This window comes from Micromonospora sp. NBC_00898 (assembly GCF_045207895.1).
GTDB lineage: Bacteria > Actinomycetota > Actinomycetes > Mycobacteriales > Micromonosporaceae > Micromonospora.
Genome location: NZ_CP108775.1, coordinates 5007496 through 5120098, shown reverse-complemented (window position 1 = coordinate 5120098; position 112603 = coordinate 5007496). Strand labels below are relative to the sequence as shown.

At 73.1% G+C, this 112603-nt stretch carries 109 protein-coding genes, 1 tRNA gene and 1 pseudogene (2 of these 111 running past the window's edge); 66 read left to right on the top strand and 45 right to left on the bottom strand.

From position 1 onward, the window contains the following. From OG799_RS24830 to OG799_RS24815, 4 genes are all read left to right on the top strand, one after another. Window positions 1-164, top strand: the 3' portion of a protein-coding gene (locus OG799_RS24830) for a PadR family transcriptional regulator (RefSeq protein ID WP_406038031.1). Its footprint begins 466 nt before the window's first position; only the last 164 of its 630 coding nucleotides appear in the window; its start codon lies off the left edge, out of view; its stop codon occupies window positions 162-164. Window positions 165-289: 125 nt separating this feature from the next. Beyond that, window positions 290-1249, top strand: a complete 960-nt coding sequence (locus tag OG799_RS24825; protein ID WP_406038029.1) for an ATP-binding cassette domain-containing protein — start codon at window positions 290-292, stop codon at window positions 1247-1249. Window positions 1250-1267: 18 nt separating this feature from the next. Further along, window positions 1268-2023, top strand: a complete 756-nt coding sequence (locus tag OG799_RS24820) for an ABC transporter permease (protein WP_406038027.1) — start codon at window positions 1268-1270, stop codon at window positions 2021-2023. Between the two features lie 57 nt (window positions 2024-2080). Beyond that, window positions 2081-3295 carry an MFS transporter gene (locus tag OG799_RS24815; protein WP_406038025.1) on the top strand — a complete coding sequence of 405 codons (1215 nt, stop codon included), beginning with the start codon at window positions 2081-2083 and terminating at the stop codon, window positions 3293-3295. A gap of 115 nt (window positions 3296-3410) precedes the next feature. On the opposite strand, the gene OG799_RS24810 is transcribed toward OG799_RS24815, so the two are convergent. From OG799_RS24810 to OG799_RS24790, 5 genes are all read right to left on the bottom strand, one after another. After that, on the bottom strand, window positions 3411-4064 hold the full coding sequence (locus OG799_RS24810; protein ID WP_406038023.1) for an O-methyltransferase: 654 nt from the start codon (window positions 4062-4064) through the stop codon (window positions 3411-3413). 9 nt (window positions 4065-4073) lie between these two features. Continuing rightward, the gene (locus OG799_RS24805; RefSeq protein WP_406038021.1) at window positions 4074-4730 is read right to left on the bottom strand and encodes a Maf family protein; all 657 of its coding nucleotides are present in this window, start codon (window positions 4728-4730) and stop codon (window positions 4074-4076) included. Between the two features lie 10 nt (window positions 4731-4740). Further along, window positions 4741-5886 carry a type VII secretion-associated serine protease mycosin gene (gene mycP, locus OG799_RS24800; protein ID WP_406046394.1) on the bottom strand — a complete coding sequence of 382 codons (1146 nt, stop codon included), beginning with the start codon at window positions 5884-5886 and terminating at the stop codon, window positions 4741-4743. Between the two features lie 1420 nt (window positions 5887-7306). Then, window positions 7307-7759 (bottom strand): hypothetical protein, encoded by a 453-nt coding sequence (locus OG799_RS24795; protein WP_406038019.1) that lies wholly within the window; start codon window positions 7757-7759, stop codon window positions 7307-7309. Window positions 7760-7874: 115 nt separating this feature from the next. Continuing rightward, window positions 7875-8087, bottom strand: coding sequence for an acyl-CoA carboxylase subunit epsilon (locus tag OG799_RS24790; RefSeq protein WP_406038018.1), 213 nt, complete (start codon window positions 8085-8087; stop codon window positions 7875-7877). A 91-nt stretch (window positions 8088-8178) separates the two neighbouring features. Here OG799_RS24790 and OG799_RS24785 point away from each other — a divergent pair, with 91 nt between their 5' ends. Then, window positions 8179-10194, top strand: coding sequence for a protein kinase domain-containing protein (locus OG799_RS24785; protein ID WP_406038016.1), 2016 nt, complete (start codon window positions 8179-8181; stop codon window positions 10192-10194). Window positions 10195-10284: 90 nt separating this feature from the next. Then, window positions 10285-10515: a hypothetical protein gene (locus OG799_RS24780; RefSeq protein ID WP_406038014.1), complete on the top strand. Its 231-nt coding sequence runs from the start codon at window positions 10285-10287 to the stop codon at window positions 10513-10515. Between the two features lie 90 nt (window positions 10516-10605). On the opposite strand, the gene OG799_RS24775 is transcribed toward OG799_RS24780, so the two are convergent. Together OG799_RS24775 and OG799_RS24770 are read right to left on the bottom strand one after the other, a co-directional pair. Beyond that, window positions 10606-11358 (bottom strand): GH25 family lysozyme, encoded by a 753-nt coding sequence (locus tag OG799_RS24775; RefSeq protein ID WP_406038012.1) that lies wholly within the window; start codon window positions 11356-11358, stop codon window positions 10606-10608. A 124-nt stretch (window positions 11359-11482) separates the two neighbouring features. Further along, complete coding sequence (locus tag OG799_RS24770) at window positions 11483-12034, bottom strand: Uma2 family endonuclease (protein ID WP_406038010.1); 552 nt, start codon at window positions 12032-12034, stop codon at window positions 11483-11485. A gap of 100 nt (window positions 12035-12134) precedes the next feature. Between OG799_RS24770 and OG799_RS24765 the strand changes: the two genes are divergently transcribed. From OG799_RS24765 to OG799_RS24745, 5 genes are read left to right on the top strand one after another with little or no spacing between them, the layout of a single operon-like run. Next, window positions 12135-12878, top strand: coding sequence for a M50 family metallopeptidase (locus tag OG799_RS24765; protein WP_406038008.1), 744 nt, complete (start codon window positions 12135-12137; stop codon window positions 12876-12878). A gap of 60 nt (window positions 12879-12938) precedes the next feature. Then, entirely contained in the window at window positions 12939-13544 is a 606-nt protein-coding gene (locus OG799_RS24760; protein ID WP_406038006.1) for a class I SAM-dependent methyltransferase, read from the top strand. A 25-nt stretch (window positions 13545-13569) separates the two neighbouring features. Continuing rightward, on the top strand, window positions 13570-14553 hold the full coding sequence (locus OG799_RS24755) for a ketopantoate reductase family protein (protein ID WP_406038004.1): 984 nt from the start codon (window positions 13570-13572) through the stop codon (window positions 14551-14553). 58 nt (window positions 14554-14611) lie between these two features. Further along, window positions 14612-15118, top strand: a complete 507-nt coding sequence (locus OG799_RS24750; protein ID WP_406038002.1) for a SigE family RNA polymerase sigma factor — start codon at window positions 14612-14614, stop codon at window positions 15116-15118. Then, entirely contained in the window at window positions 15111-15989 is an 879-nt protein-coding gene (locus OG799_RS24745; protein ID WP_406038000.1) for a hypothetical protein, read from the top strand. Before OG799_RS24750 ends, OG799_RS24745 begins: the two co-directional genes overlap by 8 nt. 49 nt (window positions 15990-16038) lie before the next feature. On the opposite strand, the gene OG799_RS24740 is transcribed toward OG799_RS24745, so the two are convergent. Further along, complete coding sequence (locus OG799_RS24740) at window positions 16039-17622, bottom strand: acyl-CoA carboxylase subunit beta (protein WP_406037998.1); 1584 nt, start codon at window positions 17620-17622, stop codon at window positions 16039-16041. Window positions 17623-17730: 108 nt separating this feature from the next. Here OG799_RS24740 and OG799_RS24735 point away from each other — a divergent pair, with 108 nt between their 5' ends. Next, entirely contained in the window at window positions 17731-18606 is an 876-nt protein-coding gene (locus tag OG799_RS24735) for a biotin--[acetyl-CoA-carboxylase] ligase (RefSeq protein ID WP_406037996.1), read from the top strand. Between the two features lie 135 nt (window positions 18607-18741). Next, the gene (locus OG799_RS24730; protein WP_406037994.1) at window positions 18742-19314 is read left to right on the top strand and encodes a PH domain-containing protein; all 573 of its coding nucleotides are present in this window, start codon (window positions 18742-18744) and stop codon (window positions 19312-19314) included. A 56-nt stretch (window positions 19315-19370) separates the two neighbouring features. Here the strand turns inward: OG799_RS24730 and OG799_RS24725 are convergent, their stop codons facing one another. Both OG799_RS24725 and OG799_RS24720 read right to left on the bottom strand, forming a co-directional pair. Next, window positions 19371-20105 carry a GtrA family protein gene (locus tag OG799_RS24725; RefSeq protein WP_406037992.1) on the bottom strand — a complete coding sequence of 245 codons (735 nt, stop codon included), beginning with the start codon at window positions 20103-20105 and terminating at the stop codon, window positions 19371-19373. A 63-nt stretch (window positions 20106-20168) separates the two neighbouring features. Continuing rightward, window positions 20169-20705 (bottom strand): GtrA family protein, encoded by a 537-nt coding sequence (locus OG799_RS24720; RefSeq protein WP_406046393.1) that lies wholly within the window; start codon window positions 20703-20705, stop codon window positions 20169-20171. Between the two features lie 483 nt (window positions 20706-21188). Here OG799_RS24720 and OG799_RS24715 point away from each other — a divergent pair, with 483 nt between their 5' ends. From OG799_RS24715 to OG799_RS24700, 4 genes are all read left to right on the top strand, one after another. Next, complete coding sequence (locus tag OG799_RS24715) at window positions 21189-23033, top strand: phosphoenolpyruvate carboxykinase (GTP) (protein ID WP_406037991.1); 1845 nt, start codon at window positions 21189-21191, stop codon at window positions 23031-23033. Window positions 23034-23070: 37 nt separating this feature from the next. Then, the gene (locus tag OG799_RS24710; RefSeq protein WP_406037989.1) at window positions 23071-23934 is read left to right on the top strand and encodes a hypothetical protein; all 864 of its coding nucleotides are present in this window, start codon (window positions 23071-23073) and stop codon (window positions 23932-23934) included. A gap of 302 nt (window positions 23935-24236) precedes the next feature. Then, window positions 24237-25379 (top strand): geranylgeranyl reductase family protein, encoded by a 1143-nt coding sequence (locus tag OG799_RS24705; RefSeq protein WP_406037987.1) that lies wholly within the window; start codon window positions 24237-24239, stop codon window positions 25377-25379. A 31-nt stretch (window positions 25380-25410) separates the two neighbouring features. Further along, the gene (locus OG799_RS24700; protein WP_406037985.1) at window positions 25411-26181 is read left to right on the top strand and encodes an isoprenyl transferase; all 771 of its coding nucleotides are present in this window, start codon (window positions 25411-25413) and stop codon (window positions 26179-26181) included. Window positions 26182-26197: 16 nt separating this feature from the next. Here the strand turns inward: OG799_RS24700 and otsB are convergent, their stop codons facing one another. The 3 genes from otsB to OG799_RS24685 form a co-directional block, all read right to left on the bottom strand. Beyond that, window positions 26198-27022, bottom strand: a complete 825-nt coding sequence (gene otsB / locus OG799_RS24695; protein WP_406037983.1) for a trehalose-phosphatase — start codon at window positions 27020-27022, stop codon at window positions 26198-26200. A gap of 70 nt (window positions 27023-27092) precedes the next feature. Continuing rightward, complete coding sequence (locus tag OG799_RS24690; protein ID WP_406037981.1) at window positions 27093-27446, bottom strand: hypothetical protein; 354 nt, start codon at window positions 27444-27446, stop codon at window positions 27093-27095. A gap of 178 nt (window positions 27447-27624) precedes the next feature. Further along, on the bottom strand, window positions 27625-28065 hold the full coding sequence (locus tag OG799_RS24685; RefSeq protein WP_406037979.1) for a helix-turn-helix domain-containing protein: 441 nt from the start codon (window positions 28063-28065) through the stop codon (window positions 27625-27627). Between the two features lie 264 nt (window positions 28066-28329). Here OG799_RS24685 and OG799_RS24680 point away from each other — a divergent pair, with 264 nt between their 5' ends. From OG799_RS24680 to OG799_RS24650, 7 genes are all read left to right on the top strand, one after another. Further along, window positions 28330-28671: a hypothetical protein gene (locus OG799_RS24680; RefSeq protein WP_406037977.1), complete on the top strand. Its 342-nt coding sequence runs from the start codon at window positions 28330-28332 to the stop codon at window positions 28669-28671. Window positions 28672-28723: 52 nt separating this feature from the next. Then, a complete protein-coding gene (locus OG799_RS24675) occupies window positions 28724-29164 on the top strand; it encodes a hypothetical protein (RefSeq protein ID WP_406037975.1) in 441 nt (146 codons plus the stop codon). Between the two features lie 137 nt (window positions 29165-29301). Continuing rightward, window positions 29302-29598, top strand: a complete 297-nt coding sequence (locus OG799_RS24670; RefSeq protein WP_406037973.1) for a zinc ribbon domain-containing protein — start codon at window positions 29302-29304, stop codon at window positions 29596-29598. 268 nt (window positions 29599-29866) lie between these two features. Further along, on the top strand, window positions 29867-31279 hold the full coding sequence (locus OG799_RS24665; RefSeq protein ID WP_406037971.1) for a PhoH family protein: 1413 nt from the start codon (window positions 29867-29869) through the stop codon (window positions 31277-31279). A gap of 286 nt (window positions 31280-31565) precedes the next feature. Beyond that, complete coding sequence (locus OG799_RS24660) at window positions 31566-32252, top strand: lytic transglycosylase domain-containing protein (protein ID WP_406037969.1); 687 nt, start codon at window positions 31566-31568, stop codon at window positions 32250-32252. Between the two features lie 116 nt (window positions 32253-32368). After that, window positions 32369-33028, top strand: coding sequence for a rhomboid family intramembrane serine protease (locus OG799_RS24655; RefSeq protein ID WP_406037967.1), 660 nt, complete (start codon window positions 32369-32371; stop codon window positions 33026-33028). Window positions 33029-33141: 113 nt separating this feature from the next. Next, entirely contained in the window at window positions 33142-34110 is a 969-nt protein-coding gene (locus OG799_RS24650; protein WP_406037965.1) for an NAD(P)/FAD-dependent oxidoreductase, read from the top strand. A 34-nt stretch (window positions 34111-34144) separates the two neighbouring features. Here the strand turns inward: OG799_RS24650 and OG799_RS24645 are convergent, their stop codons facing one another. Next, window positions 34145-34843 (bottom strand): TetR/AcrR family transcriptional regulator, encoded by a 699-nt coding sequence (locus tag OG799_RS24645; protein WP_406037963.1) that lies wholly within the window; start codon window positions 34841-34843, stop codon window positions 34145-34147. Window positions 34844-34987: 144 nt separating this feature from the next. Between OG799_RS24645 and OG799_RS24640 the strand changes: the two genes are divergently transcribed. Then, entirely contained in the window at window positions 34988-35905 is a 918-nt protein-coding gene (locus OG799_RS24640) for an NAD-dependent epimerase/dehydratase family protein (protein WP_406037961.1), read from the top strand. 44 nt (window positions 35906-35949) lie between these two features. On the opposite strand, the gene OG799_RS24635 is transcribed toward OG799_RS24640, so the two are convergent. Together OG799_RS24635 and glpX are read right to left on the bottom strand one after the other, a co-directional pair. Further along, on the bottom strand, window positions 35950-36891 hold the full coding sequence (locus OG799_RS24635) for a DMT family transporter (protein ID WP_406037959.1): 942 nt from the start codon (window positions 36889-36891) through the stop codon (window positions 35950-35952). A 26-nt stretch (window positions 36892-36917) separates the two neighbouring features. Continuing rightward, window positions 36918-37949: a class II fructose-bisphosphatase gene (gene glpX, locus OG799_RS24630; RefSeq protein ID WP_406037957.1), complete on the bottom strand. Its 1032-nt coding sequence runs from the start codon at window positions 37947-37949 to the stop codon at window positions 36918-36920. 391 nt (window positions 37950-38340) lie between these two features. Here glpX and OG799_RS24625 point away from each other — a divergent pair, with 391 nt between their 5' ends. Together OG799_RS24625 and OG799_RS24620 are read left to right on the top strand one after the other, a co-directional pair. Continuing rightward, window positions 38341-39108 (top strand): DUF4245 family protein, encoded by a 768-nt coding sequence (locus OG799_RS24625; RefSeq protein ID WP_406037955.1) that lies wholly within the window; start codon window positions 38341-38343, stop codon window positions 39106-39108. Window positions 39109-39304: 196 nt separating this feature from the next. Beyond that, window positions 39305-40147, top strand: a complete 843-nt coding sequence (locus OG799_RS24620; RefSeq protein WP_406037953.1) for a hypothetical protein — start codon at window positions 39305-39307, stop codon at window positions 40145-40147. A 60-nt stretch (window positions 40148-40207) separates the two neighbouring features. On the opposite strand, the gene OG799_RS24615 is transcribed toward OG799_RS24620, so the two are convergent. The 3 genes from OG799_RS24615 to OG799_RS24605 all read right to left on the bottom strand — a co-directional run bounded on the left by OG799_RS24615 (window position 40208) and on the right by OG799_RS24605 (window position 42054). Further along, entirely contained in the window at window positions 40208-40420 is a 213-nt protein-coding gene (locus OG799_RS24615) for an exodeoxyribonuclease VII small subunit (protein WP_406037951.1), read from the bottom strand. A 58-nt stretch (window positions 40421-40478) separates the two neighbouring features. After that, on the bottom strand, window positions 40479-41693 hold the full coding sequence (gene xseA, locus OG799_RS24610; RefSeq protein ID WP_406037949.1) for an exodeoxyribonuclease VII large subunit: 1215 nt from the start codon (window positions 41691-41693) through the stop codon (window positions 40479-40481). 70 nt (window positions 41694-41763) lie between these two features. Further along, a complete protein-coding gene (locus OG799_RS24605) occupies window positions 41764-42054 on the bottom strand; it encodes a hypothetical protein (protein ID WP_406037947.1) in 291 nt (96 codons plus the stop codon). Window positions 42055-42233: 179 nt separating this feature from the next. Here OG799_RS24605 and OG799_RS24600 point away from each other — a divergent pair, with 179 nt between their 5' ends. Beyond that, a complete protein-coding gene (locus OG799_RS24600; protein ID WP_406037945.1) occupies window positions 42234-43226 on the top strand; it encodes a 4-hydroxy-3-methylbut-2-enyl diphosphate reductase in 993 nt (330 codons plus the stop codon). Window positions 43227-43272: 46 nt separating this feature from the next. Beyond that, on the top strand, window positions 43273-43707 hold the full coding sequence (locus tag OG799_RS24595; RefSeq protein WP_406037943.1) for a hypothetical protein: 435 nt from the start codon (window positions 43273-43275) through the stop codon (window positions 43705-43707). An 87-nt stretch (window positions 43708-43794) separates the two neighbouring features. Here OG799_RS24595 and OG799_RS24590 read toward each other — a convergent pair whose 3' ends face one another. Both OG799_RS24590 and OG799_RS24585 read right to left on the bottom strand, forming a co-directional pair. Next, entirely contained in the window at window positions 43795-47097 is a 3303-nt protein-coding gene (locus OG799_RS24590; protein ID WP_406037941.1) for a S8 family serine peptidase, read from the bottom strand. A 148-nt stretch (window positions 47098-47245) separates the two neighbouring features. Next, a complete protein-coding gene (locus OG799_RS24585) occupies window positions 47246-48436 on the bottom strand; it encodes a DNA recombination protein RmuC (protein WP_406037939.1) in 1191 nt (396 codons plus the stop codon). A 55-nt stretch (window positions 48437-48491) separates the two neighbouring features. Here OG799_RS24585 and OG799_RS24580 point away from each other — a divergent pair, with 55 nt between their 5' ends. After that, the gene (locus OG799_RS24580; RefSeq protein WP_406037937.1) at window positions 48492-49352 is read left to right on the top strand and encodes a hypothetical protein; all 861 of its coding nucleotides are present in this window, start codon (window positions 48492-48494) and stop codon (window positions 49350-49352) included. Between the two features lie 368 nt (window positions 49353-49720). On the opposite strand, the gene ppc is transcribed toward OG799_RS24580, so the two are convergent. Together ppc and OG799_RS24570 are read right to left on the bottom strand one after the other, a co-directional pair. After that, the gene (gene ppc / locus OG799_RS24575; protein ID WP_406037935.1) at window positions 49721-52507 is read right to left on the bottom strand and encodes a phosphoenolpyruvate carboxylase; all 2787 of its coding nucleotides are present in this window, start codon (window positions 52505-52507) and stop codon (window positions 49721-49723) included. A gap of 123 nt (window positions 52508-52630) precedes the next feature. Then, entirely contained in the window at window positions 52631-53683 is a 1053-nt protein-coding gene (locus OG799_RS24570; protein ID WP_406037933.1) for a hypothetical protein, read from the bottom strand. A gap of 79 nt (window positions 53684-53762) precedes the next feature. Here OG799_RS24570 and OG799_RS24565 point away from each other — a divergent pair, with 79 nt between their 5' ends. Both OG799_RS24565 and OG799_RS24560 read left to right on the top strand, forming a co-directional pair. Beyond that, window positions 53763-54170 (top strand): VOC family protein, encoded by a 408-nt coding sequence (locus tag OG799_RS24565; RefSeq protein ID WP_406037931.1) that lies wholly within the window; start codon window positions 53763-53765, stop codon window positions 54168-54170. Between the two features lie 33 nt (window positions 54171-54203). Beyond that, a complete protein-coding gene (locus OG799_RS24560) occupies window positions 54204-55244 on the top strand; it encodes a S66 peptidase family protein (protein WP_406037929.1) in 1041 nt (346 codons plus the stop codon). Between the two features lie 64 nt (window positions 55245-55308). On the opposite strand, the gene OG799_RS24555 is transcribed toward OG799_RS24560, so the two are convergent. Both OG799_RS24555 and OG799_RS24550 read right to left on the bottom strand, forming a co-directional pair. Next, entirely contained in the window at window positions 55309-56217 is a 909-nt protein-coding gene (locus OG799_RS24555) for a cyclase family protein (RefSeq protein ID WP_406037927.1), read from the bottom strand. A 268-nt stretch (window positions 56218-56485) separates the two neighbouring features. Then, entirely contained in the window at window positions 56486-57379 is an 894-nt protein-coding gene (locus OG799_RS24550) for a helix-turn-helix domain-containing protein (protein WP_406037925.1), read from the bottom strand. A 134-nt stretch (window positions 57380-57513) separates the two neighbouring features. Here OG799_RS24550 and mfd point away from each other — a divergent pair, with 134 nt between their 5' ends. The 4 genes from mfd (at window position 57514) to OG799_RS24530 (ending at window position 64692) form a co-directional block, all read left to right on the top strand. Beyond that, window positions 57514-61146 carry a transcription-repair coupling factor gene (gene mfd, locus OG799_RS24545; RefSeq protein ID WP_406037923.1) on the top strand — a complete coding sequence of 1211 codons (3633 nt, stop codon included), beginning with the start codon at window positions 57514-57516 and terminating at the stop codon, window positions 61144-61146. A 54-nt stretch (window positions 61147-61200) separates the two neighbouring features. Beyond that, window positions 61201-61977: a hypothetical protein gene (locus OG799_RS24540; RefSeq protein ID WP_406037921.1), complete on the top strand. Its 777-nt coding sequence runs from the start codon at window positions 61201-61203 to the stop codon at window positions 61975-61977. Window positions 61978-61979: 2 nt separating this feature from the next. Then, entirely contained in the window at window positions 61980-62972 is a 993-nt protein-coding gene (locus OG799_RS24535; protein ID WP_406037919.1) for a nucleoside triphosphate pyrophosphohydrolase, read from the top strand. Between the two features lie 100 nt (window positions 62973-63072). After that, a complete protein-coding gene (locus tag OG799_RS24530; RefSeq protein WP_406037917.1) occupies window positions 63073-64692 on the top strand; it encodes a DUF885 domain-containing protein in 1620 nt (539 codons plus the stop codon). A 21-nt stretch (window positions 64693-64713) separates the two neighbouring features. On the opposite strand, the gene mgtA is transcribed toward OG799_RS24530, so the two are convergent. The 3 genes from mgtA to OG799_RS24515 all read right to left on the bottom strand — a co-directional run bounded on the left by mgtA (window position 64714) and on the right by OG799_RS24515 (window position 68980). Beyond that, window positions 64714-67323 (bottom strand): magnesium-translocating P-type ATPase, encoded by a 2610-nt coding sequence (mgtA, locus tag OG799_RS24525; protein WP_406037915.1) that lies wholly within the window; start codon window positions 67321-67323, stop codon window positions 64714-64716. A 131-nt stretch (window positions 67324-67454) separates the two neighbouring features. Beyond that, the gene (locus OG799_RS24520) at window positions 67455-68288 is read right to left on the bottom strand and encodes an NAD(+) diphosphatase (protein WP_406037913.1); all 834 of its coding nucleotides are present in this window, start codon (window positions 68286-68288) and stop codon (window positions 67455-67457) included. Further along, entirely contained in the window at window positions 68285-68980 is a 696-nt protein-coding gene (locus OG799_RS24515; RefSeq protein WP_406037911.1) for a hypothetical protein, read from the bottom strand. Before OG799_RS24515 ends, OG799_RS24520 begins: the two co-directional genes overlap by 4 nt. 161 nt (window positions 68981-69141) lie before the next feature. Between OG799_RS24515 and eno the strand changes: the two genes are divergently transcribed. The 7 genes from eno (at window position 69142) to OG799_RS24480 (ending at window position 74193) form a co-directional block, all read left to right on the top strand. Next, window positions 69142-70425 carry a phosphopyruvate hydratase gene (gene eno, locus OG799_RS24510; protein ID WP_406037909.1) on the top strand — a complete coding sequence of 428 codons (1284 nt, stop codon included), beginning with the start codon at window positions 69142-69144 and terminating at the stop codon, window positions 70423-70425. A gap of 29 nt (window positions 70426-70454) precedes the next feature. Next, entirely contained in the window at window positions 70455-71093 is a 639-nt protein-coding gene (locus OG799_RS24505; RefSeq protein ID WP_406037907.1) for a septum formation initiator family protein, read from the top strand. A 34-nt stretch (window positions 71094-71127) separates the two neighbouring features. Further along, the gene (locus tag OG799_RS24500) at window positions 71128-71685 is read left to right on the top strand and encodes a DUF501 domain-containing protein (protein ID WP_406037905.1); all 558 of its coding nucleotides are present in this window, start codon (window positions 71128-71130) and stop codon (window positions 71683-71685) included. Continuing rightward, the gene (locus tag OG799_RS24495) at window positions 71682-72191 is read left to right on the top strand and encodes an amino-acid N-acetyltransferase (RefSeq protein WP_406037903.1); all 510 of its coding nucleotides are present in this window, start codon (window positions 71682-71684) and stop codon (window positions 72189-72191) included. The genes OG799_RS24500 and OG799_RS24495 overlap by 4 nt, the downstream gene beginning before the upstream one ends. Window positions 72192-72207: 16 nt before the next feature. After that, window positions 72208-72654 carry a hypothetical protein gene (locus OG799_RS24490; protein ID WP_406037902.1) on the top strand — a complete coding sequence of 149 codons (447 nt, stop codon included), beginning with the start codon at window positions 72208-72210 and terminating at the stop codon, window positions 72652-72654. A 231-nt stretch (window positions 72655-72885) separates the two neighbouring features. Further along, window positions 72886-73824, top strand: coding sequence for an exopolyphosphatase (locus tag OG799_RS24485; protein WP_406046392.1), 939 nt, complete (start codon window positions 72886-72888; stop codon window positions 73822-73824). 18 nt (window positions 73825-73842) lie between these two features. Next, window positions 73843-74193: a VOC family protein gene (locus tag OG799_RS24480; RefSeq protein WP_406037900.1), complete on the top strand. Its 351-nt coding sequence runs from the start codon at window positions 73843-73845 to the stop codon at window positions 74191-74193. 3 nt (window positions 74194-74196) lie between these two features. Here the strand turns inward: OG799_RS24480 and OG799_RS24475 are convergent, their stop codons facing one another. Further along, window positions 74197-74766, bottom strand: coding sequence for a LysE family translocator (locus OG799_RS24475; RefSeq protein ID WP_406037898.1), 570 nt, complete (start codon window positions 74764-74766; stop codon window positions 74197-74199). Between the two features lie 79 nt (window positions 74767-74845). On the opposite strand from OG799_RS24475, the gene OG799_RS24470 reads away from it, so the two are divergent. From OG799_RS24470 to OG799_RS24425, 10 genes are all read left to right on the top strand, one after another. Next, complete coding sequence (locus OG799_RS24470; protein WP_089011147.1) at window positions 74846-75178, top strand: PadR family transcriptional regulator; 333 nt, start codon at window positions 74846-74848, stop codon at window positions 75176-75178. Beyond that, on the top strand, window positions 75175-76197 hold the full coding sequence (locus tag OG799_RS24465; RefSeq protein ID WP_406037896.1) for an HAAS signaling domain-containing protein: 1023 nt from the start codon (window positions 75175-75177) through the stop codon (window positions 76195-76197). Before OG799_RS24470 ends, OG799_RS24465 begins: the two co-directional genes overlap by 4 nt. A gap of 187 nt (window positions 76198-76384) precedes the next feature. Continuing rightward, entirely contained in the window at window positions 76385-77071 is a 687-nt protein-coding gene (locus tag OG799_RS24460; RefSeq protein ID WP_406037894.1) for a dienelactone hydrolase family protein, read from the top strand. A gap of 19 nt (window positions 77072-77090) precedes the next feature. Beyond that, on the top strand, window positions 77091-77804 hold the full coding sequence (locus OG799_RS24455) for a uracil-DNA glycosylase (RefSeq protein ID WP_406046391.1): 714 nt from the start codon (window positions 77091-77093) through the stop codon (window positions 77802-77804). A 20-nt stretch (window positions 77805-77824) separates the two neighbouring features. After that, window positions 77825-78559: a DUF4129 domain-containing protein gene (locus OG799_RS24450; protein WP_406037892.1), complete on the top strand. Its 735-nt coding sequence runs from the start codon at window positions 77825-77827 to the stop codon at window positions 78557-78559. Beyond that, entirely contained in the window at window positions 78556-79137 is a 582-nt protein-coding gene (locus OG799_RS24445; RefSeq protein WP_406037890.1) for a hypothetical protein, read from the top strand. Before OG799_RS24450 ends, OG799_RS24445 begins: the two co-directional genes overlap by 4 nt. Next, window positions 79137-80144: an AAA family ATPase gene (locus tag OG799_RS24440; protein WP_406037888.1), complete on the top strand. Its 1008-nt coding sequence runs from the start codon at window positions 79137-79139 to the stop codon at window positions 80142-80144. Before OG799_RS24445 ends, OG799_RS24440 begins: the two co-directional genes overlap by 1 nt. Next, window positions 80144-81514, top strand: a complete 1371-nt coding sequence (locus tag OG799_RS24435; protein ID WP_406037886.1) for a DUF58 domain-containing protein — start codon at window positions 80144-80146, stop codon at window positions 81512-81514. Before OG799_RS24440 ends, OG799_RS24435 begins: the two co-directional genes overlap by 1 nt. Window positions 81515-81522: 8 nt before the next feature. Further along, entirely contained in the window at window positions 81523-82083 is a 561-nt protein-coding gene (locus OG799_RS24430) for a hypothetical protein (RefSeq protein ID WP_406046390.1), read from the top strand. 102 nt (window positions 82084-82185) lie between these two features. Then, window positions 82186-83517: an NAD(P)/FAD-dependent oxidoreductase gene (locus OG799_RS24425; protein ID WP_406037884.1), complete on the top strand. Its 1332-nt coding sequence runs from the start codon at window positions 82186-82188 to the stop codon at window positions 83515-83517. Window positions 83518-83904: 387 nt separating this feature from the next. Here OG799_RS24425 and OG799_RS24420 read toward each other — a convergent pair whose 3' ends face one another. After that, window positions 83905-85737, bottom strand: a complete 1833-nt coding sequence (locus OG799_RS24420) for a hypothetical protein (protein ID WP_406037882.1) — start codon at window positions 85735-85737, stop codon at window positions 83905-83907. Window positions 85738-85839: 102 nt separating this feature from the next. On the opposite strand from OG799_RS24420, the gene OG799_RS24415 reads away from it, so the two are divergent. The 4 genes from OG799_RS24415 to OG799_RS24400 all read left to right on the top strand — a co-directional run bounded on the left by OG799_RS24415 (window position 85840) and on the right by OG799_RS24400 (window position 88096). Beyond that, window positions 85840-85920 (top strand) — tRNA-Leu (locus OG799_RS24415). A gap of 111 nt (window positions 85921-86031) precedes the next feature. Continuing rightward, window positions 86032-86868 (top strand): Bax inhibitor-1/YccA family protein, encoded by an 837-nt coding sequence (locus OG799_RS24410; RefSeq protein ID WP_406037880.1) that lies wholly within the window; start codon window positions 86032-86034, stop codon window positions 86866-86868. A 126-nt stretch (window positions 86869-86994) separates the two neighbouring features. Next, window positions 86995-87753, top strand: a complete 759-nt coding sequence (locus OG799_RS24405; protein ID WP_406037878.1) for a Bax inhibitor-1/YccA family protein — start codon at window positions 86995-86997, stop codon at window positions 87751-87753. Between the two features lie 22 nt (window positions 87754-87775). Then, window positions 87776-88096: a hypothetical protein gene (locus tag OG799_RS24400; protein WP_406037876.1), complete on the top strand. Its 321-nt coding sequence runs from the start codon at window positions 87776-87778 to the stop codon at window positions 88094-88096. 32 nt (window positions 88097-88128) lie between these two features. Here OG799_RS24400 and OG799_RS24395 read toward each other — a convergent pair whose 3' ends face one another. The 4 genes and pseudogenes from OG799_RS24395 to OG799_RS24380 all read right to left on the bottom strand — a co-directional run bounded on the left by OG799_RS24395 (window position 88129) and on the right by OG799_RS24380 (window position 92869). After that, window positions 88129-89622: a CHAD domain-containing protein gene (locus OG799_RS24395; protein WP_406037874.1), complete on the bottom strand. Its 1494-nt coding sequence runs from the start codon at window positions 89620-89622 to the stop codon at window positions 88129-88131. Window positions 89623-89662: 40 nt separating this feature from the next. Further along, complete coding sequence (locus OG799_RS24390; RefSeq protein WP_406037872.1) at window positions 89663-90925, bottom strand: acetyl-CoA C-acetyltransferase; 1263 nt, start codon at window positions 90923-90925, stop codon at window positions 89663-89665. Window positions 90926-91002: 77 nt separating this feature from the next. Further along, complete coding sequence (locus OG799_RS24385) at window positions 91003-91800, bottom strand: SGNH/GDSL hydrolase family protein (protein ID WP_406037870.1); 798 nt, start codon at window positions 91798-91800, stop codon at window positions 91003-91005. Next, window positions 91797-92869 (bottom strand): annotated as a pseudogene (locus tag OG799_RS24380) (SGNH/GDSL hydrolase family protein). The gene OG799_RS24385 and the pseudogene OG799_RS24380 overlap by 4 nt, the downstream one beginning before the upstream one ends. Window positions 92870-93048: 179 nt before the next feature. Between OG799_RS24380 and OG799_RS24375 the strand changes: the two are divergent. Beyond that, complete coding sequence (locus tag OG799_RS24375; protein WP_089011129.1) at window positions 93049-93405, top strand: YkvA family protein; 357 nt, start codon at window positions 93049-93051, stop codon at window positions 93403-93405. 67 nt (window positions 93406-93472) lie between these two features. Continuing rightward, window positions 93473-94843, top strand: a complete 1371-nt coding sequence (locus OG799_RS24370) for a cystathionine beta-synthase (RefSeq protein ID WP_406037867.1) — start codon at window positions 93473-93475, stop codon at window positions 94841-94843. A 56-nt stretch (window positions 94844-94899) separates the two neighbouring features. Here the strand turns inward: OG799_RS24370 and OG799_RS24365 are convergent, their stop codons facing one another. The 4 genes from OG799_RS24365 to OG799_RS24350 form a co-directional block, all read right to left on the bottom strand. Further along, on the bottom strand, window positions 94900-95850 hold the full coding sequence (locus OG799_RS24365) for a S1C family serine protease (protein WP_406037865.1): 951 nt from the start codon (window positions 95848-95850) through the stop codon (window positions 94900-94902). A gap of 130 nt (window positions 95851-95980) precedes the next feature. Next, window positions 95981-96490 (bottom strand): GNAT family N-acetyltransferase, encoded by a 510-nt coding sequence (locus OG799_RS24360; protein ID WP_406037863.1) that lies wholly within the window; start codon window positions 96488-96490, stop codon window positions 95981-95983. Further along, window positions 96487-97416: a ribonuclease Z gene (locus OG799_RS24355; protein WP_406037861.1), complete on the bottom strand. Its 930-nt coding sequence runs from the start codon at window positions 97414-97416 to the stop codon at window positions 96487-96489. The genes OG799_RS24360 and OG799_RS24355 overlap by 4 nt, the downstream gene beginning before the upstream one ends. Window positions 97417-97742: 326 nt before the next feature. Further along, window positions 97743-98060, bottom strand: a complete 318-nt coding sequence (locus OG799_RS24350; protein ID WP_406046389.1) for a WYL domain-containing protein — start codon at window positions 98058-98060, stop codon at window positions 97743-97745. Between the two features lie 17 nt (window positions 98061-98077). Between OG799_RS24350 and OG799_RS24345 the strand changes: the two genes are divergently transcribed. After that, complete coding sequence (locus OG799_RS24345) at window positions 98078-98587, top strand: hypothetical protein (RefSeq protein WP_406037859.1); 510 nt, start codon at window positions 98078-98080, stop codon at window positions 98585-98587. 33 nt (window positions 98588-98620) lie between these two features. On the opposite strand, the gene OG799_RS24340 is transcribed toward OG799_RS24345, so the two are convergent. The 5 genes from OG799_RS24340 to OG799_RS24320 all read right to left on the bottom strand — a co-directional run bounded on the left by OG799_RS24340 (window position 98621) and on the right by OG799_RS24320 (window position 104771). After that, complete coding sequence (locus OG799_RS24340) at window positions 98621-99805, bottom strand: osmoprotectant NAGGN system M42 family peptidase (protein WP_406037857.1); 1185 nt, start codon at window positions 99803-99805, stop codon at window positions 98621-98623. Continuing rightward, window positions 99802-101628, bottom strand: a complete 1827-nt coding sequence (gene ngg, locus OG799_RS24335) for an N-acetylglutaminylglutamine synthetase (RefSeq protein ID WP_406037855.1) — start codon at window positions 101626-101628, stop codon at window positions 99802-99804. The genes OG799_RS24340 and ngg overlap by 4 nt, the downstream gene beginning before the upstream one ends. Window positions 101629-101630: 2 nt before the next feature. Further along, complete coding sequence (locus tag OG799_RS24330; RefSeq protein WP_406037853.1) at window positions 101631-103415, bottom strand: N-acetylglutaminylglutamine amidotransferase; 1785 nt, start codon at window positions 103413-103415, stop codon at window positions 101631-101633. A 202-nt stretch (window positions 103416-103617) separates the two neighbouring features. Then, window positions 103618-104280 carry a peptide-methionine (S)-S-oxide reductase MsrA gene (msrA, locus tag OG799_RS24325; protein ID WP_406037851.1) on the bottom strand — a complete coding sequence of 221 codons (663 nt, stop codon included), beginning with the start codon at window positions 104278-104280 and terminating at the stop codon, window positions 103618-103620. A 74-nt stretch (window positions 104281-104354) separates the two neighbouring features. After that, entirely contained in the window at window positions 104355-104771 is a 417-nt protein-coding gene (locus OG799_RS24320; protein ID WP_406037849.1) for an HIT family protein, read from the bottom strand. Between the two features lie 216 nt (window positions 104772-104987). On the opposite strand from OG799_RS24320, the gene OG799_RS24315 reads away from it, so the two are divergent. The 3 genes from OG799_RS24315 to ilvA all read left to right on the top strand — a co-directional run bounded on the left by OG799_RS24315 (window position 104988) and on the right by ilvA (window position 108831). Further along, a complete protein-coding gene (locus OG799_RS24315; protein ID WP_406037847.1) occupies window positions 104988-106127 on the top strand; it encodes a cystathionine gamma-synthase in 1140 nt (379 codons plus the stop codon). Window positions 106128-106139: 12 nt separating this feature from the next. Continuing rightward, on the top strand, window positions 106140-107549 hold the full coding sequence (locus OG799_RS24310; RefSeq protein WP_406037845.1) for an amidase: 1410 nt from the start codon (window positions 106140-106142) through the stop codon (window positions 107547-107549). A 61-nt stretch (window positions 107550-107610) separates the two neighbouring features. Further along, complete coding sequence (ilvA, locus tag OG799_RS24305) at window positions 107611-108831, top strand: threonine ammonia-lyase (protein WP_406037843.1); 1221 nt, start codon at window positions 107611-107613, stop codon at window positions 108829-108831. 169 nt (window positions 108832-109000) lie between these two features. On the opposite strand, the gene greA is transcribed toward ilvA, so the two are convergent. Together greA and OG799_RS24295 are read right to left on the bottom strand one after the other, a co-directional pair. Next, on the bottom strand, window positions 109001-109501 hold the full coding sequence (greA, locus tag OG799_RS24300) for a transcription elongation factor GreA (protein ID WP_406037841.1): 501 nt from the start codon (window positions 109499-109501) through the stop codon (window positions 109001-109003). A gap of 136 nt (window positions 109502-109637) precedes the next feature. Further along, a complete protein-coding gene (locus OG799_RS24295; protein WP_406046388.1) occupies window positions 109638-110072 on the bottom strand; it encodes a DUF4307 domain-containing protein in 435 nt (144 codons plus the stop codon). A 211-nt stretch (window positions 110073-110283) separates the two neighbouring features. Here OG799_RS24295 and mca point away from each other — a divergent pair, with 211 nt between their 5' ends. The 3 genes from mca to OG799_RS24280 form a co-directional block, all read left to right on the top strand. Continuing rightward, window positions 110284-111165, top strand: a complete 882-nt coding sequence (gene mca / locus OG799_RS24290) for a mycothiol conjugate amidase Mca (RefSeq protein ID WP_406037839.1) — start codon at window positions 110284-110286, stop codon at window positions 111163-111165. A gap of 48 nt (window positions 111166-111213) precedes the next feature. Further along, window positions 111214-111507: a hypothetical protein gene (locus OG799_RS24285; protein WP_406037837.1), complete on the top strand. Its 294-nt coding sequence runs from the start codon at window positions 111214-111216 to the stop codon at window positions 111505-111507. A 215-nt stretch (window positions 111508-111722) separates the two neighbouring features. After that, window positions 111723-112603: the 5' end (the start) of a putative bifunctional diguanylate cyclase/phosphodiesterase gene (locus OG799_RS24280; protein WP_406046387.1), read on the top strand. 1615 nt of this gene lie beyond the right edge of the window; the window shows 881 of its 2496 coding nt (coding positions 1-881); the start codon lies at window positions 111723-111725; the stop codon falls past the right edge of the window.

The following is a 112603-nucleotide window of genomic DNA, read 5'->3' as shown; positions in this document are numbered from 1 at the left end:
AGCTCTGGTCGGCCCGCTCGGAGGCGGAGATCGCCTGGTGCGAGCGGATCGCCGAGCGGATCGAGTCCGGAGTGTCGTACCTGCCTGCTGGACTGCCCGGCGGGGAGGGGTGGGTCGAGTGGCAGCAGCGGACCGCCGAAGCGGGCCACACTCCCACGCAATAATCAACGTTGACTAGAAACGCTATATCGCGTTAGCCTGAGCCCGGCACAACGGGGGGAGCGCGCCGTCCGGCGTCGTCCCCAGGCGAGAACGGCCGGCGCGCCGGCCCGGACGACCAGGAGCAGAAATGATCGAGACCAGGGGACTGCGGAAGTCGTTCCGCTCCCGCGCGGGTCGCGAGACGAAGACCGTGGACGCCGTCAGGGGCGTCGACCTCAAGGTGGCGGAGGGGGAGATCTTCGGCTTCCTCGGCCCCAACGGCGCCGGCAAGACCACCACCCTGCGGATGCTCGCCACGCTCATCGAGCCGGACGGTGGAGAGGCCACCATCGCCGGTGCCGACCTGCGCAAGGACCCGGCCGAGGTGCGCCGCCGGATCGGGTACGTGGCCCAGGGCGGCAGCACCTGGGACGAGTCCACCGCCCGCGAGGAGCTGGTCCTGCACGCCCGGCTCTACGGCATCGGCAAGGCCGAGGCGCACCGCCGGGCCGCCCGCGCCCTGGACGCCTTCCAGCTCACCGAGTACGCCGACCGCAAGTGCAAGACCTACTCCGGCGGTCAGCGGCGGCGCGTCGAGATCGCGCTCGGCACCATCCACGAGCCGAAGATCGTCTTCCTGGACGAGCCGACCACCGGCCTCGACCCGCAGAGCCGGGCGCACATGTGGGACGAGATCCGCCGGCTGCGTACCGAGGGGATGACGGTCTTCATCACCACGCACTACCTCGACGAGGCGGACGCGCTCTGTGACCGGATCGCGATCATGGATCACGGCGAGGTGGTCGCCGAGGGCACCCCGGCCGAGCTGAAGCGGGAGATCTCCGGCGACGTCGTGCTCGTCGGCCTCGACGCCGCCACCACCGGAAAGGCGTCGGAGCTGCTCGACGGCGAGCCGTACGTCAACAAGCTGGAGGTCGGCGACGAGGGCGGCCTGCGTCTCTACGTCGAGGACGGCGCCACTGCCATCCCGCAGGTGCTGCGCCGCCTCGACCACGCCGGGCTGGACCTGCGCTCCATCGAGCTGCACCGCCCCAGCCTCGACGACGTCTTCCTCACCAAGACCGGCCGCTCGCTGCGCGAGTCCTGAGACACCGGAGAAAAGATCATGAAGTTCCTCCGCGACACCTGGCTCATCTTCGAGCGCCAGATCCAGCTGCTGCTGCGCAACCCGGTCTGGGTCTTCGTCGGCGTCTTCCAGCCGGTGATGTACCTGCTGCTGTTCGCCCCACTGCTCAAGCCGGCGCTGAACGCACCCACCCAGGCGGCGGCCTACAAGATCTTCGTACCCGGCCTGCTGGTGCTGCTCGCCATCTTCGGCGGCCTGTTCCAGGGCTTCGGCCTGATCGCCGAGCTGCGCGCCGGGGTCATCGAACGGTCCCGGGTCACCCCGGTCAGCCGGCTCGCCCTGCTGCTCGGCCGCTCGCTGCGGGACGTGGTCTCGCTGATCGTGCAGGCCGTCATCATCACGCTGCTGGCGCTCCTGTTCGACCTGCGGGTGTTCATCGGCGACCTGCTGCTGGCGTACCTGATGCTGGCGCTGATCGCGCTGATGACCTCGGCCGTGTCGTACGGCGTCGCGCTCAAGGTCAAGAGCGAGGACGCTCTCGCTCCGCTGATGAACACCGTCGCCCAGCCGGTGCTGCTGCTCTCCGGCATCCTGCTGCCGCTCACCTTCGCCCCCGGCTGGCTCCAGGGCGTCGCCGAGTGGAACCCGTTCTCCTGGGCGGTCGACGGCACCCGCGCGCTCTTCGCCGGCGACCTCAGTAACGACAAGGTGTGGCAGGGGCTGAGCATCATCGCGGTGCTCGCCGTCGCCGGCGTGGTCTGGGCCGCCCGGCAGTTCGCCCGCAGCGTCCGCTGAGAGAGCTGCCTCTCACCAGGGGCGGGGCACCGGTCCGACGCTTGTAGCGTAAGGCCGGTGCCCCGCCTCACCCATGACAAGATCACCTGGCTGAGCTACGCCCAGCTGGGACTGTGGGGCTTCTTCCTCTACGGGTTCGGCCCGGTCGTCCCGCTGCTCCGCGACGAGCAGGGCACCAGCGCCGCCGTCGCCGGCCTGCACAGCACCGGCATCGCGGCCGGCGCGCTTCTCGGCGGCGCCATCTTCCCGCCGGTCGCCCGCCGCCTCGGCCGTGGCCGCGCCAGCTGGCTCGGCCTCGCCGGAGTGGCCGCCGGTGCCGCCGCGCTCGGCCTCCTGCACCCGCTGCCGGCGACCATCGCCGCCGTCGCGGTGATCGCCACCTTCGGCATGATGGTGATCAGCGGGGTCAGCGTCATGCTCACCGCCCGCCACGGCGACGCCGCCCCCGCCGCCCTCACCGAGGCCAACGCCGCCTGCGCCGGCATGGGCATCCTCGCCCCGCTGGTCATCGGCGCCACCGTCGACGCCGGCCTCGGCTGGCGGCCCGTGATGGCCGTCGAGGTCGGGCTGATCGCGCTGGTCGCGCTCGCCGCCCTGACCTTCCGCGTACGCCTCCCGCATGCCCCCGCTGCCGCGGCTGCCGACGGCCCGATCGGGGTGGCTGCCTCCGCGGTCCGGCTGCCCCGGACGTACTGGATCGCCTGGGTGCTGATGGCCGTCACCGGCTCGATCGAGGTGTGCCTGTCGCTGTGGACCGCCGACGTGCTCCGCAGCCACGCCGGGCTCAGCGCGGGCGGGGCGTCGGCCGCGATCGCCGCCATCGTCTGCGGGATGTTCGCCGGCCGATTGGCCGGCGGCCGGATCGCGCTGCGCTGGCCGCCGGTGCCGCTGCTGCTGGCCGCGCTGGGCGTGTCGCTGGCCGGCTTCGCCCTGTTCTGGGCCGCTGCGGTGGGCTGGCTCGCCGTCACCGGCCTGGTCGTACTCGGTCTGGGCAACGCCCTGCACTACCCGCTGGCGATCTCCATCGCCCTCGCCGTCGCCGGGCCGGCCGCCGACAAGGCGGCGGGCTGGTCGTCGTACTCGATGGGGGTGGGTTTCGGCATCGCGCCCGTCGCACTGGGGTGGGTGGCCGACGGGGTGGGCCCGCACCTGGCCTTCCTGCTGCTGCCCGCCTTCATCGCGGCGGCCGCGCTGCTCGCCGTGCGGCTCGGCCGCGCACTGCGGGCCGCCCATCCCACCGACGACCAGCGCCCGATCCCAATCCCCGCCTGACCCGCGACCCGGCCCGATCCCCGGCGTCCCGACCTGATCGACTCCGGCTCGCCGACCTGGCGGTCTCCGACGGGCTCGGACACCGACAGGTCGCCGATGTGGAGTAGCGCGGGGCTCAGCGCACCCGGGCGAGGGTGACGCCGTCCGCGATCGGCAGCATCACCGCCTCCACCCGGACGTCGGCGAGAACGTCGTCGTTGAACGCCGCGATCGCCCGGTCGTCGGCGTTCTGCGGGGCGAGCACCCGGCCGCCGCGCAGCGTGTTGTCGACCGCGATCACCGCGCCCGCACGCATCCGCGGCACCAACTCGTCCCAGTAGACCGGGTAGCCGACCTTGTCCGCGTCGATGAACGCGAAGTCCAGGTACCGCTCCCGGGGCAACTCCCGCAACGTCTGCCCGGCCGGACCGATGCGCAGGTCGATCCGGTCGTCCACCCCGGCGCGGGCCCAGTAGCGGCGGGCGATCCCGGTGTACTCCTCGGAGATGTCGAAGCAGGTCAGCCGGCCCCCGTCGGCCAGCCCCCGGGCGATCGCCAGCGAGGAGAGGCCGGTGAAGGTGCCCACCTCCACCGCCTGCCGCACCCCGAGCAGCCGGGTGAGGAACGTCAGGAAGGCGGCCTGCTCCGGCGCGACCTGCATGTTCGCCTGGGCCGGCAGCGCCGCCCGGGTCTCCTCGGCCAGCTCACGGACGATCTCGTCGGGAGCGGACCCGTGCGCGACGAGGTAGGCTTGCAGTTCCGGGGTCAGCGGCAGCGGCTTCGTGCTCATGACCGGACGTTAGCCGAGATGCTCGATCTCCTGGCCCCCCGGCGCGACCTTCGTCCACAGGTCGGTGACGCTCAACTCCAACTCGCCGAGCAGGCCGCGCAGCAGTGGCAGGCTGAGCCCGACCACCGTGCCCGGATCACCCTCGATCCCGGTCAGGAACGCACCGCCCAACCCGTCGATGGTGAACGCCCCGGCCACGGCCAGCGGCTCGCCCGTCGCCACGTACGCGGCGATCTCCTCGTCGCTGATGTCCGCGAAGTGCACGACGGTGGAGGCCACCCCCTCCGCCCGCGCTTCGTGGGTGACGTCGATCAGGCAGTGCCCGGTGTGCAGCACACCGCTGCGCCCCCGCATCCGCTCCCACCGCCGGGTGGCGTCCGCCGCGTCGACCGGCTTGCCGAGGATCTCCCCGTCGAACGCGAGCACCGAATCGCAGCCGAGCACCAGCGTCCGCTCTTCCGGCGTCGCCCGCAGCCGACCCAGCACCGCCTGCGCCTTGAGCCGGGCCAACTCCAGACACAGGTCCTCGGCCTGGTCACTCACCACCTGCGACTCGTCCACCCCGCTGACCAGCACGTCGGGTTCGATTCCGGCGGCCTGGAGCAGCTTGCGGCGGGCGGGACTCTGCGAGGCGAGCACGAGGCGCAGCGGTACGGAAGTCAGCACCTCACCGACGTTACCGACTGACCCGCGGCGGCGGGTCCTCGGCACGTCGACGCCGCCGCCAGAGCAGGAAACCCCCGCTCGCCGCCACCAGCACGCCCAGCGTGGCCAGACCGCGGGCCGTCCGGTTGTTGTCGCCGTCCGACGCCGGCTCCGCGGCGGTCGTCGTGGTCGGCGCGCTCGCGGCCACGGATTCGAAGCCGAGCGGGGGTACGTCCGCCGTCAGGGCCGCGACAAGGTCGATGACGCCGTAGCCATACTCGTCGTCCCGGCCCGGTGGGCCCTTGTCGATCGCGGTCGCGGTGAGCCGATGCGCAACTTCTTGGGCGGGGAGGTTCGGATACTTCGAGCGGATAAGGGCGGCCGCTCCAGCCACGATCGCTGTAGCGCTCGATGTGCCGGTGCCCTTCGCATATCTACCTTCGTAACTTGTGCTGTAGATGTCAACAGCCGGGGCGGCGAGGTCTATCTCAGGTCCAGTGACTGATATGGCAGCATGGTTCCCTCTGCTATCAATGCCACCGACCGCAATCACTCCTCTCTCGCTCGCGGGATAACCAACTCTCGACTCATCTGATGAGTTGCCGGCGGCTGCAACCAAGACGATGTTGGCAGAAATCGCCGCATTTACAGCCTGGATAAGTCGTGAGGTCGATCCGCCGCTACTAGAGATGCTGATGACATCTGCCTCATGTGCAGTGGCATATTCGATACCTGCGGCCAGGTCGTCTGCTGTGCCGAGGTTATCCGCACGGGAAGACCTTATGGGTAAGATCTTTGCCTGAGGGGCGATGCCTAGTGCGCCGGTATCTGCGGTGCGGCCGTGGGCGGCGATCAATCCAGCCATGCTTGTGCCGTGGCTGTTTTTGTCCTGTCGACCGTCGCCTGTGTTTCCCGCGACGGTGTCGGTGCCCGGTAGGAGATTAGCGCGGAGGTCCGGGTGCGGATCAACGCCGGTGTCGGGAACGGCTACGACAACACCTTCGCCTCGACTGATCTCGTTCGCTTCACTGACTCTCAGGTAGCGAAGATGCCACTGATCGGCCCTGATTCGAGTGGACCCATCCGATCCTGGATCTGCGCTCGCCGGAGAAGTTAGCAACGCGCATATTGCTGCGACAGCGATCGTCCCTGCTACGGCGTCACGATGAAGGGCCATCACCGGTCAAAGCCGATTACGGGTCCCGGGTCCACAGGTCCCGCTTCGTCCGGCGGACGAACTACCGGGTCCACGCCTTGGTCTGTCTCCCATGGATCGTCCGGATCCCAACGGCGCGATTGGTCCCCCGGCTCATGGCCACCTCGGCGCCCGGGAAGGCCGCTCAGCCCGGCGGTGTTGCCCATGCCGGGAGAGCCGCCAATTGGGGGCAGCCCGTGGGTGCCGCTGAATTGTGAGGCTCGTGCACCACCAGGGCGAGACCCTGCAGCACCAGTTGGGGCTGTTCCAGCGCCACCGCCTCCGATGACACCGCCGGTCGGGTTGACCCGGCGTGGGGGAGTAGAGCCACCTGGCTGACCGAGTCCCATGCCAGGCGTGCCACCGATCAAACCGCCTGGTGGCATCGGCCGTGGTGGAGTTGGCGGGGTCGCGTGCGGCAGGCCATCAGAGCTTCCCCCTAGGCCTCGGGTGGAAGGCCCCACTTGCCCACGCGGCGGCGGAGCTGGTCCTTGACCGCTTCCTGTGGCAGGAGGAAGTGTGGGTGATAGCCCGGTTCCGAAGCCAGGGGTCCGTGCTGGCGGCGCAGGTGGCGTCACGCCCGGCAGGCTGGGGCTGGTGGGTGTCGGTGCAAGCCCATGGCCGGCTCCCCCTAGCACTGGGCCGGTCCCGGAAACAGGGCCGACGGAGGGTGCAGTCGGGGAAGGGACCGGCCGTGAGGCCGTCGAGGGCCTGGTGCTTCTTGGCGTGGCGCCAGATGCGGGCACAGGCACAGGCACGATTGGCGGGATGACGGGCGCAGCTGTTGCCCCGCCATATACGTCGGGATCGTTGGGTTGGCGTCCCGGCCGGAGTGACGGCGGGGGTTGGCGAAGCATTACCTGGGCCTGTTGGAGTTCGCCGCTGAGCCCCGTCATCAGGCCCCGCGCCTGGACGTTCAGCCGCTCCAGCTCCGCGTCGGTCACGGGCGGCTGGTCCGGCAGCCGGCTTCCGGCCACCGCCTTCGGGTCGGCGATCGTCGCCTCGTACGCCCGCTTCTGCTGGAGCTTGGTCGCGTACTCCTGGTAGAGCGGTTCAAGCTCGGCGCGGGTGCTGCCGATGGCGCGGGTGGCGGCGGCCAGTGCGTCGTAGTTCGCGGCGGCCGCGTCGTGGGTGTGCTGCACCTTGTCGATGAGCTGGTCCAGCTCGCCGATGTACGCGCGGGCGGCGGCATTGGTCTCCGGCGGCCACGCCGCGGCGAGCCCGCGTCGGTATTCCCGGAGGCGGCTCAGGTGGGTGAGGGCGAGGTCGCAGACCTTGCGCCAGCCGGCGACCTGCTTCCAGTGCCCGGCGGTGTCGTGGTCCCGGACGCAGGCCCACATGCTGAGCACGTCCATCAGGCGCCAGTCGGTGAGGCCGGACGTCCGGCCGCTGCCCCGCTCGATCACGGCAGCACCACCCGCCCGCTCTGCGACCCGGTCGGATCGGGGAGCGCGGGCAGGGGGCGTGCCGTCGTCACGGATGGACCGGCCAGGGCGCGTTCGACATCGGCCACCCGGGCGGACGAGAACGCGTCCGAGTCGGCGTAGTGAGCGGCGATCCTGCCGGCCGCCGCGGCCAGCCGGCCGGTTGCGGGGGCCATGCCCCAGACCACCTCGGCGGTGGCCTGCTGGGTTTCGTGGTGCGCCTGCAGGAACTGCACCAGCTCGACGAACGCGTCGGCCGGGTTGGGGATGGGGGCCTTCATGTCGTCCGCGATGTACGACAGGTGGGGGGCGTAGTTCCGTTCGACCTCGGCCTGGAGCCGGTCGGCGAACTCGCGCATCTGTCGGATGTCGGCCTCGATGCCGGCGTAGTCACGCAGCCAGCCCGCCGGCCGGTCCTCCTCGGGGATCATCGGCCCTCCTGCCAGTCACCGCACCGTTTCCCTGAGTGAGGTTAGTGGCTGTGCCGCGATCTCGGCAGTCCCGACAAAATTCTCCCAGCTCAGGACCGCCGTACCCGGGGAAAGGTCAGCGGGGGAGGCCGGAGGTGCGCCACGCGCCGGGTCCGGCGACGGGCGTCGCGCCGGCCGGCCGGCCGCTGCGCGCCCAAGCCGAGACGGCGACCGGCGCGGGGGCGGCGGTCGGGCGGGTCCGGGCGACGATGGCGCCGACGAGGGCGGCCAGTTCCTCGGCGGTCGGCACGCCGCGGACGATCCGGAACAGCGGCTCTTCGGCAGACATGACCTCAGGGTACGCGTCCAGAACTTGACCTTCGCCGCACAGTGGCGTGCCGGCGGTGTGAGGGTCGCGCCTGCCGGGTACCGTCTCACCGATGTCGAACGCGCTTCCCCAACTCGTCGCCGACCGGTACCGGCTCATTTCGCCGCTCGGCCAGGGCGGCATGGGTCGGGTGTGGAAGGCGCGCGACGAGGTGCTGCACCGGGACGTCGCCATCAAGGAACTCGTCCCGCCGCCCAGCCTCACCCCGGAGGAGCGCCGCGAGATGCGGGAACGTTCCCTGCGGGAGGCGCGGGCCATCGCCCGGCTCAACAACGTCAACGTGGTCCGCATCTTCGACGTGCTACGCACCGACGGCGACCCGTGGATCGTCATGGAGTACGTGCCGTCCAAGTCGTTGCAGGACACTCTCGCCGAGGACGGCCCGGTGTCGTCGGCCAAGGCGATCGAGATCGGCCTCGGGGTGCTGGGCGCGCTGAAGGCCGCGCACAAGGCCGGCGTGATGCACCGGGACGTCAAGCCGGGCAACGTGCTGCTCGGGGATGACGGCCGGGTGGTGTTGACCGACTTCGGGCTGGCCACCATTCCTGGCGACCCGAACGTCACCCGTACCGGCATGGTCCTCGGCTCGCCTGCGTACATCGCGCCGGAGCGGGCGAAGGACGGCACCGCCGGGCCGGAGGCCGACCTCTGGTCGCTGGGCGCGACCCTCTACGCGGCCGTGGAGGGCAAGTCGCCGTACGCGCGGCCGTCCGCGATCGCCACCCTGGCCGCGCTGGCCACCGAGCCGATGCCGCCGCCGAAGAACGCCGGGCCGCTCAAGCCGGTCCTCAACGGCCTGCTCCGCAAGGACCCGGCGGAGCGGATGACCGCCGAGGTGGCCGAGCGTCTGCTCCGCAAGGCAGGCGGCAAGCGCGCCAAGGGCATCTCGCTGCTGGACGGCGTACGCCGGCCGGGGCCGAACGGTCCGCGCGAGCCGCGCCCGCCGTTGGTGCCCGCGCCGCGCCCGGCCGCCGTGGGCGCCGACCGGCCAGCCACCGCGCCGGCCCCGCGCAAGCCTGACCTGGGTACGGCCGCTGCCGCCGCCGCGGGGGCCGGGCTCGCGATCGACGCCGCCAACCCGACCGCCGGGTTGGACGCCGCGCCGACCGCCAGGGTCGACCCGCCGGTGTCCACTCCGGACGCCGAGCCGACCGCGCAGGTCGAGGCGCCGGCGCTCGCCCTCGACGAGACCCGCGTGGACGGGCCGCCGCCCGTCGCCGACGACACCCGTGTGGACGCGCCGGCGGCCATCTCCGACGATGAAACCCGGGTCGACGCGCCACCGCCGCACAGGCCGGCGAACCCGACCTCGGTCATGCCGGCGCCGATGAGCCCGGCGCCGTCGACCGGCCGGGCTGCCGTCGTTCCCGGCACGAAGCCGGACCACAAGCGGCGCAACCTGCTGATCGGCGCGCTGGTCGCGCTCCTGCTGGTCGGGATCGTGGTGGCCGTGCCGCTGCTCAACGGCGACGACAACGGCAACGGGGGTCAGCAGGCCGGCGCCGCCAACTCCGCGGCGTCGCAGGCGCCGCCGGCCGGGCCGAGTGACGCACCGACCTCGGCCGCCCCGACCAGCGCCACCCCCAGCCCGTCGGCGTCCGCTTCGCCCTCCGGCGCCGCCAGCACGCTGCCCGCCGGTTGGCGCTACTACCGGGGCCCGAACGGCTTCCAGGTCCCGCTCCCGGACGGATGGCGGAGCACCAACGGCCGGAACTCGGTCACGTTCTCCGATCCGGGCAGCCTGCGGAGGCTGTACGTCCAGTGGACCGACTCGCCGAAGCCGGATGCTGTCGCGGACTGGAAGAGCCAGGAATCGTCGCGCAAGAATTACGTCAGCAACTACCGGTACATCGGCATCACCCGCTGCGACGCCTACCGGACCTGCGCCGACTGGGACTGGCTGGAGACTCGGGACGGCACCCGGATCCATGTCCGCAACCGCGGCATCGCCACCGCCAGCAACCGGGGCTACGCCCTTCGCTGGGAGGTTCCGGCGAGCGACTGGGACGCCAACCTCGCCAACTTCGACGTCATCGCCAAGGGCTTCAAGCCGGACCGGCGGAACTGACCCGGCGGACTTCCCGCCGCTGCAAAAGTGATTCGCATGGCCTTCCGTCTAACGGGGTATTGATCCCGCGACGACGGAAGGAGGTACGACATGAGTTACCGACGCAGGGACACCCGGCCCCGGCTGGCACTGTGGATGCTGGTCGCGCTCGGGGACATCGTCCTGCTGCTGGTGAGCGCCGGCGTCCCCGCGCTGGTCGCGCTGCTCGGTGTCGTGGCCGTTACCGTCGCAGGGGTGGCCGCCTGGCGGCTGACGCGGCGGAGCGCCCTGGCCGGAGAGGGTGCGGCCACCGTGCCGGTCGCCGCCCGACGGAGGGCTTGACCGACACAGGGACGACGGTGGCGGCGGCCGGACCAGCTATCGACCGGGGGTGATAGCCGATCCCGCTGCCGCCGACCTGTCTTCAGGGAATCACGTGTTGTTGGCGAGGGCGATCAACCGCGTCCGGTCGCCGTTCCAGTAGTTGCGGTCGACGTTGCCGCTGATCCCGGAGACGCTGCCGGTGCTGGTGTACTGCCAGAAGCTCCAGACCGGCGCGCCGGCCGGGAGGGCGCCGGGCGTGCTCGACCAGCGGGCCAGCCAGAGCGGGTGGTTGGCCCACGGGCCGGTCCAACTGCCGGTGCACTGGTTCCACCAGCTCGTGGTGGTGTAGATGACCGCGTACCGGCTGGTGCGGGACTTGTAGGTGTTGAGGAAGTCCTGGATCCAGTTCCGCATCCCGGTGGTGCTCAGGCCGTAGCAGTAGCCGCCGCTGTACGGGTTGGCCTCGATGTCGAGCGCAGCGGGCAGGGTCCGGCTGTCGGCCGACCACGCGCCGCCGTTGCTGGCCAGGTAGTTGGCCTGGGTGGCGCCGGAGGAGATGTTCGGCCGGGCGAAGTGGTACGCCCCGCGGATCACGCCGGCGTTGTACGCGTTCACGTAGTTGGCGTTGAAGTTGGCGTCCTTGTAGCTCGTGCCCTCGGTGGCCTTGATGAAGGCGAACTGGATGCCCGCGTTGCGGACGCTCGTCCAGTTGATCGTGCCCTGGTAGCGCGAGACGTCGATGCCGGGCGTGGTGGCCGCGGCGGCCGGTCCGGCGGTCGCGACGAGGGCCGCGACCGCGGTGGCGACGACAGTGAGGCCGGCGGCGAGGAGCCGGCGTACGGAGAGTCTGGTACGGGCCATTGATGCCTCCAGGGACGTCGATCGATTGACGCCTATCTTTGGAGGTAACTGCCCTAGATCACAAGAGTGTCTAAGGAAATCTTCATAGGTGATCGTCGTCGCCGAGGTGGCTGTTCGGTGACGGTCAGCGGAGGGTGGCGGGGTCGATCTCCCAGCGGAAGGGATCGGTGACGGTCAGCGTCTCGCCGGCCTTGGCCACCCGGTCCTCGACGTAGTGCGTGCCGTCGAGCCGGTACAGCCGGAGCGAGTGGCTGTCGCCGTCCTGCTCGACCAGCAGGTACCACGGGATCCGGGCGATCGCGTAGAGCTGCATCTTGAGTACCCGGTCGGCGGCGGCGTTGCCCGGGGACACGATCTCACCGACGAGGAGCACCCGGTCGGCGTCGAGAAAAGTGCCCTCGTCGTCGGCGTCGGTCACGACCAGATCCGGAATGACGATCCGGTCCACACCGAGCCGGACGTTGATGGCGTCGTAGACCGACAATCCTCGAGGCTCTGCCGACGCCTCGACGCTGTTCGCCAGTCGACGCGTCACCCGCTGGTGCCGTCGGCTCGGGGCAGGACTCACGAGCAAGCTCCCGTCGAGCAGTTCGATCCGGTCCGACGTCTCGCCCAGAGCGAGGTAGTCGGCCTCCGTCCAGAGGCCGACGTGGTGTTCCAGGGGAGCCGCGCTCACCGGCGTCCACCTCCCGCTCCGATCGCCACCTGGTCAGTCTCACACGATACGGCTCAGCGTCCGTCGAACGACACAGCTCAAGCCGGTAGGCTCCCCGCCCATGCCCCTGATCGACGGCCTGACCACCCTCTGGGACAAGCTGCTCGGCGCACAGCCCGACCCCCCGCCACTACTCGTCCTGCTCACCGCAGCCGTGGCGCTGGTGGTCGTCGCCACTCGGCTGCCCTGGCGGATCGCCCGCAACGCGGTCACCATCGCGCACGAGGGCGGGCACGCCCTGGTGGCGCTGCTGACCGGCCGGAAGCTGCGCGGCATCCGGCTGCACTCCGACACCTCCGGACTCACCCTCTCCGCCGGGCGGCCCACCGGCCCGGGGATGATCCTCACCCTGCTCGCCGGGTACGTCGCCCCCTCGCTGGTCGGCCTGGCCGGCGCCTGGCTGCTCGCCGGCAACCGGATCACCCTGCTGCTCTGGGTCGCCGTGGCGCTGCTGCTGGCCATGCTGGTGCTGATCCGCAACGTCTTCGGCGTGCTGTCGCTGCTGGTCACCGGTGGCGTGGTGCTCGCCGTCTCCTGGTACGCCTCCCCGCAGGTGCAGGCCGCCTTCGCCTGGACCTCCGTGTGGTTCCTGCTCCTCGGCGGCGTACGGCCGGTGGTGGAGCTGCAACGGCTGCGCAGCCGGGGCCGGATGCCGGAGTCCGACGCCGACCAGCTCGCCCGGCTGACGCCGTTCCCGGCGCTGTTCTGGGTGACCGTCTTCGCGCTGATCAGCCTGGCCGCCCTCGGCGTCGGCGCGCTGCTGCTCGCCGGCCCGATCCTGACCGACGCCGGCCTCACGATCTGAGGGGAGCACGGCGATCCGAGGGGCAGCCACCATCCGGACCGGCGACTAGGCTGCGCCGGCATGGACGAGGTGACCGCCCGGAACCGGGCCGCGTACGACCGGATCGCCGAGGACTTCGCCGCCCGTAACCCCGACGTGCCCGCCCCCTACCTGGCATTCGCCGACGAGTTCCAGCGGCGGGCCGACGGGCCGCTGCTCGACCTGGGCTGCGGCCCGGGCCGGGACCTCGCCTTCTGGGCCGGACGGGGAGTGGCGGCGGTCGGGCTGGACCTGTCGGCGGCGATGTTGCGGGCCGCGCGTACCCGGGTGCCGGTCCCGCTCGTGCAGGGTGACCTGCTCCGGCTGCCGTTCCGGGGCGCGGTCCTCGGCGGGGTCTGGTGTTCGGCCGCGCTGCTGCACCTGCCCAAGGCGGCCGCCCCGGCGGCGCTGGCGGATCTGCGCCGGGTGCTGCGGCCGGGCGGTCCGCTGCTGCTCAGCCTTCAGGAGGGCGACGGGGAGTCCTGGCAGCGGTGGCCCGGTGAGGACGCCGACCGGTTCTTCGCCCGGTACCGCGCCGAGGAGGTCGACCAGTTGCTGGCCGGGGCCGGGTTCACCCTGCTCCGGCGGGAACGCGACGTCAGCCCGCCCGACAAACGGTGGCTCTGCCACCTCGCCGTCGCACGGTGATCCGGCGACGGGCAGAATCGGACAGATGCGATACGTGATCATCGGGGCGGGCGCGGTCGGCGGCACCATCGGCGTACGGCTGGCCGACGCCGGCCGCGACGTGACGCTGGTGGCCCGCGGCGCGCACCTGGACGCGATCCGGGACCGGGGGCTGACCCTGCGCTCACCGGACGGGACGGTGACCTGGCGCGGGCCGGCCACCGACGGGCCGCCGGCGGAGCCGCTGCCGGTCGACACCGTGCTGGTGCTGACCGTGAAGTCGCAGGACACCGAGGCGGCGCTGGCCGCCTGGGTGGACACCCCCGTCGACGGCGGCGGTACGGCGGGGGAGCGGTTGCCGCTGCTCCTCGCCCAGAACGGGGTGGCCAACGAGCGGGCCGCTTTGCGGCTCTTCGCCCGGGTGCATCCGGTCTGCGTCTGGCTGCCCGCCACCCACCTGGAGCCCGGTGTGGTCGTCGCCAACGGTTACCCGCATCCGGGGATGCTGCACCTGGGCCGCTACCCGTCCGGGGCGGACGACACCAGCCGGGCCGTCGCCGCCGCCCTGACCGCCGCCGGGTTCGTCGCCCCGGTCCGCGACGACGTGATGCGCTGGAAGTACGGCAAGCTGCTCGGCAACCTCGGTAACGGCCTGCAGGCGCTGCTCGGCCGGGACGTGCCGGAGGCCCTCGCCGAGCGGGTCCGGGCCGAGGGGGTCGCGGCGCTCGCCGCCGCCGGGATCGCGCACACCTCGCCGGAGGAGGAGGCGGCCGAGCGCGGCGACCAGGTCCGGCACCGGCCGGTCGACGGCGCGGAGCGGGCCGGTGGCTCCACCTGGCAGAGCCTGGCCCGAGGCGCCGGCTCGGCCGAGGCCGACCACCTCAACGGCGAAGTCGTGCTGCTGGGCCGGCTGCACGGCGTACCGACGCCGGCGAACGCGGGCGTCCAGCTCGCCGTCCGCCGCGCGGTGCGCGAGCGGATCCCGGCCGGGAGCTTCCCCCGCGTCGAGCTGGAGAAATTGGTCGGCTGACCGGGCAACCGCGCACCCGCCGCCAGGCGTGTCCCCTGCGAACACGGGGAGGTGGCAGGTGCCCGACAGCTCTGAATTCGACGAGTTCTACCGGGGCAGCCGACAACGGCTGCTCGGCTTCGTCTACGTGCTCACCGGTGACCTGGCCGAGGCGCAGGACGCCGTGCAGGAGGCGTACATCCGGGCCTGGCAGCGCTGGTCGACGGTGCGTGGGTACGACGACCCGGAGGCGTGGGTCCGGGTGGTGGCCAGCCGCGTCGCGGTGAGCCGGTGGCGCAGCCTGCGCAGCCGGGCCCGGGCGTACCTGCGGCACGGGGCGCCGGAGAGCGTGCCCGCACCGAGCACGGAGACGCTGGAGGTGGTGGCCGCGCTGCGCCGGCTGCCCGAGGCCCAGCGCACCGCCATCGCCCTGCACTACCTGCTTGGCATGCCGGTGGTCGAGGTGGCTCGGGAGACCGAAGCGCCGGTGGGCACCGTCAAGGCCCGGCTGTCCCGGGGGCGGGCCGCGCTCGCCGGGCTGCTCGCCGTCGTGGATCTCGTGGAGGAGGAGGCCGCAGATGCGTGACGACGTGACGTTCGTCGAACTGGTGCACCGGGACCTGCGTGAGGTCCGCTGGCCCGAGCCGGCCGAGATCCGGGCGCGGGCCCGGGGCCGCAGCCGACGTACGGCGGTGACGGCGGCCGTAGCGGTGCTGGTGCTCGCCTCGGTCTCCACCGCCGCCGTCGGCCGGGCCGTGGCGCCCGCGTCACCGCCGGCCGCCACTGCCGGCGAACACGCCGAGATCCCGGTGGAGGCGATGCTGGCACCGGCCGACGTACCGGCGAAGAGCGACGAGCGACTCGGCGATACGGGCCTCGGTGAGCGGGTCCGGGTCGACGACGTCCTCGGGAGCTGCGGGCAGCAGCGAGGGCTGCTGGAGGACCAGGCGGTGTCGCGCTACTCCCGGTCGCAGACCCTGATCGGTAGCGAGACGGTGGAGGGATTCGCCCCCTACCGGAGGCCGGTCATCAGCCAGGACGTCTACCGGCTGGAGGCCGGGGCGGCGGGCCGGGTCTTCGCCGACCTCGACCGGCTGGTGGTGGGCTGCACGGACTGGCGGGAGGTGAGCACGGTGCAGGCGGAGCAGGGGACCGTCACCACCACGGTCGTGCACCGGTGGACGGTGGCGGCGAGCGGCTTCGCCGGCGACCAGGCGATCCTGCTCCGGCACACCGTGTCCGTGCCGCCGGACGGGAAGACGGGCAAACCGGGCGGTATCCCGCCCTGGCCGGAGCACACGCTGATCGTCCGGGTCGGAGACCTGGTCACGGTCCTGGTGCCGGGCGAGCCCCTGCGTCTCGGCGTGCCGGGAAACAAGGTGACCGAGGCGCAACTGCTCGACGTGGCCCGCGCCGCGGCCCGCCGGATGTGTGCCGCCGCGAACCCCGGCTGCTGACGCGCCGAGGCCCCCGCTGGACGTCCGGCGGGGGCCTCGGCGGAGACCGCTACAGCGGGATGTTGCCGTGCTTCTTCGGGGGCAGGGTCTCCCGCTTGGTACGCAGCACCCGCAGCGCCCGGACGACCTGGGTCCGCGTCTCGTGCGGCGGGATCACCGAGTCGACGTACCCGCGCTCGGCGGCGATGTACGGGTTGGCCAGGGTGTCCTCGTACTCGGCGATCTTCTCGGCCCGGACGGCGGCCGGGTCGTCGGCGTTCGCCAGGTCCGAGCGGTAGAGGATGTTCACCGCGCCCTGCGCGCCCATCACCGCGATCTGCGCGGTCGGCCAGGCGAAGTTCAGGTCCGCGCCGAGGTGCTTGGAGCCCATCACGTCGTACGCGCCGCCGTACGCCTTGCGGGTGATCACGGTGACCTTCGGGACGGTGGCCTCGGCGTACGCGTAGATGAGCTTCGCGCCGCGGCGGATGATGCCGTCCCACTCCTGCCCGGTGCCGGGAAGGAAGCCGGGGACGTCCACGAAGGTCAGGACCGGGATGTTGAACGCGTCGCAGGTGCGCACGAACCGGGCCGCCTTCTCCGACGCGGCGATGTCCAGCGTGCCGGCGAAGTGCATCGGCTGGTTGGCTACCACGCCGACCGGGCGACCCTCGATCCGGCCGAAGCCGACCACCAGGTTCTGCGCGTAGAGCGGCTGGACCTCCAGGAACTCCCCGTCGTCCAGGACGTGCTCGATGACCCGGTGGATGTCGTACGGCTGGTTCGCCGAGTCCGGGATCAGCGTGTCCAGTTCCCGGTCGGAGTCGGTGATGTCGAGGTCCGCCGGGGCCTCGTACACCACCGGCTCGTCCAGGTTGTTCGACGGCAGGTACGACAGCAGCGCCTTGACGTACTCGATCGCGTCCTCCTCGTCGCTGCCGAGGTAGTGCGCGTTGCCGCTGCGCGCGTTGTGGGTGCGCGCGCCGCCCAGTTCCTCCATCCCGACGTCCTCGCCGGTGACCGTCTTGATCACGTCGGGGCCGGTGATGAACATGTGCGAGGTCTGGTCGACCATCACGGTGAAGTCGGTGACCGCCGGGGAGTAGACCGCGCCGCCCGCGCACGGGCCCATGATCAGCGAGATCTGTGGGATGACGCCGCTGGCCCGGACGTTGCGGAAGAAGATCTCGCCGTAGAGGCCCAGCGAGGCCACACCCTCCTGGATGCGGGCGCCGCCGGAGTCGTTGATGCCGACGACCGGGCAGCCGATCTTCATGGCCAGGTCCATCACCTTGACGATCTTCTCGCCGAAGACCTCGCCGAGGGAGCCGCCGAAGACGGTGAAGTCCTGCGCGAAGACGCAGACCTGCCGGCCGTCCACGGTGCCGTAGCCGGTCACCACGCCGTCGCCGTACGGGCGGGTCCGGTCCAGCCCGAAGTTGGTGGACCGGTGCCGGGCGAGCTCGTCCAGCTCGACGAAGGAACCCTCGTCGAGCAGCATCTCGATGCGCTCCCGCGCGGTCTTCTTGCCCCTCGCGTGCTGCTTCTCGACCGCGCGCGCCGACCCGGCGTGCACCGCCTCGTCGACCCGACGTTCCAGGTCCGCCAGCTTGCCCGCGGTGCTGTGGATGTTGATCCCGGTCTCGGTAGTCACCCAGGGAATATAACGATGGTTCAGGTGGGCGCCGCTGTGCAGTGCGCCTCACCGGGTTCCTGACGGCATCCGGCCGACGCCTCGAGGCCGGGGCCGTAGGCTGGCGGGATGCCCGGCTCGCCGTACACCGATCTGGACCGCCCGCCGCTGTCGGCAGCCCGGCTGCGGCGCGCGGTGGTCGCCCCGCACGGCCCGTGGCGACGGTTGGAGCTGGTCGCGGAGACCGGCTCCACCAACGCCGACGTGGTCGCCGCCGCGCAGACCGGCGAGCCGGAGGGCCTGGTGGTGGTGGCCGAGCGGCAGACCGCCGGCCGGGGCCGGCGCGGCCGGGTCTGGCAGTCGCCGCCGCGGGCCGGCATCGCGACCAGCGTCCTGCTCCGGCCCGGCGAGGCCGTCCCGGAGCGCGGCTGGTCGCCCGTGCCACCCGCCGGGTACGGCTGGCTGCCGCTGCTCGCCGGCGTGGCGCTGGTCGAGGCGGTGACCCGGCTGGCCGAGCTGGAGGCGGGCCTGAAGTGGCCCAACGACCTGCTGATCGACGGCGCGAAGTGCGCGGGCGTGCTCGCCGAGGCGGTGCCCGGGACGTCCCCGGCGCAGCCGCCGGCGATCGTGGTCGGCATCGGCCTCAACGTCACCCTCCGCGCCGACGAGCTGCCGGTGAACCCGACCGGCCTGCCGGCCACCTCGTTGCAGCTCGCCGGTGCCGCCGCGACGGACCGCGACCCGCTGCTGCGTGCGCTGCTCCGCTCGCTCGCCGACTGGTACGAGCGCTGGCGCGACGCCGGCGGCGACGCGGTGGCCAGCGGGCTCCGCGACGCCTACCTGGCCGGCTGCGCCACGGTCGGCCGCCAGGTCCGGGTGCTGCTGCCGGATGGCCGGGACGTGCGAGGGACGGCCACCGGCGTGGACCGCGACGGCCAGTTGCTGGTCGAGGGACCCGACGGCGAACTCCGGCTCGCCGCCGGCGACGTCCTGCACGTCCGGTAAGGAATGGCCCCTTCTTGACGCCTCCGGTAGCGGAAGGGCCCCCTGTCAACACCCGGCTACCCGCCGCGCGGCCGATCCCCCGGGGGAGCGCCGACCGGTTACGGTCAGCGCGTCCTGTTCTACGAGGAGGTTTCCGTGGCGTTTCCCGAAGACGTGCTCACCGAGGATGAGCACGTCGTGCTCCACCTGCACCCGCACTGGAAGGCGCTGCTCCGGCCGATCCTGGTGCTGGTGCTCGCCGTCGCGGCGGTGGTGGCGGGTTGGCTCCTGCTGCCCGACGGCGACGGCGGCACGATCGCGCTCTACGCGATCGCCGCGCTCGGCCTGGCGCTGGTGTTCTGGCTGGGTCTCTGGCCGTTCCTGGTCTGGCGCACCACGCACTACCTCTTCACCAACGAGCGGGTGCTGCTCCAGGAGGGCGTGTTCTCCCGCAACCGGCGGGACCTGCCGCTGACCCGGATCAACGACCATGCGATGCACCAGCGTTTCCTGGAGCGGCTGCTCGGCTGCGGCACCCTGACCATCGAGTCGGCTGGCGAGCGCGGCCAGTCGGTGCTCAACGACGTGCCGCACGTCGACAAGGTGCAGACCAAGCTCTACGAGCTGGTCGAGGCCCACCACGACAAGCACTCCCTGGGCGACGGCGAGATGCGCGAGATCCTCGCCGACATGCGCGACGGCAAACCGCTGCGCGACCCCACCGCCTGACAGCGGCCTCGCCCCTGCTCGCCCGGCCCGCCATCGGACCGGGTGGGTGGGGTGGGTCAGCGGCGGGGGGAGTGCCGGGTGCCGGCGTGGAGTTCGGCGGCGAGTTCGGCGTCCAGGTCGGTGCCGAGGGTGCGGCCCAGGGCGGCGTCCGCGGCGGCGGGGCGGCCCTGCGGCGGGGCGCCGAACTCGGCGGCGGCGGCGCGGGGCCTGGCCGCCCGGTCGCGGCGCTCGCCGGCCGGCGGCTCGGACTCCTCCAGCTCGCTGACCGACTCGGCCAGCTCGGCCACCGGGTCCATCTCCGCCATGGTGTCCCACTCGTCCCGCGGGATGCTGTGCCAGGTCTCCTCGGCGTGCTTCGGCACCGGCTGGAAGACGAACGTCCGGTACGACCAGAAGCGGAACATGGTGGCCAGCAGCACGCCACCGGTCTTCGCCACGTTCAGCGCCAGCAGGCTGGTCACGCCGAGGCCGTACTTCGCCGCGGCGAGGACGCCGAGTTCGATGATCAGGCCGGTCGCGTTGAACAGGAAGAACAGGACGTATTCGCGACGTAGTGCCGATTTCGGGCGATCCCGGTACGTCCAGTGCCGATTCATCAGATACGACGTGATAGTGGCCACGATGGTCGCGATCACCGTCGCCTTGAGCTGCCCGTCGCGGAAAACGGTCAGTGCCAGCGCATTGAACACCGCGTAATTGATGACGGTGTTGATGCCGCCGACGATGCCGAATTTGAGCGCCTCGTGGATGAACTTTTGCCAGCGCTCGGGCAGCAGACGGACCAGACGCATGCGGAACACCTTAGGGCAGTGGGCAGGGCCGAGTCGGCCCGGCAGGACGGGGTGGGCGGTAGGTCACGCCCCGGGGTCTCGGTCGAGGCTCGTTTCCGGAACGGGCGGAGTTCCCGCTTCCACGAAAACGAACCGCCGGTATGACCAGAATCGGAACAGCGTCCCGAGGCCGGTGCCGACGATGAAGCTGGCGATGTTGTCGGCCAGCGGGGTCTGGAACACCCCCGGCCAGATGCTGCCCAGCCCGTAGCGGCTGATCGCGAGGCAGGCGACGGCGATGCCCAGGCCGACCCCGTTGAAGAAGAAGAACAGCGCGTACTCCCGGGCCGGGTTGGAGCGCTGCCGGTGCCGCCAGGTCCAGAACCGGTTGCCGAGGAAGGCCATGGTCGCGGCGATCACCGTGGAGATGGTCTTCGCGCCGACCGGTGGCAGGTGGCGGACGCTGGCCAGGTAGTTGAAGAGCGCGAAGTCCACGAGGAACGCGAGCCCGCCCACCGTGGCGAACTTGCTCAACTCCCGAACGAGGTGACCGAAACGGTCGAGCAGAGCACCGACCAGACCCGGCCGGGTCTGCGGAGCGCCCGGTTGGTCACCGGTCATCGTCGCGGCCACCCGCCGAGCCTACCGGGTGCCGGCACCCGGACAGGTGGCAACGACGAGCCGGACCCGATACGTCCCGGCGGGTGACACCCGGCCCCTCCGGCGGACACCCCGTACCTGGCGATGCCCGGTGAGCAGAGCGTAACCGGACGTGGCGGAATTGCGGATCGGATCGCCGAATCGTCGTCCTCAGCACGGGCGGGCGCTTCCGCTCATCGTGCACCGGCGACCGGACCTCGCGACCGGCGTCTGGCGGAGGTTGGCCGCAGCATTTGCGTGAAACTGCGCGCGAAAGCGGGTATCAGATCGCGAAGCCGCAGCGTGGCCGTACCTTGTGCAGTTCTTCACAACCAGTCCCACTGACTCGCGAGGCAGCCCGGTTTACGCTGAGCCCAATCCCAGGTTTCCACGAAGGCGACGGCTCGCTCGCCAGAACTCGTGCACCCCATACATCGGTCAGCGTCGACCACAAGGAGATGTGACATGGTTGCTCCGGCTACTGTTCGGGGTATCGATCAGGCCCCGACGTCCCACCCCAAACTGCTCGCCTGGGTCCGAGAGGTCGCGGAACTGACCACCCCCGACCGGGTGGTCTGGGTGGACGGGTCCGATGAGGAGTGGCGCCGCCTCACCGACGAGCTTGTCGAGAGCGGCACCCTGATCCGGCTGAACCCCGAGAAGAAGCCCAACTCGTTCTACGCGCGGACGGACCCGACGGACGTCGCCCGGGTCGAGGAGCGCACCTTCATCTGCTCCGTCGACGAGGCGGACGCCGGCCCCACCAACAACTGGATGGCGCCGGCCGAGATGAAGCGGACGATGACGGAGCTGTACCGCGGCAGCATGCGCGGACGCACCATGTACGTCATCCCGTTCTGCATGGGCCCGGTCGAGGCCGAGAGCCCGATGTTCGGCGTCGAGATCACCGACAGCCCGTACGTGGTCGCCTCCATGCGCATCATGACCCGGATGGGCGCGAAGGTGATCGAGGCGATGGGTGAGGACGCGGACTTCGTGCACGCGCTGCACTCCATCGGTGCCCCGCTCGCCCCCGGCCAGCAGGACGTGGCCTGGCCGTGCAACGACACGAAGTACATCTCGCACTTCCCGGAGACCCGGGAGATCTGGTCGTTCGGCTCCGGCTACGGCGGCAACTCGCTGCTCGGCAAGAAGTGCTACTCGCTGCGCATCGCCAGCGTGATGGGGCGCGACGAGGGCTGGCTCGCCGAGCACATGCTCATCCTCAAGATCACCTCGCCGGAGGGCAAGGTCTACCACGTCGCCGGCGCCTTCCCATCCGCCTGCGGCAAGACCAACCTGGCGATGCTGGAGCCGACCATCCCGGGCTGGAAGGTCGAGACCATCGGCGACGACATCGCCTGGATGCGCTTCGGCGACGACGGCCGGCTCTACGCGGTCAACCCGGAGTACGGCCTCTTCGGCGTCGCGCCGGGCACCGACTGGAAGACCAACGCCAACGCGATGCGGACGCTGGACCGCGGCAACTCCGTCTTCACCAACGTCGCCCTCACCGACGACGGTGACATCTGGTGGGAGGGCATGGGTGAGCCGCCGGCGCACCTGATCGACTGGAAGGGCAACGACTGGACGCCGGAGAGCGGCGAACTCTCCTCGCACGCGAACAGCCGGTTCTGCACCCCGATCACCCAGTGCCCGATCCTCGCCGACGACTACTACGACCCGAACGGCGTGCCGATCGACGCGATCCTCTTCGGCGGTCGCCGTCGGGACACGGTCCCGCTGGTGACCGAGGCCCGCGACTGGGTGCACGGCGTCTACATGGGTGCCACGCTCTCCTCGGAGACCACCGCCGCCGCCTCCGGCGCCGTCGGCGTGGTGCGCCGCGACCCGATGGCCATGCTGCCGTTCATCGGGTACCACGCCGGTGACTACTTCCGGCACTGGATCGAGATGGGCAAGGGCGCCGACGGCGACGAGGCCAAGCTGCCCAAGATCTACTACGTGAACTGGTTCCGCAAGGACCCGGAGGGCAGCTTCCTCTGGCCCGGCTTCGGCGAGAACTCCCGCGTGCTCAAGTGGGTCATCGAGCGGATCGAGGGCACCGCCGACGCGGTGGAGACCCCGATCGGCATGGTCCCGGCCCAGGACGCCCTGGACGTCGAGGGCCTGGACATGACCCCGGAGGACGTCCGGATCGCCCTCAAGGTCGACCCGGAGGAGTGGCGCAAGGAGCTGCCGCTGGTCACCGAGTGGTTCGAGAAGTTCGGTGACAAGCTGCCCGGCGTCCTCTGGGCCGAGCTGGACGCGCTGCGCGCCCGGCTCGACGCGGAGCAGCCGCAGAAGTAGGTGTGACCGACGCCCGCGCAGGGCAACATCACATCCCATGAGGACGGCCGCCGTGACCACCGAGGTCCGGCGGCCGTCCGCCGTCCGGGCGCTGACCACCCTGCTCGCCGTCACGGCGGCGGCCACCGTCGTGGTCGAGCTGCTCAACTACTGGTACGCCCCGGAGCAGGAGTTCGGCCTGGCCGTCCGCACCGGCTGGGCGATGCTCCGCTCGCTCGGCTTCCTGGTGCTCATCGGGCACGTCAACCGCGGTCGTACCGTCGCCCGGCCCTTCGGGCTGATCCTCGCGGTCACCACCGTCTTCGCGGTCGGCCGGCTGGTCGTACCGCGGGAAGGGGTGCCGGCGCTGCCCGGCCTGCTGGGGTTCGGGGTGCTCACCGCGCTCTGCGTGGCCGTGGTCGCGCTGCTCCACCGCTCCGACGCGGTCGGCGGGCACCTGGTCCGGCACCGCAAGTCCCTCGTCGTGGAGGGCGGGACGATCGCCTGGCGGGAGGTCGCGCCGAAGCGGCCCCCGGTGACCGGGTGGCTGCTCACCAGCCGGGTCGCCGCGTTCACCTACAGCCCGCTGATGCTGGTCCCGGCACTGGTCGCCGGCGGGTCCATCCTGGACGGGCGGCTCGGCGCCGTGCCGGCCGTGCTGTTCTGGTTCGCCGCCGGCATCGCCGTCAGCTACCTGGTCCTGTTCTGCACCGCGTTCCTGATGCGCGGCCGGGTCTGGGCCCGCCGGTTCCTGGTCGCGATCACCCTGGCCGTGCTCGCCGTCGACCTGCCGCTCTGCTGGTGGCTGCTCGGCGTCGACGGCCTGATCCGCGACGGCGGCCCCCTGGTCGCCGCCGCCCTCCTCGCCCTCTACGGCCTTCGCCGCGCCACCCGGGCCGGCGATTCCCCCAACCCGGCCTGATCCCCGCGCCGCCCTGCCTCCGCCGATCGCCCGCCAGCGTCCGTCGCGGCGCCGGGCCCCGTCCAAGATCCACACAAGTTGCGGGAAGTTGCTGTCTCCTCGCGCCGTGAGGCCGCAACTTGCGGGATGTTGCGTCCTGATCGCGCGGACCCGGGGGGAAGTCGGGGGGCGTGGGTGCCGGTGGGGCATCGGGGTTCGTGAGCGTGGGCGGGGCAGGATGGGCGGGGAGGTCCGCCTGCGTCGGGGTGCGACCCGGACGGTGCCGCCGAGCCGTTGGCGGCAAGCGGGAGAGAGGGGCGGCCGTGGGCGACGAGTTCGACGTGATCGTGGTCGGAGCGGGGCCGGCCGGGTCCGCCGCCGCGCTCGCCGCCCGGCGGGCCGGAGCCCGGGTGCTGCTGCTCGACCGGGCCGACTTCCCCCGGGACAAGGCCTGCGGAGATGGGATCGCCGCGCACGCGCTGGACGTCCTCGCCGAGCTGGGCGTCACCGATGCCGTCGACGGGTACGCCCCGCTGCCCGCGCTGCGGCTGGTCGGCCCCGGCGGCGGGGCGGTGGCCCGGGCGCTGCCGCGGCCCGCGTACACGGTGCCCCGGAGGGTCTTCGACGCCCGGCTGGTGGCGGCGGCGGTGGCGGCCGGTGCGGAGCTGCGCCGGCACACGGTGCGCCGGGTGGAGCTGCGGGACGACCGGGTGGTGCTGGACGGGGAGTTGTCCGCAGGCGCGGTGGTGGGCGCGGACGGCGCCGGTTCGGTGGTCCGCCGGGCGCTCGGCCACCCGGTGAACCCGGACCGCCACCTGGCGCTGGCCATCCGGGGGTACGCCGCGGCGCTGCCCGGCCCACCCGAGCAGCTCATCGTCACCTCGGCGCCGCGCTGGCCGGCGTACGCCTGGTCCTTCCCCATCGGTGACGGCCGGGCGAACGTCGGGTACGGGGAGGTGCTGCGCGGCGAGCCGCTGACCCGGGCGCACCTGGTGGACCGCCTCGCCGCCCTGCTGCCCGGCACGGACCCGGCGACGGTCACCGAGCTGCGCGCCCACCACCTGCCGCTCTCCACCCACCGGCCGGCGCCGGGCCGGGACCGGGTGGTGCTGGCCGGCGACGCGCTCTCGTTGATCAACCCGTTCACCGGGGAGGGCATCTTCTACGCGTTACGGTCGGGCGCCCTGGCGGGGGCGGCGGCGGCCGGTTCCCCGGGTCAGGCCGCCGGCCGGTACGCCCACACGCTGGGCCGGCGGCTCGGCACCCATCTGCGGCACAGTTCGGTCGCCGCCTGGCTGGCCCGGCGCCGGCGGGTGGTCGACGCGGCGGTCCGGGCGGCCCGCCGCGACGACCGGGTCTACCGGACCGTGGTGGAGCTGGGGCTGGGTGACGGGCGGCTCGATGCCCGCACGCTGGCCATGATCGGCATCGGTCTGCCGACCAGGGATCGGCCTCCGCGGCACTGATCTTCCACGCGGGTCGCTACCCTGCAAGGTGATGACTCTGCGGAAACTCCTCTACTCCGTGTACGAGCGCCGGCTGACGGCCAGGCTCGCGGGCAAGCCGGTGCCCCGGCACGTCGGCGTGATGTGCGACGGCAACCGCAGGTGGGCCCGGGAGATGGGCTTCGTCGATCCCAACGACGGCCACCGGATGGGTGCCGAGCGGATCAAGGAGCTGCTGCGCTGGTGCGACGCCGCCGGCGTGGGGCACGTCACGCTCTGGCTGCTCTCCACCGACAACCTGTCCCGGCCGGCGGCCGAGCTGGACCCGCTGCTCCAGATCATCGAGGACCTCACCACCGAGCTGGCCGAGGAGGGCAACCCCTGGCGGCTGCGGATGGTCGGCGCGCTGGACGTGCTGCCCGCGCAGCACGCCGCCGCGCTGAAGGCCGCCGAGGAGCGCACCCGGGACCGCAGCGGCGGCGCCCAGGTCAACATCGCGGTCGGGTACGGCGGCCGGCGCGAGATCGCCGACGCGGTCCGCTCGTTGCTGCTGGAGCACGCGGCGACCGGCGGCACGATCGAAGAGCTCGCGAACTCGATCGACGTCGACCACATCTCGGAGCACCTCTACACCAAGGGCCTGCCCGACCCGGACCTGATCATCCGCACCAGCGGCGAGCAGCGCCTCTCCGGCTTCATGCTCTGGCAGTCGGCCCACTCGGAGTTCTACTTCTGCGAGCTCAACTGGCCGGATTTCCGCCGCGTCGACTTCCTCCGCGCCCTGCGCTCCTACGCCACCCGCCAGCGTCGCTTCGGCGCCTGACCGACCGCCTCGCCGGTCAGGCGAGGTGCGGGACGGCGTTGGTGAGGAAGGTGGCCAGGGCGGCGGGGGAGTCGAGGGTGAGGTCGGCGGCGTCGGCCACCTCGTGACCGGTCTCCGGGTTGGCGACGGCGACGCAGATGCCGACGAAGTGCGGGTCGGCGGCGGCGCGGGCGCGCAGCGCGGCGAAGGCCTTGATGTCGGAGACGTCGTCGCCGAAGTACCAGGCGCCGCCCGCGTCCCGGACGATCTCGCCGATCACCATGCCCTTGTCCCGGTCGACGGGGGGCTTGAGCTCGAGCACCATCCGGCCGGCCTGGCAGCGCAGCCCGAGCCGCTCGGCGTGGGCCCGGCCCCACTCCTGCACCAGGTCGCCGAGATGCGGGGCGGTGCGCCAGTGCAGCGCGACGGAGAGCCGCTTGAACTCCACCAGGGCGCCGGGCGGCAGTTCGGCGCGGGCCTGCTCGGCCAGCTCCGCCATGGTGGGCACCCAGGGCAGGGCGGCCGGCTCGGTGACCGTCTCGCCGCCGGAGTGGCTGTGCTCCAGGCCGTAGAGCCCGTACAGGTCGATGCCCGCGAGGCCGCCGAGGTGGTCGCGGAGGAACTTCACCGGCCGCGCGGAGACGATGGCGATCCGGCGTACCAGCGGGGCGAGCGCCTCCAGCGCAGCGAGCACCCGCGGGGCGGGCTGCACCGCGGTCGGGTCGTCGTCGACCGGCGCGAGGGTGCCGTCGAAGTCGAAGAAGAGCACCGTGTCGGCGGCCCGTTCGGCGGTGGCCCGCCACGCGTGCTCGGCATCCAACGGGGTCTTCGGCTGCTTGTTGCCCAGATTCAACGGCGGCACGCGCGTCAGCGTACCCCGGGCGGGGAGGCTCATTCGTGGCCGAGATGTGACGCTCAGCCGTCGGAAAGGCTCAACGTTCGGCGGCCCCCCGTCCCCGGCGTCCGAACGGCACGACGGCCGCGTCCTGGCCGTGGCTGAGCAGGTACCCCTCCACGAATCCGGTGTTCCGGTCGCCGGTGTGCGCCTCGATCTCGTTCAGCCGGGCCACCAGGAACTCGGTGAGCGCGCTGACCCGGTCGTTGAGCCGGTCGTGCAGCTCGGCGACCACGGCGAGAACCACCGCGGTGCCGGCGGTGGTGAGCGCGAAGAGGTTGACGACCAGGGGAAGCTGCCCGCCGTTGATCACGCCGACCACCACGTTGCCGGTCACGCACGATGTCACCGACACCACCGCGACCACGACTGCCAACCATTTCAGGGTCATGGACAGACCCCTCCTTCTGTCCCGCAGGGCTGGGTTCGGCCTTGTCCCGTCCCCCCGCCGATGACGAGCCCAAGCAGTACGAATAGGGACGCTAGCGCGCCCGTTCCTGCCCCGGAGCGAAACGATCGGGTCTGCCTTACCGTTTTTTCGCCATCTGAGCAAATGACCGGCTTGTTAACTAACCGGCCTGCCTGCCTCGTTTTCCCACGTCAACCGGAAGCGTCGGACGATAGGCGAGGTAACGAATGGTCTCCCGGATGTGGAACTTCTCCGCGTCCGACACATTCGGATCCACCAGGCGGCGTAGCAGCGCCTCGACGTCGGGGTCCATCGGCGGTGGCGTGGGGGCGCTGCGGGGCGGGGCCGCCCGGTCCCACCCCAGGGCGGTGAAGGCGGCCGCCGGGTTGAGGCCGAGGCCCTCACAGAAGGCGACCACGCGCTCCGCCTCCGGGTCGCTGGCCCAGTCGCCGCGCACCCAGCGGTTGATGGTCTGGCGGGAGACGCCGGTGCGGCGGGAGACCTCGGTCCCGCTCCAGGCCCGCATGGCCCGGGCGTCGTCCAGCGCGCGCCGTACGAAGGTGGCGAAGGCGATCTTCCGTGCGTTGGCCGTCTCGGTCACCCCGTGACGGTACGGCCAGTCGTCCGCCCCGTCGCGGCCCGGCACGCTGTTGTCACGCGGACGTGACGGCTCTCTCGGATTCCCGGTAAACGATCCGGGGCTGTTCTTGAGGGGTGCCACCCGGGCAGAATAGATGCCCGCCAGTACGGCGGTAAACAGACGAAAAGCTGATACTGTCACGCTCATGAGACAACTTACGGTGTGTCACGTGCATGAGACGATCAGTGCTCACATGCGTCACTCCGCGGGTTTCAAGGGGGTCCGGTGACCGAACTCGCCACTCGCGCCCAGGCGTTCGGCCTGATCGCGGAGGGGGTGGCCGCCGGGCTGAGCGCACCGTGGCGCCTCTACCTCGCCCGGGGCTGCCGCTACCTGTCCCTGAGCGTCGGGGACCGGGACGAGTGGAACGCCTGGCGTACCCACCTCGGCTGTCCCGAGCTGAACGTCCGGGTCTACGACGCCGGCGGCGAGATCCGGCGCTCCTCGGTCGCCGAGGTGGTCCTGGACGGCTGCCGGATCAGCGTCGAACTGGTCGAGGAGGTCAGCACCGCCGATCTGGAGCGGCTGCTGGTCGTCGACCCCGAGGTCGAGCCGGAGGAACGATGACCCGGCGGGTGAGCGCGGTGCCCGGCGACCCGACGCCGGCGGGAGCGGCCGGATGAGCCCCTTCCTCGCGGTCTTCCTCGTCCTCGTCCTCGGCTCGACCAGCTACGCGGCCGGCCGGCTGCACGGCCAGCTCAGCTACCGGATCGGCTACCGCTTCGGCTACCGCCAGGGCTACTTCGACGGTGACCGGGGCGCCTGGAACCGCCGGCGCCGCGACGCCCAGACCGCCATCGCCTCGGCACTGGCCGGCCAGGTCGTCGCCCCGGCGTCGGCCGCGGTGCCAGCGGGCGGCGGGGGGCCGCGCGACGGTACGGCCGGTGCGGTCGCCCTCGGTGGCCGGTCCACGCCGGGACCGTCCTCCCGCGCCACCGCGACCGCACAGTTCGGCGGGCTCGCCAACCGGCGGGGCACGACCTACACCGGGTCCTCGTTCACGGCGTCGGTCGTCGGCGGCCGGCATCCGGCCGCGACGCTGGTCAGCCGGCAGGGCTGACGGCCGCCAGAGGCACGGTGCGCCGTCCGCGGCGGACGCGCACCGTCGGGACCCCGTCAGACCGGTGACGGTGGTCCCACCGGCCGGGGTGCGCGCAGGGGGCATGCATCCCGGCCGGTTCCGCCGCGCCGTCACGAGTGGGGACCGCGCCGCGGCTGGTCGACGAGCGAGGCACGTCGTCCACCTGCCCCACCTGCCGAAAGCGGGTGCCGAAGCCTCGTGGACGGACCCGGTCCTGTCCGCACTGCGCATTCTCCGGTCACCGCGACCTGGTCGCGGCGGCCAGCATCGCCACCCGCACCCCGGGCGGCGGATCCACCACCCCGGCAGCGGTTGTGCTGCCGGAGGTGGTCACGCACCGTCGAGCCGGCCGGCACCTTCCCGGTGCCGGGCGGTCCCGACGTGACCCCCGCCGCCCACCCGGGCCGGCGTGAGGACCGGTTGGCCCGCGGAGGCCCGCCCCACCACCCAGCGGTGGGGAGTCGCTCGCCCAACAGGCGAGGATCCACAACATTCAGCAGGAACACGTTGAAGGTTCGTGGACACCGCACTAGCGTCTAGACATGGCACGGGGTTGTCCCGGGCCAGCCGGCCAGCCCGGACCTGCGACCTCGCGCACGGGGCGCGCATCCGACCCCGTGTCCCCGGGCACCGGACGAGGCGGAACACGGGTGGCCGGGTGCCCATCCGCGGAGCAGGCCTGTGACGACTCGCCGTACCCCCGCCGGTGCCGACCAGAGCCCGGCCGCGACTGCCACGACCCGCCGGACCACGCGCGGCCGCCGCGCCGCGGCCGCACCGGTCGGCACCGAGGAGCCCCGACCAACCGGCCAGGCCTTCGTCCTGGACACCTCGGTCCTCCTCTCCGATCCCGCGGCGTTCCACCGCTTCGCCGAGCACGAGGTGGTGCTGCCGCTCGTCGTCATCTCCGAACTGGAGGGCAAGCGGCACCACCCGGAGCTGGGCTGGTTCGCCCGGCAGTCGCTGCGCATGCTCGACGAGCTGCGGGTGAAGCACGGCCGGCTGGACCGGCCGGTGCCCGCCAACGACCAGGGTGGGACGCTCCGGGTGGAGCTGAACCACACCGACGACGGGGTGCTGCCGCCCGGCTTCCGGAACGAGTCGAACGACGCCCGGATCCTCTCCGTGGCGCTCAACCTCGCCGCCGAGGGGCGTGCGGTCACCCTGGTCAGCAAGGACATGCCGCTGCGGGTGAAGGCGGCCTCGGTGGGCCTGCGCGCTGACGAGTACCGGCACGGCCAGGCCAGCGACCCGACCTGGACCGGCATGGCCGAGCTGGAGCTGGGCGAGGAGGAGATCGGCCAGCTGTACGCGGGCGAGTCGCTCGACCTGGACGCCGCCGCCGGGCTGCCCTGCCACACCGGTCTGGTGCTGCACTCGGCCCGGGGCTCGGCGCTCGGCCGGGTCCTGCCCGACAAGACCGTCCGGCTGGTCCGCGGCGACCGGGAGGCGTTCGGCGTGCACGGCCGTTCGGCCGAGCAGCGGGTGGCGCTGGATCTGCTGCTGGACGAGTCGATCGGGATCGTCTCGCTCGGCGGGCGGGCGGGCACCGGCAAGTCCGCCCTGGCGCTCTGCGCCGGGTTGGAGGCGGTGATGGAGCGCCGCCGGCACCGGAAGGTGATCGTCTTCCGTCCGCTCTACGCCGTCGGCGGCCAGGAGCTGGGTTACCTGCCCGGGTCGGAGTCGGAGAAGATGTCGCCCTGGGCGCAGGCGGTCTTCGACACCCTCGGCTCGGTGGTGCACGAGAACGTGCTGGAGGAGGTCACCACCCGGGGCATCCTCGAGGTGCTCCCGCTGACCCACATCCGGGGGCGGAGCCTGCACGACGCGTTCGTGATCGTCGACGAGGCGCAGTCGCTGGAGCGGGGAGTCCTGCTCACCGTCCTGTCCCGGATCGGCCAGGGGTCGCGGGTGGTGCTGACCCATGACGTCGCCCAGCGGGACAACCTGCGGGTCGGACGGCACGACGGGGTGACTGCGGTGATCGAGGCGCTGAAGGGCCATCCGCTCTTCGCACATGTCACGCTCAGTCGTTCGGAGCGGTCGCCGATCGCCGCCATGGTGACGGATCTGTTGGAGGACATTCCGCTCTGACGCCGATTCACCGCCGAGTTTGGGCGGTTTTATGGGGCTTCACTTTGTGGCCCAAGTCACAAAAGAGGCTCTTGGTTTCCCATTCGCCTCACTGTGCGCAATGGTGTCCAACGAGCGCCCACGCACCAGGAAGATCGTCGATCATCGTTCGCCCCCCGGCGGCGGAGATCGGTGAACGCCGGTGCGTCGGCTGCGACCCGCGGGGTCGGGGCGCTCACGGCGCCGATGCGGCCACGGACGGCCACGCGTCGCGTCGTGTCCTTGCCCCCGACGAAGGGACCACTTCGTGAGTCGGCCGTGGAGCCGGTTCGGTGCCCGCACAGCCGCTGTCGCGCTGCTCTCCGTGGGCGTCGCCGGCGGCTTCTATCTGGGCGAAGACCGGGAAACCCAGCAACAGGGCCTGACCGCGCAGGTCGGCCTCCAGGTCGACCAGGCGGAGTATGCGTACCAGCGTGACCGGCAGGCCGACCACCGGCTGGAGTCGGCCAAGCAGCGGGCCGCCGAGTACCAGGCGAAGCTTCGGGCCGCGGCGGCCGCCAAGGAGGCCGCCGACCGGGCCCGCGAGGCCGAGGCCGCGGCGGCGTCCCGGAAGAAGGAGCGGGCAGCGGCGGAGGCCGCGGCCAATGCGTCGAAGCCGTACGACGGCCCGATCCCGGCCTCCTGCGAGGAGTACAGCGGCAACCGGGCGATCGGCTGTGCGCTCATGCTCGACGAGGGCTTCGGCATCGACCAGTTCCCCTGCCTGGACAAGCTCTGGACCAAGGAGAGCGGCTGGAACCACAAGGCCTACAACTCCGGCTCCGGCGCGTACGGGATCCCGCAGGCGCTGCCCGGCAGCAAGATGGGCTCGGTCGCCGCCGACTGGAAGACCAACCCGGCCACCCAGATCAAGTGGGGACTCGGCTACATCGAGGGCCGGTACGACGACCCGTGCGGCGCCTGGTCGCACTCGCAGAGCACCGGCTGGTACTGATCGGACGCTGACGACGGCGGGGTGTGTGGGAAGCCGCACACCCCGCCGTCGTCGTGTCGCGGGAGAACGCGCCGCACGAGTGGCGGTCGACCGCGATTGCTGATAGCCATTGGTACGTGACCTCGCGCGGCGGCCCCACGGGCGGCGATCCCCACCGGTTCGGCACCGAGGCGTTCTACGCCTCGCTGGGCCGGGCCTTCGTCGCGATGTGCGCGGTCGTGCCGGTGCTCTTCCTCATCGAGGCGCTCGACGTGGGGCTGCATGCCGACCTCGACCTGGCGGCGGGGATCATCCCGCACCGGATCCAGGGGCTGGACGGCGTCTTCTTCTCGCCGTTCCTGCACGCCGACTTCAACCACCTCTACAGCAACAGCATCCCGCTGATCCTGCTCGGCACCTTCGTGCTCGCCGCCGGCACCCGCCGGTTCCTCTGGTCGACGCTGGTGATCATCCTGGTCAGCGGGCTGGGGGTGTGGTTCACCGGCTCGCCCAACTCGGTGGTCGTGGGCGCCAGCGGCGTCATCTTCGGCTACCTGGGCATCCTGCTCACCCGCGGCGTGGTCGAGCGGAGCTGGTGGAACCTCGCGGTGGTGCTGCTGGTCGGCCTGCTCTACGGCTGGCAACTGCTCGGCATCCTCCCCACCGACGAGCGGATCTCCTGGCAAGGCCACCTGTTCGGGCTGCTCGGCGGGATCGTCGCCGCGATCCTGTTCCGGCGTCGTCGCGCCGAGCTGCACCAGCCGCAGCACACCGAGCCGCCGCTCACCCTGCCCTGACCGGCCGGTACGACCGTCCGAACGGGTCATGGGACGTGCTTGCCCGGTGGCACCCGCCCGCCTACCGTCGGCATCAGCACACGTTGATCCGTGAGGCGAAAGTGACGGTACGTATGCGCGAGGTCGATGTCGCCGTGATCGGGGCCGGTCCGGCCGGGCTCTTCGCCGCGTACTACGCCGGGTTCCGTGGGCTCTCCGTGGCGGTGATCGACGCGCTGCCCGAGCCGGGCGGCCAGGTCGCCGCGATGTACCCGGAGAAGCTGATCCTCGACGTCGCCGGCTTTCCCGCCGTGAAGGGGCGGGACCTGGTGGCGAACCTGGTCGCCCAGGCCGCGCCGTTCGCGCCGGCGTACCTGCTCGGCACCCGGGCGGAGAAGCTCTCCTACGCCGACGGGCGGCCGGTGCTGGGCCTCGCCGGGGGCGAGCAGGTGCGCTGCGGCGCGGTGATCGTCACCGGCGGGCTGGGCAGCTTCACCCCCCGGCCGCTGCCCGCCGCCGACAGCTTCGTCGGCGCCGGGATCGTCTACTTCGTACCGCAGCCGACCGAGCTGGCCGGCCGGGACGTGCTGATCGTCGGCGGCGGCGACTCGGCCTTCGACTGGGCCCTGACCCTCCAGCCGCTGGCCCGGTCGGTGACCCTGGTGCACCGCCGGGAGAAGTTCCGCGCCCACGCGTCGACGGTCGCCCGGGTGCTGGCCCTGCCGGTGCGGGTGGTGGTCAACGCCGAGGTGACCAGGCTGTACGGGGAGGACCGGGTGACCGGCGCGGAGCTCATCGTCCGGGGCGGCGCGGCGGAGACGCTGCCCGTGGACACCGTCGTCGCGGCGCTCGGCTTCACCGCCGACCTGGGCCCGCTCGCCGAGTGGGGGCTGCGGCTGGACCGCCGGCACATCGTGGTGGACAGCGCGATGGCCACCAACCTGCCCCGGGTCTTCGCCGCCGGTGACATCACCGAGTACCCGGGCAAGGTCCGGCTGATCGCCACCGGCTTCGGCGAGGCCGCCACGGCGGTGAACAACGCGGCGGTGGCGATCGACCCCACCGCCCACCTCTTCCCCGGCCACTCCTCCGACGGCAGCTGACCGACAGGTCCCGGGTCGCACCCGAGGCGCCGGGTCAGGACGGTGCGGGCAGGCCGATCAGGTCGGCCATCAGGCCGGTCTGGTGGTCGAAGTACTCGTCCCGGTGCGGCAGGGTCCGGTTGATCCGGCCGAAGAGTTCGAAGCTGATCAGCCCGAACAGCTGGGTCCAGCCGGCCATGCCGCGGGCCAGCAGCGCCTCGGACATGCCCGGGTGCAGTCCGGCGGCGATCTCCGCCAGGTCCTGGCGCAGGGGGTCGGGCAGCCCGTCGTCGGGCGGTGGGGTGAGCCGGCCGCTGGTCAGTCCGTCGTGGAGGATGCCGACCAGCACGATCGGGGGGCGCTGGGCCGGCCCGACCGTGTCGTCCGGGGCCGCGTACCCGGGGACCGGGCTGCCGTAGACCAGGGCGTACTCGGCGGGGTGGGCCAGCGCCCAGCTCCGGGCGGCCCGGCAGGCGGCGTGCCAGCGTCCGCGCAGGTCGGCCGGGTCGACGGCCGCGTCGGCCGCCTCCACCGCGTCGCCGAGCGCGTCGTACGCCTCGAGGATCAGCGCGGTGAGCAGGTCGTCGCGGCTGGGGAAGTAGCGGTAGATCGCCGACGAGACCATGCCCATGTCCCGGGCGACCGCGCGCAGCGAGAGGTTGGCGCCGTCCGTGGCGAGGTGGCGGCGGGCCACCGCCTTGATCTCGTCGATCATTCCGGCCCGGACCCGGGCGCGTAGCGAGGGAGCGACCATGCCCCCACTCTGCCACGATGAGAGCGCCAATCAAAACAGAGAGCACTGCTCTTGACGAAGCGCCGGGCGGCGCGTCATGCTGGTCCCGTTCTCGACGAGAGCAGTGCTCTCGGATCAGATACCTGCTTCGAAAGGTGGCCTGTCATGGCCCTGCACGTCATCGTCGGCGCCGGCCCCGTCGGCACCGCCACCGCCCGGCTCCTCGCCGAGCGCGGCGACCGGGTCCGGGTGGTGACCCGCCGGGGCACCGGACCCGAGCACCCGGCCGTCGAGCGGGTCGCCGCCGACGCCGCCGACGCCGACCGGCTCACCGCGCTGGCCGACGGCGCGGACGTCCTCTACAACTGCGCCAACCCGGCGTACCACCGGTGGCCGACGGACTGGCCGCCGCTCGCCGCGGCGCTGCTCACCGGCGCCGGGCGCAGCGGGGCGGTGCTCGCCACCGTCGGCAACCTCTACGGCTACGGCCCCGTTGACGGGCCGATGACCGAGGCCACCCCACCGGCGGCCACCGGCGTCAAGGGGCAGGTGCGGAACCGGATGTGGGCCGACGCGCTCGCCGCCCACCGGGCCGGGCGGGCCCGGGTCACCGAGGTGCGCGGCTCCGACTACCTGGGCGTCGGGGGCACCTCCCTGCCGATGCTGGTGCTGCCCCGGGTCATCGCGGGGCAACGGGTCTTCCTTCCGGTCGACTGGGACGCCCCGCACAGCTGGACGTACATCGACGACGTCGCCCGTACCCTGGTCGCCGCCGCCACCGACCCGCAGGCGTGGGGCCGCGCCTGGCACGTGCCCAGCGCTCCCGCCGTGCCGATGCGGGAGCTGGCCGCCCGGGCGGCGGCCCTGGCCGGCGCGCCGGCGCCCAAGCTGACCCGGATGCCCTACCCGGTGCTCTGGCTCGGCGGCCTGGTCAACCCGGTCGCCCGCGAGCTGCGGGAGACCGCCTACCAGTTCGACCGGCCCTACCTGCTCGACTCCAGCGCGGCGACCGACACCCTCGGCGTCAAACCGACTCCGCTGGACGTCTCCCTCGCCGAGACCGTCGCCGCGCTGCGCCGCTGACCGGCCGGCGTCGCCCGCGCCGCCCGCCCGGCCCCGGCCGGGCGTCAGCGGCGCGGCGGCGGCCCGAGCGCCGCGATCAGGACCGCGACCAGGGTCAGCGCCGCACCCAGCAGGGTGGTCGGCCCCGGGCGCGAGGCCGCGGTCGGCAGGACCAGGTCCAGCAGTACGGCCCCGACGATCTGCCCGGCGATGGTGGCCAGTCCCAGCAGCAGCACCCCGGTGAAACGGACGATTGCGGCGGCGAGCGCGATGAAGACGATGCCGATCGGGCCACCCACGTAGAGCCAGGGCTCGGTCGGGAAGCTGCCGCTCGGACGGCCGCGGACCGCCACCTCGACCGCCAGCGTGACGAGCAGCGCCACCGTGCCCACCGCGAAGTTCACCAGCGTGGCCGCCAGGGCGCTGTTGGCCGCCCCCCGCACCCGGCCGTTCACCGCCTGCTGCCAGGCGATGCACACCCCGGCGAGCAACGGCAGCAGGGCCAACGCCAGGGCGCCCGGGTCGCCGAGCCGGTCAGACACCGCCAGCAGCACCGCCAGCACGGTGAGTGCCGCGCCCACCAGCCGGCTCGGGGTGACCGGCTGCCGGCCGGTCGGCCCGATGCCGGCCCGGTCCACCAGCAGGCTGCTGCCGGACTGCCCGGCGACCACGGCGACGGTGAAGACGGCGACGCCCAGCGTGCCGATGGTCAGCCCCTGGGTGGCGACCAGGAACGCACCGCACACCCCGCCGAGGCACTGCCACGGCCGCAGCGACCCCTCCGCCAGTGCCGCCCGCACCGCGGCCAGCCCCCGCCGGCCGGTCGGGAGGGCGGGCACCAGCACCAGCAGCACCAACAGGCCCAGGCCGAACGAGACTACCGCCGCTGCGATCCCGTCCGCCAGTCGTACGCCCAGCTCCCCGTTGATCCGGGACTGCACGGCCACCGCGACCCCGGAGACGGTGGCCAGCCCGACGCCAGCGATCCGCCGCGAGGCCGGCAGCATGGGGGGTGCCGCCGTCCCGGTCGCGCTCACTCCTGCTCGGCCAGCGGGCGGCCGTCGAAGTCGACGGCCGAGTAGAGGGCCAACTTCTCCAGCCGGTGGTACGAGTCGATCACCCGGATCGTGCCGCTCTTGGAGCGCATCACGATCGACTGGGTGTATGCCCCGCCGGCCCGGTAACGCACCCCGCGCAGCAGGTCGCCGGAGGTCACCCCGGTGGCCACGAAGAAGCAGTTGTCCCCGGTGACCAGGTCGTCGGTGAGCAGCACCCGGTCCAGGTCGTGCCCGGCGGCGAGCGCCTTCTCCCGCTCCTGGGCGTCGCGCGGCCACAGCTTCGCCTGCATCGCCCCGCCCATGCACTTCAGCGCGCAGGCGGAGATGATGCCCTCCGGCGTGCCGCCGATGCCCATCAGCACGTCGACGTCGGACTCGCCCCGAGCGGCGGCGATCGAGCCGGCGATGTCGCCGTCGGAGATGAACCGGATGCCCGCGCCGGTCCGCCGGATCTGCGTGACCAGGTCGTCGTGGCGGGACCGGTCCAGCACGCAGACCGTCACCTCGGAGACGTCGGTGCCCTTGACCTTCGCGATCCGGCGCAGGTTGTCGGCCACCCCGGCGTTGATGTCCACCACGTCGGCGTACATCGGGCCGACGGCGAGCTTCTCCATGTAGAACACGGCGCTCGGGTCGAACATCGCGCCCCGCTCGGAGACCGCGAGCACCGCGAGGGCGTTCGGCATGCCCTTGCTCATCAGGGTGGTGCCGTCGACCGGGTCCACCGCCACGTCCACCTCGGGACCGCTGCCGTCGCCGACCTCCTCGCCGTTGAAGAGCATCGGGGCGTTGTCCTTCTCGCCCTCGCCGATCACCACGACGCCCCGCATCGGGATCGAGTTGATCAGTTTGCGCATCGCGTCGACGGCTGCCCCGTCGCCGCCCTCCTTGTCGCCCCGGCCGACCCACCGCCCGGCGGCCATCGCCGCGGCCTCGGTGACCCGGACCAGGTCGAGGGCAAGGTTGCGGTCGAGATCCTGCGGGATCCGCGTCCTGGTGTTCGTCATGACGGCTCCTCCTCGCGACGTTGCGGGGTGGACCGGCAGGATGCGGCCGTCGCCGCTGCCGGCTTTGTCGCTGATCCTCACACGATCGCCGACGCGACGTCGGGTCGGGGCGGGGATGGCCAGCTTCCCGCCGACCGGGCGGTCCGGGCCACGGCCCGTCGTGACCTGGCCGGTCCGTGGCGGGCCGGCTCCGCGGCAAAGCCGGCTGTGACATCGGTCGCTCTCCGCGCCCACGGCGGGTCGCCCCCCTCCGGTCGGTACGTCGGTCGGCGTCAGCTCGCGGGCGTCGTCCGGCCGCTGCCGCAGGCCGCCCGCGGTGGGCGGCCACCGGCCCCGCCCGTGGGGGCCGGTGGCCCGGCGGCGCCGATCGGCCGGCTGCGAGAATGGACGGGTGGAACCCGCACAGCCAGCCGACCGCGTACCCACCGCCGCGACCCCGCCGGACGGCCAGCCGCCGGTCCGGTCGACCGCCGCGCCGTCCCCGGAGGCCGGGGAGCCGGCCCTCGTCGAGCCCGCCACCGCGCCCGCGCCCCGCGCCGACGCGGGCGAGCCGGCGCTGGTCGAGCCGGACGACGGCGCGGCCCCGGGTGCGTCCGTCGAGCACCCGGCGGTCGCCGGCGACCAGCCCGCCCCGCCGCCCCGGCGGGACAAGTCGCGCTCCGAGCGGTCGCCCCGGGACATGGCGCTCTCGCTGCTCGTGCTGCTGGTCCCCATCGCGCTGCTGCTCGCCTTCTACCGTGGGTTCCTCGGCGGCGACGAGCCGGCCACCGTCGACCCAGCCCCCGCCGTCGAGGAGGCGCGGGCGGCGAACGCGTTCCCGGTCAGCACGCCGGCCGGTCTGACCTCCGACTGGCGTACGGTCAGTGCCCGCTACCAGACCGAGCCGGGCGGGGCGACGCTGCGGATCGGCTACCTGACCCCGGAGGGGCGCGGCGCGCAGCTCGTGGAGAGCAACGTGCCCGCCGAGAAGCTGCTGCCCGCCGAGCTGAGCGGCGGCCAGCCGCAGGGGACGGCCGACCTGCCGGGTGGGCGCTGGCAGCGCTACACCGCCCGGGGCAACGAGCAGGCGTTGGTGCTGCTCGAACCGACGAGAACGGTGATCGTGGTCGGCGACGCCGGGGACATCGAGCTGCGCCAGCTCGCCGCCGCCCTCCGCTGACCGCAGCCATCGACGCGACGTGCGGACCGGACATGGATTGCCGAAGGCCACTTCAGGGAACAGAAGGGAGTACGAGCTCGCCCGGGTCGCTCCGCGGCCGGACGGGGCTCGTGCGCCGGAGCCGGCGTGAGGGCTGCGGCGCGACGCCTCCGGCGCCTTCCGTGGGCCGGACGACCCACCTGGAGAGGTTCACGTGATGATTCGACGCTTCAGCGCGGCGGCTTTCGCCGCAGCGCTGCTCACTCCTGGCCTGGCCGCCTGCAACAGCACCGGGACCGGCGAGGCGGGGGCCTCCGCGTCCCCGACGGTGTCCGGCAGCATCGCGCCGAGCGACGCCACCCCCGGCGCCGGTGACGCCAAACAGGCGCTGCTCAACTCCACGAACGAGATCCGGAACGGCAACTTCCGGTTCACCATGTCCGGCGCCGGCTCCACGGCAGAGGGCCAGGTGCACGAGCCCAGCCAGAGCGCGGAGATGCGGGTGACGATCGGCGACCCGTCGTCCGACCTGATGATGAAGCTCGACCTGATCCACTTCAAACCGGACAGCTGGGTGAAGGTGGAGCTGGGCGGCAAGTCGGCCAGCAGCATCCCCGGGGTGCAGAAGCTCAACCTCGGCAAGTACCAGCACCTGGACCAGAACCGGATCAAGGGCAACCGGGCGCTCGGCTTCGACTTCGACAAGGTCGACCCGGCCGGCAGCGCGGTGTTGACGCAGGGCATCACCGAGGTCCGGCAGACCGGCGAGGGCATGTACGCCGGCACGCTCGACGTGTCCAAGGCGGCCGAGGCCGGCTCGGTCGACCCCGCCGTGATCACCGCGCTCGGTGCGCAGGCCAAGTCCGTGCCGTTCACCGCGAAGCTGGACCCGCAGGGCCGGCTGAGCGAGATGGTGGTCCAGGTGCCGGCGGCCGGCCAGAGCGCCGCCCAGGACATCAAGATCACGTACGCGGACTACGGCAACGCGGCGGCCGCGCAGAAGCCCCCGGCCGACCAGGTCGTGGAGGCACCGCCGGAGTTCTACAACCTGTTCAACTGAGCCCGCTGGCGGGGCGGCTCCGGCCGTCCCGCCACCGCTCCCCGCCGCCCTGTGGCGGCGTCAGTCCTCGGTGCGCTGCCGGGCCGCGTCGATCCGCGCGCGGGCGCCGTCCAGCCAGCGCTGGCAGATCCCGGCCAGCTGCTCGCCGCGCTCCCAGAGCGCCAGCGACTCCTCCAGCGACGTGCCGCCGGTCTCCAGCCGCTCGACCACCTGGGCCAGCTCGGCGCGGGCCTGCTCGTAGCTGAGCCGCTCGTCCTTCTTCTCGTCAGTCATCGCTGACATCCCACCACATCCCTCCGACCTCGCCCGCCGCGCGCCGCCCGGCGGCGGGTCAGCCGTCGACGGTGGCGGTCAGCTCGCCGTCGGCGAGGCGTACCCGCAGCGGGTCGCCCTTGGTCACCTCGGCGGCTGCGCGGACCACGTGGCCGTCGGCGCGCTGCACGATCGCGTACCCGCGGTCGAGGGTGGCGGCGGGGGAGAGCGCCCGCAGCCGGGCCAGCGTGTGCCGCAGGTCCTCGCCGGCCGCGCCGAGCCGGTGATCCAGGCAACGGCCGGTTCGGTCACGCAGCGCGGTCACCTCGGCGGCCCGCTGGTCGACCATCACCTGCGGCCGGGCCAGCACCGGACGGGAGCGGAGCAGGTCCAGCCGGTGCGACTCCCGGTCGACCAGGTTGACCACGGCCCGCTCCAGGCGGGACCGGGCCTGGCCGATGAGGCGTACCTCCTCGGTGAGGTCGGGGACGATCCGCTTCGCCGCGTCGGTGGGCGTCGACGCGCGGACGTCGGCGACGTAGTCGACCAGCGGCGCGTCCGTCTCGTGGCCGATCGCGCTCACCACCGGTGTACGACAGGCGAAGACCGCCCGGCACAGCGCCTCGTCGGAGAAGGGGAGCAGGTCCTCGATGCTGCCGCCGCCCCGGGCCAGGATGATCACGTCGATGGTCGGGTCCGCGTCGAGCGCCTTGAGCGCGTCGACGATCTGCGGAACGGCGCCGGGCCCCTGCACCGCGACGTTGACCGTGCGGAACTCCACCGCCGGCCAGCGCCGCCGCGCGTTGGTCAGCACGTCCCGCTCGGCCGCCGAGGCGCGTCCGGTGATCAGCCCGACCCGCCCGGGCAGGAACGGCGGGCGGCGCTTGCGGCTCCGGTCGAAGAGCCCCTCGGCCGCGAGCAGCTTCTTGAGTTTCTCCAGCCGGGCCAGCAGCTCACCGAGCCCGACCTGCCGGATCTCGTCGGCGCGCAGGCTCAGCGTGCCCCGGGCGGCGTAGAACTCCGGCTTGGCGTGCAGCACCACCCGGGCGCCCTCGCGCAGCTCCGGCGCACCCGCGTCGAGCACGTCCCGGTTGGTGGTGACGGTCAGACTCAGGTCGGCCGACGGATCGCGCAGGGTCAGGAACACCGTGCTGGCGCCGGGCCGGCGGCTGATCTGCGCCACCTGCCCGTCCACCCACACCCACCCCAGCCGCGCGATCCAGGCCCCCACCTTCTGGCTGACCACCCGCACCGGCCACGGCTCATCCGACGTGCTCCGCCCACCCTCGCTCACCCGCCCACCCTACGATCCCCCGGCCCACACGGCGTTGATCATGAGGTTGACGGGCTCTTCGATCACCGATTCACCCGCCAACCTCATGATCAACCCCTGGGTCAGGCCTGGGCGGAGAGGAGGAGGTGGGGGAGGGAGTGGGTTTCGGCGGGGCGGGCGGTGAGGACTCGGGGGCCCGCCTCGGTGATCGCGATGGTGTGTTCCCAATGGTCGGCCGTCGGGCGAGGAAGGAGGGCTGCGCCCCGCGGGCCGCGATCTCGGCGGCGGCGAGCGCGTCCAGCTCGGCGGTGGTGACGCCGGGGGCTACCGCGTCGGCCAGCACCTCGTGCACCTCGGCCAGGACGGCACCCGCCCGGGCCATCAGTTCGATCTCGTCGGGGTCTTCTGGATCACCATGACGCGCGTCCTCTCGTACCCGTGTGAAGGGGTCTCCGGTGGCCCCGCGCGCTGCCGGTCCGCTCATTCTGCCAGCCACCGCGGCCCCCTGTGGTACGGGTCGCGGCCGCTGCCGCCGGAGAACCGGGCACGTACGATGGGCGGGTGACTCAGGCTGAGACGACTCCCCGGACCGGCAAGCGCGTGCTCCTGGCCAAGCCGCGCGGCTACTGCGCGGGCGTGGACCGGGCGGTGCAGACCGTCGAGGAGGCGCTGAAGCTCTACGGCGCCCCGATCTACGTGCGCAAGCAGATCGTGCACAACAAGCACGTGGTGCAGACCCTGGAGGCCAAGGGCGCGATCTTCGTGGAGGAGAACGAGGAGGTGCCCGAGGGCGCCACCGTGATCTTCTCCGCGCACGGCGTGGCCCCCGAGGTCTACGAGCAGGCCAGGGAGCGCTCGCTCAAGGCGATCGACGCGACCTGCCCGCTGGTCACCAAGGTGCACCAGGAGGCCAAGCGGTTCGCCGCCGAGGACTACGACATCCTGTTGATCGGCCACGAGGGGCACGAGGAGGTCATCGGCACCGCCGGTGAGGCCCCCGCGCACATCCAGCTGGTCGACGGCCCGGACGGGGCCGACAAGGTCACCGTGCGCGACCCGAACAAGGTCGTCTGGCTCTCGCAGACCACCCTGTCGGTGGACGAGACGCTGGAGACGGTGGCCCGGCTCAAGTCCCGGCTGCCGCTGCTCCAGTCGCCGCCCAGCGACGACATCTGCTACGCCACCTCCAACCGGCAGCACGTGGTGAAGGAGATCGCCCCCGACTGCGACGTGGTGATCGTCGTCGGGTCGCGAAACTCCTCCAACTCGGTGCGCCTGGTCGAGGTGGCCCTGGACGCCGGCGCCCGCGCCGGCCACCTGGTCGACTTCGCCGACGAGATCGAGGACGCCTGGCTGGCGGACGCCGCCACCGTCGGCGTCACCTCCGGCGCCAGCGTCCCCGACGAGCTGGTCCAGCAGGTGCTGGCGCACCTGGCCGAGCGGGGCTTCACCGACGTCGAGGAGATCACCACCGCCAACGAGCGGCTGACCTTCTCGCTGCCGCAGGAGCTCAAGCGGGACATGAAGGCCGCCGCGACGGCCGCCCGCGGCTGACCGGCCGCCGGGAACGGACCACCCCCGCCGTACGTCCGATACGGGTATGAGGAACCTTCGGCACGCCGTCCCCGCCCTGGCCGTCTGCGCGGCGCTGAGCGCCTGCGGCGGCCAGGGCGGTACGGACGGCACCGCCACCCCGACGGGAGCAGCCCCGGTGACCAGCCAGCCCACCCCGGATCCGACCGCCACCCCGAACGACCCGGGGAACCCGGTCGACCCGCTGCCCACGAACCCGCCCAGGGGCACCCGCGGCCCGACCAAGCCGCCGCCGGCGGGTGACACCGTGCTCACCGGCACCATCCAGGCCGGGGTGGAACCGAACTGCCTGCTGCTCGACGGCAACCTGCTGATCGGCGGCCCGCGCGACGTGCTGAAGCCGGGCGCCCGGGTCACGGTCACCGGCCGTTCCCAGCCGAACATGATGACCACCTGCCAACAGGGCACGCCCTTCGTGGTCGAAGCCGCCCGCCCCGCCTGACCCCGCCCCTGCCCAACGTGGCGGGGCCGAAACGGGAGGAGCCCCGCCCCCGGGAACGGGGGCGGGGCTCCTTGGTTCAGCGGGCGGTCAGTTCACCGCGCCGATGGCCACCGAGCCGCGGCCGACGACCGCGCCCTCGGTGGTGGTGACGGCCAGGTCGCCGTAGAGCTCCCGGCCGGCGGCCGGGGCGGCCAGGGCGGTCACCGTACCGGTGAGGGCGGCGGTGGCGCCGTTGGCCAGGGCCAGCGGGGTGTTCGGGGCGGAAAGCGTGCCCAGCGCCGGGGCCGAGAAGGAGTCCCGGTAGTCGTACGCGGTGCTGGTGCCTGGGCCATCGACGGCGTAGCCGTCGATGACCACCCGGTAGGTGCCGGCGGCCGGGTTGTTCAGCGTGACCGCTTCCTCCGAGTCACCGTCGGCGGAGATGCCCACCCGGGTGGTGCCGAGGAAGACCGACAGGTCCAGGTCGGCGCCGAGGTTGGCGGTGTTGCCGATCAGGGCGGTGAACGAGGTCGCCCCCGCCGGGACGTCCACCAGGTACTCCTGGACGGCGCCCTCGGCGATGGTCGGCCGCTCGGCGCGCACGCTGGACAGCGGGCCACCCACGCCGGTCACCTGGACCGGACCGAAGGTGTTGGTCAGGCCCCAGCTCACCTCGGTCGGCGCGCCGGCGGTCACCGACGGCAGCTCGACCACGGCCGGCTCGACCTTGACGCCCTGCACCCGAGCCTGGAGCTGGAACGGGTTGTCCAGGGTCGGCGAGGTCCGCCGCGACTCCACCTCGATCTCCCAGACACCCGCGATCGGGTTCTGGTAGTCCCGCTCCTGTGGCTTGCAGACGGCGGCGTCGGAGAAGTTGGTGTAGCAGGCGGTGCTCGCGGTGCTCTCCACCGGAACGCCGTACGGGTTGAAGGCGATGAACCGGGTCTGCGAACCGGTCGCGATGCCGGAGAGGTTGACCTGAAGCGCGCCCGCGCCCTGCGGCACCGTCACGAAGTACGAGGTGAAGCCGTTCCGCTCGACCGAACCCCCGGTGGAGAAGGAGTACGCCGGGGCGGAGACCGCGTTCGAGGCGACCACGACGGTGGAGACCTCGAAGTCGACCACCGAGGTGGCCGGGTCGTCGATCGTCATGATAGCGCCGTGCGCCCCCGCGGTCAGCGGCTTCGCCTTGACCTTGACGGTGACGGTCTTGTTCAGCGGCAGCCACACGACCTTCGGCGCGGTGAACGTGCCGTCGTCGCCGCGGAACGCGACGTTGTGCTTGAGGCCCTTGTTCGGGCCGCTGGTCCGGGTCAGCTTGACCTCGTAGTAGCGGCTCTCCTTGACCTTCTGGCCACCGCGGTCGGCGGCGCAGCGGTTGTAGAGGCCGACGCCCACGTTCGGGGTCGGCTCGAACTCGCCGGATTCCTTGTTGTACCTCGTCAGGTTCTCCGACAGCTCGGTGCAGACCGGCGCCGCGGAGGTGTAGCTCCGGGTCTGCACACCCGCGTCCAGCAAGCCCCACGCGCCGGGCACGTTGAACATGCCGTAGCCCTGGGCGTACGTCGGGACGCCGTCGATCGGCTTGGCGGAGGTGTAGATGGCCCGGCGCAGCGCGGCCGGGGTGACGCCCTTGCCGGTCGCCTTCGCGGCCGACAGCAGCAGCGCGGCGGCGCCGGTGGCCTGCGGGGAGGCCATCGAGGTGCCGTTCAGCATCTGGTAGCCCGGGGGCAGCGGGTAGCCGGCCTCGGGGACCGGGACGCCGGCCTGCCAGGTCGGCGCGGTGGAGATGGCCGAGCCGGGGGCCGTGATGCTCGGCTTGAAGCCGCCGTCCTCGCGCGGGCCGCGGGAGGAGAAGTTGAACAGCGCGTTGTCCTTGCGGACCACCGAGCCGTAGTTGGCCAGCCAGGTGTCCTTGCTGACGTTCGCGGCGACGCTGACCACGTCGGTGGCGACGGAGGGGTCGCCGACGGTGTTCAGGCCCGGGCCGGAGTTGCCGGCCGAGATGAACATCTGCACGCCGTACGTGTTGATCAGGTCGTTGTAGAGGTTCGCGCGGGCGTTCGAGCCGTCGTTGAGCGCGGGCAGGCCGCCGATCGACATGTTGACCACGTCGACCTTGCGGTTGATCACCAGGTCGGCCATGCCGGTGGTGAGCGCCGCGGCGGTGCAGCCACCGCCCCAGGAGCAGGCCCGGGCGGAGACCAGCTTGGCGCCGGGGGCGGCGCCGTCGAAGGCGCTGTTGCCCAGCATGTCGTTGGCCGCGGTGATGCCGGCGACGTGCGTGCCGTGGGTCGCCTCGATGATGCCGATGTTGACGTAGTCGACCAGGCCGGGGCCGCCGACCGGAGCGGTGTCGACGTCCTCGCGGTATTCCACGACGAACGGCATCTGGTCGCGGACCGCGGTGGCCGGGTTGTCCGTGCCGAAGTGGCCGACCTGGAACTTCTCCTTGTACGGCCGCATCACCTCGTCGTCGGTGAAGTCGCGGTTCTGGTTGACGTCCACCCGGATGTCGTGGGTCAACGGGTTGTAGAGGATGCCCCAGGAGTCCGTGGTGTCGCCGTCGCGGTTCACGTCACCGGCCGGGTCGCTTGCGGCGGTGATGGACTCGCGGAAGGTGTTGAACCGGTAGGTGCCGGCCGGCGCGGTCCAGGTGGTCGTGCCGACCGTGAAGGACGGGCCGTTCACCTCGGTGATCATCGCGCGCCAGGTGGCGTCCTCGAGCGGGTCTGTTGCGGTGACCCAGTCGACGATCTTCCGCTCGCCGGTGGTGGTCTGCTGCAGCGCCGGCTGGTCCAGGTCGATGCCGGAGTCCATGATGCCGATGGTGACGCCGCGGCCGTCCCAGCCCGGGTGCGCGGCCTTGAAGGCCTCCGCGCCGGTCTCGTTGGTCGGCATGTACGGGTTGACCGCGCCGGTGTCCCCACCGGGGCCGGCCAGGGTCTCGCCCTGCTCGGCGGTCTTCGCGCCGGCCGGGGCGGCCTCGGGGGCCGGGTCCGGGAGCTTGATCGTCTCGTCGAGGTCGACCGCGGAGACGCCGGGCAGCGTGGCGGCCTTGAGGACCTTCGCGGTGGGAACCTTGGCCAGCAGGTAGCCGACCTGGTCGTACCGCTGGCTGATGGAGGCGCCCAGGCCCTTCAGGCCGTCCGCGACCTTCTTGGCGGAGCCCTTCTTGGCGGCGATGATCAGGGTGACGGTCGGGGCGTGCTTCGCCTCCGCCTCGTCGAGGAGCTTGGCGTCGTGCGCACCGAGCGTCTCGACGGCGGTCGGCTGCGAGGCGTCGGGGGCGGTGGCGGGGGCCGCGCTCGCGGTCGCGGCGCCACCCCCCACGGTCATGGCACCGGCCGCCAGGACCGAGGCGAAGAGCGCGGCGGAGGTACGCCGGCTCCGGTTGCGGGGTTGACTCACGTTCTCTTCCTCCAGAGAACAGGGCCCTTCAGAAACAGGGCACGCGTGAGCGAAATCCTTCGCGGTGGGCGATGTCGATGTCACTACTCCGAAGTAGGTTGTGACCGGTCCGTGACGTGGGTCGGCCGTCATCGTCACGTCCGTCGTGTTAGACGTCGATGTCTGTTGACCGTTCGGCCGATGTGGACCGGCGCTCGTCCCCGGTCCCGACCAGCTCGGGGGCCTGCGGCTGCCGGGGCGCCAGCTCCACCTGCACCGGGGTGGCCAGCTCCTGGTCGGAGACGCCCAGCTCGGCGAGCTTGCGCGCGCTGACCAGCACCCGGGCCTCCAGCGACCCGACCGCCCGGTTGTACGCGGTCACCGCCCCGCCGAGCGACGTACCGAGCTTGCCGACGTGGTCGCCCAGGGTGGACAGCCGCCCGTACAGCTCGCGGGCCAGCGAGTGCACCGCCACCGCGTTGCGTGCCAGCGCCTCCTGCCGCCACGAGTAGGCCACCGTGCGCAGCAGCGCCACCAGGGTGGCCGGCGTCGCCAGCACCACGTTGCGGGCGAAGGCGTGCTCCAGCAGCGTCGGGTCGCGCTGCAACGCCACGTCGAGGAACGGGTCGGCCGGGACGAAGAGCACCACGAACTCCGGCGTCTGGTCGAACGCCGCCCAGTAGGTCTTCGCGGCCAGGGCGTCGACGTGCGCCCGCAGGTGCCGCGCGTGCGCGTCCAGGTGGGTGTCCCGCCCCCGCTCGTCGCGGGCCTCCATCGCCGTCAGGTACGCGTCGAAGGGCGCCTTGGCGTCGACCACCACGCTGCGCCCGCCGTGCAGCCGGACCACCAGGTCGGGGCGGACCCCCTGGTGGTCGGTGGCGGCGGTGACCTGCTCGGAGAAGTCGCAGTGTTCCAGCAGGCCGGCGGCCTCCACGATCCGGCGGAGCTGGTGCTCGCCCCAGCGCCCCCGCACCTGCGGGGCGCGCAGCGCGGCCACCAGCTGTTTGGTCTCGGTGCGCAGCTCGCCGGAGACGGCGCTCATCGACCGGACCTGCTCGCGCAGCTCGGCGTACGCGTCGACCCGGTCGTGCTCCAGCTCGGCGACCCGCTGCTCGTACCGCCGGAGGGTGTCGTGCAGCGGCGCCACCGCCCGGGCGACCGCCTCCTGCGACTGGGCGGTGGCCTCGTAGCTGAGCGCCCGCATCGACTGCTCCAGCCGCCCCTCGCCCGCCCGGGTGGCCTCCAGGGTCGCCTCCAACCGGGCGATCTGGGTGGCGGCGCGGGACCGGGCGGCCAGCCAGCCGACCGCGCCGCCCGCGGCCAGGCAGAGCACCACCACGGCCAGCGTCGCGAAGTCCATGCCCGAGAGCTTGCCAAACGGGTACGACGGGCGCCCGGTGGGTACCTTCGGGGGTATGGAAGTTGCCCTGTGGGTGATCCTGATCCTGATGCTCGGAGGTGCGTTGGTGTTCTGGCGGTGGGGGAGCAGGTCCCGGAGGGCCACCGAGCTGGCCGACGCCCGGGCGGAGGCGCAGCGGTGGTACGAGCGCCTCGGTGGCCAGCTGATGAACCTGCACGGTGACGCGCCGGCGGTGCGTCAGGCGTTGGCCGACGCGGGTGAGCGGTACAACGCCGCCGGGTCCCAGCTGGAGCAGGCACAGACCCCGCACCAGTTCGCGCTGGCCCGGGAGACCGCGCTGGAGGGGCTGGCCTACATCCGGGCGGCCCGCACCGCGCTGGGCATCGACCCGGGCCCGGAGCTGCCGCCGCTGGCCGCCGCGCGGGGTGCCGGCATGCTCACCAAGGAGCGCGAGGTCAACGTGCAGGGGCAGAGCTACCGGGCCGGTCCGCAGCCGGGCAACCAGACGCCCTACTACTACCCGGGCGGTAACTGGCAGGGGCGGCCGGTGCCGGCCGGCTGGTACTCGACGCCGTGGTGGAAGACCGCGCTGGGCACCGGGGCCGGCGTGCTCGGCGGCATCCTGATCGCCGACGCGCTCTTCTCGCCGGCCTTCGCGGACCCTGGCTACGGCTACGAGTCCGGCTACCAGGAGGGCTTCCAGGACGGCGCGGACTACGGCGACAACAACGACGGCGGCGACTACGGCGACCAGGGGGGCGGCGACCAGTTCGCCGGCGATCAGGGTGGCGGCAACTACGCCGGGGACTTCTCCGGCGGCGGCGACTACAGCGGCGGCGGCGGTGACTTCGGTGGGGGCGACTTCGGCGGCGGGGACTTCGGGGGCGGGGACTTCGGGGGCGGCGGCGACTGGTGACGCCGGGGCCGACGGAGTGAGCTGGCCAGTCGGCCGGGGGACCTGGCCGGGACGGCCGGGCCACCGTCCGCCGGCTGGCCGCGTTCGGCACCCGGCACACCCGGTCGTGGATGCCGGGTGGCGGGCATGGGTCCGGGTGGTCGGTTCGAGGTGGCCGGTTCCGGCGGCCGGCTGCGCGACGGGTTGGCGGCGACCGGTGCCGTGACCGCGGGGCAGAAGCCGGTTCAGCGATATGCCTGAGAGGCATACTTATGACTCTCAGGCATATCGCTCACGAGCACGAGCTGCCGCCGACCGGGCGTGATCCGGCCGGGCGTTCAACCCGGTCGGGCGTTCAACCCCGTCGGCCCGGGCGGGGGGCGATCGGATCAGCCGGTGTTGCGCATGCCGGCGGCGATGCCGTTGACGGTGGTCAGCAGCGCCCGCTCCAGCGCCGTGCCGTCGTTGGGGGCGCGGCGGCCGCCCGGCGCGGTGGCCACCGTCCGGCCGGCGGCACCGGACTCGCGGTACTGCTGCAGCAGCGCCACCTGGAGGTGGTGCAGCGGCTCCAGGTAGGTGTCCCGCACCGCCAGGGTGCGCTGGAGCACCGGCGAGTTCTCCAGCAGGGCCGGCGAGGTGGTCACCGCCAGCACCTCCTGCTTGGTCAGCTCGTACTCCTGCTGGATCTTGTCGAAGATCGGGTGCAGCTTCTTTGGCACCAGGGTCTCGACGTACCGGCGGGCGATGCTCAGGTCGGTCTTGGTCAGCATCATCTCGACGTTCGACAGGAACGTGCGGAAGAAGTGCCAGTTGCGGTACATCTCGGCCAGCACGTCCTCCAGCCCGGCCGCCCGCGCGGCGGCCAGCCCGGAGCCGACGCCGAACCAGCCCGGCACGATCTGCCGGGTCTGCGTCCAGCCGAACACCCACGGGATGGCCCGCAGGCCGGCCAGCCCGGCCCCGGTGTTGGGCCGCTTCGCCGGCCGGGAGCCGATGTTCAGCGCGCCCAGCAGCTCCGTCGGAGTGGAGGCCCAGAAGTACGCGGGCAGGTCCGGATCCTCGACCAGCGACCGGTACGACCGGAACGCCGAGGAGGAGACCACGTCCATCGTGGCGTCCCAGCGTTCCAGCATCTCGGCCGGCTGCCGGGGCGCGGTGTGCAGCAACGTCGCCTGGAGCACCGCGGCCACGGTCAGCTCCAGGTTCTCCCGGGCCAGCGCGGGCAGCGTGTACTTGTCGGAGATGACCTCGCCCTGCTCGGTCACCTTGATCGCGCCGTCGAGGGTGCCGTACGGCTGGGCCAGGATCGCGTCGTGGGTGGGTCCGCCGCCGCGCCCCACGGTGCCGCCGCGGCCGTGGAAGAGCCGCAGGTGCACGCCGTGCCGGGCCGCCACGTCGCGTAGCGCGCGCTGGGCCCGGTGGATCGACCACTGGCTGGTGGTGATGCCCGCCTCCTTGTTCGAGTCGGAGTAGCCCAGCATCACCTCCTGCACGTCGCCCCGGGCCGCGACCAGCGCGCGGTAGGCCGGCAGGGACAGCAGCTCGTCGAGCAGTTCGCCGCCGGCGTTCAGCTCGGCCGGGGTCTCCAGCAGCGGCACGATGCCGATCCGGGCCCGGCCGCTGTGCACGTCGACCAGGCCGGCCTCGCGGGCCAGCACCACCGCGGCGAGCACGTCGTCCACGCCCAGGGTCATCGAGATGATGTACGACTCGATCACCTCGGACCCGAACCGGTCCTGCGCCTCCCGGATCGCCCCGAACACGTCGAACGTCTTCTGCGCGCCCTCGGTCAGCGGGGTGTCCAGGGTGGAGAGCGGCCGGCGGCCGGCCAGCTCGTCGGCGAGCAGCTTGGTCCGCTCCAGCCGGGTCAGCGAAGGGTAGTCCGACACCTCGCCCACGGCCGCGTAGAGCTGGGCGAGCACCGCGTGGTGCGCCTCGGCGTGCTCCCGGACGTCCATGGTCGCCAGGTGCAGGCCGAACGCGGAGACCGTACGGATCGTGGAGGCCAGCCGGCCGACGGCGGTGAGCTGCCCGGAGTTGCGGGCCAGCGAGGCGCGCAGCAGCTCCAGGTCGGCGATCAGCTCGGCCGAGCCGCGGTAGTCCCGCCCGGGCACGTGCGGGGTGCCGGCGCGCAGCCGCTCCCGGGTGTTGGCGAGCTTCGCCTTCACGCAGCGGGCCTTGAGCCGGTACGGCTCCTCGGCGTTGACCCGGCGGAACCGGGGCGCCACCTCGGGCAGCGCGTCCAGGTCGGCGGCGAGGCTGGCGGAGAGGTCCAGCGACACCGCGCGCAGCCGGCGGGAGACGGAGACCTCGTTGATCAGGTGCTCCATCGCCGCCTCGGTGGCCGCGATGCCGTGCTCGTGCTGGATCCGCAGCACCTCCCGGGTCACCGCCGGGGTGACGAACGGGTTGCCGTCCCGGTCGCCGCCGATCCAGGTGCCGAAGGTCAGCGGGCGGGACGTCGGCGAGGTCTCCACGCCGAGGGTGCGCAGCGTGTCGGCGAGGTCGTCGAGGACCTGCGGGGCGGCCTCGGCGTACAGGTCGCGCAGGTAGTAGATGGCGTTGCGGGCCTCGTCGGTCGGGTCCGGCCGGTCCAGCCGCAGCTCGTCGGTCTGCCACATCAGGTCCAGCAGCTCGGCCAGGCGCCGGTTGGCCGGGCCCTCGTCGCTGGCCCCGTAGAGGATCGCGTTGGCGGTCTCGTTGTCCAGTTCGTCGGCGATCGCGCGCAGCTTGGACAGGATCGAACGGCGGGCCGCCTCGGTCGGGTGGGCGGTGAAGACCGGGCGGACCGCGAGTCGGCGGGCGGCGGCGGCGATCTCCTCGGCCGGTACCCCGCGCTCGGCGATCATCTTGGCCGCCTGGTCCAGCCAGCCGCCCTGGACGGCCCGGCGGCGGCGCAGGTCGCGGGCCCGGTGCACCTGCTCGGTGATGTTGGCCAGGTGGAAGTAGGTGGAGAAGGCCCGGGCCAGCTTGGTGCCGGTCGTGACGTCGAGGCCGCCGAGGCGCTGGGCGGCGGCCGGGGCGTCGGAGCGGACCTGGGCGCGGATCTCCTCGACCAGGTCGAGCAGCGGGCGGCCTTCCTGCCGGGCGAGGGTCTGCCCGAGCAGCGTGCCGAGGCGGCGGATGTCGGCCCGCAGCGCGGCGTCCGGGCCGTCGTGGTCGTGCTGGTCGGTCACGGTGCGCTCCTTACGTGAGTACGAAGGACAGCGCTGTCCGACTCCCTGGATGGTATCCGCGTCGGCCCCGCCGGAAGGAGGGGGCCGGCGTGATGATCTGCACTCCGGGACGGGTGGGCCGGCTCAGCCATCGGTGGCGGGCTCGCCGGTTCCGGTCGGGCGGGCTCCGGCGGCGCGGCGGGCCTGCCGGTGGGTGTGGAACATCGTGGCGGTGATCAGCCCGAGCACCCCGAGCAGCGCCCAGACCACGAGCCCGGACAGCGTCCAGCCCATCGACCGGCGGTCGAAGTAGACCGCCGACTTGATCTGGTCGGTGGCCAGCCCGGTCACGTTCCACCGGTGCATGCCGCGCAGCCAGCCGGGCAGGAACTCGGGCGCGTAGATGCCGCCGGAGCCGGGGTTGCCGAGCACCACCAGCAGCAGGATCACGATGCCGGTGCCGAGCAGCCCGAGCCAGGCCTGGATGGCGGCGGCGATCATGGCGGCGGCGAAGACGGTCAGCGCGCCGACCGCGGCGACGGCCGGCACGTCGTGGTGCCAGATGTCGAGGACCGGGCCGACGATGGCCGCGCCGACGACACCGAGCACGATCGAGTAGACCGCCAGCGTCGCCACCCGCAGCCCGGCGCGGGGCAGGCTGACCGGGGCGGTGCCGGTCGTCAGGCCGAGCGCGGTGGACGCGAGGTAGCCGCCGAGGACGTAGCCGACCGCCAGATAGAACGGGACCAGCCCGCGCGGGTCGGTCCGCTCGACCGGCACCTCGTCGGTGACCTGGAGTGGCAGGTTCGCCTGCCGGGCCGCCTCGGTGATCACCTGGGTGACCAGTTCGGCGGCGGCCGGGGCGGCGGCGCTGGCGGTGGTGAGGCGCAACCCGTCGCCGGGCCCGGAGCTGAGCACGCCGTACACCTCGCGGGCGGTGAGGCCGTCGCCGGCGGCGTCCGGGTTGTCGTACTCGACCGGCTTGATCTTGTCGGTCCGGGCGCGCACGGCGGCCATCACCGCCTGTGCACGCTGGTTGCCGAGGGCCACCCCGACCGGCACGTCGCGGGGCGTGGGCTGGTGCAGCGCCCCCACGTAGGCCGCGATGAACGCGGTGGCCAGGGCGAGCGTGCCGACCAGCAGCGCCGCGGTACGCGGCAGCCAGTCCCGCACCGCGAGTTCCCGGTCCTCGCCCACGTCGCCAGCCTAGGGTGGCGGTTCGCCCTGGTTATGGGGTTTCGCCGCCCCACGCTGCGGCCGGTGCCAGGCTGACACCATGGCGCGCGAGGACCTGCCGATCCCGGCCGAGGGCATCCTGCTCACCCACTTCGTGGTGGCCGCCGACGTGGCCCGGTCGGCGGCCTTCTACTCCGACGTCCTCGGCGGCACGGTGGTGCGGGAGGGGGAGCCGTCGATGGTCCGGCTGGCCAACAGCTGGGTGATCATCAACGTCGGTGGCGGACCCACCGAGGACAAGCCGGACGTGATCCTGGAGACCCCACCCGACCCGCACCGGACCAGCGCGTTCCTCAACATCCGGGTGGCCGACATCCAGGCCGTGTACGCGGAGTGGACCGCCCGTGGCGCGGTCTTCCTGACCCCGCCGCAGGACCGGGGCAGGGAGATCCGCTGCTATCTGCGCGACCCGGACGGCCACCTGATCGAGGTCGGCCAGACCGTCTGAAAAACCCCTGGCCCGGCTCGGTATCGTCCGAACATGGAGCTGCCCCGCTATCCGTCGAAACCCCGCCCCGGCGACCGGGTCGCCGTGGTCTCGCCCTCCCGCGGCCTGTCGGGCATCTTCCCGCACGTCCACGAGCTGGGGCTGCGCCGGCTGCGCGAGGAGTTCGGCCTGGAGCCGGTGGAGTACCCGACCACCCGGGTGATGGGCGCCGACCCGCGCGACCGGGCCCGGGACCTCACCGCCGCCTTCGCCGACCCGACGATCACCGCCGTGCTCGCCACCGTCGGCGGGGACGACCTGATCACGGTCACCCCGCACCTGGACGACGCGGTGCTGCGGGCCAACCCGAAGCCGTACTTCGGCTACTCCGACAACACCAACGTGCTCAACCACCTGTACCGGCTGGGGATGGTCGCCTACCACGGCGGGTCGGTGCTGGTGCACCTCGGCCGGCCGGGGAAGCCGCACCCGCTGACCTTCGACTCGCTGCGCGCCGCCCTGTTCACCTCCGGCTGGTACGAGCTGGCGCCGGCACCCGAGTGGGGCGACAAGCCCAACCCGTGGGACGAGCCGGAGACGTTGGCCTTCGAGCCGGAGATGCTCCCCGGCGACGGCTGGCGCTGGCGGGGGCCGGCGCGGGTGGTCCAGGGGCGGACCTGGGGTGGCTGCCTGGAGATCCTGCACTGGCTGATGGCGACCGACCGGGTCCCGTCCGCCGCCGAGCTGGCCGGGTCGGTGCTGGTCTTCGAGACCTCCAACGAGCTGCCCACCGCGCAGGAGGTGTTCCGGATCCTGCGGAACATGGGGGAGCGCGGGCTGCTCGCCGGCTTCCCGGCGGTCGTCGTCGGCCGAGCCAAGGCGTGGGACTTCGACCGGCCGCACACGATCGACGAGCGGCGGGCCTGGGCGGACGACCAGCGGGAGGCGGTCACCCGGGTGCTGGCGGACTACGCCGACGAGCCGGTGGTGGTCTTCGACGTCGACCTGGGCCACACCGACCCTCAGCTGATCATCCCGTACGGCGGGGAGATCCGGGTCGACGCGGTCGAGCGCCGCATCTCGGTGCGGTACTGACGCAGGGTCGGCGACCCGGCGGTGTCCGGTCGCCCGGAATGCCGCCGGATCGCGGGCGTGGAAATCAGCCGACGACGGCGAAGGCGCGGACCGGGAAGGTGCCCATGCCGGCCACCCGCGGCGGGGCGGCGGTGAACCGGAAGCCGGTCGGCGGCAGCGCGTCCAGGCCGGTCAGGTGCTCGACGATCGGCACGCCGGCGGCCAGCAGGGCGCTGTGCGCCGGGCGCTCGCCCCGCGTCGCCGGGCTCATGTCGTCGATGTTGATCGAGTCGATGCCGACCAGGGCGGCACCCGCTTCCACCAGAGCGCGCGCCCCGTCGCCGGTCAGGTACGGCGCCTCGGGTGCGCCGTACCGGTCGGTGCCGAAGTGCGCGTCCCAGCCGGTGTGCAGCAGTACCGCCCGCCCGGCCACGTCGTACGGGGCCAGCATCAGCCGGTCCACCGCCCGGGTGCCGGCCGGTACCCGGACCACGATCCCGGGCAGGTCGGCGAGCCGGTCCAGTGGCACGCCGGTCAGGTCGGGCCCGTCCGCCCAGCGGTGGGACGGGGCGTCGAGGTAGGTGCCGGTGTTGGCGATCATGTCGATGCCGGCCACGTGGAACTCGGTCCCCGGGGCGTACTTCGCCCGGGACGCCTCCCGGGTGAGCCAGTCGGTGATCCTCGGCCCGGGCCAGCCCGGCAGGGTGGTCATGCCGTCGGTGATCGCGTGACTCAGCTCGACCAGCCGCCGTGCCGGCGGAGTGTCGGTGGCGACGCCCCGGCCGCCCTTGTGCGGCTCCTCGATGATCGTTCTGCGGTCGATCCGCACCTCGGCGACCATCAGTAGCCCGAGGTGCCGGACGAAGAGCGCGGCCAGTTCGTCGTCGGTGACGTCCCGGCCCGGGACGTCCAGCCGGAACCCCTCCGTCCGCAGCCCGCCACCGTTGGCGAAGGTGACCTCCGCGTCGAACTGCGCCCGATACTGCTCTGCCATGCGGCTAGCCGATCATGGGACGCCGCCCCGGTCAAGATCCAGCCGTGCCGGCGGAACTGAGCAATTTTCTTCAAGAACGGGGGTCGCCCGCGGCCCGAGGATGGAACGCGTCAGCCCGACGGGGCCGCCACGGGACGGCGGCCGGAGCGGGGCACGCGGACCTGTTCGGGGAGGTCCGACGCCCCCGTCGAGCCGCGACGGGCACGCTGGCGGACGTGCCCGATGGAGGTGCCGTACGCCCCCCGTACGGCACCTCCACCGGCCAGGTTCAGTCCGCGAGCAGCCGACGCAGCCGGGCCGGCGGGTGGCCGACCTGGTCGCGTACCACCCGGGTCAGGTGGGCCTGGTCGGCGAAGCCGTACTCGCTGGCCAGCGCCCCGAGCGGACGCGCGTCCGGCTCGGCGAGGGTGTCCAGCACCGCCCGGACCCGCAGCCGGTTCCGGTACGCGGTCAGGCTGCTCCCGGTGACCCGCTGGAACACCCGGCTGAGGTGGTGCGGCGAGGTGCCCACCTCCCGGGCGACCTCCGCCAGGCCGAGGGCGAAGTCCGAGGTGACCAGGACCTCACGGGCCCGGTCGGCGAGGCGGCGGTGCGCGGCCAGCGTCGCCGGACGCCGCCGTACCGCCCGCTCGATCTCGGCCCCGGCGTCCTCCCCGGCGAGCGCGCTGTGCTGGAGCAGTCGGCCCAGGAACCGGTGCAGCCGCTCGGCCATCTCGAACCGGTCCAGGCCGCGCCGGCACTCGGCCACCAGCAGCCGGTGCGCCAGGTCCAGCGAGGCGTCCGAGGAGCCCTCCCAGCCGGTCCGGTCCAGCCACCCGGCCGCGTCCGGCCGGTCCGCCAGCACCTCCCGGTCGATCTCCAGGCAGGTGTACGAGTCCCCACAGCCGTACGGGTGGGCCACCGCCATCTCGTCGCCCGGGCGGGTGATCAGCACGGAGGTGGCGTCGGAGACGCCGGCCCGGCCGTTGAGGCGGTGCTGGTAGGCCCCCGAGCGGCCCAGGACGATCTTGTACCGGTCCTCGGCGGCGGGCTCCGTCCAGCCGTGGTGCTCCACGATGCAGCGCACCTGGTAGATCAGCATCCCGTCTGGGTGGCCGAGCACCCGCCACCGGGCCGGGGTGGTCTTGCGGCGCGGATCGCTGCCGGTCCCCTCAGCGGGCATGTGGTTCCCCCAGGTGTTCGTCGACGGCACGGCGGCCGATCGTCCCCCGGAGAGATAGTGTCGAATCTGCAAACCCCCCGTCCAGACCGGGCGAGGGGTGATCGTCGTGTGCCATCCGCGGGAAGTGATCACTGATGCTCACCGGACTGTTCGCCGCCGCCCTGGCCGACCCGGGCCTGGCCCGGGCGCGTGACCTCGCGCGTTCCGGTGCCGCGCAGGTCGACGGCCTGGACCTCACCGCCCCGGCCGCGCTGCGCCCGTTCGCGGTCGCCGCCGTCGCGGCGGACGAGCCCGCGGGTGGCGCCGGCCGCCCGGTGCTGGCGGTGACCGCCACCAGCCGGGAGGCCGACGACCTCGCCTCTGCGCTGGGCAGCCTGCTACCGGCGGAGCAGGTGGCGGTCTTCCCGTCCTGGGAGACGCTGCCCCACGAGCGGCTCTCCCCGCGGTCCGACACCGTCGGGCGGCGGCTGGCCGTGCTACGCCGGCTGGCCCACCCCGGGTCGGTCGACGCGCACGGGCGTACGGGGCCGCTGCGGGTGGTCGTGGCGCCCGTCCGGTCGCTGCTGCAACCCCAGCTCAAGGGGCTCGGCGACCTGGAGCCGGTGCAGCTCGCCACCGGCGACGAGGCGGACCTGGAGGAGGTCGCCCGCCGGCTCACCGACATGGCGTACGCCCGGGTCGACCTGGTCACCAAGCGGGGCGAGTTCGCCGTCCGTGGCGGCATCCTCGACGTCTTCCCGCCCACCGACGAGCACCCGTCGCGGGTCGAGTTCTGGGGCGACGAGGTGGAGGAGATCCGCACCTTCGCCGTCGCAGACCAGCGGACCATCGAGGGCGTGCCGCAGCTCTGGGCGCCGCCCTGCCGTGAGCTGCTGCTCACCCCGGCGGTCCGGAAGCGGGCCGCCGCCCTGTCCCAGGAGCACCCGGAGCTGGCCGAGATTCTCGACAAGCTCGCCGAGGGCATCCCCGTCGAGGGGATGGAGTCGCTGGTTCCGGCGCTGCTCGGCAACGAGAGCCTGGAGCTGCTGCTGGACTGCATGCCGGCCGGCACCCACGTGCTGCTCTGCGACCCGGAGCGGATCCGCACCCGGGCGCACGACCTGGTGCGTACCTCCGAGGAGTTCCTCCAGGCGAGCTGGGCCGCGGCCGCCGTCGGTGGCCAGGCCCCGGTCGACCTCGGCGCCGCCGCCTTCAAGACCCTGGCCGACGTACGCGCGGTGGCCCGCGCCCTGCGCCAGCCCTGGTGGACCCTCGCCCCGTTCGGCCTGGTCCAGGCGGACGCCACCGCGCCGGCCCGGCAGCCCTGGGAGGACGCGCCGACCGAGGTCGACGTCACCCCCGACGACGCCATCGCGGTGACCCTGGCCGCCCAGCCGGCCCCGCTCTACCACGGCGAGACCGCCCGGTTGGTCGACGACCTGAAGCGCTGGGCCGGCGAGGGCTGGTCCATCGCGCTGGTCTTCGAGGGGCACGGCCCCGCCCAGCGGGCCGTCGAGGTGCTCCGCGACGCCGGCCTCGGCGCCCGGCTCACCGAGCAGGTGCCCACCGCGCCCGCCCCCGGCGAGGTGCTGGTCTCCTGCGGCTGCCTGACCGCCGGCTTCGTCGACGAGGCGTCCCGGTTCGTGCTGCTCACCGGCAACGACGTCACCGGCGGCCGGGGCACCTCCACCCGGGACATGCGCAAGATGCCGAGCCGGCGGCGCAACACCATCGACCCGCTGGAGCTCAAGGCCGGCGACCACGTCGTGCACGAGCAGCACGGCATCGGCCGGTACGTCGAGCTGGTGCAGCGCACCGTCAACGGCGCCTCCCGGGAATACCTGGTCATCGAGTACGCGGCGAGCAAGCGGGGCCAGCCCGGCGACCGGCTCTTCGTCCCCACCGACCAGCTCGACCAGCTCTCCCGCTACGTCGGCGGGGAGCAGCCCACCCTGCACAAGATGGGCGGCTCGGACTGGCAGAAGTCCAAGGCCCGGGCCCGCAAGGCGGTCCGCGAGATCGCCGCCCAGCTGATCCAGCTCTACGCCGCCCGCAAGGCGTCCAAGGGGCACTCGTTCGGCTCGGACACCCCGTGGCAGCGGGAGCTGGAGGACGCCTTCCCCTGGCAGGAGACGCCGGACCAGCTCGCCGCGATCGAGGAGGTCAAGCGGGACATGGAGCAGACCGTCCCGATGGACCGGCTGATCTGCGGCGACGTCGGGTACGGCAAGACCGAGATCGCGGTGCGGGCGGCGTTCAAGGCGGTGCAGGACGGCAAGCAGGTGGCCGTGCTGGTGCCCACCACGCTGCTGGTGCAGCAGCACTACAACACCTTCGCAGAGCGGATGAGCCAGTTCCCGGTGGCGATCAAGCAGCTGTCCCGGTTCCAGACGCCGAAGGAGACCGAGCAGACCCTGGCGATGGCCGCCGACGGCACCGCCGACATCGTCATCGGCACCCACCGGCTACTCCAGGCGGCCACCCGGTTCAAGTCCCTCGGCCTGGTCATCGTCGACGAGGAGCAGCGCTTCGGCGTCGAGCACAAGGAGCACCTGAAGACCATGCGGGCCTCGGTCGACGTGCTGAGCATGTCCGCCACCCCGATCCCGCGCACGCTGGAGATGGCGATCACCGGCATCCGGGAGATGTCCACCATCGCCACCCCGCCGGAGGAGCGGCACCCGGTGCTGACCTTCGTCGGGGCGCACGACGACCGGCAGGTGGCCGCCTCGATCCACCGGGAGCTGCTCCGCGACGGGCAGGTGTTCTACCTGCACAACCGGGTCGAGTCGATCGACCGGGCGGCGCGCCGGATCCGGGAGCTGGTGCCGGAGGCGCGGGTCGCGGTGGCGCACGGCCAGATGGGCGAGGAGGCCCTGGAGAAGGTGATGGTCGGCTTCTGGGAGAAGGAGTTCGACGTCCTGGTCTGCACCACGATCGTGGAGTCCGGCATCGACATCCCGAATGCCAACACGCTGATCGTGGAGCGGGCCGACCTGCTCGGCCTGGCCCAGCTGCACCAGATCCGCGGCCGGGTCGGCCGGGCCCGGGAGCGGGCGTACGCGTACTTCCTCTACCCGCCGGAGAAGCCGCTCACCGAGCACGCGCACGAGCGGCTGGCCACCATCGCCCAGCACACCGAGCTGGGCGCCGGCATGTACGTGGCGATGAAGGACCTGGAGATCCGGGGCGCCGGCAACCTGCTCGGCGGCGAGCAGTCCGGCCACATCGAGGGCGTCGGTTTCGACCTGTACGTCCGGATGGTCGGCGAGGCGGTGTCGGCGTTCAAGGGCGAGCAGCCCGAGGAGGAGACCGACGTCAAGATCGACCTCCCGATCGACGCGCACCTGCCGCACGACTACGTCGGCGTGGAGCGGCTGCGCCTGGAGATGTACCGCAAGCTCGCCGAGGCGCGCGACGAGGAGCGGCTGCGCGAGGTGGTCGCCGAGATGACCGACCGGTACGGCGAGCCGCCCGCCCCGGTGCAGAACCTGGTCGCGGTGGCCCGGTTCCGGCTGCTGGCCCGCCGGTACGGCCTCACCGACGTCTCGATGCAGGGCAAGCACCTCCGGTTCGGCCCGCTGCCGCTGCCCGACTCGAAGCAGCTCCGGCTCAAGCGCTACCACCCGGACTCGGTCTACAAGCAGGCCACCGACCAGGTCAGCGTGCCGCGTCCGAGCACCCGCCGGGTCGGCGGCGAACCGTTGCGCGACCAGGCGCTGTTGGAGTGGTGCGCCCAACTCCTCTCCGACGTGCTGGGCGAGCCGGCGCTGGCCGGCGCGCGGTGAGCGGGCGGGTGGGCGGCGTCACAGCCGCGTGCCGGTCGTGAGAGAGTGGCCGTCATGCGTGCTCGCCGTCTCACCGCCGCCGCCAGCGTCGCGGTCCTCGCTGTGCTCTCCCTCGCCGCCTGCGGGCGGTCCGCGCCGGACGTCGCCGCGTACGTGGGTGACCGGACCTACTCGGTCGACCGGGTGGACGCCATCCACGACGAGGCCCAGGCGACGTTCGAGGAGTCGGTGAAGGCCGCCGCCGCGCAGCAGGGGGCGACCCCGACGCCGGAGCAGCTGAAGCTGAACGTGGACCGGCAGGACATCGTCAATCTGCTGGTCGGCATCGACCTGGGCAAGCGGATCGCCGAGGACAAGAAGGTCCAGGTGCAGGACCAGCTCAGCGCCGAGCAGATCGGCAAGCAGCTGGGCGTGCCGAACACCGAGTACGCGAAGCTCGCCGCCGAGTGGTACGACCTCTACCTGAGCCTGCAGGCAGGGCTGCCGCCGGCCGAGCTGACCGACGACTCGCGCGGCGACCTCTACGCCGCGCTGGTCAAGGCCGGCGTGGCCCCGGCCGGGTGGTCCGCCGACGAGCAGCGCCAGCAGTTCGCGGCGGCCCCGTTCACGCGCCAGGTCTCGGCGGTCAGCGTGGCGCTCCAGGACGAGGTGGCGAAGCTCGACGTCACGGTCAACCCGCGCTTCCCGGCGCTGGAGATCCCGGCGCTGCTGCAGACCCAGAACGGTCTGCAGCAGTACGACCTGCCGTACGTCGACGGCAACGGCCAGGTGACCGACGTCTCCACCCCGGAGCCGGTGGCCACCGGGACGACCGCCCCGGCCGCCTCCTGAGCATGTCCGCGCGGATCGTCCTGCTGGTCACCTCGCCCCGGCTGCCGGCCGGGCTGCTGACCGCGGCAGCCTGGGACGTCGTACGGTCCGCTCCGGTGCTGGCGGGCGCGGAGAGCGCGCTGACCACGGCGGTCCGCTCGGTGGGCGCCGAGGTCACCGTGGTCGAGGCTGGGGCGACCCAGGCGTTGCTGGACGCGGTGGCCGGACACGGCACGGCGGTGTGGCTGGCCGGTCCGGCCGGCGACGAGGCGCTGGCCCGGGAGCTGGGGCTGCGGCTGGCCCGCCAGCCCGGCCTGGCCGAGTTGGAGTTGATGTACGGCTCGTGGGATCCGCCGGGCGCCCGGCTGCTGGACGCGGTCGAGGTGATGGACCGGTTGGCCTCGCCGGGCGGTGACCCGTGGAAGCGGTCGCAGACCCACCGCAGTCTCGCCGGTTTCCTGCTGGAGGAGTGCTACGAGGCGTACGACGCGATCAGCGCCGACGACACCGACGCGCTCCGCGAGGAGCTGGGTGACGTGCTGCTCCAGGTGCTGCTGCACGCCCGGCTGGCGGAGAACCTGCCCGAGGGTGAGCGGTGGAACGTCGACGACGTGGCCGGCACCCTGGTCGACAAGATGGTCCGCCGCAACCCGCACGTCTTCGCCGGTGACGAGGCCGCTTCGCTGGAGGAGATCGAGGCGAACTGGGAGCGGATCAAGCGCGCCGAGAAGGCCCGCGAGTCGGTGCTGGACGGCATCGCGCTGAGCCAGCCCGCTCTCGCCCTGGCCGCCAAGATCCTCGACCGCGCCGCCCGCATCGGCCTGGCCGTCCCCCCACCCCTGGCCGACTCCCAGGTCGACCCCGAGGCCAGGCTGGGCGCCAGCCTCCTGACCACCGTCGCCGCCGCCCGCGAGGCCGGAATAGACCCCGAGGCCGCCCTCCGCCGCACCACCCTCGCCTACGCCGAAGCCGTCCGCACCGCCGAACGCGCCTCCCGCGCCAACCCGTCGAGTTGATCATGAAGTTGTTGTCGTCCGGCACGGCGTGTCGTGACAACAACTTCATGATCAGCTGAGGGGCGGGCCGACGTCGGGGGCGGTCGGTAGGGTCATCCGCATGGAAGCGTTCGTGCCGCTCGCGGAGCGGGTCGTTGAGGCGTTGCTGGAGAGCCGGCCCGGGCTGGCCACGTCGGCTGGCGACCACCGGTACGACGACCGGCTGCCGGACCTCTCCGCCGATGCCGTCGCGGCCGACCAGGGGATGCTCAAGGAGGCCGCCGACGCGCTCTCCGAGATCGACCCGGACTCGCTCGACGTCGAGGAGGGGGTCGACCACGCGCTGCTGGGCAGCCTCGTCGACCGGGCGCTGTTCGAGGCGACGGAGATCCGCGCGCACGAGTGGGACCCGCTGCGGCACAACCCCGGCCCGCTGCTGCACGCGCTGCTCGCCCGCCCGTACGCGCCCGTCGAGGAGCGGCTGACCCACCTCGCCGGGCGGCTGTCGGCCGTACCGGACGCCCTGGCGACCGCGCGTGCGACGCTGCGCGACATGCCCCGGATCCACGCCGAGACGGCGGTCGGGCAGTTCACCGGCACGGCGGCGCTGATCCGCGACGAGGTGCCCCGGCTGCTGGCCGAGGCGCCGGGGCTGCTCGGCCGGATCGAGCCCGCCGCGATCGACGCGATCGCAGCGCTGGAGGAGTTCGTGGCCTGGCTGCGGATGGGCCTGGCCGCCGACGCCGGGCCGGGGCGGGACCCGCGGCTGGGCCGGCGGCGCTGGGAGGCGCGGCTCTGGCACACCCTCGACACCGAGCTGGGCGCCGCCGAGGTGCAGCGCCGGGCCTGGGCCAACCTGGAGCGGGTCACCGCCGAGATCCGCGAGGCGGCCGTCGAGCTGGTCGGCGGCCCGGCCGACGACCGGACGGTACGCCGCGCGCTGGACCTGCTCGCCGCCGAGCACCCGGACGACCAATCCATCGTGGACCTGGCGTCGGTCACCCTGGACGAGGCGAGCGACTTCGTCCGCGCCCACGACCTGATCACCCTGGTCGACGACCCGTGCGTGATCCAGGAGATGCCGGAGTTCGCCCGAGGCGTCGCGGTGGCGTACTGCGACTCGCCGGGTCCGCTGGAGACGGCGGACCTGCCCACGTTCTACTGCATCGCGCCCACCCCGGCGGACTGGCCGGCGCACCGGGTCGAGTCGTTCTACCGGGAGTACAACGACCACATGATCCGCAACCTGACCGTGCACGAGGCGATGCCCGGTCACTTCCTCCAGCTCGCCCACGCCCGCCGGCACGCCGGCCCCACCCGGGTCCGCGCGCTCACCGAGTCCGGGGTGTTCATCGAGGGCTGGGCGGTCTACACCGAGGAGCTGATGGCCGGCCTCGGCTTCGGCGGCCTGCCGGTGCGGCTGCAGCAGCTCAAGATGCAGCTGCGGATGACCATCAACGCGCTGCTCGACCAGCTCGTGCACTGCGAGGACCTGCCCGAGGCCGAGGCGATGGCGCTGATGACCGGGCGCGGTTTCCAGGAGGAGGGAGAGGCGGCCGGCAAGTGGCGCCGGGCGCTGCTCACCTCGACCCAGCTCTCCACCTACTTCGTCGGGTACAGCGAGGTGGCGGACATCGCCGCGGCCCGCCCGGACGGGGTCTCGGTCCGGGACTGGCACGACGCGATGCTGGCGCACGACTGCCCGCCGCCCCGACACCTGCGCACCCTGCTGGGCGTGTAGGGAAGGGCCCCTTCTCACCCCTCAGCGGGTGCTGAAGCGCTCCGCTCGGCGGTGGGTGCGCCGCCGCCGCACCACCTCCGGCGGGCGGCGGGTCGGGCGCAGCAGGTCGGAGGAGGCGAACAGGGCCCGCTTGGTGACCTCCACCAGCGCCAGGTACGCCACCACCAGCCCGACCAGCACCGCCAGGAAGCCGATCGGCAGCGGTTGGAAGCCGAGCGGCCCGGCCACCGGCAGGTACGGGATCAGCCAGGCCACCGCCACCGCGGCCGCCGCGGCGGCGAGCAGCGGACGGCTGGGCCGGCTGCGCCAGAACGGGCTGGTGTGGGTGCGGATGACGAAGACCACCAGCGTCTGGGTCGCCAGCGACTCGACGAACCAGCCGGTGCGGAACTCCACCGGGCCGGCGTGCAGCGCGCTGAGCAGCAGCGCGAAGGTGAGGAAGTCGAAGAGCGACGAGAGCGGCCCGAAGGTGAGCATGAACCGGCGGATCTCCCGCAGGTCCCAGTGCGCCGGCCGGGCGAGCTGATCGGCGTCCACCTGGTCGGTGGGGATGGCCACCTGGCTCAGGTCGTAGATCAGGTTGTTGAGCAGGATCTGCGACGGCAGCATCGGCAGGAACGGCAGGAAGGCCGACGCCGCGGCCGCGCTGAACATGTTGCCGAAGTTGCTGGACGTGCCCATCAGCACGTACTTGATGGTGTTGGCGAAGATCCGCCGGCCCTCGGTGACCCCGTCGGCGAGCACGTCGAGGTCCTTGGCCAGCAGCAGCACGTCGGCCGCGTCCCGGGCCACGTCGGTGCCGGTGTCGACGGAGATGCCGATGTCGGCGGCGTGCAGGGCGAGCGCGTCGTTGACCCCGTCGCCGAGGAACGCCACGTCCCGTCCGGCGGCCCGCTGGGCGTGGACGATCCGGGCCTTGTCCTCCGGGGAGACCCGGGCGAAGACGGTGGTCCGCCCGATCGCCCCGGGCAGCGCGGCGTCGTCCAGCGCGGCCAGGTCCGCGCCGGTCAGCACCCCGGCCACCGGCAGGCCGAGCTGCTCGCAGACCCGGACCGCCACCGCCGGGTGGTCGCCCGTGATCACCTTGACGGTGACGCCGAGGCCGGCGAGCCGGTCCAGGGCCGCCCGGGCGTCCGGCTTCGGCGGGTCGAGGAAGACCAGCAGGCCGGCGAAAGAGAGGTCGCGTTCGTCGTCCGGGCCGAGCGCGGTCAGCCCGGGCGCGGGGCGGCGGGCCACCGCGACCACCCGGCCGCCGCCGGCCAGCCGCTCGTCGAGCACCGCCCGCGCGGCCTCGGGTACGTCGTGGCAGAGCGCCAGCACCTCCTCGGCCGCGCCCTTGGTGACCAGGGTCCGCCCGTCCGGGCCGTCGACCAGCACGCTCACCCGCCTCCGTCGGTGGTCGAAGGGGAGCAGCGCCACCCGCCGGTACGCGGACACCGGCTGTCCCGCCGCGCCGGGCGCCGCCCAGAGCGCCTGGTCCATCGGGTTGCCGTCCCCGCCCGAGGTCGCCTCGTTGGCGAGCAGCCCGGCCAACAGCGGGGCGTCGTCGGGGCACCCGTTCGGGCCGAGCGTCTCGGCGAGGCTGAGCCGCCCGTCGGTGAGCGTGCCGGTCTTGTCGGTGAAGAGCACCTCGACATTGCCCAGGTCCTCCACGCAGACCAGGCGTTTCACCAGCACCCGCCGCCGGGACAGGTTGCGGGTGCCCGCCGCCAGGCTGGCCGTGACGATGGCGGGGAGCAGTTGCGGGGTGATGCCCACCGCGATGGCCAGGCTGAACAGCACCGCGTCGATCACCGGCCGGTGCAGCACCAGGTTGATCACGAAGATCACGGCGGTCAGCACGCCCGCCACCCGGGCCAGCATCAGCGAGAAGCGGCGCAGCCCGCGCTGGAACTCCGTCTCGCCCTGCCGCTCGCCGAGCCCCACCGCGATCCGCCCGAACGCGGTGTGCCCGGCGGTGGCCACCACCACGCCGACGCCCGAGCCGGCCCGGACCACGGTGCCCATCAGCGCGCAGGAGGCCAGGTCGTCCAGGGGCGTGCCGGCCGGCACCGGGGCGGGGTCCTTCGCCACCGCCGCCGATTCGCCGGTCAGCACCGACTCCTCGCACTCCAGCCGGTGCGCCTCGGTGAGCCGCAGGTCGGCCGGGACGACCATGCCCAGGTCGAGCCGCACCAGGTCGCCGGGGACCAGCTCGACCACGTCGACCACCTCGGTCCGGCCGGCCCGGACGACCGGCGCGGTGTGCCGGACCCGGTCGTGCAGCGCCGCGCCGGCCCGCTCCGCCCGGTACTCGTTGACGAAGCCGAACCCGACGCTGACCGCCAGGATCACCCCGATCACCAGGGCGTCGGTGCGCTCCCCGACGAAGTAGGAGACGGCCGCCGCGACCAGCAGCAGACCGAGCAGCGCGGAACGGAACTGGCGGACCAGCACGGCGAGGGCGGAGACCCGGTGGGTCCGCACGGCGTTCGGGCCGAGTCGGGACCGGCGCCGGAGCACCTCCTCGGGGGCGAGGCCGTCGGCGCCGCCGCCGAGGGCGGCGAGCACCCGGTCGACCGGAAGGCTCCCGGCCGCGGTGACCGGGAGCCAGCCCTCGTCCCGTACCGCCTCGGCTCCGCGCACCGCCACCGTTCCCACCGACCGGGTCCCCTCCCCATTGCCCACCCGGGCCTGACCGCCCCGGCCAGCATCCGTCGCAACCGGGCCGCCGGTTCAGGGCCGTCCGGCCCCCACCGCGGGGAAGGAAGGTCCGTCGTGGGTCAGGGCCGCGGGCGGGCGGCGACGGCGTCGATCAGCCAGCGCGAGATCGAGTACGCGGGCGGCAGCTCCGCCGGCAGCGCGTCCAGCGGGAACCAGCGGGCCTCGCTGAGCTCCTTCGCGTCCACCACCGGCTCGGCGGCCGGGTCGGTGGCGGTGGTGGTGAAGCCGGCCAGCAGCGTCCCCGGGCCGGACATCGCCCACGGTTGGCTGCCGAAGTAGGTCGGCTCGGCGATCGCCAGGCCCACCTCCTCGCCGACCTCGCGGTGGGCGGCCGCCTCCAGCGACTCGCCGGCCTCCACGAAGCCGGCGACCAGCGCCCACAGCTCCGTCGGGCCGTAGGTGTGCCGGACCAGCAGCAGTTCGTCGACGCCGCCGGGTCGGGGGCGGGTGATCGCGACCAGCACCGCGGCGGAGAGCGGCATCGGCACGTACAGGTCGCAGCCGGGGCAGCGCCGGGCGGTCTCGCCGGGCACATCGGCCAGTTCGGTCCGACAGGCCCCGCACCACCGGTGCGTACGCCGCCAGGTCACCACGGCCAGCGCCCGCCCGGCGAGCGTCGCGAGGGGTTCGGGCAGGTCGGCGGCGAGCTCGCGCCAGCTCCGCCAGCGCCCCGGCAGGTCCCGCTCGTCGGCCACCTCGGCCGCCCAGGCCGGTACGCCGTCCAGCGTCCCCACCGGCACCCAGCCGAAGCCGGCGGGCAGGTCACCGACGCTGGGGAAGCGCCCGTCCCGGCCGGTCAGCAGCCGGCGCCCGGCGACCGGCAGCGCGATGTCGGCGGGAGCGGGCGGGGCGCTGCCGTCCGCGCCCGGGACGAACCCGCCCCGGGCGGTCACGACGTCGTCGAGCGGCGGCGGTCCACCACGCCCGCGCCGGCCGGCACGTCGAAGGCGGCCGGGTCGACCGTCTCGGTGTAGCCGGTCAGGGTCACCTCCGCCGGCTTGCCGTTCAGGGTGCCGGTGAAGCTGCCCAGCACGCCCTCGGTGGTGACACAGGCGGCGAACCGGTCGCCGGACCTGGTGACGTCGACGCAGGTGGCGTGGTGTCCGGCGAGCGTGGTGTCGCTCTGCCCGATGGTCGCCTCCGGGTCGAGGGCGGCCTGCGTGAGCAGCCGGATCACGGCCGGCGGGGTGACCAGGCCGAGCTTGCCGGCCTCCGTGTAGGCGGCGACCGACGGCTTGCCGGCGGTCAGCACCGGGGGCAGCACGGTGCACGAGGTCCGGCCGCCGGCCGTCGCGCACCGGGTGAGCGCCTCCTGGGTCACCGTGATCTTGCCCGCCGGCCAGGTGTACGCCGACCGGAGCGGGTCCTCCGTCTGGGCGATCGAGGCGGTCTGCCCACCGGTGAGCTGGTAGTCGGCGGCCCAGGTCTGCTCCAGGGCCCGGTCCATCCGGGCGGTCAGGTCGTTGACCAGGTCGGCGCGCCCGAGGGCCTGTCCGGCGTCGTCGAGCGCCTGACAGCCGGTCACCGTGAGCGACGCGATGACCGAGGCGGCGAGCACGCGGAGGGTGGTCGAGGCGGCGGGCATGTCGCCCAGCCTTGTCGATGGGGGCAACCTCTCGCAAACCCGTTGCCGGTTGACGCCCGAGAATCCGGGAATGTCCGTCCGATACGCTGCGTTCAACACCTGCCTCAGCCGCACCGTCGCGGCCCATACCGGACCGGAACACACAAACGAGGAGCGACTCAGTGGCAACCATCGAGGGAATCGTCGCCCGGGAGATTCTGGACTCACGGGGCAACCCGACGGTCGAGGTCGAGGTCGGGCTCGACGACGGCACGATCGCCCGCGCCGCCGTGCCCTCCGGCGCCTCCACCGGCGCCTTCGAGGCGATCGAGCTGCGCGACGGTGACGCGGACCGCTACCAGGGCAAGGGCGTCGAGAAGGCCGTCTCGAACATCGAGGACAAGATCGTCGACCAGCTCATCGGGTACGAGGCCAGCGAGCAGCGGCTGATCGACCAGAAGATGCTCGACCTCGACGGCACCGACAACAAGGCCGAGCTGGGCGCCAACGCCATCCTCGGCGTCTCGCTGGCGGTCGCGAAGGCCGCCGCGGGCAGCGCCGAGCTGAGCCTCTTCCGCTACCTGGGTGGCCCGAACGCGCACCTGCTCCCGGTGCCGATGATGAACATCCTCAACGGTGGCGCGCACGCCGACTCCAACGTCGACGTCCAGGAGTTCATGATCGCGCCGATCGGGGCGCCCAGCTTCCGGGAGGCGCTGCGCTCCGGCGCCGAGGTCTACCACGCGCTGAAGTCGGTGCTGAAGAAGAAGGGCCTGTCCACGGGCCTCGGCGACGAGGGCGGCTTCGCGCCGAACCTGCCCACCAACGCCGCCGCGCTGGATCTGATCGCCGAGGCGGTGGAGAAGGCCGGCTACCGGCTCGGCACCGACATCGTCTTCGCCCTGGACGTGGCCGCCACGGAGTTCTTCGACAACGGCACGTACACCTTCGAGGGCAGCGCGAAGTCCGCCGAGGAGATGAGCAACTACTACACCAAGCTCATCGGCGACTACCCGATCGTCTCCATCGAGGACCCGCTGTCCGAGGACGACTGGAGCGGCTGGGCCACCCTGACCGCGGCGGTCGGCGACCGGATCCAGATCGTCGGCGACGACCTCTTCGTCACCAACCCGCAGCGGATCGCCCGCGGCATCGCCGAGAAGGCCGCCAACGCGGTGCTGGTGAAGGTCAACCAGATCGGTTCGCTGACCGAGACCCTGGACGCGGTCGACCTGGCCCACCGGGCCGGCTTCAAGTGCATGATGAGCCACCGGTCCGGCGAGACCGAGGACACCACCATCGCCGACCTGGCGGTGGCCACCGGCTGCGGCCAGATCAAGACCGGCGCCCCGGCCCGCTCCGACCGGGTCGCCAAGTACAACCAGCTCCTGCGCATCGAGGAGGAGCTGGCCGACGCGGCGCGGTACGCCGGTGCGGGCGCGTTCCCGCGTTACCGTTCGGCCTGAGCGCGTAGCTCCGGGGGAGGGGTGTGACGATGCAGCAGCGCCGCACACCGGGTGGTCAGCGTCCCGTCCGCCGGCCCGGTCAGGCCGGCCGGGCGGGCGGGGCCCGGGCCCGGTCGTCGGCCCGCGAGGGTGGCGTCCGCGCCGAGCCGCGCGGCGCCGCCGGCCGGTCGCCCGGCGCGGCCCGGGCCGCCGAGGGCGTACGCTCCGCGAGCCGGCCCGCCGCCGCCCGGCGTACGGCTGCCGGCGGCACCGTCAAGCGGCTCTCCGCACCCCAACCCCGGCGCTTCACCGGGCGGGCCACCGTGCTGTTCGCGGTGTTGATCGCGCTCGCCCTGGCCTACACCTACCCGGTCCGGGTGTACCTGGACCAGCAGGCCGACATCGAGCGGATGGAGGCGTCCCAGGCCGACCAGCGCCGGCGGATCGAGGACCTCTCGGCCGAGGCGGCCAAGTGGCAGGACCCGGCGTACATCGAGACGCAGGCCCGGGAGCGGTTCTTCATGGGCAAGCCGGGGGAGACGCTGCTGGTGGTGCTCTCCGACCCGGAGGGCGCCGCCAAGGACGCCGGCAAGGGCGCGAAGCCGGGGCCGCCGAAGGCGCCCGATCCCTGGTACGACACGCTGTGGTCGAGCGTGCAGGCGGCCAACGCCGAGCGCCCCGACAAGTGAGCACCACCGCAGCACCGAACGAGAGATGGGCACCGTGACTGTCGTACCACCGCAGGACCCGGCGGCGGGTTCCGTACCCCCGCCGGAGCGCCAACCGGCCACCGAGGCCGACCTGGCCGCGGTGGCCGCGCAGCTCGGACGCCCGCCCCGGGGCACCCGGGCGGTGGCCCACCGCTGCCCCTGCGGCCTGCCCGACGTGGTGGAGACGACGCCCCGGCTGGCAGACGGCACGCCCTTCCCGACGTTGTTCTACCTGACCTGCCCGCGGGCGACCGCGGCGTGCAGCCGGCTGGAGTCGGCCGGGCTGATGAAGGAGATGGCCGACCGGCTGACCACCGACCCGGAACTGGCCGCCCGCTACCGGGCGGCGCACGAGGACTACCTGACCCGCCGGGAGGCGATCGGCGAGGTGCCGGAGATCGCCGGCATCTCGGCGGGCGGTATGCCGGGCCGGGTGAAGTGCCTGCACGTGCACCTGGGGCACGCGCTGGGCGCCGGGCCGGGGGTCAACCCGTTCGGCGACGAGACCCTCGAACTGGTGGAGAAGTGGTGGGCCGCCGGCCCGTGCGTGGACGTCCCGGCGCCAGAGTGAGCGGGGACGAAATCGTCGTCCGCCGGGCCCGGACGGGTGACGTCCGCGGGATCCGGCGGTTGGTCGACACCTACACCGACGACCGGCGGTTGCTCAGCAAGGCGACCGTCACGCTCTACGAGGACGTGCAGGAGTTCCGGGTCGCGGTGGCGCCGGACGGCACGGTGGTCGGCTGCGGCGCGCTGCACGTGATGTGGGAGGACCTGGCCGAGATCCGCACCGTCGCGGTGGATCCGGCCTGCCGGGGACGGAAGATCGGCCACCGGATCGTCGGCGAGCTGATCGACGCGGCCCGCGAGCTGGGCGTGGCGCGGATCTTCGTGCTCACCTTCGAGACCGACTTCTTCGGCTCGTTCGGCTTCCGGGAGATCGACGGCGCGCCGGTGCCGCAGCCGGTCTACGAGCAGTTGCTGCGCTCGTACGACGAGGGTGTCGCCGAGTTCCTGGACCTGGAACGGGTCAAGCCGAACACGCTCGGCAACACCCGGATGCTGCTGCGCCTCTGACGGCCCCGGGCCACGAATGACCCATGTCCACCGCCCGGGGTCCGCTGTAGGCGCCGCTGACCACGCCGATCGCCGCGAACAGTCCCTCGGCCTCGACCGCGGCCCGGAAACTCATGTCACCGCCGTTAGAGATGCCGGTGAGGTACACGCGGTCCGGGTCGGCCCGAAGTGGACGGCCAGCCACCGTCGACAGGTCGCGGACGCCGCGCAGCGGTTGGCGCTCCGCGGGCTGGAGGGGCTCTTCGACGGCCTCCATCCGGCGATGCCGCGGCGGGCCGTCGATCGGGCGGCCGATCCGCTCGGTCGCGTGCTGGGCGCCACCCGGGCGGCGGTGCTTCGTCGGCTCGCCGAGCCGGGCCGGCACACCACCACGGCGCTCGCCCGCGCCGTCGACCACACCGGCGGGGCCGTCCGACACCGACTGACGCCGCTCGGCCTGCACCTGCTGGGCGGTGCCCCCTGACCGATGTGCCCCGCGTGCTGAGCGGGCCCGGCCCCCGGTGCGTGCGGGGTGCGCCGCGTCGACGTGTCGCGCAGCCGGAGCCATGACCCCGCCGACGGATATACCTGTGAGTCATAAATATGCCCCACAGGTATATCGCTCAACGGCACATCCCTCTCCACGGAGTGCGTCAGGTCGTACCGTCGGGCGCGGCCGACCGGCTGCCGTAGGGTTGCTGCCGTGACGACGCGTGTGGCCGCCATCGACTGCGGGACCAACTCGATCCGACTGCTGGTCGCCGACCTGCCCGAACCGTCCGCCGGCCCGCAGGCCCCGCTGGTCGACCTGACCCGCCGGATGGAGATCGTCCGGCTCGGCCAGGGCGTCGACCGGACGGGCCGGCTCGCCCCCGAGGCGATCGAGCGCACCCGGGTCGCGCTGGCGTCCTACGCCGCCGACATCGAGAAGCTGGGCGCCGAGCGGGTCCGGATGTGCGCCACCTCGGCTACCCGGGACGCCGCCAACGCCGCCGACTTCCGGGCCATGGTCGAGCAGACCCTCGGCGTCGAGCCCGAGGTGGTGACCGGCGACGAGGAGGCCCGGCTCTCGTTCACGGGCGCGGTGCGCGGCCTGCCCGCCGACGCCAAGGAGCCGTTCCTCGTGGTGGACATCGGCGGCGGCTCGACCGAGTTCGTGGTCGGCACCCGCTCCGGCGGCGTCGAGGCCGCCATCTCGATGGACATCGGCTGCGTCCGGATGACCGAGCGGCACCTGCACGGCGACCCGCCGCCCCTGGACGAGATCGCCGCGGCGCAGGCCGACATCGCGGTCGCGGTGGATCGGGCGCTGACGGCCGTGCCGGGCCGCGAGGCCGCCACGCTGGTCGGGCTCGCCGGGTCGGTCACCACCGTGGTCGCCATCGCGCAGGGCCTGACCGAGTACGACCCGGCGCGCATCCACCACGCCCGGGTGTCGTACGAGCAGGTCGCCGACGTCACCGCCGACCTGCTGGCGAAGACCCGCGAGCAGCGGCTCGCCATCCCGGTGATGCACCCGGGCCGGGCCGACGTGATCGGCGCGGGGGCGCTGGTGCTCCGCGTGGTCATGGAGCGGGCCGGCATGCCCTCGGTGGTCGCCTCCGAGCACGACATCCTCGACGGCATCGCCTGGAGCCTCGCGCCGACCGCATGAGCCGCCTAGGCTGCGGTCATGGCGGTCAAGCGGGTCAAGCCGAACATCCGCTCCGACGACTTCGCCGGCAGCCGTCGCTTCTACACGCAGCTGATCGGGCTGGGCGGCGGCGAAGGGCTCGACTGGATCCTGTTCTTCGGCGGGGAGACCCGCGAGGTCCAGCTCTCGGTGATGAAGCTCGACATCAAAGCCGGCATCCACCCCGACGTGTCGGTCGAGGTGGACGACGTCGACGACGTGCACGCCCGGTGCGTCGCCGCCGGGGCCGATATCGTCTACCCGCTGACCGACGAGCCCTGGGGGTTACGCCGGTTCTTCGTCCGCGACCCGAACGGCGCCGTCATCAACGTGACCCAGCACGACGAATAGCGCTCAGGCGCGTTCGGTGGCGAGGCGGGCGCTGAAGCCGAGCAGGGCCACCCCGGTCAGCCCGTCCAGCCAGCGTCGTACCCGGCGGCGGGACAGCAGTTCGCGGGCGCGGTCCATCGCACCGACCAGCAGCAACAGGTAGGCCAACCCCAGTACCGCGTGGCTGAGCGGGAACACGAGCAGCACCGCCAGCGGCGCGGAGCCGCCGACGAACTGCGGCAGCACGGCCAGGTAGAACGCCAGCACCTTCGGGTTGGTGATGTCGGTCAGCGGGGCGTACCGGCCGTGCCAGGCTGAGCGCCACGCCTGCACCCCCAGGTACGCCAGGTACGCGACGCCGGCCCAGCGGATCGTCTCGAACAGCGGCTGGGAGCGGACGATCAGCGCGCCCAGCCCGGCCGCCGCGGCCACCCCCTGTACGGCGTTCGAGCCGGTCACCCCGGCCGCGCTCCACATCCTGCTTCGGCGCCCGGCGGCCAGGGTGTTCCGGGTGACCACCGCGAAGTCCGGGCCGGGAATGAGGATCAGCACCGCGGCGAAGACCAGAAACGATCCGTAGCTGCTCCACGACATGCTTCCGACCCTACGACGGAGGGGACGAGTGCTAGTGTTTCCTTGACGGTACTACGCAATGCGCACTACTGTCGGAAGCGTGGATACCACGCAGCTCCTCAAGGGCGTGCTCGACCTCGCCGTCCTCGCCGTGCTCCGGGAGGAGGACGGCTACGGCTACGACATCCTGCGCCGGCTGCGCGACGCCGGCTTGGAGGAGGTCGGCGACGCCTCGGTCTACGGCACGCTGCGCCGGCTCTTCGCCGCCGGCCTGCTCACCACCTACGTCGTGCCGAGCGAATCCGGCCCGCACCGCAAGTACTACGCCCTCAACGCCGCCGGCCGGGACCAGCTCGCCCGCTCCGGCAAGACCTGGCGCTCCTTCGCCACCACCATGGACGCACTGCTCGACGATCGGGGGATGGCGGCATGACCGTCACTGGGCAGGAGATCGCGGACTACGTCGACCGGGTGCGGGCCGCACTGGCCGACCTGCCGGCCGCCGTCCGCGACGAGTTGACCGAGGACCTGCCGGAGCACCTGACCGAGGTCGCCGCCGAGGCGGACGGCTCACTCGTGGACCGGCTCGGCGAGCCCGAGGCGTACGCCGCCGACCTGCGTGCGGCCGCAGGCGCCGGCGAGCCGTCGGCCGGTGGCCGCATGGACCGGCGGATCGCCGCCGCCGCGCGCCGGGTCCGCGCCCGGCTGTCCGGCCTCGACGCCAGTCTCGGTCCGATCCTCGGGTACGCCTCGGCGAGCGAGTTCCTCCGGCTGCTCCGGCCCGCCTGGTGGGTGCTGCGCGGCTACCTGGTGGCGGCCCTCGTCTCCGCGGTCTTCAGTGGTGACGTCACCCTGCTGCCCCGGCCCTTTTTCAGCGAGGTCACCGGGCTCGTCCTGCTCGTCGCCGCCGTGCTGACCTCGATCTGGCTCGGCCGCAACGCCGACCGGCTGCGGCGGTGGCCGCGCCGGCTGATGCACGCGGGTGCCGTCGTGCTGGTGGTCTTCGGGCTGGTTCTGGTCGTCAACCTGGATGAGCGGTCACAGCGGGACGACTTCGGCTATCAGGGGGTGTCGGTCGACGACCGGTACGACTCCGTCCAGGACGTCTTCGTCTACGACAGCGAGGGGCGGCTGGTGGAGAACGCCCGGCTCTTCGACCAGAACGGCGTGCCGATCCGGCTCGGCTACCCGTCGTGTGTCGACCCGGCCCAGCCGGACGCCGCGCTGCGGACCGGCTACCCGTACTGCCCTGAGCTGGCCCCGTTCCGGCCGCGACCGCCCGCCACGGCGCCGGTGCCGCCCGGGGCGAACGGGGGTCGGGCGCCCACCGCGACCCCGGCACCGCCGGGCGGCTCGGCGCCGACGGTCGCCGCCACGCCGACCGCCGTTCCCGGCGCGACGGTGGCCCCGGAGCCGACCGACGCCGTCCCGGTGCCCAGCCCGACCCGCTGAACCAGACCACGGGGGCGCCCACCGATGCGGTGAGCGCCCCCTCGTGCGTCCACGATGGGAAGGCGAACGGGAGGTGAATGCCACTGTTCTCGCGTCTTCCCCGGCGTGGTGGCGGCGTGGCAGGCTACCGGCACGTAGGACCACTGGGCGACCAGCCAACGATGACTGACCGCTAGGAGGACGGGCCATGGGCGAGACGGTGAGCTTCACCAGCAACGGAGGGACGAGCGAGGGGTATCTCGCGATACCCTCCGGCGGTGCGGCCAGCCCGGCGGTCATCGTCATCCAGGACTGGTGGGGTCTCGTGCCCCACGTCCGGGCGGTGGTGGACCGCTTCGCCGAGGCCGGATTCGTCGCCCTCGCCCCGGACTTCCGGCACGGCGAGCCGGCCAGCAGGCCGACCGAGCCCCGCCAGATGCTGAACGGGCCGCAGATGGACGAGGCGGCGACGGACATCGCCGCCGCGGCGGAATACCTCGCCGGCCGCCCCGAGGTCACCGGCAAGGTCGGCTGCGCCGGCTTCTGCGCCGGCGCCAGCCTGGCCCTCTGGTCGGCGACGTTCTCCGAGCGGATCGTCGCCACCGCAGGCTTCTACCCCCGCCTCCCCTGGGAGGGGATGCGCGCCGAGTGGGCCGACTACGCCGGCAAGGCGGCGCTCATCCACTGCTCCGAAGAGGACGGCACCTCGTCCGCGAACGGCGTACAGGCCGCCCGTCAGGCCATCGAGGCGGCCGGTGGCACCTGCCAGACCTACGACTACCCGGGCACGTCACACGCGTTTTTCAACGAGGACCGGCCGGAGAAGTTCGACCAGCGGGCCGCCGCCACCGCCTGGGCCCGCACCCTGGAACTGTTCCGGGCCAAGCTTGGCTGAGCCGCGTACCCCCGACGAGGTGGTCGCCCGCGCCGCGCGGGCGACCGACCTCGCCGACCTCGACGGTGCCGTCAGCGACTGCTTCGCCTGCCCGCGCCTGGTCACCTGGCGGGAGGAGGTCGCCCGGGTCAAGCGGGCGGCCTTCCGCGACCAGGAGTACTGGGGCCGCCCGGTGCCCGGCTTCGGCGCGTCGGACGCGCGGATCGCCATCCTCGGGCTGGCGCCGGCCGCACACGGCGGCAACCGCACCGGCCGGATCTTCACCGGCGACCGCTCCGGCGACGTGCTCTTCGCCGCGCTGCACCGCGCCGGCCTGGCCAACCAGCCGACCAGCGTCGCCGTCGGCGACGGCCTGACCCTGCGCGACACCCGCATCTTCGCCGCGGTGCGCTGCGCGCCGCCGGACAACAAGCCCACCCCGGCCGAGCGGGACACCTGCGCGCCGTGGCTGCACCGGGAGGTCGCGCTGATCCGGCCCACCCTGCGCGTTGTGGTCGCGCTGGGTGCCTTCGCCTGGGCCGCCTGGTGGCCGGTGCTTCGCGACGTGTACGAGGTCCGCCCGCCCAGTCCTCGACCGGTCTTCGGCCATGGGGCACACTGGTCCGGCGGTTCCGCACCGGCGTTGCTCGGCTGCTATCACGTCAGCCAGCAGAACACCTTCACCGGGCGGCTGACACCAGGGATGCTGGACGACGTGTTCGCCCGGGCGAAGCAGTTGGCCGGGGTGGACTGAGGAATGCGTGGGGCGGTGGGATGGACCTCGGCGTGCTGCGCAGATGGTGGCCGGTCGCGACGGTGACCGTCCTGCTGGCCGTCGCCGCGTCCGCGGCCGGGCACTCCTCGATCGGGGCCAGCCGAATCCCGCCGGCCGCCAAGGAGTTGCCCTACGTGCCGGACTACCCCTCCGCCGAGCCGGCGCCCTCCATCGCCGTCGAGCCGCGGGACGCCGCCGAGGCCACCCAGGCGCAGATCCCGCACTGGATCGTCACCACCGCCCTGGTGGTGCTGGGCCTGGCCGCCCTGCTCGCCGTCGGGTACGTCGTCTGGACGCTGGTCCGGGGCGCGCTGCGGCGTACCACCCGGGCGATCCCGGCGCAGCGGGCCCGGCGTACCGCCGAGGGCACCGCGCGGGAGGTGGTGGCCGCGCTCGACGCCGGCCTGGTGGAGCTGGACGACCGGTCCACCGACCCGCGGACCGCGGTGATCGCCTGCTGGGTCCGGCTGGAGGAGGCGGCCGAGGAGGCCGGCGTGCCCCGGCTCGCCGGGGACACCCCCACCAACCTGGTCAGCCGGCTGCTGCGCGGCGACCCGGCGGCCGGCGTCCCGGCCATCGCGAGCGCCGACGTGCTGGACGGGTTCGCCCACGTCTACCGCGAGGCCCGGTACGCGACGCACACGGTCGACGAGCGGATGCGCGACCAGGCCCGGTCGGCGCTGCGCCGGCTGCGCGGCGAGTTGACCAGCCTCGCCGGCCAGGTGATGCCGTGAGCACCAGCATCGACGACCTGCTGTCGTTCGAGGAGGAACCGGCGGGGCCGGCGGTCGCGCCCCGTGGCGGGCGGGTACGGCTGGTGATGCGTACCCTCCTGGTCACCGCGGCGATCGTCGCGGTGGTCGTGGCGGCCCTGCGGACGGTCGGCCTCCAGCTCTCCCTGTGGATCGTCGTGGCCGGCGTGCTCGCGCTGCTCGCCGTCCGGCGGGTCACCAAGGCGTTGACGCCCCCGCCGCCGCCCCGGGCCGGTTACCGCGCGCCCGCCGGCGAGGAGCCGGGCACCTGGAACTGGACCGCCCGGGACGCGCTGCGCGCCGCGATCAACGGGTGGGAACGCCCGTTGGACTGGTGCGGGGGCAACCGCGAGCGGTTCACCGAGCGAATCCTGCCCCGGATCGGCGAGCTGGCCGACGAGCGGCTGCGCCAGCGGCACGGCGTCACCCGCGAGTCCGACCCGGCCCGCGCCCGCACTCTGCTGGGGGAGCCGCTGTGGACCTTCCTCAGCACGCCCTCCCGCCGCCCCCCGTCGCCGCGCGAGCTCGCGGCGATCGTCGCCGAACTGGAGAAGCTGTGATGAACGACGTGGACCGGAGCATGCCCCCGGCCGAGGTGGGCCGGCTGGCCCGGGCGGTGCTGGACGCGGTCGGCACGGTCGTGGTCGGCAAGCGGGAGGCGTTGGAACTGGTCCTCGCCGGCATCCTCGCCGGTGGGCACGTGCTGCTGGAGGACCTGCCGGGGCTGGGCAAGACGCTGACGGCACGCTCCTTCGCGCAGGTCCTCGGGCTGGACTTCCGCCGGCTCCAGTTCACCCCCGACCTGCTTCCCGCCGACGTCACCGGCTCCTTCCTGTACGACCAGCGCAGCGGCGACTTCTCGTTCCGGGCCGGCCCGGTCTTCACCAACCTGCTGCTCGCCGACGAGATCAACCGGACCCCGCCGAAGACCCAGTCGGCGCTGCTGGAGGCGATGCAGGAGAAGCAGGTCTCCGTCGAGGGCGTCACCTACCGGCTCGACGAGCCGTTCCACGTGCTGGCCACCGCCAACCCGATCGAGTACGAGGGGACGTACCCGCTGCCGGAGGCGCAGCTCGACCGGTTCCTGCTCCGGGTGTCGTTCGGCTACCCGGACCACGAGGAGGAGTGGGAGGTGCTGCGCCGGCGGATGGCCCGCCGCCGCGAGGAGGCCGAGATCAAGCCGGTGGTGGACGCGGCGACGCTGCGCACCATGCAGGCCGCACTGGAGGACGTGGTGGTCGAGGACTCGATCGGCCGCTACATCGTGGCGCTGACCGCGGCCACCCGGGAGCACCCGTCCGCGCTGGTCGGCGCCTCGCCGCGCGGCTCGCTGGCGCTGCTGCTGCTGGCCCGGGTCCGGGCCGTGTTCGCCGGCCGGGACTACGTGGTGCCGGAGGACGTCAAGGAGGTGGCGGTGCCCGCCCTGGCGCACCGGATCACGCTGCGCCCGGAGATGTGGTTGCGCCGGGTCGACCCGTCCTTCGTCGTCGGCGAGGTTCTGGAGCGGACGCCCGCCCCGGCCAGCGGCGCGCTGCCCAGCTACGCGGCCGGGCGGCCCGGCCTCTGATGACCAGCCGTCACGAGCCGGAGCCGGCCACGGGCTGGGCGCCCACCTGGGCGCTCGGCCGGGCGGTGCTGCTCACCGGGCTGCTGCTGATCGCGGGGGTGCTGTTCGGCCGGGTCGACCTGGTGGTGCTGGCCACGCCGTTCGCGCTCGGCACCGGGTACGCGCTGCGCCGGCGGCCCACCGCCGGCCCGCAGTTGGACATCAGCGCCGGGGACGCGCACCTGGTCGAGGGCGGCCCGATGGCCGCCACGGTCGCGGTCGGCAACCCGGACACCGTGTCGTACGACGTGGCGGTGGTACGGACCCGGATGTCGCCCTGGCTGCGGGTGGAGTGGGTGGGTTTCGGCGGGGTGGGCGTGGCGGTGGCCCGCGCCGGGGGCGCCGACCGGCCCTTCGTCACCTCCGTGCCGGTCGGCACGGCGGTCGACCTGGAGCTGTCCGGGACGGCGCTGCGTTGGGGCCGGCACCCGATCGGTCCGGCCGGCGCCCGGGTCGCCACCGCGGACGGGCTGCTGGTCTCCCGGGCGGTGATCACCGACCCGGTGCGGATGCGGGTCTACCCGAGAACCGAGCCGTTCGAGGCGGTGGAGGCGATGCCGCGCGCGGCCGGGCTGGTCGGCGCGCACCACTCCCGACGGCCGGGGGAGGGCGGCGAGCTGGCCGGGGTGCGGGTCTTCGCCCCCGGTGACCGGCTGCGCCGGATCGACTGGCGGGTCTCGCTGCGGGCGCGGCAACTGCACGTCGCGTCAACGCTGTCCGACCGGGACGCCGAGGTGGTGGTGCTGCTCGACGTGCTGGCCGAGGCGGGCCGCTCCGGGGGCGTCAACGGTCCCGCCTCGGTGTTGGACACCACGGTCCGGGCGGCCGCCGCGATCGGGGAGCACTACCTGCACCGGGGTGACCGGGTGGCGATGCTGGAGTACGGCCCGGCGGCCCGTCGGCTGCGCCCGGCCACCGGTCGCCGGCAGTACCTGACCGTGCTGGAGTGGCTGCTCGACGTGCACGCCGAATCCTCCCCGCACGAGCCGTACGACCAGGTCTTCGGGCCGCAGGTGCTCTCCGCCGACGCGTTGGTGGTGGTGCTCACCCCGCTGCTGGACGAGCGGTCGGCGCAGATGCTGGCCCGACTGACCCGGGGTGGCCGGTTCGTCGTCGCCGTGGACACCCTGCCGGCCGACCTGCCGGCGCCGAAGGACCGGGGCTGGGCCGAGGTGGCGTACCGACTGTGGCGGCTGGACCGGGACACGATGATCGGTCAGCTCCGCGAGCACGGTGTGCCGGTGGTGCGCTGGGCCGGCGCGGGCAGCCTGGACCAGGTGCTCCGCGACGTGGCGAGGCTGGCCACCGCCCCCCGGGTGGGGGCCCGATGAACGACATGCTGGACGCGCTGAACGAACGGGTCCGGGCGGTGCGGTACGCGGCCACCCGCGTCAGCCTCGCGCCGCTGCTGGTCCGGTGCGCCATCTTCGGCACCGTGCTGGTCGGTCTTCTGCTGGCGTACCCGGTGCAGGTCTTCGCGGCGCGGGCGCTGCTGGCCCTCACGGTGGTGGCGGTGCTGCCGGCGGTCGGGCCGCGCCGGGTGTGGCCGACCTTCGCGGCGCTGGTCACGGTCGGCGGGTGGCTGCTGGCCGCAGCCGGGTTCGACCGGCCGATCGCGCTGTGGCGGCTGCTCGCCGTGGCCACGCTGCTCTACCTGGCGCACTCCCTGTGCGCGCTCGCCGCGCTGCTGCCCTACGACGGGGTGGTCGACCCGGACCTGATCCTGCGCTGGTTGGCCCGGGCCGGCGGGGTGGTCCTCGCCAGCGCGGCCCTCGGCATCCTGCTGGCCGGGCTCGGTGGGGTGGGCACGGACCGGGGTTTCCAGGCGGCGACGGTGGCTGGACTGCTGGTCGCGGTGGCTCTCAGCGCGTTGCTGGGGTGGCTGGTGCGGCGCAGATAGCGGGACGGTGCAGGACGTTGTGCAGGTCACAGGTGTTGTGATCCGTCACAGAAGGGGGTCTCGAACGGGATTACCCGAGCCGCCCGGGGAAAGATAGATGACGTGAATCCGAAGCGGATCCTTGTCGTGGGTGCCGGGCACGTCGGCCTGTACGCCGCTCTGCGCCTGTCCAAGAAGCTGAGCTCCCGTGAGGCCGAGGTCATCGTCGTTGACCCGCAGCCGCACATGACCTACCAGCCGTTCCTCCCCGAGGCAGCGGCCGGCAACATCTCGCCCCGGCACTCCGTGGTGCCGCTGCGGCGTGAGTTGCGCAAGTGCAAGGTCGTGGCCGGCGCGGTGACCCGGATCGATCACGACCGGAAGACGGCGATCGTGCAGCCGATCAGCGGCCCGACCCGGGAGATCCAGTACGACCACGTGGTCGTCGCCCCCGGCTCGGTGTCCCGGACGCTGCCGATTCCGGGCCTGCACGAGCACGGCATCGGGTTCAAGACCATCGGCGAGGCCATCTTCCTGCGCAACTACGTGCTGGACCGGCTGGACGTGGCGGCCGCCACGACCGACCCGGACGTCCGCCGTTCCGCGCTGACCTTCACCTTCGTCGGCGGTGGCTACGCCGGCATCGAGGCGCTGGCCGAGATGGAGGACATGGCCCGGGACGCGCTCCGGTACTACCCGGAGCTCCAGCCGGAGGACATGCGCTGGGTGCTGGTGGAGGCCACCAACCGGGTGCTGCCCGAGGTCGACCGGGACATGGGCGCCTACACGGTGCAGCAGCTGCTGAAGCGGAACATGGACATCCGGCTGGACACCCGGCTGGAGTCCTGCGTCGACGGGGTGGTGAAGCTCTCCGACGGCGACAGCTTCCGCTCCGACACCATCGTCTGGACGGCCGGCGTGAAGCCGTCGCCGATGCTGGACGCCACGGACTTCCCGCGCGACGAGCGCCGGCGGGTCACCTGCCTGCCGACCCTCCAGATCGTGGACGGGGACCGGGTCGTCGAGGACGCCTGGAGCGCCGGTGACTGCGCCGCGGTGCCGGACCTGACCAAGGAGCCGGGCAACTTCTGCTCGCCGAGCGCCCAGCACGCCGTGCGGCAGGCGGCCCGGATGGCCGACAACATCGCGAACGTGATCCGTGGTCGCGAGCCGGTCAACTACAAGCACAAGCACGCGGGCAGCGTGGCCAGCCTCGGCCTGCACAAGGGCGTGGCGCAGGTCTACGGGATCAAGATGACCGGGTGGCCGGCGTGGTTCATGCACCGGACGTACCACATGTCGCGGATCCCGTCGTTCAACCGCAAGGTCCGGGTCGTGGTCGACTGGTCGCTGGCGTTCTTCCTCAAGCGTGAGGTGGTCGCGCTGGGACAGCTGCACGACCCGCGCGAGGAGTTCGTCGAGGCGTCTCAGCCGGTCGGCGCGGCGCGCGTCTGAGCCGTACGGAAAGGGCCCACCGCCACGCCTGTCGTGGCGGCGGGCCCTTTCTTCGTCCCTCGCGGCGCGAAGCTGCGGCGTCACTCCACGACAGTTGGCTGACCCGGTCACTGTTCGTGGTCGGGCCCCCGGGCCCGCACGGTGTTCCGCGCGTCCTTTGCTCTGCTTAACTGCCCGCAACACGTCAGCGAGCTGGCATTTTGCGACCTGCCGTAGCTGCGGGCCTAGCCGCATGCGGTGACGCTGGGTTGCTGTTGCGTGGGCTGCAGCAGAGCAAAGGGCACGCGGGACAGTGCCCGCCCGACGGCACCATCACCGTTGGTGACTGCCAGCGGCGCCCCCCGCCAGCGGGTAAGGCCCGGGGGAACGGTCAGGCCGGAGGGCGGGTCAGAAGCGCCAGGTCCAGGCGTCGGCGGTCCGGGTGCCGGGGCCGAAGAGCTGCTCCAGCGTCCGCCGCAGGGTCTCCGCGTGCGGGGCGTCGTCGGTCAGCGCCACGCACGACGCCCCCCAGAAGCGGATGTCGCGGGCGGCCTGCCGGCGCTGCTCGTCGCCGACGGCCGCCGGGACGCCGCGCTTGGCCACGTCGGCCAGCAGCGCCGACGTGGGGCGCTTGTAGGTGCCCATGGTGGCCGAGCCGCCCCGGCCGTACGGGCCGATGAAGAAGCCCTCGGGCATGCCGAACTCCGCGTCCGCCGCCGTCGCCCAGCTCATCGGCCACGGGTCCTTCGGGGTGGCCGGCGGCACCGGGACCAGCACCCCGCCGGGGCGTACGCACTGCCGCCAGTGGCCGGCGGTGACGAACTCCGGCAGCGCCGGCCGGTCGGTGGTCGGCAGCGGCGCCGGGAAGACGCTGAGCAGCGCCGCGCCCACCGCGAGGGGGACCAGCCGCCGGGCCCGGCCGCGCCCCCGCAGGGCGCGGTCCACCGCGAGCGTCAGCAGCGTGCCGGTCAGCGGCAGCAGGGCGAGGCCGAAGCGCATCGGCAGCGCGCCGTCCACCACCGGCAGGCCCTCCAGCAGGGTGTACGGCCCGGGGAGCGCGGTTCGTTCGCCGGAGATCAACACCTCCGGGCCGAGCGACAGTGCGCCCATCACCAGCGCCCCGGCGACGCAGGCGACGACCACCGGCCGGCGGCCGAGCCAGCCCGCGCACCCGGCGGTGGTCAGCAGCAGCGGCCAGCCCAGGAAGGTGTTGTACTCGGCCGGCCCGGTGGTCAGCCGGGACGAGGAGTCGCTGCCCGCCACGGAGAGCGGGGAGATCGTCCACCAGCTGCTCAGGTCGGCGGAGAAGTAGTGCGGGCTGAACATCCCCTCGGCGACCCCCTGCGGCCCGGCGAACTGGTACCAGAGCGGGTACGCGAGCACCAGCAGCGCCAGGCCGGCGGCGAGCATCAGCCCGCCGCCGAAGGTGGGCAGGGCCCGCCGGAGCAGCGGTCGGTCGGTCACCGCGTACGCGACGGTCATCACCAGCAGCGTGAGCGCGGCGAGGAAGAGCACCTCCTCGCCGATGAAGGCCTGGACGGTGACCGCCGCGGCCAGCCCGACCGCCGAGCTGGCCAGCCGGCGGCCGTCCGGCCCGTCCAGGGTGCCGGCCGGGTCGGCGGCCCGGAGCAGCCGTACCACCAGCCAGACGATCACCGGGACCAGCCACTGCGCGGTCATGTGCAGATGACCGTTGCTCTGGGAGATCATCCCCGGGCCGAAGCCGCACAGTGCGGCGCCGAGCCCGGCGGGGAACCGGCGGGCCCGCAGCGTCCGGGTGAAGAGCAGGTACCACGCGACCGCCGTGCCGGCGAGGTTCCCCGCGACCAGCAGCGCGAAGGTGACCGGCGCCCCGAACAGCCACGTGACCGGGGCGAGGAGCACCCCGAGCGCGATCACCGTGGTGTTGGTCATCAGGTTGACCCCGTCCGGCGCGTTGAGCCGGTCGGTGAGGAGGCTGAAGTCGCCGAGCAGGGCGCGCGAGTCGACCGCCAGGAACCACTCGTAGAGGGTCTGGTCCTCGGGGTTGAGCGCGAGCATCCGCTGCGCGGGCGCGGGCCACAGCCCGTGGGTGAGCCAGCCCGCCAGCAGCGTGAAGAGCAGCCCGGCGAGCAGGTCCGCGCGGTAGCGGATCGCGGTGGCCAGCAGCCGGGCGGACCGGGACGGGCGGGCGGCCTCCGGTTCGAGGCGGACCGCCTGACCGGGGTCGGGCCCGGGGGCGGTGCGGGCTGCGCTGGTCACGGCCTCGACCATAGTGGCGCGACCACCACGGGGTACGCCGGGTCGGGGCGCAACGACTACGGTGGGACTGCACCGCCGCGTGTCGACGCGCCGGTGTCACCCGCCCGGGTGGTGGAACGGCAGACACGGCCGCCTTAAAAGCGGCTGCCGCAAGGCGTGCGGGTTCGACCCCCGCCCCGGGCACCCGAGACTCTCAGGTTTCCCACAGCTTCGCGTCCGGCGTGGGCTGTCGGCCCCGTTTACCCTTGAGGGTGCACGTTCACGTGCACTGACCCCCTGAGGGAGGCCTGAGAAGTGAAGACCTCGAACCCGGTGCTCGCCCGGCTCGGCCAGGCGGCCGAGCGTGAGCGGGCGGCCGGGTACGCCCAGCCCGGGCCGTACGGACAGCCCGGTTACCCCCAGCAGTACGCGCCGTACCAGCAGCAGTACCCTGCCGGCGTCGGCTACCCGGCGGCGCCGCCCACCGTGAGCCCGATGACCCTCGACGACGTCGTCGTCAAGACGGTCATGATGCTCGGCCTCCTCGGCGTCTCCGCCGCGGCGGCGTGGGTGCTCGTGCCGGACGCCCTGGCCCCTGCCGCCTGGATCGGCGCCGCGGTCGTCGGCCTGGTGCTCGGCCTGATCATCTCGTTCTCCCGGATGGCGAACCCGGCGCTGGTCGTGGCGTACTCGATCGTCGAGGGCGTCTTCGTCGGCATGGTGAGCAAGGCGTTCAACTCGCTCTACGACGGCATCGTGCTGCAGGCCGTGGTGGCCACCTTCGGCGTCTTCTTCCTGATGGCGATCATCTACAAGGCGCGGGTCATCCGGGCCACGCCGAAGTTCGCCCGGATCATGACCGCCGTCATCGCGGGCCTCGTCGGCGTCATGCTGATCAACCTGGTGCTGGCGCTCTTCGGCGTCAACACGCACCTGCGCGACGGCAGCCCGTTGGCCATCGGGTTCAGCCTGGTCTGCATCGTGGTGGCCTCGCTGAGCTTCGTGCTCAACTTCGCCGAGATCGAAGAGGGCGTCCGGATGGGGCTCCCGCGGCGCTACTCCTGGACGGCCGCCTTCGGCATCGTGGTCGGCCTGGTCTGGCTCTACCTGGAGATCCTGCGCCTGATCAGCTACTTCCAGGGTGACGACTGATCCGCCCGCCGCACGACCCCGGCGCCCGCCCCCGCGACAGCGGCGGCGGGCGCCGTCGTTTACCCGTCGCCGCCGGGCCGTCCGGGGCAGAGTGGGACCGGGGGGTACGTCGGCGAGGAGGTCGCGGTGCGGAGTGCCAATCCGGTGCTGACCCGGCTCGACGACGTCGGCCGGACCGAACGCCAGGTGCTCGGGGTCGGGGCCGCCGAGGCGATGACCGTGGACGACGTGGTGTCCCGGACGGTCGGCCTGCTGCTGCTCACCGGCGTCACCGCGGCGGTCGCCTGGGTGGTGGTCCCGCAGGCGGTGTGGCTGCCGGCGGCACTGGCCGGCACCTCGCTGGCCGGGCTGGTGCTGTTGCTGGTCGTCTCGCTGAAGCAGATCACCAATCCGCCGCTGATCGCGGCGTACGCGGTGCTCCAGGGGCTGCTGCTCGGGGTGGCCAGCCGCGCCTTCGAGCTGGTCTACCCGGGGATCGTGGTGCAGGCCGTGGTCGGCACGTTCGGGGTCTTCCTCGGCATGGCGGCGCTCTACCGGGCCCGGCTGATCCGGGCCACGCCGCGGTTGGCCCGGCTGGTCGCCGGGGCGCTGATCGGCCTCCTCGCGATCGGCCTGGTGAACCTGGTGGCTTACCTGCTCACCGGGCGGCAGGGGGTGGCGACGTACAGCCTGACCAGCCAGGTCGGCTGGCTGCCCTACGTCTTCTCCGGGGTGGCGATCGTGGCCGGGGCGCTGAGCTTCATCCTCGACTTCGACCTGGTCGAGCGGTCGGTCCGCGCCGGCCTGCCCCGCCGGTACGCCTGGTTCTGCGCGTTCGGCCTGCTGGTCGGGTTGATCTTCCTGTACTGGCAGATCCTGCGCCTGCTCAGCTACCTGCGCCGGTGACCGGCTCGTAGACTCGGCGGCGATGAGCGCAGCGGAACTGGACCGGGCGGTGGAGCTGCTGGTCCGCCAGGTCGGGCACTGGCAGCAGCCCCGGTGGTCGGCGACGGCCGAGGGCGGCAACGTGTCCCGGGCCGACCTGGTCCACAAGCTGGTGCAGGAGATCGCCAACCTGGCGGCCGACGCGGAGGGCGGGCTGCGGCGGGACGTACCCCGGTTGGGCAATGACCTGGTGCTGCCCGACCAGCTCCGGGTGGTCGCCGCCGACCTGCGGGCGGCCGGCCCGCCGGACGCGGTGCTCGCCCGGGCCGCCGCGGTGGTCACCGCGACCCGCTCGGCGCTCTGAGGTCCGGCGGTCGGGCCCGGGGCGGTCGCCGATCAGTTCTCCAGCCAGCGCCGTAGCTTCCGGCGGCGGGTCCGGTCGGCGGCGCGGGCGATGGCCGGCGCGTCCCGGTCGGCCGCGGCGGCCTGGCGGGCGTACAGGACGCCGTAGGTGAACCCGTTCTCGCCCTCGGCGTACGCGCGCCCCGCCTGCCGGCGCAGCACCTCGCGGGTCACCACCGAATCCTGGTGCGCGCCCAGCACGTCCTGCAGGTCCTTGAGCCGGTCCACCAACGTGGCGGCGCGCTTGCCGACGGCCGGCTCACGGACCTCGACCGCGTACCGGGCCGCCTTGTACGCCTTGCGCGCCTCGTGCAGCGCGGCGTCCCGTTCCGCGTCCCTCTGGTGGTCGCCGGCCAGGGCCCGGTCCAGCCGGTCGTCCGCCCGGTTCACTGCCCGGCGCACCCGCCGGGCGACCCAGCGCGCGTCGATCGTCCGCCCGGTCGGCCCCTCCAGCAGCGCGTCCAGCCGGGCCAGCAGCTCGGCGTACCGGTCGGAGGCGAGCGCCGCGCGCAGCTCGTCCAGGGCGGTGGCCAGGTCGGCGGCGAACCGGGCGGAGATCCGGGCCGCGACCGGGCCGAGCACCAGGTCGGCCGGTTCGGCGTGCACCGCGTCGGTGAGCCGGGCCGCCATCACCTGGGTGTCGCGGACCGGCCCGAGCTGGGCGCCGAGCCAGCGCAGCTCGGTGCGCAGCCACTCGCTCTCCCGGCGGTCCCACAGCCCCCGGAAGGTCCGCAGGGTGGACCGCAGCCGGCGGACGGCGACCCGCATGTCGTGCACCGCGTCCTCGTCACCGCCGATCGCACCGGGGTGCTGGGCGACCAGCACGTCGCGGTGGGCGAGGGCGTAGTCGACGACGGGCGCGGCGCCGGCCTCGGGGGTCGCGACGGGGACGGCGAGCCGGCCGGCCAGCGCCCGGTGCGACTTGGAGACCGGGACCGGGCGGGCGCCGGCCGCCTTCAGCCGGGCGTCCATTGCGGCGAGCAGCGCGTCGTCGCCGTCGACCAGCTCGATCTCGATCTCCCGCCAGGCCTGCCGCTCGCCGGTGACCAGGTCGCGCCCCTCGACGGTGTCCTCGGCGACCTCGGCCATCGCCCGGCCCCGCTCGTCGAGCAGCCGGCGCTCGATCCGTCGGGTGCTGATCCGGGCCGCCGGGGCCACTGGCCGGCCCCGGGACGCGGCGCGGAACAGCGCGACCAGCTCCGCCGGCGGGGCCTCGTCGTCCGCCCCGGCCGGGAACTGGTACTCGGTCCGGTCGCCGCCGGCCGAGCCGACCTTCAGGTGCCAGCCCGCGTCGTGCCCGCCGGTACGCCGGCGCAGCGCGAACCCGCTGCGGGCCAGCCGGAGGTCGGCGGTGTCCAGGTAGACCGCGTCGAGGTCGAGGGCGGTGGCGTCCGACGTGGTCGTGACGCCACCGCACCCCGTCAGGTCCGGCAGCCGGAATCCGTCGTCCGCGGAGTACTTGCGTTCCCGTTCCACGACCGTCGCCATGACGGGACGGTACCCGGGTGTGGGAACGCCGAATCGGGTCTCAGCTCAGCCGTTCGAGCACCATCGCCATGCCCTGGCCGCCGCCGACGCACATGGTCTCCAGACCGATGGTCTTGTCGTGCCACTCCAGGGCGTTGAGCAGGGTGCCGGTGATCCGGGCGCCGGTCATGCCGAACGGGTGCCCGACGGCGATCGCGCCGCCCATCACGTTCAGCTTCTCCTCCGGGATGCCGAGCTGCCGGTAGGAGGGGATCACCTGGGCGGCGAACGCCTCGTTGATCTCGACCAGGTCGACGTCGCCGATGGTCATCCCGGCGCGCTTGAGGGCCTGCTTGGAGGCCTCGACCGGGCCGAGGCCCATGATCTCCGGCGACAGCGCGGTGACGCCGGTCGACACGATCCGGGCCAACGGGGTGAGCCCGAGGTCACTGGCCCGCTGGGCGCTCATGATCACCACGGCGGCGGCGCCGTCGTTGAGCGGGCAGCAGTTGCCGGCGGTGATCCGGCCGTCCGGGCGGAAGACCGGCTTCAGCCCGGAGACCGCCTCCAGGGTCACCCCGGGGCGCGGGCCGTCGTCGGCGCTCACCACGGTGCCGTCCGGCGTGGTGACCGGGGTGATCTCGCGGGCCCAGAAGCCGTCGGCGATGGCCTTCTCAGCCAGGTTCTGGCTGCGGACGCCGAAGGCGTCCATGTCCTCGCGGGTGATGTCGTACACCTGGGCGAGGTTCTCCGCGGTCTGCCCCATGGCCAGGTAGATGTCGGGGAGCTGGCCGTCCTCCCGCGGGTCGGTCCAGACCTCGGCGCCGCCCTGCGCGCGGGCCTTGGACCGCTCGTGGGCCGCGGCGAAGCGCGGGTTCTCCCAGCCGCCGCCGACCAGCGCCTGCGCCTCGGGCGGCAGGGTGTCGGAGTTGCCCCGGGCGTATCGGGAGACCATCTCGACGCCGGCGGAGATGAACACGTCGCCCTCGCCGGCCCGGATCGCGTGCATCGCCATCCGGGTGGTCTGCAGCGAGGAGGCGCAGTAGCGGGTCAGGGTGGCGCCCGGCAGGCCGTCGAGGCCCATCAGGGTGGCGACCACCCGGGCCATGTTGAAGCCCTGCTCGCCGCCGGGCAGGCCGCAGCCCAGGTAGAGGTCTTCGATCTCGGTCGGGTCGAGCCCGGGGACCTTGGCCAGGGCGGCCTGGACGATGGTCGCGGCGAGGTCGTCCGGGCGGACGTCACGCAGCGAACCCTTGAACGCGCGGCCGATGGGGGACCGGGCGGTGGCGACGATGACGGCGTCGCGGGACGACTCAATCGGCATGAACCAACGTTAACCCGCGAGTAACTTGACGCGGAAGCAGCCCGCTCGGCGGGAAATGTCACCCCGCCCCAGGGCGGTCAGTGGTGGCGGGAGGCGATCGTCGCCGCCGCCTCGACGGCCGGCAGGAGGGCGTGTGCCCAGACCCGGTAGCCGTCGGCGGAGGGGTGGTAGCCGTCGTGGCAGAGCGTCCCGGCGTCGGCCCGGAACACCGGCCCGGTCTCGGTGGCCAGGTCGACCACGCTGCCGCCCGCGTCCAGCACAGCCGTCGTCTGGGCGCGGGCGACCCGCCGCCCGGACCAGCCGAGCACCTGTCGCAGCGGGGCGGCCACCGCACGGACCGCGCCCAGGTCGGGGCAGGTGCCGACGACCACCTCGACGTGCGCCTCGCGCAGCCGGCGCACCGCCGAGCCGAGGTAGGCCGCGGCGTCGGCGGGTCGGGTCATCGCGGTGGCGTCGTTGGCGCCGACCAGGATCAACGCCACGTCGGGACGCTCGCCCAGCAGCGCCCGGGCCACCTGGGTGGCCAGGTCGGTCGACCGGGAGCCGGCGACCCCGACGCTGGACAGGTGCACCTGCCGGCCGGTCGTGCCCTCGGCGAGCAGGTGGGCGAGCTGGCCGCCCACAGTCTCCTCGAAGTGTTCCACCCCGACGCCGAGCGCCGAGGAGTCGCCGAGCAGCACCAGCCGCAGCGGCGGGGCACCCGCCCGGCCGACCGTGGCGCGCAGGGCGAGGCCCAGCTCCGGCTGGGCGTACCGGCGGTTGCGGGCGGCGATGGCCTGGCCGGCGAGGACGGCCGCCCCGCCCACCGTGCCGGCGACCAGGGAGAGGGCCGCGGCCCGACCCAGCCGGGCCGCGAGCTCGTGGTGCTCGGTCATGACCCCACCACCCTGCCGTCGCGCTCGCTCATGCCAGTCCCTCCAGTGTGGGTGAGTCGGCGGCCGGGCCGGGTTGCGGCACCGCGCCGACGCCGAAGAACGCGCGCCGCCGCAGCTGCGCCCAGCGGCCGCCCGGTCCCCGGTCGCGGCCCCGGACCTGGACGGCGCTGACCTCGGTGCCGGCGTGCCGGGCCGCCTCGTGGGCAGCCTCCGGCAGCGACCGTACGCCTTCGCCCCGGGCGACCGCCGCCCGGCGTTCCTGGCCCGCCCCGAGCGCGGAGAGCACGGTGGGCAGGAGCGCCGCCGCGGCCACCGCGTACCCCTCGGCGGACGGGTGGAACCGGTCCCAGGCGAACATCCGGGCCGGCTCGGCGGCGAACCGGGGGCCCAGCATGTCGCCGAGGGAGACCGTCCGGCCACCCGCCTCGACCACCGCCACCGTCTGGGCGGCGGCCAACTGCCGGCTCCAGCGCCGGGCCAGCCAGCGCAGCGGCGGCTGGATGGGTCGGATCGCGCCCAGGTCGGGGCAGGTGCCGACGACCACCTCGCAGCCGGCCGCCCGCAGCGTGCGGACCGCGTCGACCAGGTAGCGCACGGCCAGCGGCGGCGGGGTCCGGTTGGTGACGTCGTTGCCGCCGATCAGGATCACCGCGATGTCCGGCCCGACCTCCAGGGCCGACTCGACCTGCGGCCTCAGACCGGCCGACAGGGAGCCGACCACCGCGTACCGGTGCAGCCGCACCGGCCGGTGCAGCCGGCGGGACAGCCCGGTGGCCAGCAGCGCGCCCGGCGTCTCCCGGCGGCGGTGCACGCCGTAGCCGGCGGCGGAGGAGTCGCCGAGGATCACCATGGTCAGCGGCGGGCCGGGGAACTTGGCGCCGTACGTCCCGTCGCAGCGCGGCGGGGGAGCCTCGGCCATCGGGATGGTCCGCCGGGCCTGGCGGGCCTGGCCCAGCAGCACCCCGCCGGTCGCGACGGTGGCCGCGACCGTGGCGCCCGTGCCGATCGCCGCCACCCGGGCGATCCGCCGGGCGCGCTGCCAACCGCCAACGGCACCAGCGTCCCCCATGAGCCGACATTATCGCGCCGGCCCGACACCCCGCTCTCCTCGTGACGGCTGGTTCATGGCTGGGAGAGGACCGTTCTGGGTACCTCCTGCGGCAGGGCCGCCGACCGACGGTCCGGCCGGCGGGCGGGGCGGGCTTGCGCCCGGGCGGCACGCTGGTCGAGCGGAAAGGGGCTCAGCCGATGGGGAAGACGTTGAAGCGGAGCGCGGCGTTCACCGCGCTGGCCCGGGCACTGATGGCGGGGGCGCGGGGCGGGCCGTCGCTGGGGGAGCGGCTGGCCGCGTTGCCCCGGATGATCAGGGCGACCGCCCGGGGGGAGTACGACGGCGGCCTGCGGCTGGCCATGATGACCGCGGCCACGGCGTACGTGGTCTCCCCGGTCGACGTGGTCCCGGAGCTGTTCCTGACCATCTTCGGGCTGGTGGACGACGCGGTGATGGTCACCTGGCTGGCCGGCAGCGTGCTGTCGGAGACCGAGCGGTTCCTGGAGTGGGAGGCGCGTCGCAGCTCCGTCATCCCCGGGCATGTGACGCCCTGACGGCACGTACCCTGGGCGTCGAGAACACGTCCGCCGGCGCCGGCGCCGCAACGAAGGGCACAACGAGGTGCAGTACTACGACAACGTCGTCGAGCTGATCGGCAACACCCCGCTGGTACGGCTGCGCAACGTCACCGAGGGTATCCAGGCGACCGTGCTGGCGAAGGTGGAGTACCTCAACCCGGGCGGTTCGGTGAAGGACCGGATCGCGCTGCGGATGGTGGAGGACGCCGAGGCCGCCGGGATCCTGCGGCCGGGCGGCACGATCGTCGAGCCGACCAGCGGCAACACCGGTGTCGGCCTGGCCCTGGTGGCGCAGCTCAAGGGCTACAAGTGCGTCTTCGTCTGCCCGGACAAGGTCAGCCAGGACAAGCAGGACGTGCTGCGCGCGTACGGCGCCGAGGTGGTGGTCTGCCCGACCGCCGTCGCGCCGGAGGACCCGCGCTCCTACTACAACGTCTCCGACCGGCTGGCCCGGGAGATCCCCGGCGCCTGGAAGCCCAACCAGTACAGCAACCCGGCGAACCCGCGCTCGCACTACGAGACCACCGGCCCGGAGTTGTGGAAGCAGACGGAGGGGGAGATCACCCACTTCGTGGCGGGCGTCGGCACCGGCGGCACCATCTCCGGCATCGGCCGCTACCTCAAGGAGGCGTCCGAGGGCCGGGTCAAGGTCGTCGGCGCGGATCCGGAGGGCTCGGTCTACTCCGGCGGCACCGGTCGGCCGTACCTGGTCGAGGGCGTCGGCGAGGACTTCTGGCCGGAGACGTACGACCGCGGCGTCGCCGACGAGATCGTCGAGGTCTCCGACAAGGAGTCCTTCGAGATGACCCGGCGGCTGGCCCGCGAGGAGGGGCTGCTGGTCGGGGGCTCCTGCGGGATGGCCGTGGTGGCCGCCCTGGAGGTGGCCCGCGAGGCCGGCCCCGACGACGTGATCGTGGTGCTGCTGCCGGACAGCGGCAAGGGCTACCTGTCGAAGATCTTCAACGACCAGTGGATGGCCCGGTACGGCTTCCTGGACAACTCGGGCACCGAGCCGACCGTCGCCGATGCGCTCTCCAGCAAGCCGGGCGGCCTGCCCGAGCTGGTGCACGTGCACCCGACCGAGACGGTCCGCGACGCCATCGACTACATGCGCGAGTACGGCGTCTCCCAACTCCCGGTGCTCAAGGCGGAGCCGCCGGTGGTGACCGGTGAGGTGGCCGGCTCGATCGCCGAGAGGGACCTGCTCGACGCGCTCTTCACCGGGCAGGCGCACCTGCACGACACGATCGAGCGGCACATGGCCGAGCCGCTGCCGATGATCGGCGGCGGCCAGCCGGTGAGCGAGGCGGTCGGCCTGCTGGAGAAGTCCGACGCCGCGCTGGTGCTGGTCGACGGCAAGCCCAAGGGCGTGCTCACCCGCCAGGACCTGCTCGCCCACCTCGGCGCCCGCTGACCCGCAGGCAAGGAAGGGCCCCCTGTTGACGCCTCGTGCATAGCAGGGGGCCCCGCTTAACGGCTCAGCTCGGTGGGGACGGCGACCACGTCGACGAGGGCGCTCTTGCGCAGCACGGTGACCGGCAGTCGGACACCGATGGCCGGGCCGAGCATCAGGCGTTGCAGGCCCTGGCCGTCGCTGACCGGTCGACCACCGGCGGAGAGGATCACGTCGCCGAGGTAGATCCCGGCCACCCCGGCCGGACTGCCCGGCACCACCTCGACCACCCGCAGCCCGCGCCGCTGTCCGGTCCGCTCGGTGATCTCCGGGGGCAGCGGCACCGGCGCCCCGGCCACCCCCAGCCAGGCCCGGCGGACCCGGCCGTCGCTGGTCAGGTCGGCGATGATCTGCCGGGTGGTGGTGTTGATCGGCACGGCCAGTCCGAGGCCGTACCCGGCGACCGCGGTGTTCACCCCGACCACCCGGCCGGCCGAGTCGGCCAGCGCGCCGCCGGAGTTGCCCGGGTTGAGCGCGGCGTCGGTCTGGATGACGTCCTCGATCAGCCGGACCAACCGCCCGTCCCGGGCCGGCAGCGACCGGCCCAGCCCGGAGACCACCCCGGCGGTGACCGAGCCGGCCAGCCCCATCGGGTTTCCGACGGCCACCACCAGCTGTCCGATCCGCAGGCCGTCCGCGTCGCCCAGCTCCACCGGCGGCACCGCCGGCTCCTCGGCCCGCAGCACGGCCAGGTCCGACAGCGGGTCGGCGCCGACCACCCGGAACCGGGTCTCGGTGCCGTCGCCGAAGGCGGCCGAGCCGCCCCCGGCGCCCTGCACGACGTGGGCGCTGGTCAGCAGCAGACCCTCGGCGTCGATGGTGACGGCCGAGCCGGCGCCGGCACCGCGCGCGGTCCGCACCGACAGGGCGGCGACGCTGGGCAGCACGCTCGCCGCCACACCGGTCACCACCCGGGAGTACGCGTCCAGGGCGGCGTCCTCCGCCCGCTCGCTGTGATCTGTGTCCATGCCTGCGGCAACGCCCGGCGCGGGTCCGGCATGCCGGCCCGCGCTCCGCTCACAGCGAACGGCGCGCTGGGTGCGCGGGTGTCAACAGGGGGCCTCTGCTCTACCGGAGGCGTTGAGAAGGGGCCTCTCCTCACACCTCGCGCGCATAGCGGAGCTGGGGGACGAGGGCGACGCCGATGTGTTCGTCGCGCTGCGTGCCGGTGGGGGTCCAGCCGCCGTGGGCGTAGAAGGCGCGGGCGGGCGTGTTCTGGGCGAGCACCCACAGGACCGCCCGGGACCAGCCGCGCGCCCGCATCGCGTCGAGGGCGTCGACAATCAGTGCCCGACCGGTGCCCCGGCCGCGCTCGTCCGGCTCCAGGTGGATCGCGTTGAGCAGGCCCGTCGCCGGGTCGCCCTCGTCGTCGGGGCCCAGGTAGCTAAAGCCGACGAGCCGGCCGTCCCGCTCGGCGACGGTCATCCGGTGGTCGCTCCGCTCCCAGGTCCACCGCTCCACCCAGTAGCGCCCCATCGCCTCCGGTGTCGGATCGGCCAGCGCCTCCGCCGGCAGGAACGACGAGTACGCCGCCACCCGGGACCGCTGGTGCAGGGCGCCGATCGGCATCAGGTCGGCCTCGGTGGCGGGGCGCAGGGTGACGATCACCCGGCCGACGCTACCCGGCGGGGCGGGACCGGCACGGTCATCAGGTCCTCGGCGACGACCAGGTCACCGGCGAAGTGCTCGCGCGCCTCGTCGGCGAAGCGGCGTGGGTCGGCGTACCGCTGGGAGAAGTGGGTGAGCACCAGGGTGTGTACCCCCGACTCGGCCGCCACCCGCGCGGCCTGCGCCGCGGTGAGGTGCCCGACCTCAGCGGCGAGCGCGGCCTCCGACTCCAGGAACGTCGACTCGATGACCAGCAGGTCGGCGTGCTCGGCGAGGGCGTACACCCCGTCGCAGAGCCCGGTGTCCATGACGAAGGCGAACCGCTGCCCCGGCCGCGTCACGCTCACCTCGTCCCGGGTGACGCGACGACCGTCCACGTCCAGGTGGCCGACGCGGAGCAGCTCCCCGACCGCCGGACCCGCGATGCCGTACGCGGACAGCTTCTCCGGCAGCATCCGGCAGCCGTCCGGCTCGACCAGCCGGTAGCCGTACGTCTCGAGGGGGTGCCGCAGCCGGCGGGCCTCCAGCGTGCCGACGCCCACGGTGATCCGCTGGCCGTCCGCCTCGATCGGCTCGACGCGCAGCTCGGCGGTCTCGTAGAAGGAGCTGGCGTGCCGCAGCCGGGCGAAGTACTCGGCGCCCTCGGCCGGGAAGTGCACGGCCACCGGGTGCGTCACCCGGTCCAGGGAGAGCCGCTGGATCATGCCGGGCAGTCCCAGGCAGTGGTCGCCGTGGAAATGGGTGACGCAGATCCGGGTGAGGTCGGTGGCGGAGATCCCGGTGTGCAGCATCTGCCGTTGGCTGCCCTCGCCGGGGTCGAAGAGGAACACGTCGTCGTCCCAGCGCAGCAGGTAGCCGTTGTGGTTGCGCTGCCGGGTCGGCGTCTGACTGGCCGTCCCGAGCACCACCAGCTCGCGCATGGACAAATTGGCCTCCCCCGGCTGAGCTGACCGGCCCGGCTTCGCCGGGACATAAAGCGACCCCCGGGGCTTCCGCGCTCGCGCGCGGGCCGGCTGGACTGGGCCGGCACCCCGGGGGTCGGGTGGCTGTCGTGGGTTCGCCGCACCGCTGCCACACGGTCTCGACGATGGTGCAAGGTGCCCGCCTCGCGGCGGACGGGATTTCACTGTCGAGGACAGCGGCTAGCGGACAGCCACCTCACGAGTCCGATTGCTATACAAGTCTGGACCACCTCCTTTCCCGTGTACCGCCACGCTATCGACTCCCCGGCGGCCCCGGCAACGGATTTCGATCACAGGCCCGGCTGGGAATGTGCTGTGGACGCCCGCAGCGCCCGGCCGGCGAGGTCGCGCAGGTGGCGGCGGAGTTCGGGCGGCTCGTGCACCTCGACCTCGCAGCCCAGCGTGGTGAGCCGGAACGCCAGCCAGTCCAGGGTGTCGACGTGCGAGACGAGCCGGCAGGTCCGCTCGTCGACCGGCGTCAACTCGCCGTCGCCGACCCGGCCCCGTACCTCGGCGACCGGGGCGTGCAGGGTGGCCACCGCCCGGTACGTGGGCGCGAGCGCGTACAACTGCTCGTGCACGTACGCGGCGGCGTCCGCGGCCGGCAGGTCCCGCTGGGCTCGGCATGCCGACCGAGGCGGACCTGCCGAGGCTGGACGAGGCCGAGCAGGCGTTCTACCACCAGATGCGGCAGTGGGCCGGCGTCGGGGTGGACCACCACGGGCTGCTCCGGGCGGCCCCGCAGACGCTCAGCTACGCGTGGCAGGACTCGCCGGTCGGGCTCCTCGCCTGGCTGATGCACAAATTCAAGGAGTTCACCTGGACGGCGGACGTGCCGGAGAAGGCGATCGACCGGGACCTGCTGCTGACCAACGCCACCGTCTGGTGGTTCACCGGCACGTCCGGCTCGTCCTCCTGGTTCATGTACGACAACACCGCCTTCGCCTGGCCCCGGGGGCAGAACCTGGTCCCCACCGGCGTGTACTCCGGCCCTCCGGGTGTCCGTCGGCTCGCCGAGCGGGACAACCGGATCACGCACTGGCCGGCCGGGAACCCGGGCAGCCACTTCGTGGCGATGGACGAGCCGTACGCCTACGCCGCCGACCTGCGCGCCTTCTTCGCCCAGCTCCGCTGACGGCGGGTCGCGTGGGCCTGGGCCCGCCGTGGGTCAGGTCTGGTCGGCGAGGCCGATCGGGCCCTCGCGCGGGCCCTCCTCGGACGCCGGCTGGACGGCCAGCGACGGGAAGTCGGCCAGGTCGCCCTCCGGCTCGGCGTCCCACTCGGGGAAGACCAGGTCGCTCTGCAGGTAGAGGCAGAGCAGTTGGGTGAGGTGGCGCAGCCCGTCCAGGTGGGTGCGCTCGTGGCCGTGGGTGGCGTCCACGCCGAAGCCGAGCAGCGCCACCCGGGCGTGCGCGCCCGCCTCGACGGCCGCCGCCACGTCGGAGCGGTAGTAGTCGAAGACGTCCCGGACCAGGTCGACGCCGTGCTCCCGGGCGATCGACGCGAGGTTGCGGGTCAGGTGGTAGTCGAACGGGCCGACCCCGTCGCCCATCGCCAGGGTCGCCGCGTCCTCCCGGGACTGCTGCCCGGGGGCGACCACCGCGGCGTCCACCGAGACGATCTCCGCGACGTCCGGGTCGAGGCCGTGGCTGGCCCCGTGGCCGATCTCCTCGGTGACCGTGACCAGCAGGTGCGCGGTGACCGCCGGGGTGATCCCGGCGTCGACCATCGCCTTGAACGCGGTGAGCACCGCCGCCACGCCGGCCTTGTCGTCCAGGTGCCGGGACTTCACGTAGCCGCTGGGGCTGATCGTCGGGTTGGGCAGGAACGCCACGAAGTCGCCCGCGTCGAGGCCGAGCGCCCGCAGCCCGGCGACGTCGTCGACCGGCTCGTCCACCCGGACCTCGACCTGCTCCCAGCCGACGCCCTGACAGTCGACGTCGTCGTTGTAGCGGTGGCCGCTGGCCTTCAACGGCAGCACCTGACCGGTGATCACCCGGTCCAGGTCGTCGGTGAAGATCCGCACGTGGGCACCCTCGGCGAAGCGGGCGCTGTGCGTGCCGATGGTCTTCAGCTCCAGCCGACCGTTGCACTTGAGCCGCTTCACCATCCCGCCGATGGTGTCGGTGTGCACCACGATCGCCCGGTCGGCGCCGGTGGACCGGGGACCGGGCAGGTAGGCGCTCAGCGCCCCGCGCCGGGTCAGCGTGGACGAGATGCCGAGCGCGGAGAGCCGCTCGCCCACGTACTGCTGGATGTGGTCGGTACGCCCCGACGGGCTGGAGATCTCCAGCAGCTCCACCAGCACCTGGCGGAGGTAGTCGAGGTCGAGCTCCAGCGGCTTCGGACTCACGCGGCACCTCCCGCGCCGGCCGGCGACCAGAGCCGCTGCGGTGCCCGGGTGCCGGGGAAGAGCAGGTCCACGAAGCGCTCGGCGGTCGGCTGCGGCTCGTGGTTGGCCAGGCCGGGCCGCTCGTTCGCCTCGATGAAGACGTGCTCTGGCCGGTCCGGGGCGGGCACCAGCAGGTCCAGCCCGGTGACCGGGATGTCCAGTGCCCGGCTGGCGGTCACGCACGCCTCGGCGATGGCCGGGTGCAGCTCGGCCGTGACGTCGTGGATGGTGCCGCCGGTGTGCAGGTTGGCGGTCCGCCGTACGGCGAGCACCTGACCCTCGGGGAGGACGTGGTGCATCCGGTACCCGGCCTCCGCGACCACCTCGCGGGTCATGTCGTCGATGGGAATGCGGGACTCGCCGCCGGTGGCGGCGGCCCGGCGCCGGCTCTGCCGCTCGATCAGCTCGGTGACGTCGTGCACCCCGTCGCCGGTGATCCGGGCGGGGCGGCGGACGGCGGCGGCCACCACCTCGTGGTCGATGACGACGACCCGCAGGTCCTCGCCGTCGCGCAGCTCCTCGATCAGCACGTCCGGGCAGAACCGCCGGGCCAGCTCGACCGCCGCGGTGAGCGCCTCGGCGGTCCGGACGCCGACGGTGATGCCGTTGCCCTGTTCGCCCCGCGCCGGCTTGACCACCACCGGGCCGACGTCCTCGAGAAAGGCCAGGTCGTCGGGCTCGCCGGTGGCGGTCCGGCCGCGCGGGACCGACAGCCCGGCTTCGGTGAGGATGCGCCGGGTGACCCGCTTGTCGTCGCAGCGGCTCATCGCCACCGCAGAGGTCAGCTCCGACAACGACTCGCGGGTGTGGACGGTCCGGCCGCCGTTGGTCAGCCGCAGCTCGCCCCAGCGCGGGTCGGTCACCTCCACCCGGACGCCGCGTCGCATCGCCTCGTCGGCGACGATCTTCGCGTACGGGTTGAGCTCGTCATACCCCTCGGGGGCGGCGGGCAGGAAGAGCCGCTCGTTGATCGGGTTCTTCCGCTTCACGCAGAGCGTGCCGGTGCGGTGGAAGCCGAGCCGCTCGTAGAGCCGGATCGCGCCCGAGTTCTCGGCGAGCACCGAGAGGTCCACGAAGGCCCGCCCGCGCTCGTCGAGCCGGTCGGCCAGCTCCGACAGCAGCGCCTGGCCGGTGCCGGGCGGCGCGTGGTTGAAGTCCACCGTCAGGCACCAGAGGCTGGCGCCGTTCTCCGGGTCGGCGAAGACCGCCACGTGGTCGACCCCGGTGATGGTGCCGACGATCTCCCCGGTGGCCGCCTCGGCGACCAGGTGCAGGAAGCGGTCGGTGTCGGCGTTGTCGACCAGCACCTCCACCGGGGCGGTCACCATTCCGTTGCGGGCGTAGATCCGGTTCACCGCGTCGGCGTCCGCGGCGTCGCGCAGCGGGCGGATCAGCAGGCCGGGGATCTGCGCGCCGGATTCGGTGGCGGCCGGCCGCCGGTCGCCCAGCGGCAGCCGGTAGGTCAGCGACGGGTCGATGAACAGCTCGTCGGGCAGCCGGGAGACCAGCACGTGCGGGTCGAGCAGGTAGATGCAGATGTCCCGGGCGCCAACCGCCTCGGAACGCAGCACGTCGGCGACATCAACCTGGTCGGTGAAGGTCTGGCCGAAGACCAGCCGCCCCCAACCGCAGTCCAGCACCACGCCGGCGTCGTCCGTCGGCGTGGTCGGCTCGGCCGTGCCGGGCGCGACCGGGTCGCCGCCCGGGCCGGTCCGCTCGCGGCGACGGCCGAGCACCCGTTCCCGGTCGGTAGGTGCCGTACCGGTGGCGAGGGTGTCGGTCACGGTCAGTCGATTCCGTGGCTCTGGAGCCACATTTCCAGGAGTCCCAGTTGCCACAGCTTGTTTCCGTTCAACGGGGTGAGTTCGGCGTTCGGGTCGGCGAGCAGCGCGTCGACGTAGTCGGCGCGGAACAGGTCGCGGCGGCGGGCCTCCGGCGCGCAGAGCGCGTCGCGTACCCGGTCGAGGAGCTTGCCCTCCAGGTGGGTGAGGCCCGGCACCGGGAAGTAGCCCTTGGGCCGGTCGATGACCTCGTGCGGGAGGACCCGGCGGCCGATCTCCTTGAGCACGCCCTTGCCGCCCTGGGCCAGCTTCAGCTCGGGCGGGCAGCTCGCGGCCAGCTCCACGAACTCGTGGTCGAGGAACGGCACCCGGGCCTCCAGCCCGTGCGCCATGGTCATGTTGTCGACCCGCTTCACCGGGTCGTCGGTCAGCATGACCTGGGTGTCGATCCGCAGGCCCGCGTCGACCGCGGTCCGCGCCCCGGTCCGACCCAGGTGCGCGGCGACGAACTCCCGCGCCGGGTCGCCGCCGGCCAGCCACGCCGGGTTGAGCACCCGGGCCAGCCCGGCCGCGTCCCGGTCGAAGAAGGCCTTGGCGTACGTCTCGAGCGCCTGTTCCCGGTCGACGCCGGCCAGCGGCGGGTACCAGTGGTAGCCGCCGAGGATCTCGTCCGCGCCCTGGCCGGACTGGACGACCTTGACGTGCCGGGAGACCTCCTGACTGAGCAGCCAGAACGCCACGCAGTCGTGGCTGACCATGGGTTCGCTCATGGCCGCGACGGCGACCTCCAGCGGCGGCAGCAGGTCCCCGGTGGGCACCCTGATCTGGTGGTGGTCGGTGCCGAAGGTCTTCGCCACCAGGTCGGAGTAGACGAACTCGTCGCCCTCCCGGCCGCCGACCGCGTCGAAGCCGATGGAAAAGGTGGCCAGGCCGGACTGCCCCTCGCCGGCGAGCAGCGCGACGACCAGGCTGGAGTCGAGACCCCCGGAGAGCAGCACGCCGACCGGCACGTCGGCGACCATCCGGCGGCGCACCGCGGTGGTCAGCGACTCCAGCAGAGCGTCCTGCCAGTCCCGTTCGGACCAGTCGGCCCGTTCGGCGGCGCGGGTGAACGCCGGGTCCCAGTAGACCCGCTCGCGGACCGCGCCGTCCGGCTCGTAGACCCGGACGGTGGCCGGGGGCAGCTTGGTGACGCCGCGCAGGATGGTCCGCGGCGGCGGCACGATGCTGTGGAAGCTCAGGTAGTGGGCGAGCGCCACCGGGTCGATCGAGGTGTCGATCCCGCCGCCGGCCAGCAGCGCCGGCAGGGTGCTGGCGAAGCGCACCACGCCGGGCGTCTCGGCCAGGTAGAGCGGCTTGATGCCGAGCCGGTCCCGGGCCAGCACCAGCCGGCCGGTGTCCCGTTCGGTGATCGCCACGGCGAACATGCCGATCAGGTGGTCGACGAAGTCGAGCCCCCACTCGGCGTACGCCTTGACCACGACCTCGCTGTCCCCGGCGGAGAAGAAGCGGTGCCCCTTGGCCTGCAACTCCTGGCGTAGCTCGCGGTAGTTGTAGATGCAGCCGTTGAAGACGCCGGTCAGACCCGAGACAGCGTCGACCAGCGGCTGTCCGCTCGCCTCGGACAGGTCGATGATCTTCAGACGGCGGTGGCCGAGGGCCGTCGGGCCCTGGGACCAGACCCCGCTGTCGTCCGGTCCCCGGTCGCTCATCGTCGCCGCCATGCGCTCCACCGCCGACACGTCGGCGCGCGAGCCGTCACGACGGAACTCCCCAGCCAGTCCGCACATGCCGGGCAATGCTGCCAGAGGTGGCCGCAGTTCGCCCGTTGAGCTGATGTCTACGGGGTTACGTGTTGCTAAGATGCGCGGCATTCGATGTCGGTGCGCTGCCAGCGCCGACGTTCCTGCCGACGGCCCGCCCGGTGCCCGAATCGCCCCGGGCCCACGGTGTGACAAACACCGCAGGCCCGGGAAACGGACATCAGGTCGGTCAGCCGGCGGTACGCGCCACGCCGACCGGGCAGCTCAGCCCGTTCGGGCCGTGGTTGCAGTACCCGTTCGGGTTCTTCGTGGGGGCCAGGTACTGCTGGTGGTAGTCCTCGGCGAAGTAGTAGGCGCCGAGCGGGGCGATCTCCGTGGTGATCTCACCCTTGCCGGCCCGCGCCACGATCGGCGCGAACGCGTCCCGGGAGGCCCGTGCGGTTGCGGCCTGCTCCTCCGTGGTGGTGTAGATCGCCGACCGGTACTGCGTACCGACGTCGTTGCCCTGGCGCATGCCCTGGGTCGGGTCGTGGTTCTCCCAGAAGACCTTGAGCAGGTCCTCGTAGCCGATCTTCGTGGGGTCGTAGACCACCTGGACCACCTCGGCGTGCCCGGTCATCCCGGAGCAGACCTCCTCGTAGGTCGGGTTCGCGGTGATACCACCCGCGTAACCCGCCGACGTGGTGAGCACGCCCGGCAGGGTCCAGAACAGCCGCTCGGCGCCCCAGAAACAGCCCATGCCGAAGACGGCGACCTGCGAGCCCTCGGGAAAGGGGCCCTTCAGCGAGGACGGCAGCACCTCGTGCCGGTCACCGATCGGCATCGCGATCGGGCGGCCCGGCAGGGCCTGGTCGGGGGTGGGCAGCTCGGCCTTCATGCGGCGAAGGAACACGGTGGGACTCCTTTCCTACCTCTCCCCGCCTGCAACACCCGCGGGCCCGACTTCCTTACCCGCCCGGTTCGGGGTCAGGCCGCCACCGCGTCGGCTACCCGCCGTGCGTAGCCCTCGGCGTCGGCGTCGTCGGTGTAGCGGGTCCGTGGCCAGAAGAAGCCGCGCAGACCGTCCCCCTTGGTCCGGGGCACCACGTGGGTGTGCAGGTGCGGGACGGACTGCGACACCTTGTTGTTCAACGCGACGAACGTCCCGCCGGCCCCCAGCCCGGTCTCCACGGCCAGGGCCAGCCGCTGCACGAGGCCGAAGTAGCCGGCCAGCGCCTCCGCCGGCAGGTCGGTCAGGGTGACCAGGTGGGTCCGCGGCACCACCAGCACGTGACCCTTGAACACCGGCCGGGTGTCCAGGAAGGCCACCCCGTCCGGTTCGTCGGCCACCCGGAACGCGGGCACCTCGCCCGCCACGATCCCGCAGAACACGCACCCGCTCATCGGGCCAGGTTAGGCGGCCGACCGGCGTGCCGCGGGGTGGCGTCAGTCCCGGCTCTCGCCTGCTTTGCTTGACGTCCCTGGGCGGAACAGACGGATGTGGTCGTCGCGGCCTGTGGAGTTGATGCCGCACACGAATCAGTCGCTCGGCCGGCAGCGGCGTGACCCGCGCCCTGGGTTCCACCCGGTGGGACGGGCGAGGGGACTAACGTCTCGGGAATGAGTCACGGCTTCGAGACGCTCGCCATCCACGCCGGCCAGGACCCGGAGGCCCGCACCGGCGCGGTGATCCCACCGATCTACCAGACCAGCACCTATGCCCAGGACGCCGTCGGCGCGCCCCGCCAGGGCTACGAATACAGCCGCTCCGGCAACCCCACCCGGGACGCGCTCCAGGAGTGCCTGGCCGCGCTGGAGGGCGGGCCGGTCGGGCTCGCCTTCGCCAGCGGGCTGGCCGCCGAGGACACCCTGCTGCGTACCGTCTGCAAGCCGGGTGACCACGTGGTGATCCCGGACGACGCGTACGGCGGCACGTACCGGCTCTTCGCCAAGGTCGCGGAGCGCTGGGGGCTCGACTTCACGCCGGCCCGGGTCTCCGACCCGGACGCGGTGCGCGCCGCGATCCGCGCCACCACCAAGATCGTCTGGGTGGAGACGCCGACCAACCCGCTGCTCGGCATCGCCGACATCGCCGCCCTGGCCGCGGTCGCGCACGACGCCAACGCGCTGCTGGTGGTCGACAACACCTTCGCGTCGCCGTACCTGCAGCAGCCGCTCGCGCTCGGCGCGGACGTGGTGGTCCACTCCACCACCAAGTACATCGGAGGGCACTCCGACGTGGTCGGTGGCGCGCTGATCGCCGCCGACGCCGGGCTCGGCGAGGGGCTGCGCTACCACCAGAACGCGATGGGCGCGGTCAACGGCCCGTTCGACGCCTGGCTCACCCTGCGCGGCATCAAGACCCTCGGCGTACGGATGGACCGGCACTGTGACAACGCCGAGCGGATCGCCGCGTACCTGGACGGGCACGCCAAGGTCGGCCAGGTCATCTACCCGGGCCTGCCGTCGCACCCGGGCCACGAGGTGGCCGCGAAGCAGATGCGCCGGTTCGGCGGCATGATCTCCTTCCGCGCCGCGGGTGGCGAGGAGCACGCCGTGGAGATCTGCAACCGGGCCAAGCTCTTCGTGCTCGCCGAGTCGCTCGGCGGCGTGGAGTCCCTGATCGAGCACCCCGGCCGGATGACACACGCAAGTGCTGCCGGCTCGCCGCTTGAAGTTCCCGGCGATCTCGTGCGACTGTCTGTCGGCATCGAGACGGTCGACGACCTGCTCGCCGATCTGGAGCAGGCGCTGGGCTGACCGCTGGGGAGGGTGGCCGTGCAGGACATCATGCCGACCTGGGTGGGGGCGACCGCCAAGCAGATCGCCCGGGGCGTACGCCGGGGCGATGTCTCCGCCACCCAGGTCGTCGCCGACCATTTGGACCACATCGCCCGGGCCGACGCCGACCTCGCCGCGTTCCGCACGGTACGCGGCGGAGAGGCGATCACCGAGGCGGAGAAGGTCGACGAGCAGGAGGACCTGGCCAACCTCCCCCTCGCCGGGGTGCCGGTGGCGGTCAAGGAGAACACGCCGGTCGCCGGCCTGCCCACCTGGAACGGGTCGGCCGCCGTGCGTACCGCCGTGGCGGAGGCCGACCACGAGGTGGTCCGGCGGCTGCGCGGCGCGGGCGCGGTGATTCTCGGGGTGACCCGGATGCCGGAGCTCGGCCTCTGGGCGCTGACCGACGACGAGACCGGGGTGACCCGCAACCCGTGGGACCCGCGGCGTACCCCTGGCGGCTCCTCCGGCGGCGCGGCCGCCGCGGTGGCCGCGGGCCTGGTGCCGATGGCGCACGGCAACGACGGCCTCGGGTCGATCCGCATCCCGGCGGCCTGCTGCGGCCTGGTCGGGCTCAAGCCCGGCCGGGGTGTGGTGCCCTGCCAACTCGGCGCGGACGACTGGTTCGGCCTCACCGAGCACGGTGTGCTGACCGGCACGGTGGCCGACGCGGTGGTCGGCTTCTCGGTGCTGGCCGGCCGCCGTCCCGACAAGCTGGTCCCGCCGGCGCGGCTGCGGGTCGGCGTCTCGCTGCGCTCGCCGGTGCGCGGCGTGTCACCGGACGCGCCCAACCGGGACGCGGTGGCCGCGGCCGGCCGGCTGCTCGCCGCCGCCGGGCACGACACCGTACCCGCCGACCCGGTCTACCCGACCCGGCTGGGCCTGCAGGGCATCGCCACCTGGTTCGCCGCGGCCGCCGCCGACGTGCAGGCCGCCGGGGTGGAGCGGCGGGTCCTGCAGCGGCGCAGCCGCCGGCACGTCGCGCTCGGCGAGTGGGCGCAGCGGCGCGGGTACGTCCGGGAAGCCGACCGGGCCGCCTGGCGCGAGCGCTCGGTGAACTTCTTCGGCGATCACTCGATCGACCTGCTGCTCACTCCGGCGCTGGCCGGCCCGCCACCGGAGGCCGCCGGCTGGGCGGGCCGCTCCTGGGTGGCGAACATGAAGGCCAACATCCGGTACGCCCCGTACGCGGCGCCGTGGAACATCGCCGGCCTGCCCGCCATCGTGGTGCCGGTCGGCCGGCGTCCGGACGGGCTGCCCGTCGCCGTGCAGCTGGTCGGGCCGCCCGGCTCGGAGCTGCTGCTGCTCGGCATCGCCGGCCAGTTCGAGATGCAGGCTCCCTGGCAGCGGCACGCCCCCGGCTACCCCCGGGTGGGGACCGGCTCGCCCGCGACCGCGTGACCTACCAGCCGGACCGTGGCGTCGCCGCCGGCCGGCGCAGGGCGGGTGGCACGATCGGGGCATGACGGATCTGGTCGGTCTCGCCGACGTACAGGCCGCGCGGGAACTGCTCGCCGGCGTCACGCGTACCACCCCGCTGGAACCCTCGCGGCCGCTCAGCGCCGCCCTCGGCGGCCCGGCCTGGTTGAAATGCGAAAACCTGCAGCGCGCCGGGTCGTACAAGGTGCGCGGCGCGTACGTGCGGATCTCCCGGCTCTCGGCCGAGGAGCGGGAACGCGGCGTGGTCGCCGCCAGCGCCGGCAACCACGCGCAGGGGGTGGCGCTCGCCGCCGGCCTGGTCGGCACCCACGCCACCGTCTTCATGCCGGTGAACGCGCCGCTGCCGAAGGTGGCCGCCACCAAGGGGTACGGCGCCCAGATCGAGCTGGTCGGCAACACGGTGGACGAGTCGCTGGTCGCGGCGCAGACCTTCGCCGAGCGGACCGGGGCGGTGCTGATCCACCCGTTCGACCACCGGGACGTCATCGCCGGGCAGGGGACGGTGGCGCTGGAGATCCTCGAACAGTGTCCCGACGTGAAGACCATCGTCACCGGGGTCGGCGGTGGCGGGCTCGTCTCCGGCATCGCGGTGGTCGCCAAGGCGCTGCGCCCGGACGTACGGGTGATCGGGGTGCAGGCCGCGACCGCTGCGGCCTTCCCGCCCTCGCTGAAGGCCGGCGAGCCGGTGCGGCTGCCGTCGTTCTCGACGATCGCGGACGGCATCGCGGTGGGCTGTCCCGGTGAGCTGACCTTCACCCACGTCCGCAAGCTGGTCGACGAGATCGTCACGGTCTCCGAGGAGGACATCTCCCGGGCGCTGCTGATGCTGCTCGAGCGCGGCAAGCAGGTGGTGGAGCCGGCCGGCGCGGTCGGCGTGGCCGCGCTGCTGGCCGGCGTCGTCGAGGTGGAGGCGCCGGTGGTGGCGGTGCTCTCCGGCGGCAACATCGATCCGCTGCTGATGCTGCGGGTGATCGAGCACGGCCTCGCGGCGGCCGGCCGGTACCTGCGGGTCACCGTGCGCTGCTCGGACCGGCCCGGCCAGCTCGCTTCGCTGCTCAGCGAGATCGCCGAGCACCGGGCCAACGTGGTCGACGTGGAGCACCAGCGGGCCAACCCGCACCTGCGCCTCGGTGAGGTGGAGGTGGCGTTGTCGGTGGAGACCCGGGGCGTGGAGCACTCCGACACGCTGATCAGTGCGCTGCGGGCCAGCGGCTACCAGGTGGTCTTCGCGGCCGAGGCGTGACGCCGCCCAGCGCCGTCGGCTGACGGCGCGCGGCGGGGCGTCGCGGTGCCGGAGACAGCACCGCCTTGGCCGGGTCCGGCCAAGGCGGTGCGGCAGTCGGGTCCGACCAGCCTGTCAGCCCCGGTCGGGGTCGGGCCCGGACCTGCCGGCGCGGGTCCGGGTGCGGAGCTCAGCCGGAGAAGGGTTCGAACTTGACCACGGTCACCTTGATGTCGGCGCCGCTGGGGGCCGTGTAGGTGCAGGTCTGGCCCTCGCGACCGCCCAGGATCGCCTTGCCGAGCGCGGACTCGGGGCTGTAGACGGTCAGGTCGGTGGTGGACGCGATCTCCCGCGAGCCGAGCAGGAAGGTCTCGGTGTCGTCGGTGTCGTCGTCGAAGTAGATCGTCACCACCATGCCGGGCGACACCGCGTCGGCGGACGGGGCGGCCCCGACCTTGGCCGTGCGGAGCAGCTCCTTGAGGTAGAGGATGCGCCCCTCGGCCTTGCCCTGCTCCTCGCGGGCCGCGTGGTAGCCGCCGTTCTCCCGCAGGTCGCCCTCCTCGCGCCGGGCGTTGATCTCGGCGGCGATGACCGGCCGGTTGGCGATCAGCTCGTCGAGATCACCCTGCAGGCGGTCGTACGCGTCCTGGGACAGCCAGGTGGCGGGCGCCTCGTTGCCATTCGTGGACACAGGCGGTCCTCCTCGTTGGTGCGGACTGGCTGACAGGTGAACTACCAAGTTACCAGTGCGGGACACTTCGAGGTGTCGCCGATCACCCCGGGGTGCCGGCCGCCGACCCGGCCGCGGGTCGTGCGCTGCGGGCCGGTCAGGCGGCCGGGCGGCAGCGCAGCACCTCGCCGATGAACGGTCGGGCGCTGGTGGCCAGCCGGTGCCGTGCGTCGACCTGCCGCTCACCCGGCCGCGCGGTCACCGTGACCTCCTCGCGTCCCACCTCGGCGCCGTCGGCGGCCCGGGCCCGGAGTACGCAGGTCGCCGAGCCGCCGGTCGGTACGGTCACCCGGAAGTCGACAACCACCTGGGAGTCGGTGATCTCCGTGTAGGTGGTCACCTGGGCGTCGTACCGGGGATCGCCGTACTGGCGGTAGAGCTTGGCGGCGACCAGGCCGAGGGTCGCCAGCAGGACGACCGCCAGCAGCAATGGGACGAGTGGGCGGCGGCGTCCCGGTTCGCGGCGGCGGCCGTACCGGCCGGGCGGGAAAACCGGTGCGCCCGGCGCGATTGTGGCGTGCGTCTCGGTCACCGGCGGGTATCTCCTGGCGTTGTTGTCGGCGGCATCGGCAAGAATGGCAGAGTCCATCTTCCCAGCCCGGCGCTGACCCAAGGATGGCAGGTCGGCGGAGACGCCGACAGGTCAGCACGGGGGATTGTCCGGGCGCGGGGGAGATTCCGGCAGGTCAGCCGGGTGATCCGGGGTCGGGTCGCCCGACGGGCACAGACGAGGAGTGCCGAACGTGGCAGAGCAGTTGCGTCTCATGGCCGTGCACGCCCACCCCGACGACGAGTCGAGCAAGGGCGCCGCGACCACGGCGAAATACGTCGCCGAAGGGGTGGACGTCCTGGTCGTGACCTGTACGGGCGGTGAGCGCGGCAGTGTGCTCAACCCGAAGATGGACCGGCCGGACGTCTGGGCGAACATCGCCGACATCCGCCGCGCCGAGATGGACGCGGCCCGCGCGATCCTCGGCATCGAGCAGGCCTGGCTCGGGTTCGTCGACTCCGGGCTGCCCGAGGGCGACCCGCTGCCGCCGCTGCCCGAGGGGTGCTTCGCCCTGCAGGACGTGGAGCTCGCGGCGGCACCGCTGGTGCGCCTGATGCGCCAGTTCCGGCCGCACGTCGTCACCACGTACGACGAGGAGGGGGGTTACCCCCACCCGGACCACATCATGACCCACAAGGTGACCGTGGCCGCCTTCGAGGCCGCCGGCGACCCTGACCGCCACCCGGAGCTGGGCGAGCCGTGGCAACCGCTGAAGCTCTACTACGACATCGGCTTCTCCAAGGGCAAGATCATGGCGCTGCACGAGGGCATGCTCGCCGCGGGCCTCGAGTCGCCGTACGAGGACTGGCTCAAGCGTTGGGAGGATCGTCCCGACAAGGGCCCGCGGATCACCACCCGCGTCGAGTGCGCCGAATACTTCCCGGTGCGCGACGACGCCCTGCGCGCCCACGCCACCCAGATCGACCCCGACGGTTTCTGGTTCCACGTCCCGATGGAGCTCCAGCGGCGCGCCTGGCCGACCGAGGACTACCAGCTCGCCCGTTCGCTGGTGGACAGCCCGCTGCCCGAGTCGGACCTCTTCGCCGGGGTCCGCGAGACGTGCCATGCCCGCTGATCCGGCGGAGGGCTACGCTGGACGGGAGCCGCACATCGGAGGAACGCCATGCTGACCACTGCCCAGGTGCTCGCGGAGAACAACTTCGGTGATACCCGCACGGGTGGCCTGGCCGGGCCGATGGGCCTCTTCCTCATCGTGCTGCTGGCCACCGCCACCGTCCTGCTGATCCGCAACATGAACGCCCGGCTGCGCCGGCTGCCCGACCGGTTCCCGCAGCAGGCCGGCCCGGCCGACCTCGGCCACACCGACGGGACAGTCGTCGATCCGACAGACGGGACCGTGGCGCAGGAATCACCGACGAACGGTTCCAACGGCTCCCAGCAGCGCCGGAACGGGTAGTCAACGCGTGATTCACGTCGAAGCCGGTCGTCGCCCCCTGTTGCGACCACCGGCTTTGGCTTAGCCTTCCGCCGGGGGACCGAAAGTCCCCGAGCCGTGCGCGGAAGGGGGGCGCCGATGACCGTCGACCCAACGGCCACCCGCCGTGCCCCCGAGATGCCGGCGGACGGGGTGGGTCCGTGACCCCCGGCCGGGACGGCAAACCCCCTGATCGGCTGGGCCTGCGCGGCACGCCGACCGGGGTGCTCCTGCTGACCGCCGCGGTCGGGGCCACCGCGCTGGCCGCCGCAGTCGTCGGCCTGACCGTCCCGGCGTCCCTCCCGCCGGACGACCCGCTGCCGGGCCCGGTCCGCTTCGCCGTCGCCGTCGCCGCGTTCGCCGTCGCCCAGCTCGCCCGGCTCCGGTTCCGCACCGCCGCCGGGATGGTGAGCATCACCTGGGGCGAGGCCGCCCTCATCGTCTGCCTGTACCTCGTACCGGCCGGTTGGCTGCCGGCGGCGGCCCTGCTCGGCACCGGGGCGGCCTGGACGGCCATGTCCCTGCTCACCGACCGCCGCCCGGCGCTGGAACTCGTCCGGATCACCGGGTCGCTGACCGCCGCCACCGCGCTCGCCGTCGCGGTGGCCGGTGCGCTGGGCCGACCCCTGCTCGCCGCGCCGACCCCGGCGCTCGCCCTCGCGCTCACCGCCGGCTCGGTGACCTACCTGCTCACCACCGGCTGGCTCGGTGGGGCGACCCTGGCGCTGCGGCACGGCGTCCCGATCGGACCGCCGCTGCTCGCCGCGCTCCGCGGCAAGCTGCTGATGTTCGTCGGCAACGTGGCCGTCGGCCTGGTGGTGGTCACGCTGCTGGAGCTCGACGCCCGCTGGCTGCTGCTGCTCCCGCCGCCGCTCTGGCTGCTCCAGCAGACCTACCGCCACCGGCTCCGGGCCGACCAGGAGCGGCGCACCTGGCGGGCGTTCGCGGAGGCCACCGCCGCCCTCAACCAGCTCGACGAGCGGGGCGTGGCGACCGCTGCGGCGGCCGGCGCGCTCACCCTGTTCGGAGCGGAACTGGTCGACGTGGACGTTGCCCGGGGCGACGGCCGGTGGTGGCG

Excerpts from the sequence above, each read along its gene's own strand:
- OG799_RS24595 (WP_406037943.1), top strand. The coding sequence starts at position 43,273 with ATGAGGAACCTTCGGCACGCCGTCCCCGCCCTGGCCGTCTGCGCGGCG.
- OG799_RS24635 (WP_406037959.1), bottom strand. The coding sequence starts at position 36,891 with ATGCTGCCGGCCTCGCGGCGGATCGCTGGCGTCGGGCTGGCCACCGTC.
- OG799_RS24645 (WP_406037963.1), bottom strand. The coding sequence starts at position 34,843 with ATGGTCGCTCCCTCGCTACGCGCCCGGGTCCGGGCCGGAATGATCGAC.
- OG799_RS24490 (WP_406037902.1), top strand. The coding sequence starts at position 72,208 with ATGACCCATGTCCACCGCCCGGGGTCCGCTGTAGGCGCCGCTGACCAC.
- OG799_RS24395 (WP_406037874.1), bottom strand. The coding sequence starts at position 89,622 with ATGGCGACGGTCGTGGAACGGGAACGCAAGTACTCCGCGGACGACGGA.
- OG799_RS24505 (WP_406037907.1), top strand. The coding sequence starts at position 70,455 with ATGCAGCAGCGCCGCACACCGGGTGGTCAGCGTCCCGTCCGCCGGCCC.
- glpX (WP_406037957.1), bottom strand. The coding sequence starts at position 37,949 with ATGACGAACACCAGGACGCGGATCCCGCAGGATCTCGACCGCAACCTT.
- OG799_RS24550 (WP_406037925.1), bottom strand. The coding sequence starts at position 57,379 with ATGCCCGCTGAGGGGACCGGCAGCGATCCGCGCCGCAAGACCACCCCG.
- OG799_RS24435 (WP_406037886.1), top strand. The coding sequence starts at position 80,144 with ATGACCAGCCGTCACGAGCCGGAGCCGGCCACGGGCTGGGCGCCCACC.
- OG799_RS24450 (WP_406037892.1), top strand. The coding sequence starts at position 77,825 with ATGGACCTCGGCGTGCTGCGCAGATGGTGGCCGGTCGCGACGGTGACC.
- OG799_RS24790 (WP_406038018.1), bottom strand. The coding sequence starts at position 8,087 with ATGTCTGCCGAAGAGCCGCTGTTCCGGATCGTCCGCGGCGTGCCGACC.
- OG799_RS24720 (WP_406046393.1), bottom strand. The coding sequence starts at position 20,705 with ATGACCGGTGACCAACCGGGCGCTCCGCAGACCCGGCCGGGTCTGGTC.
- OG799_RS24315 (WP_406037847.1), top strand. The coding sequence starts at position 104,988 with ATGAGTCACGGCTTCGAGACGCTCGCCATCCACGCCGGCCAGGACCCG.
- OG799_RS24560 (WP_406037929.1), top strand. The coding sequence starts at position 54,204 with ATGGAGCTGCCCCGCTATCCGTCGAAACCCCGCCCCGGCGACCGGGTC.
- OG799_RS24785 (WP_406038016.1), top strand. The coding sequence starts at position 8,179 with ATGTCGAACGCGCTTCCCCAACTCGTCGCCGACCGGTACCGGCTCATT.
- OG799_RS24385 (WP_406037870.1), bottom strand. The coding sequence starts at position 91,800 with ATGACCGAGCACCACGAGCTCGCGGCCCGGCTGGGTCGGGCCGCGGCC.
- OG799_RS24345 (WP_406037859.1), top strand. The coding sequence starts at position 98,078 with ATGCCGACCGAGGCGGACCTGCCGAGGCTGGACGAGGCCGAGCAGGCG.
- OG799_RS24585 (WP_406037939.1), bottom strand. The coding sequence starts at position 48,436 with ATGGACTTCGCGACGCTGGCCGTGGTGGTGCTCTGCCTGGCCGCGGGC.
- OG799_RS24735 (WP_406037996.1), top strand. The coding sequence starts at position 17,731 with ATGCCCGGCTCGCCGTACACCGATCTGGACCGCCCGCCGCTGTCGGCA.
- ilvA (WP_406037843.1), top strand. The coding sequence starts at position 107,611 with ATGACGGATCTGGTCGGTCTCGCCGACGTACAGGCCGCGCGGGAACTG.
- OG799_RS24580 (WP_406037937.1), top strand. The coding sequence starts at position 48,492 with ATGGAAGTTGCCCTGTGGGTGATCCTGATCCTGATGCTCGGAGGTGCG.
- OG799_RS24465 (WP_406037896.1), top strand. The coding sequence starts at position 75,175 with ATGACCGTCACTGGGCAGGAGATCGCGGACTACGTCGACCGGGTGCGG.
- OG799_RS24745 (WP_406038000.1), top strand. The coding sequence starts at position 15,111 with ATGCGTGACGACGTGACGTTCGTCGAACTGGTGCACCGGGACCTGCGT.
- OG799_RS24320 (WP_406037849.1), bottom strand. The coding sequence starts at position 104,771 with ATGAGCGGGTGCGTGTTCTGCGGGATCGTGGCGGGCGAGGTGCCCGCG.
- mycP (WP_406046394.1), bottom strand. The coding sequence starts at position 5,886 with ATGGCCCTTCATCGTGACGCCGTAGCAGGGACGATCGCTGTCGCAGCA.
- OG799_RS24615 (WP_406037951.1), bottom strand. The coding sequence starts at position 40,420 with ATGACTGACGAGAAGAAGGACGAGCGGCTCAGCTACGAGCAGGCCCGC.
- OG799_RS24400 (WP_406037876.1), top strand. The coding sequence starts at position 87,776 with ATGAGCGCAGCGGAACTGGACCGGGCGGTGGAGCTGCTGGTCCGCCAG.
- OG799_RS24530 (WP_406037917.1), top strand. The coding sequence starts at position 63,073 with ATGGAAGCGTTCGTGCCGCTCGCGGAGCGGGTCGTTGAGGCGTTGCTG.
- OG799_RS24795 (WP_406038019.1), bottom strand. The coding sequence starts at position 7,759 with ATGATCCCCGAGGAGGACCGGCCGGCGGGCTGGCTGCGTGACTACGCC.
- OG799_RS24540 (WP_406037921.1), top strand. The coding sequence starts at position 61,201 with ATGCGTGCTCGCCGTCTCACCGCCGCCGCCAGCGTCGCGGTCCTCGCT.
- OG799_RS24755 (WP_406038004.1), top strand. The coding sequence starts at position 13,570 with ATGCGATACGTGATCATCGGGGCGGGCGCGGTCGGCGGCACCATCGGC.
- OG799_RS24780 (WP_406038014.1), top strand. The coding sequence starts at position 10,285 with ATGAGTTACCGACGCAGGGACACCCGGCCCCGGCTGGCACTGTGGATG.
- OG799_RS24725 (WP_406037992.1), bottom strand. The coding sequence starts at position 20,105 with ATGCGTCTGGTCCGTCTGCTGCCCGAGCGCTGGCAAAAGTTCATCCAC.
- OG799_RS24775 (WP_406038012.1), bottom strand. The coding sequence starts at position 11,358 with ATGGCCCGTACCAGACTCTCCGTACGCCGGCTCCTCGCCGCCGGCCTC.
- OG799_RS24480 (WP_406037900.1), top strand. The coding sequence starts at position 73,843 with ATGGCGGTCAAGCGGGTCAAGCCGAACATCCGCTCCGACGACTTCGCC.
- OG799_RS24690 (WP_406037981.1), bottom strand. The coding sequence starts at position 27,446 with ATGACCCTGAAATGGTTGGCAGTCGTGGTCGCGGTGGTGTCGGTGACA.
- OG799_RS24365 (WP_406037865.1), bottom strand. The coding sequence starts at position 95,850 with ATGGACACAGATCACAGCGAGCGGGCGGAGGACGCCGCCCTGGACGCG.
- OG799_RS24765 (WP_406038008.1), top strand. The coding sequence starts at position 12,135 with ATGCCCCTGATCGACGGCCTGACCACCCTCTGGGACAAGCTGCTCGGC.
- OG799_RS24285 (WP_406037837.1), top strand. The coding sequence starts at position 111,214 with ATGCTGACCACTGCCCAGGTGCTCGCGGAGAACAACTTCGGTGATACC.
- OG799_RS24515 (WP_406037911.1), bottom strand. The coding sequence starts at position 68,980 with ATGCCCGCCGCCTCGACCACCCTCCGCGTGCTCGCCGCCTCGGTCATC.
- OG799_RS24375 (WP_089011129.1), top strand. The coding sequence starts at position 93,049 with ATGGGGAAGACGTTGAAGCGGAGCGCGGCGTTCACCGCGCTGGCCCGG.
- OG799_RS24475 (WP_406037898.1), bottom strand. The coding sequence starts at position 74,766 with ATGTCGTGGAGCAGCTACGGATCGTTTCTGGTCTTCGCCGCGGTGCTG.
- OG799_RS24820 (WP_406038027.1), top strand. The coding sequence starts at position 1,268 with ATGAAGTTCCTCCGCGACACCTGGCTCATCTTCGAGCGCCAGATCCAG.
- OG799_RS24440 (WP_406037888.1), top strand. The coding sequence starts at position 79,137 with ATGAACGACGTGGACCGGAGCATGCCCCCGGCCGAGGTGGGCCGGCTG.
- OG799_RS24460 (WP_406037894.1), top strand. The coding sequence starts at position 76,385 with ATGGGCGAGACGGTGAGCTTCACCAGCAACGGAGGGACGAGCGAGGGG.
- OG799_RS24565 (WP_406037931.1), top strand. The coding sequence starts at position 53,763 with ATGGCGCGCGAGGACCTGCCGATCCCGGCCGAGGGCATCCTGCTCACC.
- OG799_RS24760 (WP_406038006.1), top strand. The coding sequence starts at position 12,939 with ATGGACGAGGTGACCGCCCGGAACCGGGCCGCGTACGACCGGATCGCC.
- OG799_RS24675 (WP_406037975.1), top strand. The coding sequence starts at position 28,724 with ATGAGCCCCTTCCTCGCGGTCTTCCTCGTCCTCGTCCTCGGCTCGACC.
- OG799_RS24650 (WP_406037965.1), top strand. The coding sequence starts at position 33,142 with ATGCGCGAGGTCGATGTCGCCGTGATCGGGGCCGGTCCGGCCGGGCTC.
- OG799_RS24710 (WP_406037989.1), top strand. The coding sequence starts at position 23,071 with ATGAGGACGGCCGCCGTGACCACCGAGGTCCGGCGGCCGTCCGCCGTC.
- OG799_RS24825 (WP_406038029.1), top strand. The coding sequence starts at position 290 with ATGATCGAGACCAGGGGACTGCGGAAGTCGTTCCGCTCCCGCGCGGGT.
- OG799_RS24555 (WP_406037927.1), bottom strand. The coding sequence starts at position 56,217 with ATGGCAGAGCAGTATCGGGCGCAGTTCGACGCGGAGGTCACCTTCGCC.
- OG799_RS24810 (WP_406038023.1), bottom strand. The coding sequence starts at position 4,064 with ATGAGCACGAAGCCGCTGCCGCTGACCCCGGAACTGCAAGCCTACCTC.
- OG799_RS24605 (WP_406037947.1), bottom strand. The coding sequence starts at position 42,054 with ATGGCCCGGGCGGGTGCCGTCCTGGCCGAGGTGCACGAGGTGCTGGCC.
- OG799_RS24330 (WP_406037853.1), bottom strand. The coding sequence starts at position 103,415 with ATGTGCGGACTGGCTGGGGAGTTCCGTCGTGACGGCTCGCGCGCCGAC.
- OG799_RS24620 (WP_406037953.1), top strand. The coding sequence starts at position 39,305 with ATGATTCGACGCTTCAGCGCGGCGGCTTTCGCCGCAGCGCTGCTCACT.
- OG799_RS24700 (WP_406037985.1), top strand. The coding sequence starts at position 25,411 with ATGACTCTGCGGAAACTCCTCTACTCCGTGTACGAGCGCCGGCTGACG.
- OG799_RS24715 (WP_406037991.1), top strand. The coding sequence starts at position 21,189 with ATGGTTGCTCCGGCTACTGTTCGGGGTATCGATCAGGCCCCGACGTCC.
- mfd (WP_406037923.1), top strand. The coding sequence starts at position 57,514 with ATGCTCACCGGACTGTTCGCCGCCGCCCTGGCCGACCCGGGCCTGGCC.
- OG799_RS24390 (WP_406037872.1), bottom strand. The coding sequence starts at position 90,925 with ATGCCGATTGAGTCGTCCCGCGACGCCGTCATCGTCGCCACCGCCCGG.
- OG799_RS24535 (WP_406037919.1), top strand. The coding sequence starts at position 61,980 with ATGTCCGCGCGGATCGTCCTGCTGGTCACCTCGCCCCGGCTGCCGGCC.
- OG799_RS24640 (WP_406037961.1), top strand. The coding sequence starts at position 34,988 with ATGGCCCTGCACGTCATCGTCGGCGCCGGCCCCGTCGGCACCGCCACC.